Here is a 112,492-nt window from a genome sequence, read left to right on the forward strand (position 1 = left end):
TCACCTGCCGGGCCTGCCGCGCGCCGTGGCTGGTGACGGCGCCGGACCGGATCGCCCTGGTCGCGCAGCAGCAAGTCCTGGTGGGTGCCGGCGACGGCGCCTTCGCCGGGTTCGAGGACGGGAGGGTGGACGACTACGGCGCCGTGCCGGTGTGGAGCGCCGACGGCGCCCGACTGTTCGTGCTGTCGACGCCGAGCGGGACCGTGGACGTCTACGACCGCGACGGCGCCGAGTTGCTCGACCAGTGGCCCGCCGTCCCCGGTCTGGAGGACCTCATGGCCGCCCGCGCCTCGGCCGACGGCGCCCGGCTGGTGCTGGTCGACCAGGACGGTCGGGTGCACGTGCTCGACAGCTCCACGGGAGAGGTGCGGGACGTGATCGAGACCGGCGTCGACACCTCGCTGCTCAACCGGCCCGTGCAGGCCGACCGCGCCTCGGTCAGCGCCGACGGCGGGCAGGTGGCGGTGTCGGGGGCGGCCGGTGTGGTGCTGGTCGACGTCGCCGCGGGCACGACGCGGGAGCTGGCCGGCGGTCCCGCCGCCTCGGTCCACCACACCGGCGCGCACCTGCTGGTGGAGCGGGCGACCGCGGTCGAGGTGTGGGACCGCGACGGCGCGGCGGTGATCCGCTCGGTCCCGTCCACCGGGCGGTGGGCGCCCGGCCTGGCCGCCACCCACGACGGTCGGGTGGCCGCCCGCGTCCGCGCCGACCACGTGCTGGTGCTGACCGACCTGGGCTCGGGCGAGCCCTTGGGCACGATCCCGCTCCCCCACCCCTCCCAGGGGGTGTCGCGGTTGACGGCGGTGGCGCCGGGCACCGACGCGAGTCACCTGCTCACCGCCGAACCCGAGGGCGAGCTGACCCGCTGGCACCTCACCGAGCAGGAGTGGGTGCGCGCCGCGTGCGCCTCGGCCGGCCGCGACCTGAGCACCGACGAGTGGCGGCGCTACGTGGGCACCGAGCCGCCGGACGTGCTCACCTGCCGGCGCTGACGCGCACCGACCGCGCCGCCGTCAGCCGCAGCCGCCCGCGTGCCCCTCGTCGGAGGAGCGGCCGAGGCCGACCGCGCTGGAGGACGCGGGCAGAGCCGCCGCCGGCGCGAGCTTCGACCGCACGTGCGCGACGAAGTCGGGCAACCGGTCGACGCCCCAGAACCGGGTGAACCGGTGCACGAAGAACGGCACGCCGAACGCGCCGTCCCGGCACATGTCCACCAGCAGCTCGACCCCGCGCGCCCGCAGCTCCGGGTCCTCGCTCGCGCCCGACACCTCGGCGGGGTCCAGCCCCAGCTCCGCGGCGATCGAGGCGACCGTCTCGCGGGAGCAGATGTCACGCCCCTGCTCCCACCGCGCCCGGTACGCCGCGGCGATGTACTGCGGCCCGAGCCCTTCGCGCAACGCCACCAGGTACCCCAGGTGCGGGATCTCCCACACCGGGTCGCGGTCCACCGGCCACGTCAGCTCCAGCCCGCGCGCCGCGGCGAGCCTGGCCACGTCCTGGAGGATGTAGAAGTGCTTGGCGCGGGACATCGCCGCGTACGGGAAGTGCTCGCCGCGTTCGGCCAACGCGCGCTCGTTGCGCTCGTCGGGCTCCCAGAACGGCCGCCACTCGATCGCGTCCGCCACGTCCCGGTACTCGCGCAGCAGGTCGTGGTAGGCCAGCCAGGAGTACGGGCTGCGCAGCGAGAAGTAGAACCGGGGCTCGCGCGCCACGTCAGATCACCAACCCGCCGTCGACGCCGAACACCTGGCCCGTGACGTAGGAGGCCTGGTCCGACACCAGGAACGACACCAGGTCGGCCACCTCCTCGGGCCGGCCGAACCGCCCCAGCGGGATCTGCGCCGCCATCCGGGACGCGAAGTCCTCGCCCAGCCCGGCCACCATGTCGGTCTCGATGAACCCCGGCGCCACCGCGTTGACCCGGATGCCGTACTTGCCGACCTCCTTGGCCAACGCCTTGCTGAAGCCGATGATCCCGGCCTTGGACGCCGAGTAGTTCGTCTGCGTCGCGTTGCCGTGCACGCCGGCCACCGACGACAGCGTGACCACCGAGCCCGCCTTGCGCTTCATCATCGCGAACACCGCGGCCTTGGCCAGGTGGAACGTGCCGTCGAGGTTGACCCGCAGCACCCGCTGCCAGTCCTCCTCCTTCAGCAGCACCAACGGGTTGTCGCGCACGATCCCCGCGCACGACACCACCGCGTGCAACGGTCCCAACGACCGCTCGGCGTCCTTGACGAACCGGTCCACCTCGCGCTTCTCGGCCACGTCCACCTGCGCGGTGAACACGGCCGCGCCCGCGGCGAGCGCCTCCTTCTCCACCACCTCGGCGGCGTCGCGGTTCGACTGGTAGCAGAACGCCACGTCGAACCCGTCCCGCGCGAGCCGGGCCACCACCTGGTGCCCGATGCCCCGCGACCCGCCGGTCACCAGCGCCACGCGCCTCATGCCAGTTCCTCCGCCCTGCGCCGTGCCATCGTGAACGAGCCGATCTCCAGCACCTTGCGCCCGGCCACCAGGCTGTGTCCCGCGAGGATCGCCGCGTCGGCCACCTCCCGGACCAGCCGGACGTGGTGCTCCACCACGTCGCCGGGCACCACGTCGCCGTGCACGACGACGTCGCGGATGCCGCTGATCAGCTCGACCTTGTCCGCCCGGACGTCCGGGTTCGGGTGCTCCCACCGGGTCAGCAGCACCGCGGACTGCGCCCACGACTCCATCAGCAGCCCCAGCGGGTACGCGTCCTCGACGTCGGCGCCGGCGTAACAGGGCTCGCGCCCGCTGACCGCCTTCACCGTCACGATGCTGCTGCCGGGGTCCACTTCGGACACCCGGTCCACCAGCAGCACCGGGAACCGGTGCGGGATGATCCGCCGGATGCCGGCCAGGCCCGTCACGTCGCCACCAGCCGCAGCTTGAACTCCGCCACCGTGCCCGCGCCGGTGGACACCTTCGCCGCGCACCGCACGTGGTCCTCCTCGGCGGTCAGCTCGGTCGAGACGGTCAGCTCGTCGCCGGGGAACACCGGCCGCACGAACTTCGCCCGGTCCAGCGCGACCACGCGGTGGCCGGGCAGCGCGGCCCGCACGTGGTCGAGCACGAACAGCCCCGGCAGGATCGGGAAGCCCGGGTAGTGCCCGGCGAACACGGGGTCCGCCGGGTCCACGCGCACCGTGCTCACGGCAGGTCCAGCACGACGCAGCCGACCGTGCCGTCCCGCTCGACGCCGGTCACCAGCGCGGCGCCCGACCGGCCGGCCGCGATCGCCGCCGCGAGCTGGAAGCTCGCCACCGCCGCCGACGTGTCGCCCACCAGCGGCACGCACCGCAACCACTCGGGCGTGCGGCCCAGCGCCTGCACCACGGCGGGCTCCTCGGCGCCGTCGGTGGACACGAGCACCACGTCCGCCGGGTCCAGGGCCGCCTCCGCCAGCGCCGCGCGCACGCACTCGCGCAACGCCTCCGCCGCCCCGCCGGGCTCGAAGAACCCGCGGAACCGGGTGGTCACGACGCGGGCCAGCACCGGCCGCCCGGCCGTGGCCGACTCGCGCTCCAGCAGGAACACCGCGCCGCCCTCGCCGAGCGGACCGGCCGTGCCCTCGCTGCCGCGCCACTCCAGCCACGCCCGCTGCTCGGAGTACTCCTCGGCGGCGCCGACCAGCACCCGGTCCGCGTGCCCGCCGCGCAGCAGCCGTGCCGCGTAGCTCAACGCCAGCAGCCCGGTCAGCGCGCCGCCCGCGATGGTGGTGTTGGGACCCTTGATCTTGTGCCAGATGGCGCTCTGCCCGGCCGCGCGGTTCATCACCGTGTTGGGGAACAGCGCCGGGTCGACGTGGTAGGGCTTCTCGCCGGTGAGGCCGTCACGCGTGAAGTCCATGATGGACTGCACGCTGCCGGAACCGGTGCCCAGCACGACACCCACGCGTTCGGGCTGCTCCAGCAACGCCGGGCCGCACTCCTCCAGCAGCCGGCCGACCGTGCTGACGGCCAGCGCCGTGACCCGGTCCATGGTCCGGGTGCCCTTCTTGCCCAACGCGCCGGCCGCGCTGAAGTCCGGCACCAGCGCCGCCTGCTCGAACGGGCCGCCGGGCGCGGGGGCGAGCGCCGGGACGCCCGCCCGCACACCGCCCGTGAACGCCTCCGCGCCCATCCCGAACGGGGACACCGCCGACCACGCCGAGATGACCAGGCCGTCCACCAGGGAAGCCGTCACGACGCACCGCGCCCGCTGAGCGACCCGGCCTTGCCGGTGATGGCGCCGACGAGGCGGTCGTCGAAGTCGACCAGGCTCCAGTCCTTGCGGTTCTCGATCACGGCCCAGCCGTGGGTGATGCGACCGGTCGCGGTCGGCACCAGCACGCCGTCGCGCAGCACGTAGCAGTCCATCCGGGCGGTGAAGGTGTAGCGCTTGAAGACCTCCTCCACGGTGAACACCGTGTAGAGCGTCTCCTCCATGTTCGCCTCGCCGAGGAAGGTGATCCGCGACTTCGGCACGACGGGGATCCAGTTCTGCTCGTCCAGCAGCGTCTTGATCGACGCGCCGCGGTCCTGCACGAACAGGTCCAGCACCTCCTCCATCTGGCGGAGGTAGCCCGACATCTGCACGCGTTCGGTGAAGTGGCAGTAGAAGTACGGGATCCGCCACGCCCAGGCGAACGCGTTCTTGCCCGCCGTGAGCAGGTCCAGCGGGTCGGCGTCGCCGACCTCGACCGGCTCGACCGCGCCGATCTTGTCCAGCACGGCGGCCCGGGGCGCGCCGATCTCGTCGACCACGTGCGGCCGCAGCTCGTCGGGCACGGGCTCGGCGTCGAAGCCGTGCGGGTCGAGCCGGAACGACACCGACACCTTCGACTTGACCGCCTTCACCGTCTTGCCGTCCCGCTCCACGGTGAGCTCCACGACCACCTGCAGCGGCCCGTCGCCGTCGACCCGCTCGACCGTCGCCCGCGCGAGGTCGTCGATGTGGAACGCGGTGAGGATCTTGGTGTCGAGGTCGGTGATGTCGGTGCACAGCCCGAACCGCTCGTACAGCGCGCCGGCCGGGAACCCGCTCTGCCGCAGGTGGTCCAGCACCGCTTCCTCGACCATGTAGTTGACGTGCTTGAACCCGATCCAGGTGCAGATGTTCGAGCCCTCGTAGCGGGGCCGCAGCGAGACGGTCGTGGTGGTCACGTCAGCTCCAGGTGTTCGTCGACGACGTCGCGGACCAGGGCCGCGAGGCGGTCGGGTTGTTCGATCATCGGGAAGTGGCCGCACCCGTCCAGCGGCTCGAACCGGCCGCGGGGCAGGGCCTTGGCCAGGGCGCGGCCGTCGTCGGGGCGGGCGGCGATGTCGTCCACGCCGCTCACCACGAGCACCGGCGCGTCGACCCGGGACAGGTCCAGGAACGGGGTGCGCAGGTAGGTCTGGAACCACCGCGTCCAGCCGTACGGGCCGACCTGGTCGCGCAACGCCCTGGCCAGCCACTCGCGCTTGGCCTCGGGGAAGCGGGCGGTCTCGCCGACGCGCAGCGCCTCGGTGAACGTGCGGTGGAAGTCGTTGAGGTAGTAGGAGATCGTGGGCCAGTCGAAGTCCGCGGGCTCCGGCCGGTAGAACGGGCACACCAGCACCGTGGGCCGCGGCGGCACGCGGCCGTCGGCGTAGCACTCCAGCAGCAGGTTCGCGCCGAACGAGTGCGCCACCACGACGTCGTGCGCGGCCGACACCGCGTCGACCACGAGCCGACCGGGGTCCGGCTCGTGGCTCCACGCCGGGTCGGCCATCCCGTGCCACGGCAGCTCCGGCGTGACGGCGGTGACCGGCAGGTCGAGCGCGTCCCACACCGCCGCCTTGCCCGCCAAGCCGTGCAGGAACAGCACCTCGACCATCAGACCGCGTCCCGGTACCGGCCCAGGATCAGCACCGAGTTGTTGCCCGCGAACGCCAGCGCGTTGTTCTGCACCACGTTCAGCGTGGCCGGCCGCGCCTGGTTGGGCACGCAGTCCAGCCCCACCTCGGGGTCGGTCTCGCGGTGGTTGATGGTGGGCGGGATGAAGCCCTCGGTGATCGCCAGCGCGCACGCCGCCGACGCCAGCGCCGACGCCGCGCCCATCGAGTGGCCGAGCATCGACTTGATCGACACGGTCGGCGGCGGCGCGTCGAACACCTGCCGGATCGCGCCGGACTCGGTGACGTCGTTGGCCTTGGTGCCGGTGCCGTGCGCGGAGATGAAGTCGACGTCCTCGGGCTTGACGCCCGCGTTGCGGTGCGCGAGCTCGATGCACCGGGCCAGGCTGTCCCGGTCCGGCGCCACGGGGTGGTTGGCGTCGCAGTTGAGGCCGTAGCCCAGCACCTCGGCGTAGATCCGGGCGCCGCGGGCCAGCGCGGACTCCAGCGACTCCAGCACCAGGATGCCGCCGCCCTCGCCGGTGAGGATGCCCTTGCGGTCCTTGTCGAACGGCGCGCACACCTCCGGCGCGATCGTGCCGAGCCGGTAGAAGCCGGTGAACGTCTTGCGGCACACCGCGTCCGCGCCGCCGACCAGCGCGACGTCCACCTCGCCCTCGCGGATGGCGTCGAAGCCGTTGCCGATGGCGTAGTTGCCCGCCGCGCACGCGGTCGGGATGGTCACCGCCTCCACGTCGGTCAACGCCAGCTCGCGCACGATGCTGGACGACAGGCGACCGGCCGTGGAGCGCCGCGCGACGACCGGGCTCCACGACTCGGGGCCGTGCTCGAGCTGCTGCGCCACGAGGTTGTCCAGGTCGCGCGACTCGGCGTCGGTCGTGCCGACGGACACCAGGGCCCGCTTGCCGCGCAGCTCCTCCACCGTGAGGCCCGCGTCGCCCACGGCCATGCGCGCCGCGGCGGCGGAGAACTGCCCGGCCCGGCCGAGCTCGTCGGGGTCCACCCGGGTGAGCCACGCGGCCGGGTCGAAGTCGGTGACCTCGGCGCCGTTGGCGTGGCTGAAACCGGTGGTGTCGAACGAGGTGATCGGCGTGATCCCGCTGCGACCCTCGCGCAGGCCGGCCAGGAACTCGGTGACGCCGATGCCGATGCTGGTGACCACGCCGAGACCCGTGATCACCACCCGGCGCGGCTGCCGCACTCCGTCGTGCATCGTGCCCTCCAAGTCCGGTGCCGGACCGCTCGACGGGTGAGGTGGCTACTTGGCGGCCTGGGCTTCGGCGACGACCGCGATGACGCCGTCGAGGTTGACCATCCGGGTCAGCTCGGCCTGGTCGATCTCCACGCCGAACGTGCGCTCCAACGCCGAGAGGATCTCGATGGCGCCGAGCGAGTCGGCGTCGTGGTCCTCCTTGAAAAGGCTCGTGTCGGTCATCTCCGCGGCGTCGATCTCGAGGATCTCCGACACGATCTCCTTGATCTTCGCCTTGCCGTCCGCGTCGATCCGCACCGAACTGGTCACTGGGCACCTCCGGGAACACGGGTTTCTGCCTACCGGTTCCCACCCTGCTTTTCGGGGCTATATCCGGCCTATGCGGCGGGCTATACGGCTCCCGCCCGCGCTACACCGCCACCCGGCGCGGCGACGCCAGCACGGGGTCCGCGGTGAGGATCGCCAGGTGCACCTCGCGCAGCAGCGAGCCCGGGTCGATGCCCAGCTCGTCGGCGAGCATGCGCCGGCCCTCCTCGTACAGCACGAGCGCGTCGGCCTGCCGGTCGCAGCGGTAGAACGTGGTCATGAGCTGGGCGCGGAACCGCTCCTGCAACGGGTGCTGGTGCACGAGCCTGGTCAGCTCGGGCAGCAGCTGGGCGTGCCGGCCCAGCGCGAGGTCGGCCTCGATGCGGCTGGCCAGCGCGGCGATCCGCGCCTCCTCCAACCGCGGCGCCTCGGCGTCCGCCAGGTGCTCCGACACCCCCGTCAACGCGGGACCGCGCCACAGCCGCAACGCCGCGCGCAGCAGCCGCGCCGCCTCCTCGTAGTGGCCGGCGGCGAGCGCGGACTGGCCCCGCGCCGCCTGCTCCTCGAACTCCCGCAGGTCGAACGCGCAGTCGGTGAGCCGCACCTCGTAGCCGCGGGAACGGCGGGTGATGCCGACCTCCCGGCGCAGCGTCTTGCGCAGGCGCGAGACGTAGGTGTAGATCTGCGCGTTGAACGTGGCGGGCGGGTGGTCGCCCCACAGGAAATCGCTCATCTGGGTGTCGGAGACAGCGCCGTTGTCGGCGAGCAGCAACGCCGTGAGGACGGTGCGCGGTTTCGACCCGTCCAGCGGCACCTCCTGCCCGTCGTGGTGCGCCTCGACCGGCCCCAAGACCCGGAACTCCAGCACTTCGCCTCCTACAGCAGTACCTGGTCGTGGACGAGGATCGCCTGGTAGAGCCGTCGCATCGCGCGGCCGGGCTCCAACCCGAGCTCGCTCGCCAGGCGCCTGCGCGTGTGGTGGAAGACGTCCAGCGCCTCCGTCTGCCTGCCGTTGCGGTACAGCGCGACCATCAGCTGCTCGCTGAACCGCTCCCGCTCCGGGTACTCGGCGGCGAGCTGCTTGAGCTCGGACACGACGCCGCGGTCCTCGCCGTTGGCGAGCTTGGCGGCGATGAGGTCCTCGCGGGCGCTGAGCCTGCGCTCGTCGAGCCGGGCGGCCTCGATGCGGAACCGCAGGCCGTCGCTCACGTCGAACAGCGCCGGTCCGTGCCACAGCCGCAACGCGCGTTCCAGCAGGTCGATCGCCTCGCCGGGCCGTTGCGGCACGAGGGCCGAGCCGCGGTCGGCCAGGTCGCGGAACAGCTGCGCGTCGACCGCCGCGCCCGGCAGGTCGAGCACGTAGCCGCTGCTCACCGTGCGGACCAGGCAGTCGCCCGGCACGTCGGCGAACTGCTCCAGCAGTTTGCGCAGCCGCACCACATTCGCCTGGAGCGCGTTGCGCGCGTTTCCCATCTGTTTACCGGCCCACAATTCCTCGACCAGCTGGTCGAACGGAACGGGGGCGCCCGGTGAAAGCGCCAGCAACGCGAGCAGGGTGCGCACCTGACGAGCGGCCACACCCATCCGACGATCCTCACGTGCGAGGGCGACAGCACCGAGAATCTGCACCCGCATGGTCACGACCCCCAGTCTCTAGACGGCGCAGAGCGCGCGGTAGCCGGCCATCCAACCTCGAAATCGGCCGACTAAAGCGTTTGACATGTTGCCGAGCCCGTCACGATGGGGGAAATATCATTTGAACCACTGGGACCGTGCCGCGGCGGTATGCCGCCGATCGGGGCAGCACCGGACTCCGGCTGCTGCTTCCGGACTCGACGAACTTGGGCCCGACGGCGGTCACGGTCACGGCGCGTCACGACCACCTAGCCGCTTCGGGTGATCGGCGACTCCCCGCGACCCGTCCGCGCGCCGTCGGCCGCTGTGCGCGTGCTCGTAGGCCTCCAGCACGATCTCCGAGAGCCTGCCGCGGTCGGAGATCCGGTAGCCGTGCTCGCGCGCCCACTGCCGCACGACCTGCGCCAGGTGGGCATCGGCGCTGCGTACCGGTGCCGGAGCGGTGCCGGGGACCCGCCGCGCGGCACGCACGAACCGGTCCAGGACGGCACGCAGTCTGGCCGCGTTCGCGGCGCCGAGGCGGATCTCGAACCACACCCCGTCCAGGCCGAACGAGACCGGCCGGACGTCGTGCCCGGAATGCCCGTCCAAGTCGTCCACCGCCACGCGCACCACTTCCCACTGGTCGGAACTCACGCTGGGTATCGATCTCGCGGCACGCTACCGGTGAGTTGACCATGAAGGGGATGCCGATCGCCAAGTATAGGAGAGGTATAGCGGGCGGCCCCAGTGTGACCTCCGGGTGAATCCCCGGTCCCGACCGTGACGATCGGCCGCACCGGTGTTACCCCGAGCGGCGGCCACGCCTCACCCGACTCCGCTTCCCGAAAAGCCTCGGACGTCCGCGCGCGACGCGATTCCCGCAGATTCCCGTATTCCCGACACTTCGGCCGACGCTCGACAACCGGCCGTCAACCGTCAATTTCGGACAATCCCCGGAGTCGACCGCCGATACGCCCGTGTGGTGCGTTCGACCCTTGACGGCGTGACTTCACCGCCGACTCCCCGACCCCCGGGCCACGCGATGAGCACGAGCCCGGGACCCGATCCGGACGGGCGCGACGCGATTCGCGGTGACTGCGGAATCCCGGACCCGACCGCGGCGCGCGACCCCCCTCACCGAGCGGTTCAGGGGCGATCAGCGAGACTTGAGGGCATGAACGACGAGCCCGACGACCGGACCAGCTTCGCCGACCTCGGGTTGCGCCCCGAACTGCTCCGGGCGCTGTCCGGCCTCGGCTACGAGGAGCCCACCCCCATCCAACGCGAGGCCATCCCGCCGCTGACCGCCGGCCGCGACCTGCTCGGCCAGGCCGCCACCGGCACCGGCAAGACGGCCGCGTTCGCGCTGCCCGTGCTGGAGCGCATGGCGGGCGGCGAGCGCGAGCGACGGGCGCCGTTCGCGCTCGTGCTGGTGCCGACGCGGGAACTGGCGGTGCAGGTCTCCGAGGCGGTGCACCGGTACGGCCGTGAGCTGGGCGCGCGGGTGCTGCCCATCTACGGCGGCCAGCCCATCGGGCGGCAGCTGCGGGTGCTGGAGCAGGGCGTCGACGTCGTGGTGGCCACGCCGGGCCGCGCGGTCGACCACCTCAACCGGGGCACGCTGAAGCTGGAGCACCTCGAAGTCGTCGTGCTCGACGAGGCCGACGAGATGCTCGACATGGGCTTCGCCGAGGACCTGGACACGATCCTGGCCGAGACGCCGTCGGAGCGGCAGACCGTGCTGTTCTCCGCGACCATGCCCGGCCGCATCGACCGCCTGGCCCGCACGCACCTGTCCGACCCGGTGCGCATCACCATCGGCCGCGAGCAGGCGGAGCCCGGCGAGGCGCCGAAGGTGCGCCAGAGCGCGTACGTCGTGCCGCGCGCGCACAAGCCCGCCGCCCTGGGCCGGGTGCTGGACGTCGAGGCGCCGACCGCGGCGATCGTGTTCTGCCGCACGCGCGACGAGGTCGACCAGCTCACCGAGACGCTGAACGGGCGCGGCTACCGGGCCGAGTCGCTGCACGGCGGCATCAGCCAGGAGCAGCGCGACCGCGTGATGACGCGGCTGCGCAACGGCACGGCCGACCTGCTCGTGGCCACCGACGTGGCGGCACGGGGGCTGGACATCGAGCAGCTGACGCACGTCGTGAACTACAACGTGCCGTCCGCGCCGGAGTCCTACGTGCACCGCATCGGCCGGATCGGGCGGGCGGGCCGCGAGGGCGTGGCGATCACCCTGGCCGAGCCGCGCGAGCACGGCATGCTCAAGACCATCGAGCGCGTCACCAAGCAGCGCATCCACATGGAGAAGGTCCCGACGATCGCGGACCTGCGGGCGCGCAGGCTGGAGCTGACCCGCGCCGCGCTGCACGAGAGCCTGCTGGAGGACGACCTGGAGAGCTTCCGGGTCGTGGTGGAGACGCTGACCGACCAGTTCGACGTCATGGAGGTGGCGCTGGCGGCGGTGAAGCTCGCGCACGAGGCCACCGGCGCGGCGGCGGACGAGGAGGAGATCCCGGAGTACGTGCCGCGGTCCGGGCCGTCCGGTGACCGCCGCGGGCGCGAGGGCGGCGGCGAACGCCGTGAGCCGCGCCGGCCGCGCCGCCCGTCCGCGGGCATGACCAGGCTGTTCGTCGGCGCGGGCCGCAGCTCGGGCATCCGGCCGCAGGACCTGGTGGGCGCGATCGCGGGTGAGGCGCGCCTCAACGGCCGCGACATCGGCGCGATCGAGATCGCCGACCGGTTCTCGCTGGTGGAGGTGCCGGACTCGGCCGCGCAGCAGGTCATCGCCTCGTTGCGGGGCGCGACCATCAAGGGCCGCAAGGTCACCGTGCGGCGGGAGCGCGACGACCCGCGCTGACACCGCCACCCGGGACGATCCTCACCGCGATTTGTCAGTTCGTCCTACGAACTAGTATGGTTCGTAGGACGAACTACTGATCGCTGGGGAGTGTGCCGAGATGAGTCGTGTTGTCGTGGTCGTCGGCGGCGGGTACGGGGGCGCCGCGGTCGCCAAGGCGTTGGACGAGGACGCCGACGTGGTCCTGGTGGAGCCGAAGGACGCGTTCGTCCACGCCGCCGGATCGCTGCGGGCGCTGGTGGAGCCGGACTGGGCGGGCAACATCTTCTTCCCGTACGACGGCCTGCTCGCGCGGGGTCGGGTCGTCCGCGACCGGGCCGCGTCGGTCGACCCGGGCGGTGTCACGCTGGCCTCCGGCGAGCGGATCGCCGCGGACTACGTCGTGCTGGCCACCGGGTCGGACTACCCGTACCCGGCGAAGACGGACACCGAGTCGTCCACCGAGGCGTTGGACCGGCTGCTGGCCACCCACAAGGAGCTCGCCGACGCGCCGCGCGTGCTGATCGTCGGCGCGGGCCCGGTCGGCCTGGAGCTGTCCGGCGAGATCAAGGCGGTGTGGCCGGACAAGCGGGTGACCGTCGTCGACCCGGCCGAGCGGCTGGTGCCCGGGTTCGAGCCCGAGCTGCGCGACGAGCTGCACCGGCAGCTCGACGCGATCGGCGTGGAGCTGCGGCTGGGCACGGCGCTGACCGCGGCGCCGCCGACGGAACCGGCGCGGGCCGGGACGTTCACCGTCGGCACGACCGACGGCGAGCTCACCGCCGACATCTGGTTCCGCTGCCACGGCGCGCGCGTCAACGGCGGCTTCCTGGACGACGCGCTGGCCGCCGCGCGGACGCCGCAGGGCCGGGTCAGGGTGACCGAAACGCTCAACGTCGAGGGCTACGCGCACGTGTACGCGGTCGGCGACATCACCGACCTGGACGAGGCGAAGATGGCCGGGTACGCGATGCAGCACGCCGAGGTGGTGGCGAAGAACATCGCGGCCCAGGTGCGCGGCGAGCGGCCCACGGCCACCTACCGCCCGTCCCCCGTGCCGTCGATCCTGCTGCCGCTGGGCCCGAAGGGCGGTGTGGGGCAGTTCCCGACCCCGGACGGCACGACGCTCCTGTCGCCGGAGGACGTCGCCCGCTACAAGGGGGCCGACCTGTTCACCGGGCGGTTCGTCGAGCTGTTCGGCGTCGACCCCGCCACCCGTTGACCCTGCTCGTTCAACACCATGAACACCGGCGGCACCTCGTTGTCCCGCACCAGTCGGGACAGGAGGTCCGCGAGGGTCTCGCGCTCGGCGTCGGGCAGGCCCGAGGGCAGCCGCTCGATCCGGCGGCACGTCTCGGCGTAGAACTCGTCGGCGAGCCGGCTGCCCTCGGGCGTCAGCTCGACCCGGACCGCGCGGTTGTCGTGGGCGTCCGCCTCGCGGCGGACCAGGCCGCGCCGCGCGGTCCGGTCGACCAGACCGCTCAGGCTCGACTTGGCCAGGCCGAGCACCTCGCCCAGCTCGCCCATGCCGTAGGACCGGGGCATCAGCACGCAGAGCAACTGCCCCTGCTGCTGGGTCAGGCCGTACTCCCGGGCCGAGTCGGCGTACACCGCGTCCACCAGGAACGTGGCGCGCACCAGCGCGGTGACGATGCCCATCTGCTCACCCTCGGCCTTGGCCATGGGATCACGATACTCGTTCGCACCGCGAACCAACTACCGGGAAGGACATCACCTCGATGTCGCCACGCAAGCCGTTGTTCGGGATCGGCATCAGCACCGCCGTCGGCCGGGCCGCGGAAACCCTCCGGCACGCGGTCGCGGCCGACCGCGCGGGCCTGGACCTCGTCACCGCGTCCGACCACCCGTACTTCGGCGACCGGCTCGACGCCTACGCCCTCATGGGCACGGTGCTCGGCCGGACCACGGGCGTCACGGGGTTGGTGAGCGTGACCAACCTGCCGAGCCGGCCGGCGCCGGTGCTCGCCCGCACGGTGACGTCGCTGTCCGCGTTGTCGGGTGGCCGGATCGTGCTCGGCATGGGCGCGGGCGGGCTGTGGGACGACATCGCCAGGTTGGGTGTCGGACGGCTGACGCCCGGTGCGGCCATCCGCGCCTTCGAGGAGGCGATCACGCTGGTCCGGGCGTTGTCCGGCGGTGGCGAGCCGGTGACGTTCGACGGCGAGTTCTACCAGGTCACCGCGTTGCAGCCGGCGCCGGTGCCCGCCGCGCCGGTGTGGACGGGCTCGGTCGGGCCGAAGTCGTTGGCGGTCACCGGCAAGCTCGCCGACGGCTGGATCCCCGGGCACGCGGCGGACTGGCTCAGCGAGCGGTACCGGACGTCCCGGCCCGTGGTCGACGAGGCGGCCAGGGCCGCCGGCCGGGATCCGCGCGACGTCGCCACCGTCTACAACCTGCCGGGCGTGATCACGTCCACGCCGCTCGCCGCGACCCGTGACGGGGACGGCCGGTGGGTCGGCGGCTCGGTCGGGCAGTGGGTCGAGGAGCTGACCGGCGCGGTCCTGGAGCACGACGCCGCCGGTTTCGTCTACTTCCCGGTGAAGGAGCCGGTGACCGACGTGGCGCTCGGGACGTGGGCCAACGAGATCGCGCCCGCCGTGCGGGAGGCCGTCAGGTGACCGGCTGCACGGGGTGGTCGACGGGCGCGGAGAGGTCCACGCCGCGCCACGGCTCGCGCCGGGCCTCGACGTCGTCGCCCCAGTGCCGGACACCGGTCCAGCCGGGGTCGCCGGTGGCGCAGAAGTCGACCCACGCCCGGAGCATCCGCCGGGAGAGCGCGCGCTCGGCGTCACCCGCGCGGCCACCGATGAGGAAGTCCGCGCCGTCGAGGTTGCCGAACGAGAACGGCACGTCCGCGGTGTGCCAGGCGGGCGGCCGGGTGAACCGCGCGAGGAACGCCCGGCCGTGCGCCTCGGCCAGCCTGGTGGTGGGTTCGGCGAAGACGAAGTCGCCCGCGAGCCGCACGTGCGCGTCCTCGAAGTGCTCGTACGCGGCCACGACGTGGTCGGGGATGCCCCAGGCGCGGCCGAACGCCCGCAGGTCCGCCGGCGGCCGGAACGTGCCCACCGCCTCGAACAGCGCGTACTCGACGTCGGTGTGGCACAGCAGGGCGTCGGTCGCCGCGGGCAGCGCGGGCAGCGCGTCGGCGACCGAACCGAACAGCACCGGGTCGTGGCTCAACGGCCCGGTGCGCTGCGCGGCGGCCAGGGCGTCGGCCGACGCGACCGTCGACTCCGGCGTGCCGGTGTCGACCCACTCCGCGACCCGGCGCGCGAACCCCGGCGTGTAGACCCGGTTCGGCACGCTGTGCGCGATGACCCGCCGCACCGGCTCCCACGCCGCCAGGAACAACGCCGACGCGGCGCCCGCGGACTGCCCGCCGACGGTGATGTTGTCGCGATCGCCGCCGAACACCGCGATGTTCTCCCGCACCCACCGCAGCGCGGCCCGCTGGTCGAGCAGCCCCCGGTTGGCCGGCTGCCCCTCCACGTGCCCGAAACCCTCGAACCCGAGCCGGTAGTTGCACGTCACCACGACCAGGCCGGCGCGGGCCAGCTCCGCGCCGTCGTAGTCGGGCTGGGCCGACGAGCCGAACGTGTAAGCCCCACCGTGCACGTAGAACAGCACCGGCCAGGGCCCGTCCGATGTGGAGGGCGTCCAGACGTTGAGGGTCAGCACGTCCTCGTCGCCCGGCCGCCACACCGGCGCGCCGGGCAACCGCGCGGACTGCGGCGCGATCGGCCCGAACTCCAGGCAGTCGCCCGCGAAGTCGGTCGGCACGGGTGCGGCGAACCGGCGGGCCCCGAACGGCGGCTCGGCGTACCGGATGCCGAGGAACGCGTCCACTCCGGCGTCGACCGCCCGACCTCGAAACCGCCCACGTCGTGTCATCAGCGCCTACTCTGCCATGATGGGTGATCCGCTGAACGCACGAGAGGACGCCGCCGAGGCGTTGGGGATGGTGGCGCGGGCCGCCGGGACGTACCTCGACGCGCTGCCGCACCTGCCGGTGCGCGACGCCACGCACGCCCACCTGATCAAGGACCTCGACGGGCCGTTGCCGGAGGCCGGTGACGGGACCATCGCCGCCGTCGCGGACCTGCTGCGGATCGGGACGCGGGCCGCCACTCACTCGTCCGGGCCCCGGTTCTTCCACTTCGTGGTCGGTGGCGCGACGCCGGCCGCGCAGGCCGCGGACTGGGTGACGTCGCTGCTGGACCAGGCCGGTGGCCTGTGGCCCGCCTCGCCGCTGGCCGCGCACGCCGAGACGGTGGTGCTGCGGTGGTTGAAGGAGCTGTTCGGGCTGCCCCCGTCGCACGGCGGCGTGCTCACGCCGAGCGCGACGTTCGCGAACCTGACCGGGCTGGCGTGCGCGCGGTACTGGTGGGCGCGGCAGCACGGGGTGGACGTGACCGCGGACGGCCTGGTGGGCCTGCCGCGGCTGCCGGTGTTCTCCAGCGGGTACGTGCACCCGAGCAGCCGCAAGGCACTTCAGATGCTGGGGCTGGGCCGGGACTCGGTGCGGACGCTGACCCGTGACGACGCGGGCCGGCTCGACGTCGACGCCCTGGACCGCGAACTGGCGTCGTCGGGGCCCGCGGTGCTGATCGGCAACGCGGGTGAGGTCAACGGCGGCGACTTCGACCCGTTGGACGAGATGGCCGACCTGGCCGAGCGGCACGGGGCGTGGCTGCACGTGGACGGCGCGTTCGGCCTGTTCGCCGCCCTCTCACCCCGGACGGCCGACTTGGTGCGCGGCGTGGAGCGTGCCGACTCGGTGGCCGCGGACGGCCACAAGTGGCTCAACGTGCCGTACGAGAGCGGGATGGCGTTCGTGCGGGACCGGGCGCTGCTGGGGCACGCGTTCGGCGCCTGGAACGCCCCGTACCTGCCGGAGCCGGACGACGAGTCCGTGAACTACAACAACCTGGGCCCGGAGTCCTCCCGCCGCGCCCGCGCGTTCCCGATCTGGGCGACGCTGCGCGCCTACGGCCGGGACGGCCACCGGGCCATGGTCGAACGCCACCAGGACCTGGCGCTGCGCCTGGGCCGCCGCATCGGGGAAGCGCCGGACCTGGAGCTGCTGGCCCCGATCACCCTCTTCATCGTCTGCTTCCGCTACCGCCCACCGGGCGTGCCCGACGAAGCCCTCGACGACCTGAACCGCAGGCTGGGCGAGGCCCTGATCGAGGACGGCCGCGTCTACGCGGGCACCACGGTCTACCGGGGCGTGGTCGCCCTGCGCCCGGCGATCGTGAACTGGCGGACCACGGAGGAGGACGTCGACCTGCTGGCCTCCGTGGTCCGCGAACTGGGCGCCCGCCTGCTCACCGCCGAAGCCTGACGACCACCCCGATCACGGCGGCAAGGGCTTGGAGTTGTCCTCGGCAAGCCGGCAGGCGCATGTCTTCCGCACGTACGCGACCGACAAACGCCTTGAACGGCTTCCGCTCCAGATCGGAAGCCGGGAAGTCCTCCACCTCGGCGACCAGCGCGGGGTCGCGCCTCGGCGGCTCGACCTCCTCCCCGCCGCACGCCACGCACAACGACAACACGAGTGCCGCCACCACGGTCGACCGCAGCGGGAACATCAGGCGCCCCCTCGCCGGGCGAGCTGAAGCCTCAGTCCATCAGCCGCGCCACTCGGATCAACGCGAGTCCGGGCCCGACTCGGGACCGAGGTAGATCTCGCTGCCGTCCGAACGCCGAGCTCTGGTGTACCCGCCGGTCGGCGCGAATCACGAAACGCATGTCCGCCTCACAGATTGTCGCTGAAGTGCTCGTGCACGCCGCCGACCGTCAAGGCGCTTCGGGCACGCTACCGGTCATCACGGGTCCCGCCGGTAGGCACGTCCGAGGTGAGCCCCACACGTCACCGCCACCACCGCGGCGGACTCGACGTCGAGCCGCGCCGTACCATCGGAGGCGTGCGGAACTCGATCACCGAGGTGGCCGGCGTGCTGGTCGGGCACGCCACGCGGATCGGTGACGGCGCGTTGACCGGCTCCACGGCCGTGCTGTTCCCACCCGGCACGCTGTCCACTGTGGACGTTCGCGGTGGTGCGCCGGCGACCCGGGACACCGCCGCGCTCGACCCCCGCCACGGCGGCCGGGAGGTGCGCGGCGTGCTGTTGACCGGCGGGAGCGCGTACGGGCTCGCGGCGGCCGACGGCGCGGCCCGCGAGCTGGGGTCGTTCGTGCCCGCCGCCGCGCTGTTCGACCTCGGCCGCGGCGGTGACTTCCACGCCCGGCCGGGGCCCGCCGAGGGCGCGGAGGCCGTGCGGGACGCGGGCGTGGAGTTCGCCCAGGGCAACGTCGGCGCGGGCACGGGCGCGCTCAACGCCACGATGAGAGGCGGCCTGGGCACGGCGAGCGCCACGCTGCCCGGCGGCGTGGTCGTGGGCGCGGTGGCCGTCCTCAACGCGGTGGGCCCGTCGGTCGACCTCGACACCGGCCTGCCGTTCGCCGCGCACCTCGGCCTGCCCGGCGAGTTCCCCGCCTACCAGGGCGACGACCTCGACGCGGCCCGGACCACCGGGCACCCCCAGCCGTTCAACACCGTCATCGGCGTGATCGCCACGAACGCCCGCCTGCCGCACCTGTTCGCCCTGGCCAACGCCGCGCAGGACGGGCTCGCGACCGCCGTCCGCCCGGCGCACGGCCTCACCGACGGCGACACGGTCTTCGCCGCCACGACCGGGACCCACGACGCGGCCGACCCCCACGAGGTGCTCGCCGCCGCACGGCGGGTGTTCGCCCGCGCGCTGGTCCACGGCCTGCTCCGAGCCGAGTCCGCCACCACCTCCTGGGGCCGGCTCGCGGCCTACCGCGAGCTGTACCCGCGCACCGCAGCCGAGTACCGGGGGAACTGACCATGCACGCGATGCACTACGAGATCACCCTGCCCGCCGACTACGACATGGACGTCATCCGCACCCGGGTCGCCACCAAGGGCTCCGCGCTGGACGCCTTCCCCGGCCTGGGCCTCAAGGCCTACTGCGTGCGGGAACGCGGTGTCGACGGCTCGCCGGTCAACCAGTACGCGCCGTTCTACCTGTGGCGCACCGCCGAGGGCATGAACAGCTTCCTGTGGGGACCGGGTTTCCGGGGCCTGAGCGCCGACTTCGGCCGCCCCGTCGTGCAGCACTGGACGGGCCTCGCCTTCGAACGCGGCGCCGCCGAAACCCCGGCCGCCGCCACCAAGCGCACCTGGCGGCTGCCCGCCGACGCCGACGCGGCCGAGGCCGTCGACCAGGCGCTCGACCGGGTCGACGGGCTCAAGGACCACCCCGACCTGCACAGCACCGCGCTGGCGGTCGACACCCGGAACTGGGAGCTGGTGCACTTCAGCCTCTGGCGCACGGCACCCGACACCGACGGCGAGGTGCGCTTCCGGGTGCTGCACCTGTCCCGGCCCGAGCTGGAGGACCTCAGCGCGGGCCGCCACTGGTAGGCCGCGACCGGCCCGTCCCGGGGTTGCGGGCGCGGTCGCCGTAGGGCACGGCGACGTAGCCGACGAGGTCGAGCACGCCGCCGCTGGTGCGGTCCAGCTCGCGGGCGAAGGCGAGGATGTCGGGGTCGGCGCGGTCCATCAGCCACGCCAGCAGCACGACCACGACGTCGGCGAGCAGACCGACCTGGAACGGCATGTCCTCCCGCCGGCCCGCGGTCACCGCGCTGGCGAAGTCGGTCATGCCGCGTTCGGTCAGCTCCAGCGGACCGGTCTCGATCGCCCGCTTCATCGAGTCGACCACCAGCGGCACGACCGACGCCCACACCTCGCGCGGCGCGACCTCGCAGATCAGGCCGCCGCTCAGGGCCGCGGTCCACAGCGCCTCCGGGTCGCCCGCCCGGACGGCGCCGACGGCCAGGTGCGGCAGCAGTTCCGCGCCGCGCTCCCACGCGCCGGTCGCGACGAGCTTCTCCACCGCGTGCCGGTAGTGCTCCAACGCCTTGCCGTGCTCGCCGCGCGCGGTCAGCACGCCGCCCAGGTCGTCGTGGAACGACGCCACCTCGGCCGCCGCGCCGACCTGCTCGGCCCGGGCCAGGCCGACGGCGGCGTAGTGCTGCGCGGTCTCCAGGTCGCCCCGGTCGCGGTGGCACGCGCCGAGCCGGCGCAGCGCGGCCAGCTCCCGCCGGTCGTCGCCCAGGTCCCGGAAGAGCTCCACGGCGCGCGACCCGGCCTCGATCGCCTCGGCGAGGTCGCCGCGGTCGCGGCGCCGGTCGCACTCGGCGAGCGTGAACTCGGCCTCCCGGACGCGGTCGCCCAGCTCCCCGGCCAGGTCGCGGCCCTCGACGGCGTACCGGAGGGCGGTCTCGGGATCGGCGTCGCCGAGCTCGTCGAGCACGGTGATCGACTCGAGCCGCCCGGGCCCGTCCTCCCGCACCCGGTGCTCCTCGTACGCCAGCCGCGCCGCCTGTCCGGCTTCGTCGGTTCTGCCTTCGCGCATCAGCAGCCTCGCCATTCGCAGCAGGACGTCCGCTCGGTCGCGGCACGCGTCGCCCAGGCCCACACACCGTTCGAAGTCCGCGAGCGCGGCCCCGTATTCCCCGCGCCGCTCGGAGCGGGCGCCGGTGAGCTCGAACCTGGTCGCCCAGAGGGCTTCGAGCTCGTCCTCGGGCAGGTCGAGCCCGGTCAGCAGGGCGTCGACCCGGTCGACGAGGACGGCGGCCCGCTCCTCGTCGTCCTCCAGCCCCAGCTCGGCCAGCAGCACGTCGGCGTAGGCCGGGGTGTCGGTCGCGTCGCCGGTGTCGGCGACCTCGCGCAACGCCGTGAGCTCCCGGCGCAGCACGGGTGCGAGCGGGCCGGCCCGGTCGCGCGCGGCGGCGGCCAGCAGCTCGCACCCCGTCAACGCGGCCTCGGCGGCGGTGGTGGACCGGTCGCGCCACTCGTCCAGCCGGCCGTTGACCGTGCCGACGTACAGGTAGGACCGCTCGATGCCGCCCGGCGTGCCGGTGTTGACGATGGCCCGCGCGGCCGGCGTCTCCTCGGCGGTGAGCCGCCGCACGACGGTGCGGGCGAACCCGGCGGCGAGGTTCGGCGGGATGGTCCACAGGGTCCCGATGTAGCCGCGGGCGCCGGCGCGGACGAACTCGCGGCCCAGCCCCGTCCACGACCGGCACGAGTTGTTGAACACGATCGGCCGGTGCCGCAGCGCCACCGGGATGTCGTCGTCCGGCAGCGCCTGCCCGCCCAGCGCGATCGCGTCGTCGGCGTCGTGGCAGTTGAAGAACACCAGCTCGACCGGCAGGTCCACGACCAGGTCGCGCAGCACGTCCGGCGAGGCGTCCTGCTCGGACAGCACGATGGGGTGGGTGTGGGGCCGGAGAGCAGTCCCCGGCGCCGCGGTCCGGTGTTCGGCTCCGCCGGGGGTGAACGCACCGGCGTCGACCACGACGCTGAACGCGCCGGGCTCGCGCGCCACGCCCGCGCGGTGCAGCTCGGTGAGCACGACCAGCGCCGGGTCGGCCACCACGTGCCCGATCGGCTTGCGCGCCCAGTTCACGTCCTCGGTGTGCACGAACGAGTAGGGCAGCCCGGCGGTGAACGCGGTCAGCGCCCGGTCGCCGACCTCCGCGACCGCGTCGGCGGGCACCTGCGCGGTGACCGCGGCCTCGACCGCCGCGTACGGGTCGTGCCCGCCGCTGGACAGGTACCGCCACAGCGCCTCGACGAAGCCGATGCCCTTGACCGCGTCGCCGATCGCGCCCGCGGCCGCGGTGACCCGCTCCTGCTCCTCGGCCACCACCGCGCCCACCAGGGCCAGGTCGGGCTCGGGCACGATCACCAGCCGGGCGCCGCGGTGGTGCGCGTAGACGGCGGCCATCAGGCCGTCGGCCTCGCCGGCGCGGTCGATCAGCACGGCCTCGTCGGCGTCGTCCGGGTTGTGCTCGGCGAACGGCACGGGCGGCGCGTCCTCGTCCACGCGCAGCGCCGCGCCCGTGCGCAGGGCGGTGAACAGGGCGGCGACGAAGTCGGCGTCCGGCGCCACGTCGAGCGTGCGTTCGGGCTCGCCGCCGCCGCGCAGCAGCTCCCAGGCCTTCGCGGTCAGCCCGACGGGCTCCTCGCACGGCAGGTGCAGGCGTTCGGGCAGCGCGCCGAACAGCTCCTCGTCCGGTTCGTCGAGGAACACCGCGCGGCGCACGCCCGTGGCGTCGAGCAGGTGGGCCAGCAGCCGGTCGTGCCGGTGCGACGACGGGTGCCCGGGTCTCAGCGCGACGACGGGCGTGACGCGGTCCGCGGGCAGGCACGACACCACGACCGCGGCCTCCCGCAGCTGGTCCGGGCGGCACACCACGACCGTGTCGCCGACCTCGAACACGGGCTCGCTGGTCACCGTGACGTCCAGGTCGGACTCGCCCGCGGGCAGCCGCACGCACACGCCGCCGTCCACGACCTCGCACGGCTGCGAGCCGGACACCAGCAGCGTCACCGAGTCCGGCAGCGCGAACGACACCCCGTCGGCGGTCTCGGTGGCGGGCGCGTCCACGGCGAGCCGCCACCGCGCGGGCGCGGGCAGGTCGAACCGCTGCCGAAGCACCGCGCGCTCGTGCCCGTCCCGGGTCTGCTCGACCAGCAGGTCGCGCGCGCCCGCCTCGGCGGTCAGCTCCTCGGCGGCGTCGACGGGCGGTTTGCGGTGCGCGTCGAGCAGGACGGCACGCAGCAGCCCCGCTTCGAAGCGGAAGCGGATGCCGTGCGGGGCACCGAGGTCCACTGGCTCACGACCCTTGCAAGCGAGGAGGTCCACCGTGTCGGAGGTGGCGGGCAGGAAACTACGCCACCTTCAGGCCCGACCTGTAGCAGATCTGCCGGGTAGTCGCGGTCGTTACACCCCGGGACGTTCGGACCGGGTCGCCGGCGTCCACCGGGCGCGGCGGCGCGCGCCCGCCGCCTGCACCTGGTCGCGGCCGAGCCGCTTCGCCTCGTACAGCGCCGAGTCCGCCGCCGCGAGCAGCCCGGACACGGTGTCCTCGGCGACCTCCGGCCACACCGCGATGCCGATGCTGACCGTGAGGCCCGCCACCACGCCGCCGTCGCCGTCGTCCACGAGGACCCGGTGGACCTCCGCGCGCACCCGCTCGGCGATCGCGGTCGCTTCCTCGTGGTCCACGCCGGGCAGCAGCACGGCGAACTCCTCGCCGCCGAAGCGGCCCACCGCGTCGCCCCGCCGGACCGCGCTCTCCAACGCCGCCGCGATGCGCCGCAGCACGAGGTCGCCGGTCTGGTGGCCGTGCGTGTCGTTGATGTCCTTGAAGTGGTCGACGTCGATCATGAACAGGCCGACCCGCGCGCCGGGCGGCTGCTGACGGGTGCGCTGCAGCTCCAAGGTCGCCTGCAGGTGCCAGGCCTCGGCGTTGAGCAGGCCGGTCTTGGTGTCCGTGCGGGCGGCCAGCTCCAGCTGGTGGATGAGCACGGTGCGGTGCAGGGCGACGGCCGCGACGACCATCGGCAGCGCGAACCCGGGCCACCACGCCACGGCGAGGGCGACGAAGCCGCCCAGCGCGAGCTGGCCCGCTTCGAGCAGGTTGTCCGCGCCGCTGCCGAGGGCGTCCTTCACCGAGCGTGGCCGGACGGTCAGCAGGATCACCGCGGCCACCAGGGCGGTGTTGACCAGCCACTGCGCCGCGCCCGCGCCGACCAGGCCGACGAGGTCGAGCGGGCCGTCGGGCCGCCCGGCGCCGAGGTTCGCGCGCAGCCCGGTGACGCCCGCCACGGTGCTCGCGGCGAGCGTGGCCAGCACCATCATCGACGTGGTGAACACGTTGCGGTGCGGTGGGCGTGAGGCGTCCCAGCGGCCGACGACCCACCAGCGGTGCGCGTACATCAGCACGACGAGCGCGACGGCGAGCGAGGGCGGCAGCACGAGGGCGCCGGCCAGGATCCAGATGCTGCACAGGTCGACGTGCGGCAGGTGGCTGTGGTCGCGGCGGATGCGCTCGATCCAGCGCGAGCAGTGCAGGTGCAGCGCGGCGCAGCCGGCCAGGACGGCGAACGCGGTCCACGAGTCGGCGGGCACCGGCCACGCGGTCGTGGCGGCGAGCGCGAGGACGGCGAGCAGATCCACCGACAGCACGTACACCAGGGCCCGCTTGGGCAGGGACCATAGTGACCAGCGTCGATCGCCCGACGACGTCGAACCCGCTCTGCCCATGGTTCCTCACGACTGTCTACCCCGGACCGTCATGGCGTCCGGACGGAGGGTCACAGTAATGGTGACCTGTGTCGATGTCAGCCGCTACCGGGGTGACCAGGACCACTGGAGGTGATCGCGGTGCGCGACAAGATCTGGTGAAGCCCGCCGGTCGTAGCCGTGTCGAGACGGAGGCGAGGTGTCCTCGTGCGCGACAAGATCTGGTGATCCCCCTGATGCCGCCGTTCCCGCTGCCCGCCACGTCGAGGGGAGGTGCGCCGCCATGCGCGACAAGATCTGGTGAAGACGGGTTCCCCCGAGGGTGACCGACACCTACCGAGGCCACGCGCGGGCCGCGGCGAGCACTCCGACTCCCGCGGCCGGCGCGCTCACCCGATGCGCGCCCGGACCAGCCACAGGCACGCCGTCGCGACGCCGAGGCCGCTGAGCACGAGCGTCGCCCGCGGGCCCACGGCGTCGCCGAGCAGGCCGCCCACCAGCGCACCGGCGGGCGCGGTGCCCCAGACCGCCGTGCGGATGGTCGCGTTGACGCGCCCGTGCAGGGCGGCGGGCGTGGCCTCGTACCGCACCGGCACCTGGTGCACGTTGTAGACCTGCAGCGCGAACCACATCACCGCCACCGCGCCGATCACCAGCTGGTCCACCGCGACCGCGGCCTGCCCCGCGCCGGTGACCAGGATCGCGACGACCATCGTCCGCCGCCTGCCCCACCACCCGCCCAAGCGGGCCGCGACGAGCGCGCCGACCAGCCCGCCGACCGCGCCCGCGGACAACGTCAGCCCTGCTTGGGCCGCCGACAGGCCCAACGCCGAGACCAGGTGCAGCAGCACCAGGACGGTGAAGGCGTTGAACCAGAAGACCTGCGTCGCCGTGCACAGCGTGACCCGCCGCAGCCCCTGGTGGGCGAACACCGCCCGCACCCCGGCCCACATCCCGGCCCGCGCCTGCGGCCGTTCGACCACCCGGACCCACACCAACGTCACCGCCGCGACCAGGAAGCTGACCGCGTCGGCCACCAACGCGCCCGCCGCCGTGACCGCGCCGACCAGCCACCCGCCCAACGCGGGCCCGGCCACCTGCGCCGTCGCCTGCCCCACCTCCACGACACCTTGGGCGCGCGTCAACTCCCCCGCGGGCACCACCATCGGCACCAACGCCAACCCGGCGATGTCCCCGAACACGGCGAACGTCCCCGCCACGGCCGCCACCACGGCCAACAACCCGACCGACAACACCCCGAGCCCGGCCGCCACCGGCACGACCGCCAGGCTCACCGCCTGCCCGACGGCGCACACCCCGGCCACCACCCGCCTCGGCAACCGGTCGACCCACACCCCGGCCGGCAACCCGAACAGGAGGTACGGCAACCGCCCGCACGCGGTCACCACCCCGATCCCCCAAGGCCCCGCGCCCAACGCCAGCGCCGCCACCAACGGCACCGCGACCACCGTCACCTGCGACCCGACGAGGGACACGGACTGCCCGGCCCACAACAACAGGAACGACCGGTTGCGCCACAGCACGGTCAGGCGACCGCCGCGGGCGCCACGCGGGACCACGCGGTGGTGGCGGTGAGGGCCAGGACGGCGCCCGCGACGCCCGCCACGGCGATCGCGGTGGTCGGCGAGCCCGTCGCGGACGCCAGCAGGCCGCCCGCCGCGACGCCGATGCCCTGCGCGGCGACCAGGCCGCTGCGGGCGAAGCCCAACGCCTGGCCGCGCTGCTCGTCCGGCACCAGGCGCACGAACGTCGCGCCGGCCGTCACCTGGTACGCGCTGAACACGCCGCTCACCGCGAGCAACGCCACCGCGCCGACGAGGCCCGGCGCGAACAGGTACCCGACCAGCGGCAACGCGGTGGCGACGGCGAGCAGCCCGAGCGCCCGCACCCGCACCGACGCGGGCAGCAAGCGCAGCAGCACCGTGCCGAGGACCATCCCGGCCGGGTCCGCGGCCAGCAGCAGGCCGACACCCGCCGCACCCGCGCCGACCTCAGCCGAGAACGGCGCGGCCAGCCCTTCCGGCACCACCGTGAACAGCGCCAGCCACCCCAGGCCGACCAGCAGCCGCAGCCGCCGGTCCCGCCACACCAGCGCCGCGCCGGCCCGGATCCGCACGCGCGCGGCGGGCACGGACGCCGGGGCCGGCCGGTGGCGCAGGCCGAACCGCAGCACCAACGCCGACACCGCGAACGTCACCCCGTCGGCGAGCAGCGCGCCGGACGTGCCCAGCCACGCCACCACCAGCCCGCCGCCGACGAACCCCAGCAGCAGCCCCGCCTGGTGGGTGATCAGGTGCACCGACTGGCCGGCCTCGTACTTCCCGCCCAGCACGGACGGCAGCAGCGCGCCCTGCGCGGCGGCGAACGGCGGCTCGGCCAGCTGCGACAGCACCAGCAGCGCCGCCACCACCGGCAGCGGCACGCCCGGCACCGCCATCACGGCCAGCAGCACGGCCCGCACCGCGTCGGCGACCACCATCACGGTCCGCCGCGGGTACCGGTCCGCCAGCCCCGTCAGCAGCACCCCGGACACCAGCGCGGGCAGCATCGTCAACGCGTAGGTCAGCGCCGTCCACGCCGCGGACCCGGTGCGCTGGAACACCAGCACCGACAACGCCACCCTGGCCAGCTGGTCGCCGACGGTCGAGAGCACCGCGGCCGACCACAACACCCGGAACTCCGGCACCGCGAACACCGCGCGGAACCCCGTGCCACCGACCACCCGCTCCCCCGATCCGGCCGCGACCGATGAGTTTCCCGGGCCGGCCCCGTCACAACTTGTGCGGCGTGCGACCGGCACGTCACCGTACAAGCCCGGAGGGTGACCATGAGCGAGGTTGCGCAGATGACCGTCGACTTCACGCGCGAGGCCGAGCGGTGCCGGCACGAGCTGCGGGTGCACTGCTACCGGCTGCTCGGCTCGTTCGACGAGGCGGAGGACCTCGTGCAGGAGACGTTCCTCAAGGCGTGGCGCGCCAGGGACACCTTCGAGGGACGGTCGTCGTTCCGCGCCTGGCTGTACCGGATCGCCACGAACGCGTGCTTCGACGTGATCGACCGGCGTCCCGCGATCGGCGTGACCGACGAGCTGCCGACGGCCGACGTGCCGTGGCTGCAGCCGTTCCCGGACGCCCTGCTGGACGCCGAGCCGGACGCGGAGGTGGTCGCGCGGGAGACGATCGAGCTGGCGTTCCTGGCCGCCGTGCAGCACCTGCCGGCCAGGCAGCGGGCGGTGCTGGTGCTGCGGGACGTGCTGGGCTGGCCGGCGAGCGAGACGGCGGCGTTGCTGGAGGACACCGTGCCCGCGGTGAACAGCGCGCTGCAACGCGCCCGCGTCACGATGCGCAAGCACCTGCCGCAACGGCGTGCCGACTGGTCGGGCGAGCCGAACCCGCGGGAGAAGGCGGTGGTCCGCAAGTTCGTCGAGGCCACCGAGCGCTGCGACATGGCGTTGCTGGCCTCGGCGTTGCGCGAGGACGTCACGTGGACGATGCCGCCGCAGCCGGAGTGGCAGTCCGGCCGCGACGCCGTCATGGAGATCTGCGCGTCGGTGATGGTGGGCCCGGAGGCGTTCGGCGAGTGGAAGGTGGTCGAGACCCGGGCCAACCGGCAGCCCGCGCTGGCCAACTACGCCCGCAAGCCCGGCGAAGAGCACTTCCGGCCGGTCGCGCTGGACGTGCTGCGGATCGAGGGCGACGAGGTCGTGGAGATCGTCACGTTCCCGTCGGACCGGTTCGCGCTCTTCAGCCTGCCCACGGCGCTGTGAGCTTCGACGTCCGGCTGGTGACCGTGGCGGACGCCTGCCCGTACGACCCGCTCCAGTGGCGGGACGCGCTGGTGATCGTGCTCGGCGGCACGCTCGACCTGGACGGCGAGCTGTTCGGGGAGGGCTCGGTGCTGGCGTTGGCCGGGCTGCCGCTGCGGGTCCTGCGCGGGCACGGCGGGCGGCCCGCCGTGCTCGCCGCGGTGACCCGGTCAACTCCCCGCGAACACGCCGCGGGCGAGGGCGACGAGCTCGGGCGGCGCCGTCTCGGGGGAACCGGCCTCGTAGGGCGGCTGGGGGTCGTACTCGATGACCAGCTGGGTGAACCGGGCCCGCTCGTCACCCCAGATCCGGCCGACGAGGGTGAGCGCCAGGTCGATCCCGGCGGACACACCGGCGCCGGTGACGACGGACCCGTCGACGACCACCCGTTCGGTGCTGACCACCGCGCCGCGGGCGGCCAGCTCGTCGCGCAACGCCCAGTGCGTGGTCGCCGGACGGCCGTCGAGGATGCCCGCCTGCGCCAGCAACGTCGACCCGCTGCACACCGACGTGGTCCAGGTCGCGGTCGGGTGCGCCACCCGCAGCCACCGCGCGACCACCCCTTCCGCCAGCACCTCCGCCCAGCCACCGCCGCCGGGCACCACGATCACGTCGGCGCGGTCCAGCTCGGCGAACGTCGTCGTCGGCACGATCGTCAGCCCGGCGTCGGTGACCACCGGGTCGAGCGAGGCGGCGACGAAGTGCGCGGTCACCTCCGGCTGGTGGCCGAGCACCTCGTACGGCCCCACCAGGTCCAGCGCGGTCATCCGCGGGTAGAGCACGAAAGCCACGTCCATCTTGGTCCCCCTTGTCGTCATGCCGCACCGGTGGTGCGGAACCTGTCGCGGTAACCGCCCGGCGTCACGCCGAGCACCCGCAGGAAAGCCCGGCGCAACGTCTCCGCCGAGCCGAAACCCGTGCGCCTGGCGACGACGTCCAGCCCTTCGTCGCCCGACTCCAGCAGCCCGGCCGCCGCCTCGACCCGGACCCGTTCGACGTACCGGGCGGGTGACACGCCGACCCGGCGCGGGAACACGCGGGCGAAGTGCCGCGCGCTCATCGCGGCGTGCCGCGCCATGCCCTCGACCGTCCAGCCGGCCGCCGGGTCGTCGGCGATCGCGTCCAGCACGGCCCGCAGCCCCGGTTCCCGCACCGGCGGCACCCGTGACCGCACGCTGAACTGCGACTGGCCGCCGGGACGTTGCAGGAACACCACCATCCAGCGGGCGACCAGCCGGGCCAGCGCGGCGTCGTGGTCGCGTTCCACCAGCGCCAGCGCGAGGTCGATGCCCGCGGTGACGCCGGCGGAGGTGACCAGCCGCCCGTCCTGCACGTAGATCGCGTCCGGCACCACGTCCACCGACGGGTGGTCGGCCGCGAGCCGGTCGCAGAACGCCCAGTGCGTCGTGGCCCGGGCGCCGTCCAGCAGCCCGGCCGCCGCCAGCACGAACGCGCCCGTGCAGACGCTGCCCACCCGCCGCGCGCCGCCCGCGACCCGCCGCAGGTGGTGCAGCAGTTCGGCGTCACAGGCCGCGTCGGCGAACGTGAAGCCGCCGACCACGAGGACCGTGTCCACCCCTCCGGACACGTCCCGCAGGTCCTCGGCCTCCATCCGCAACCCGCCGGTCACCTCGAACCCGCCACCGATCCCGGCCAGCCGCACGCGGTAGCCGCCACGAGCCTGAGGGGCCCGTTGTCGCGGCTCACCGGCAGGCTCCCGGTCCGCCTCGCGCGGCCCGTCGTCGGCACGCAGTCGGTCGATGCCCCACGCCCGGTCGATCCCGCGCGACCGGTCGGACTTGTGCGGCCGGTCGGCCTCGCGCGGCGGGTCGGTCTCGTGCCGCCGGTCGACCTCGCGCGCCCGGTCGGCGCCGCACGCCCGGTTCGCGCCGGCGAACACGTCCGCCGGACCCGCGATGTCGGTCAGCGCCGCACCGTCGTACCCGACCACCAGGACCTCGCGTTCCACGATCCCCACCCTCCCCACCTCCCGGGACGGCGGCAACGACCGGCGACCCTCGATTCCCGCCACGCTACGTTCACCCGCGTGCTGAGGATCGAGATCGAGGGCGAGCCGCCGACCGTCGACCACTTCGTGCCCGGCCTGCTGGCCAACTACGGGCACTTCACCGCCATGCAGGTCCGCGACCGCCGGGTGAAGGGCCTGGACCTGCACCTTCGCCGCCTCGACCAGGCCAACCAAGAGCTGTACGGCACGCCGTTGGACGGCGACCGGGTCCGCGCCCTGATCTCGCACGCGCTGGCCGACGACGTCCGTGACGCGGCCGTCCGGGTCGTCGTGTTCGGCTTGGACGCGCCGACGGTGATGGTCGTGGTGCGCCCGCCTGCCACTCCCCCGCCGACGCCGCAGCGCCTGATGCCGGTCGACTACACGCGCCCGCTGCCGCACATCAAGCACCTCGGCGGCTTCGGCCAACTCCACCACGGGCGGCGCGCCGTCCGGGCCGGCTACGACGACGCGCTGCTCACCGCCGACGGCGTCGTGGTGGAGGGCGCGATCGCCAACATCGCGTTCTTCGACGACGGTGACGGCGTGGTGTGGCCGCGGGCGGACTGGCTGCACGGCATCACGATGCAGCTGCTGGAACGGGAGCTGCCGTCGCGGCGCGAGGTGGTGCGGCTGGCCGACGTGGGCCGCTACCGGGGCGCGTTCCTGACCAACTCGATCGGCGTGGTCGCGGTGTCGCGCATCGACGACGTGGAGCTCGCCGTGGACGCCGAGGCGCTCGCCCGCGTCCAGGCCGCCTACGACGCGATCACCGCCGACCCCGTTTGAGTAGATCCACCGATGCCCGCCGCATCCCGGTCACGAGAGCGTGTGCGCATGATCGACTACCGGGTTCCCGTGCAGATCGCCGTGGTGTGGCTCGTCATGGGGCTGTCCGCGGCCTTCGTCGGCTGGCTGGTGCTGGTCGGGTTCTTCCTGCAGAGCGCCGTGCTGGTCGTGATCGGCATGGCCGGCCCGTTCGCCATGGCGTACCTGATCGGCACGTTCACCCCCCGCGGCAGCCCGCTGACGGCCAAGCCGCTGCCCCGGCTCGGCTGGGCGGCGCTGGTGACCGCGTTCGGGCTGGTCGGCGCCGTGTTCTACAACGCCGTGCTGGAGTCGAGCGAACCCTCCGAACCCGCGTCGTGGCTCGCGCTGCCCGCGCTCGGCGTGCCGTTCGCGCTGGTCGCGGCGATGCTGGCGCACGGCCTCGTGGTCCGGCTCGTCGCCGGCGGGGTGACCGTCGCCGCCGTGGCGTTCGGCATCTGGCTGCCCACCACGATGCCCGGCGACGACGCCGCGTCCCGCATCGCGCACGCCGACCTGCCCGGCGGCGTGCTGCTGATCGCCACGCCGGAGGGCTACCAGTTCCCCCGGCTGACCGTCTCCGACGGCCGGGCCACCCTGGACTACAGCCGGTCCGGCGACGGCGGCGAGCTGCACGCGTTCCCCCGGCTCGTGGTGCGGCCCGCCACCGCGGGGACGACGGAGCCGGAGTACCGGCCGGACCAGGTCGACCACGTGTTCGTGCGGCGGATCGGCGAGGTGGAGGCGGTCGCCGTGGTGACGAAGAGGGCCGACGTCGAGGCGGTGCGCGAGTTCGTGCTGTCCGTGCGGCCCGCGACCGACGAGGAGGTCAAGCGCCTCCTGCCGGTGGCGCCCGACCGGCGTGACCGCGACGTGCTCCGGCGCTTCGCGAACACGTGGACCCGGCTGTTCTGAGGGGCGATCAGACCGCGGGCGGCCGGTCCTCGTACGGCGTGGACAGCACGACCGTGGTGCGGGTGGACACGTTCGCCACCTCGCGGATCTGCCTGAGCAGCTCCTCCAGCGCGTGCGGCGACGCCACCCGCACCCGCAGCACGTACGAGGCGTCGCCGGCGACGGAGTAGCACGCCTCGATCTGCGGCAGGTGCTCCAGCCGCTTCGGGTAGTCGTCCGGAGCCGCGGGGTCGATCGGGGTCAGGGAGATGAACGCGGTCAGCGGCAGGCCGACCTCGTCGCCGTCCAGCCGCGCCGCGTAGCCCCGCACCACGCCGCGCTGCTCCAGCCGCCGCACCCGCTGGTGCACGGCGGACACGCTCAGCCCGACCCGTTCGGCGAGGTCGGTGAAGCTGCACCGGCCGTCCGCGGCCAGTTCGCGCAGGATCGCCCGGTCGATCGGCTCCAGGTTCGTCACGTGGGCAACACCACCAGCTCGTGCGGTCGGTTGTTGACGCTCTCCACGCCGTCGGCGGTGGCGATCACGATGTCCTCGATCCGCGCGCCCCACCGCCCGGGCAGGTAGATGCCGGGTTCGACGCTGAACGCCATGCCCGGCTCGAGCGGCAGGTCGTTGCCGCCGACGATGTAGGGGTCCTCGTGCACGTCCAGCCCGATGCCGTGGCCCGTGCGGTGGACGAAGTACTCGCCGAAACCCGCGTCGGCGATGACGTCGCGCGCGGCGGCGTCCACCGCTTCGCAGGTGACTCCGGGCCGCACCGCGTCGACGGCGGCCTGCTGGGCGGCCTGGAGCACGCCGTAGGTCCGCCACACGTCGGCGTCGCGCGGCTCGCCGAGCACGTAGGTGCGGGTGGAGTCGGAGTTGTAGCCCTCGGCCAGCGGTCCGCCGATGTCGACCACCACCACGTCACCGGCCTCGATCACCCGGTCGGACACGTCGTGGTGCGGTGACGCGCCGTTCGGGCCCGAGGCGACGATGACGAACTCGGCCAGGGCGTGGCCCTCGGCGACGATCGCGGCGGCGATGTCGGCGCCCACCTCGGCCTCCGTGCGGCCGGGGCGCAGCCACTCGGCCATGCGCGCGTGCACCCGGTCGATCGCCGCGCCCGCCTTGCGCAACGCGGCCACCTCGGTGTCGTCCTTGCGCATCCGCAACTCTCGCAACACCGGCCCGGCCAGCACCTGGTCGGCGCTGACCGCGTCCCGCAACCGCAGGGTGTGCAGCGCCGGCATCATGTCGGAGACCGCCGTCCGGTTCCCCTTCAACGCCCGCTTGACCAGGGCGTACGGGTCCTCGCCGTCCACCCACGTGGCGACTTCCACGCCGAGCTCGTCGGTGGGGACGTCCGCGTAACCCGGATGCTCCAACTTGGGCACCACCAACACGGGGACACCACCGACCGGCACCACCAAACAGGTCAACCGCTCGAACGACGTGCCGCCGGCTCCGATGAGGTAGCGCAGGTCCGAGCCGGGCGCGACGAGCAACGCGTCCACGCCCGCGACGGCGGCGGCAGCGGTAGCCCGGTCGAGGCGCGCGCGCAGGGCGTCCACGTCGACGGGCCCAACATGGGTCGACATGCAGGGAAGCCTAGTGGTGCGGAGCCCGTCCTACGCCACAAGCCACTGCACCACGAGCCCTATCCCTCGATCGGGGCAGCACCCCCACCTACCTGCCATTTCCCACCCACCTCCTCCACGACCGGGTGATCATCGAAAAGGCCATGAAAAATAACGCCGTTTCCAACCCTTCAAAACGTCGGTTGAAACAATGAGGCCCGCCGCAACCACCCCCATGCCCCAACCCCTCCACCCCGCCCTACCCTTCCGCACACCTACCTCCCCTCCCACACATCAGCCCTCCCCTCCCACACATCAGCCCCTCGCCCTCGCATAAGACCCGAGAGCTGAACTTGACCCGAGTGCTGGACTTGACCCGAAGACGGAACCAGACCCGAGGACTGAACTGCACCTGGCGACCGGGTTATCCACAGGGACGGCCCGAGCGGTCTGCGATGTCGGTGGTCTCTGGCAAGCTGTCCCAGGTGAGCAACCCGCTGGTCCTGATGGACGCCGCCAGCCTGTACTTCCGGGCGTTCTACGCGCTGCCCGAGTCGATGACCGCACCGGACGGCACACCGGTGAACGCGGTGCGCGGGTTCGTCGACACGATCGCGAAGGTCATCACCGACCGGAAGGCGAGCCGCCTGGTCGCCTGCCTGGACGCCGACTGGCGCCCGGAGTTCCGCGTCGCCGCGCTCCCGTCCTACAAGGCGCACCGCGTAGCCGAGGGCGCCGCCGACGGCGAGGAAGAGGTGCCCGACACCCTCACCCCGCAGGTGCCGATCATCCTCGACGTGCTGGACGCGGTGGGCATCGCGACCGCCGAGGCCGCCGCCTACGAGGCCGACGACGTCATCGGCACCCTCGCCGCCCGCGAGACCGCCGACCCGGTCGAAGTGATCACCGGCGACCGCGACCTCTTCCAGGTCGTGCGCGACGAGCCGACCCCGGTGCGAGTCCTCTACCTCGGCCGCGGGTGGGCGAAGGCCGAGTTGCTCGGCCCGGTGGAGTTGGCCGCCAAGTACGCACTGCCGGTGCACGACGCCGGGCGCGCGTACGCCGGGATGGCCGTGCTGCGCGGCGACCCGTCCGACGGCCTGCCCGGCGTGGCCGGCATCGGCGAGAAGACGGCGGCGAAGCTGATCAGCGAGTTCGGTTCGCTGCAAGCCGTCCTCGACGCCGTGCACGACGGCCGCGACCGCAAACTGACCACCCGCGCCCGCACCGCGCTGCTCAACGCCCAGGACTACCTTGCGGTCGCACCGACCGTGGTCAACGTGGCGACCGACGCCAAGATCGTCATGGACCGCCCGGACGTCGTGCCCGCGGCACCCGCCGACCCCGACCGCGTCGCCGAGCTGACCCGGCGTTGGGGACTCGGCAGCTCGTTGCCGAGGCTGCTGTCGGCGTTGGAGCGCCGCTAGCCGCGCCAGGCCCAACCGCCCGCCGCCGCCCACCCGCCGCCGCCCGCCAGGCCCGACCGTCCGCCAGTCGCCGGCCGCCGCCGCTGGCCGCCCAGTCGCCGACCACCCGCCGCTGGCCGCCGGTCGCGAGCGCCAGCGGCGAGCTGCCACGGACAGATCGCCGGCTCCGGTCGGCCGGACGCGGCTGCTCGAAGTGGCTGCGGGTTTGCCGGAGGCGGCTGGCGGTGGTGGTAGCCGGGCTGTGCGGCTGGCGGTGGTGGCTGGCGGTGGTGGTGACTGGGCTGCGCGGCTGGCGGTGGCGGGGGCGGGTTGCTGGCGGCGTCGGTGAGGGCGGTGCGGCGGAGGTCGGGAGGCGCTGCGCGAGGGCGGCGGGGTGAGGTTGGGAGAAGGTGGGGTTAGAAGAAGGTGCCGCTCCACGGTGGGGTGGAGACCCGGAACAGGGCGTCGGCGCGGGCGGGGGCGTTGGGGGTGACGACGTCCAGGCGGCGGGTGGCGGCGAGCGTTGTGAACGACACGTCGCCCAGGTAGGTGGAACCGAGCACGTCGACGTCCAGCACCAGCTCGGGCGCGTCGTCGACCCGCGTCACGCCGTCCGCCGCGACGCGGTACGAACCCGCGTTCTCCGGCAGGTAGGCGTCGCGCACGCCGATCACCACCGGCTCGGCCTGGCGGTACGTTCGCGCCGACAGGGCGGCCGGGACGTCGAGCAGGCGCAGCCACGTCTCGTCGGTCTCCGAGGCCACCCGGCACGCGCGCCGGTCGCCCAGCAGCCACTCCACCGGCTCGTCCACCGGCCGACCGGCCGCCGACACCTCCACCACCAGGTCGACGCCGAGCACGAACAGCCACAGGTCGGCCCACGCCTCGGCGTCGCGCGCCCACAGGTCCAGGACCATCAGCGTGGTCGGCCTCTCCTCGCTCGAGTCGTGCCTGCCGGGCTCGACCTTGAACGCCACGTAGCCGTCGTCACCGGCCGCGCCCGAGCGCACCGCGAACTTGATGTTCTCGTCGGCCGCCACGCGCCGGACGTTCAGGCTCCACCACGCGGGCCACCGGGCGATCGTGCCCGCACGCCCCGGCGACAGCTCGTCGAACAGCCCGCGCGCGATCCGCTCCCCCGCCTCACCCTCGACCAGCCGCACCCGACCGACCGGGCGCGTGCGCGGGGCGGCCTGGCGCCGGTCGATGCGCAGGTTCCGGTACCTGGTGGCGACGCCGTAGCCGTACCGGCCGTAGATGGCGGTCTCCGACGCGCGCAAGGTGGCGATCACGTCGCCGCCCGACCGCAGCGCCCGCAGCTGCGCCCGCTGCAACGCGCTCAGCACACCGCGGCGCGTCCAGTCCGCCCGCACCCCGACCCGGCTCACGGCGGCGTGCGGCAAAACGGCCCCGCCCGGCACGGCCAGCCGGGACGGGAACGACTGCACCGTGCCGATCATCTCCCCGTCGCCGAACGCGCCGAACACGCGCCCCTCGTCGTACGACTCTTGCGCGAACTTCCACTGGTCGTCGGGGGCGGGCGCGTGGTGCAGCGTGCCGCGGAACAGGGTGTGCGCGGTCCGGTACTGGGAGTCGTCCAGCACCCGGATGTCGTAATCGGTCACCTCCGCATGGTGCCTCAGAGGTCACTCGCATTGCTAACGAGATTCACCGCGCCAAGCCAACGAGGCGCGAAAGCCGCGAGGCCACCCCCGCGTCGACAGCGGGAGTGGCCTCGGGGCAACGGAGCGGGAGGTCAGCCGGCGGGCTGGCCGACCTCGTACTCGCCGTCCTCGGTCTTCACGGTGATCTTGACCGTCTTGTCCTTGCCGCCGACCTTCACCTTGCACTCGAAGGTCGTGTTCGGCTTGACCTCCTGCTCGGCCGGGCAGGTCGCACCCTCCACGTCGGAGATCTTGTAGTCGTCCTTCAGCACGCCGACGACACCGTTCTGCACGGCGGTCTGGTCGAAGACCTTGGTGTTGAAGAACCCTGGCGCGACGAAACCGGTGATGCCGACGGCCGCGACCACCAGCACGACCAGCGCGACCACGACCCACAGCACGGCGCTGGACTTCTTCGGCGGCTGCTGGCCGTACTGCCCCGGCTGACCGAACTGACCAGGCCCCTGCCCGAACTGGCCGGGCTGACCCGGCTGGCCGAACTGGCCGGGCTGCCCGTACTGACCCTGCTGCGGCTGCCCGTACGGGTTCGACTGCGGGTTGTTCGGGTCGTACCCGGCGGGGTACTGCTGCGTGTACGGCTGCTGGCCCGGTTGCTGCCCCCACTGCTGCTGTTGCTGCTGCTGCGAGGGGTCCGGCTGCCCGTAGGGATTGGGCTGCTGAGCGGGGAAACCACCCGACGGCGTGCCCGGGTACCCACCACCGTAGGGCTGTTGCTGCTGGCCCCACTGCGGCTGCGGGTCGTTCCCTCCGGACGGTCCGTACGGACTGGTCATGCTCGGCCTCCGACGGTCGGTCTGGACAAGGTCGGTCTGCAAACGATCTGGACAAGCTGTTCAAGGCTTGCGGGCGCGATCAAACCACAGCCACCCGCACGGTACCCACCCGCCCCGCAAAGCTTTGTCAAACGGTGGCCATCGCCACCACCCCGCGGCGCAACGCGTCCACCGCCTTGCGCGCGGCGGCGCCCACCGGATCACCGCCGCCGACGACGTCCCGGATCTGGTCCAGGAAGTCGATCACCTGCCGGCACCACCGCACGAAGTCGCCCGCGCCGAGCTCGGCGCCGTTCTCCTCCGCCGCGGACAGCACCTTCTCCAACGACTCGCCGCGCGCCCACCGGTACACCGCCCACGCGAAACCCGGGTCGGGCTGCCGGGTCCGGTCGAGCCGGTGCCTGCGCTCGTCGTCCTCCAGCTCCGCCCACAGCCGCGCGGTCGCGGTCAGCGCGTCCGCCACCTTGCCCGGTGGCAGCCTGGCTTCCAGCGGACCGTCCCGGCGCGCCTCGTACACCAGCGCCGACACGACGGCGGCGAGTTCGGCCGGGTCGAGGTCGCGCCACACGCCGTGCCGCAGGCATTCGGCGGCCAGCAGGTCGGACTCGCTGTAGAGCCTGGTCAGCCGCTTGCCGTGCTCGGTGACCTCCTCGCCGGGCCCGTTCTCGTCGGCGTGCAGGTAGCCGCGTTCGCGCAGCAGGCCGCGGATCCGGTCGAACTCGCGCGCCAACGAGTGCGTGGTGGCGGCGACCTTGCGCTCGACCTGCTCGGTCTCGGCCAGCAGCCGGTGGTACCGCTCGCCCCAGCGGGCGTGCTCCTCGCGCTTCTCGCAGCCGTGGCAGGGGTGCGCGCGCAAGGCCCGCCGCAACGTGGCCAGTTCCGCGTCGTCGTCCGCCGTCGAACGGCGCTTGCGCATGGCCGGCGCGACGATCCCGGTGGCGCGCAACGACGCCGCCAGGTCGCGCCGCGACTTCGGCGAGCGCGTGTCGACCTGCTTCGGCAGCCGCATCTTGCCGAGCACTTCCACGGGCATGGGGAAGTCCGCCGACGACAGCCGGCCGGCCCACCGGTCCTCGGTCACGACGAACGGCCGCGCCTCGCCGAGCGGTTCGAGCCCCGGGTCGATCACGACGGCCAGCCCGGACCGGCGCCCGGACGGCACCGCGATCACGTCACCCTTGCGCAGCCGCTCCAGCGACTGCGCCGCCTCGGCCCGCTTCGCGGAGGTGTTCTGGCGCGCCAACGCCTTCTCCCGCTCGGCGACCCGGCGGCGCAGCGACGCGTACTCGGTGAAGTCTCCGAGGTGGCACGTCATCGCCTCGGCGTAGCCGCCGAGCGCTTCGCGGTTGCGCTCGATCCGCCGGGCCAGCCCGACCACCGACCGGTCGGCCTGGAACTGGGCGAAGGACTGCTCCAGGATCTCCCGGGCCGCCGCGGCGCCGAGCTGGTTCACCAGGTTGACGGCCATGTTGTAGCCGGGGCGGAACGACGAGCGCAGCGGGTACGTGCGGGTGGACGCGAGGCCGCCGACGGCCTTCGGGTCGACGCCGGGCTGCCACACCACCACGGCGTGGCCCTCGACGTCGATGCCGCGCCGCCCCGCGCGGCCGGTGAGCTGCGTGTACTCGCCGGGGGTGAGGTCGACGTGCGCTTCGCCGTTGTACTTGACGAGCTTCTCCAGCACGACGGTGCGCGCGGGCATGTTGATGCCGAGCGCCAGCGTCTCGGTGGCGAACACGACCTTCACGAGGCCGCGGACGAACAGCTCCTCCACGGTCTCCTTGAACGCGGGCAGCAGGCCGGCGTGGTGGCTGGCGATGCCGCGTTCGAGGGCCTCGCGCCACTCCCAGTAGCCCAGCACCATCAGGTCGCCCTGCGGCAGGTCCTTGGTCTTCTCCTCGATGACCTCGCGGATCTGCTCGACCTCGTCGTTGGAGTTGAGCCGCAGCCCGGCCCGCACGCACTGGAGGACGGCCGCGTCGCAGCCCGCCCGGCTGAACACGAAGTCGATGGCGGGCAGCAGGCCCGCGCCGTCGAGCCGCTGCACGATGTCGACCCGGGACGGCGGCTTGAACCCGGAGCCGCGCGGCGGACGGCCCCGCTGGTCCTTGTTGTTGCGGTTGCGGCTCCACGGCACGTGGAAGCGGGCCAGGTCGTCGGTGTGCCGCAGCAGCTGGGGGTTGATGCGGGTGTGCCCGTCGGGGGCCTCGCCGGCGAACAGGTCCATCATCCGGCCGCCCGCCATCATGTGCTGCCACAGCGGCACGGGCCGGTGCTCGTCGACGACGACGGTGGTGTCGCCGCGGACCTCGACGAGCCACTCGCCGAACTCCTCGGCGTTGCTGACGGTGGCGGACAGGCCGACGAGCCGCACGGACTCGGGCAGGTGCAGGATCACTTCCTCCCACACGGGGCCGCGGAACCGGTCGGCCAGGTAGTGGATCTCGTCCATGACCACGTAGGCGAGGGTCTTGAGGGTGGAGGAGCCCGCGTACAGCATGTTGCGCAGGACCTCGGTGGTCATCACGACGATCGGCGCGTCGCCGTTGACCGACGTGTCACCGGTGAGCAGGCCGACCTTCGCGGCGCCGTAGCGGGCGACCAGGTCGGCGTACTTCTGGTTGGACAGGGCCTTGATCGGCGTCGTGTAGAAGCACTTGCGGCCCTCGGTCAGGGCCAGGTGCACGGCGAACTCGCCGACGACCGTCTTGCCGGCGCCGGTGGGGGCGCAGACCAGCACGCCGTGCCCGTCTTCCAGCGCCTCGCAGGCGCGTTCCTGGAACGGGTCGAGTTCGAACGAGATGACCCCCAGGAAGTCGGCCAGCTTGGGCCGGGAGGAGCGGCGGCGGAAGTCCGCGTACGAGTCGGCTGGAGACCGCGGAGTGCTTGACACCTGTCCAGGCTGTCATACGGGACCGACAAAATCGCTTCAGATCCGCAGCGGAACCCGGAACAGCGCCGCGACCGGGTCCGGGACGCTTCTTTTAATCAACACTGAAGCTATAAAGACCATGAATATGGACCATGGGGCAGACTCGGTAGCCGTGGAAGCGATCCCGTTGGCGGAGGGCGACCTCCGGTGGGTGTTCCCCGACCTGGTCGAGGTCGACCCGGTGCTCGCCGTGCTGAGGCTGGCCGAGGCGCGGATCGAGCGGTTGGCCGGCCACCTCGGCAGACCGGGCGCCGGGCTGGTGTTCGACCACCTGCCCGGCGCGCCCTACGCGGGGCTGTCGGCGCTCGCCGAGTTCGAGGAGGTGGCCTTCCTCGTGCACGTCTCGCTGCCGCGCGACCCGCACCGCAACGTGCTGCGACCGCCTCCGCCGTGGCAGGTGGAGGGTGAGATCTCGGTCCGCTGCGACGCGATCCGGGACTGCGGCAGGCACGAGATCGAGACCGTCGAGTCGGCGCACGGCACGCCGTTGGACGCCGCGGACGGGGTGCTGACCATCGCCGGCTGGCTGTTCGACCGGGGCACGACGGAGCCGCACGGCTCGTGGCGCAAGCGCGACGTGATCAGCCGGCACCGGTGACGGCGACGAGGGCGCCCGGGACGCACGTGGTGGTCAGCGGCACGCCGCCGAGCCGCTCGCCGTCGGCGTAGGCGACCCAGGTCGGCCCGGACAGCCGTGCGGAACGGGCCCGGAGCGTGCGCACGGCGGGGTGGTCCACGTGCCGGCCGGTGCGGAGGGTGGGCAGCATCCGCAGCAGGGTGCGGCGCGGCGTGGCGCGCACCACGGTCAGGTCGAACAGGCCGTCGCTCGTGGAGGCGTCCGGGCAGACCGGGATGCCGCCGCCGTAGCTGGTCGTGTTGCCGACCGCGACCAGCAGCGCGTCCAGTTCCAGCACGTCGTCCTCGGTCTCGACGACCAGCCGCTGCGGCCGCAGCGCCGCCAGCTCGGCCAGGATCGCCAGGTCGTAGCGGCGTGGTCCGGCGGGCCGGCGCATCGCGTTCGCGCGCTCGTTGACCGCGGAGTCGAAGCCCGCGCACAGCACGGTGGCGAACCAGGGGCCGTGCTCCACCCGTCCGAGGTCGAACCTGGTGCGGTGGCCCTCGCGCAACGCGGTCACCACGTCGTCCACGGAGGTCGTGCCGAGGGCCGCGGCCAGGTCGTTGCCGGTGCCGGCGGGCACCACGGCCAGCGCCGTCGCTGACTGCGCGCACGCCTGGACGGCCAGGTGCGCGCCGCCGTCGCCGCCGAGGACGACGAGCACGTCGACGCCGTCGGCCACCGCCCGGCGCGCGGCCTCGGCCGTGCCCTCGGCGCTGGACGCCACGTGCAGGTCGAGCCGGTCGACCACGCCGCGCAGCCGTTCCGCGACGGTGCCGGCCATGCGCGCGGCCCTGCCCCTGCCCGAGGTGGGGCACACCAGCAGGGCAGCCCGCGTTGACGTCGACATGGTCCGGCAGCCTACAAAGCCTTCACCGGATCGAGTGATCAGGTCACGTCGTCGTAGCGAACCTTGCCGGGCGGCGCCGGCGTCGGGTCGGGAGTGGGCACCGGTTCGGGTGACGGTTCCTCGACCGCCGACGGCGTGTAGTCGAACGGCGCGGCCTCGTCGTCCGCGAGGTCGTCCAGCCCCTCGGCCTTGCGCCTGCGCTCGACGCGCCGGTCGTGCACCCTGGCGATCTGGATCGCCAGCTCGAACAGCAGCACGAGCGCCACGGCCAGCGCGACCATGGAGATCGGGTCGGTGCCCGGGGTGGCGATCGCGGCGAAGATGAACAGGCCGAAGATGATGCCGCGCCGCCACTTGCGCAGCTTCTCGTAGCTGACCACGCCGACCTGGTTGAGCATCACCACGATCAGCGGCAGCTCGAAGCTCACGCCGAAGATCAGCAGCAGCGTCATGACGAAGCTGACGTACTCGCCGGCGGTGAGGGCGGTGATGAACTGCTCGTCACCGAAGCCGATCAGCACGGCCAGGCCCTGCGGCACGATGTAGAACGCCAGCGTGGCGCCCGCGACGAACAGCACCGACGCGCACGCCACGAAGACGATGGCGAAGCGCCGCTCCTTGGCGTACAGGCCCGGCGAGATGAACCGCCACACCTGGTAGAGCCACAGGGGCGCGGTCAGCGCCATGCCCGCGCCGGCACCGACCTTCAACCGGATCATGAAGGCCTCGAACGGCTTGGTCTGCAGCAGCTGGCAGCCCTTGCCCTCCTGGGTGAGGCGCAGGGTCTCCGGGATGCCGCAGTACGGGTCGATGACGATCGAGGCGAGGCTGGGCAGGCCGAAGGGGTACCAGCTCCACCAGATGAAACCGAAGATCGCACCGCCCGCGATGAACAGCAGCGCCAGACCCAGGCGGTGCCGGAGGTCGTAGAGGTGGTGCTTCAACGACATCGTGCCGTCCGGGTTGGCCCGACGACTCGTGATCTTGCGGCGCTCCCGGCGCTCGGCCCACCACCGGACCGGACTTGCCCCCACCGTGCGGACCGTCCTTAGGCTCTCGTCGACGCGGTTCTAGTTGGTGTTCTGCTTGTTCTGCAGGTTCTGCGCGGACTGCTCGATCGGCTGGGCCACCTGCGGCTGCGCCACGGGCTGGGCGACCTGCTGGGGCTGCGCGACCGGCTGCTGGGCCACCTGCGGCTGGGCGGGCGGCAGCTGCTGCGGCGCGGGCGCCTGCTGCGCCGTCGTCGTGCCCTGCTGCTGCGGGTCGTCCTCGCTGCGCAGGCCCTTCGTCTCGGCCTTGAGGATCTTCGCCGAACGACCGATCGAGCGCGCCATGTCGGGCAGCTTCTTCGCGCCGAAGAGCAGGATGATCACCACGGCGATGATGATCAGCTCGGTTGGTCCGAGGTTAGGCACGGTTGTCCTCCTGTCTCCCCCGGTCCACCGATGGTACGCGGGGCTTGCCCTCGCGGGCGTGATCCGGACGCCGTTCGGCGATGGCCACCCCGAGCGCGGCAGAGCGCGCCCGCAGCAGACCGACGCCGTCGCCGACCCTGTCACCCACCAGAGTGCTTGCGGCGCGGAAGCGACGCAAGGATCGGATGACTCGGACCGCGATCGGGACGAGCACCACCACCCCGAAGACGATCAGCACCAGGCTCGGCAAGTACGGCACGGCACCACCGTACTTGCCCTAGGTTGCCGGGAGGTGATCCGCCCGGCGCAACGCCGCCTCGGCCTGTCGGGCGACCTCGGCCACCAGGTCGGGCGGCTGCTCCACGTGCGCTTCGCCGCCCAACCCGAGCAGCAGCCGCACCATCCAGGCCGTGTCGGCGTACCGCATGAGCACCCTGGCGCGACCTTCGGGCAACTCGACCAGGCCGTCGGTCGGGTAGTACTCGGCCACCCAGCGGGCGTCCGGTTCGAGCACCAGCACGGCCGTGCGCTGCGACGGGTCCGGCTGGAACAACCCCTCCGACGTGTCGGTGGGCGTCGCGTGGGGCGGCGGGGCGGCGGGCTCGGCCAGCACGTCGACGGCGTCGATCCGGTCGAGGCGGAACAGCCGCACGCCGTCCGCCGCGCGGCACCAGGCCTCCAGGTAGCCGCGGCCCTCCACCAGCAGCATCCGCATCGGGTCCACGACCCGGGCGGTGATCTCGTCGCGCGAGGGCGTGTAGTAGCGCAGGTGCAGGGCACGGCCGCGGCGCACGCCGTCGGACACCGCGTCGCGCACGCGTGCCGTCTCCGGCGCTTCCCGCAGGGCCAGTCCCACGGCCACGCCGGCGGGCTGCGCCTGGCCGACGGCGGCCTCGATCTTGGCCACCGCCCGCTGCACCGCGTCCTGGTCGGCCACTCCGGGCGTCTCGACCAGCGCGCGCAGCGCCACGAGCAGCGACGTCGCCTCGGCGGCGGTCAGCCGCAGCGGGCGGCTCATGCCCGCGTCGAACGTGACGGTGACCGTCTCGCCCTCGAACGACAGGTCGATCAGGTCGCCCGGGCCGTAGCCGGGCAGGCCGCACATCCACAGCAGTTCGAGGTCCTTGCGGATCTGCTTGGGCGTGACCTCGAAGTCGGCGGCGACCTCGTCGATCGGGATGCCGGGCCGGGCCAGCAGGTAGGGCACGAGGGCGAGCAGCCGGGGCAGCCGGTCGGTGGCGGCGTTCACGCGCGCACCCCCGCCCCGCGCAGCGCGCCGAGCAGCTTCTCCCGCACGGTCTTGGCCAGCACTTCCGGTTCGAGCACCACCACGTCCGGGCCGAAGCCCGCGATCCACCCGGCGGCCGAGTCGGGGAACCTCAGCTCGATCTCCAGCACGTCGCCGGGCTCGCCGTCGAAGTCGCGCGCGCCGACGACCTTCGCCCGCCTGCGCACGCCCTGCGCCCGGCCCCGCGCGACCCACAGCTTGGCGGTGGCGGGCTGCTGGTCGGCGGCGGGCTGGTTGCGGACCACGAACGACAGCAGGTCGAACTGCTCGGGCGGCGCCACGGCGCCCGCCTTGCCGACCGCGCGGACGTCGCCGACGATGCGGGAGAGCCGGAAGCAGCGCGGCGCGTCGCGGTCGCGGTCGTGCCCGACGAGGTACCAGCGGCCGCGCCAGGCGACCACGCCCCACGGCTCGACGGTGCGGGTGCGCACCTCGACCGACACGGGGCGGCGGTAGTCGAACTCGACCACGCGCGCCTGCTGGACGGCGGCGAGCAGCGGCGGGAACGCGGGTTCGCTGGTGCGGACCTTCGGCTCGACCGGCACGTGCACGTCCTGGTCGACGTCGACGCCCGCGGCGCGGAGCTTGATGAGCGCGCCGTGCGCGGCGCCGGTGAACTGCGGCGAGTCCCAGAGCCGGGCGGCCAGCGCCACGGCGGCGGCCTCGTCGGGTTCGAGGTCGATGTCGCCGAGCTCGTAGTCCCGGCGGGCGATGCGGTACCCGTCGATCGCGTCGAAGCCGGTGCTGCGGCCGGTCTCCAGCGGCACGCCGAGGTCGCGCAGCTCGGTCTTGTCGCGTTCGAACATGCGGAAGAACGCCTCGTCCGTCGCGGCGTCGGCATAGCCGGGGACGATGGCGCGGATGCGCTCGGCGGTCAGGTACTGCCGGGTCGACAGCAGGCACAGCACCAGGTTGACGAGCCGTTCGGCACGTGCGATGGCCACACCGGAACCCTAACCCCGGACGAACGCCCGGTGACGCCATCCCCGCCCTGAACGCGGATGAATGGTCCGTTCAGCCGATTGCCGGGCCGGACGCCGCGGCCCGGCGGGGCGCCTCCCGGGCTCCGTTCCGCCCGGGAAGCGCCCCGTCCGCGCAGGTCACGGCCGCGGGCCGGTCAGCCGCCGGTCAGCCGCCGATCGCCGCGAGGCCCGCGCGGGCGAAGCGCTCGTCGAGGTCGCCGCTGGGGGCGCCGCCGACGCCGATGCCCGCGACGGGCGCGCCGTCGGACACCACCGGCACCCCGCCGGCCAGGAACAGCGTGCCGGGGATGTCGCGCAACGTCGCGCCGTCGCCGGTCACCCGGCCCGCGAGCGCCGACGTCGGCGCGTTGAACGACACCGACGTGAACGCCTTCCGGCGGGCCGACTCCTCGCTCTGCGGCCCGGCGCCGTCGCCGTGCAGGAGCACGACCAGGTCGCCGCCCCGGTCGACGACGGCGACCGTGACCCGCTGGCCCTCCTTCTCCGCAGCGTCCAACGCCGCCTGCGCCGCCTGGACGGCCGCGTCGACCGTGATGGTCGTCGTGGTCCGCACCGCGACGCCGCTGCGCCCGTGCTGCTGGTCGGCCACCGCGTACCCGCCGGCTCCCGCCACGGACAACGCCACCAGCACCGCGATCGTGGTCTTGCGCATCGCCACACCCTCCTCGTCCGGTTTCGTGCCGGTTCCGAGCCTGGCCGCGCCCGACCGCCCCGACCTGGTGGTTCCGGTCGACACCCGTTCAACCCATCGGTTGACCCCGCGGGCCGGAACCTGGCCTAGGGTCGGCCCCGTGTGGCTGCACCGGGCGATGCACGCGGGCTTCTACGTGCTGCTGACGGCGTCGGCGGCGCGGTACCTCGCGTACCACGGCGTCGCGCCCGTCGTGCTGCTCACCGCCGCCGTGCTGGGCGCGGCCTACCCGTTCGGGGTGCGGTGGACCGGCGCGCTGCCCGCCGTGCTCGCGCTGTGGTTGGCGCTGGTGTGGTTGGCGCCGAGCTTCGGCTGGTGCGCGATCCCCCTGTTCTTCCAGTGCCTGCGGCAGCTGCGGCCGCGGGTGGCCGTGCCGCTGGCCGGCGTGCTCACCGCCGCGGTGGTGCTCGCGCAGGTGCGGCTGGCCGAGACGGTCGAGCCGAGCCTGGTGCTCGGCCCGGTCGGCGTCGCGGTGATCACCGCGGCCGTGTTCTTCGACCGCCGCCGGCTGCTGCACCAGGCCGGTGCGCTGCGGGAACGGCAGCGGCTGGCCCGGGAGATCCACGACACGCTGGCGCAGGGCCTGTCCAGCATCACGCTGCTCCTCGAGCTCGGCGACACCGACCGCGCCCGCGAGGTGGCCAAGGAGAACCTCGCCGAGGCGCGCCGGTTCGTCCGCGACCTCTCGCCGTTGAGCGGCCGCACGCTGACCGACGCGCTGCGCGCCCTGTGCGACCGGGTCGAGGTGGAGGGCGAGCCGTACCCGCTGCCGGTGCCGGTGGAGGTGGCGTTGCTGCGGGTCGCGCAGGGCGCGCTGGCGAACGTCCGGGAGCACGCCGACGCCACCACCGCCGTCCTGACGCTGACGTACCTGGGCGACGCGGTGACGCTCGACGTGCGCGACGACGGCCGCGGGTTCGACCCGGCCGCGGTCCGCCCGGAACCGGGCCGGGGCTACGGGCTGGACGCGATCCGCGACCGGGTCGCCGAGCTCGGCGGCACGATGACGGTGGAGAGCGCGCCGGGCGAGGGCACGGCGCTGGCAGTGAGCGTGCCGACGCCGTGACCGGCCTGTTGCGGGTGCTGGTGGTGGACGACCACCCGGTGGTCCGGTTCGGCCTGGCCGGGCTGCTGGCCCGCGACTTCGAGGTGGTCGCCGAGGCCGCCACGGGCGAGGACGCGGTCCGCCTCGCCGCGACCAGGGGCGTGGACGTGGTGCTGATGGACCTGCGGCTCGGCGCGGGCATCGACGGCGTGGAGGCCACCCGGCGGCTGCGCGCCCTGCCCGACCCGCCGCAGGTCGTGGTGCTGACCACGTACGACTCGGACGCGGACGTGGTGCGCGCGGTCGAGGCGGGCGCGACCGGCTACCTGCTCAAGGACTGCCCGCCCGACGAGCTGGCCGCCGCGGTCCGCCAGGCCTCCGCGGGCCGCACCGTGCTGTCCCCCGACATCGCCCGCCGCCTGCTGCGGCCGGCGACCACCCCCGCCGTGACCAAGCGCGAGGTGCAGATCCTCGACCACCTCGCCCGCGGCCTGTCGAACCGCGAGATCGCCAAGGCGCTGTTCATCAGCGAGGCGACGGTGAAGACGCACCTGGTGCGGATCTTCGACAAGCTGGGCGTGGACACCCGGACGGCGGCCGTGCGGACCGCCGTCGAGCTGAAGCTGATCCGCCTCAGCTCTCCGTGAGCATGCCCTCGGGCAGGCCGGGCACCTCCGGCCGCAGCCAGATCGGCCGCCAGTCGGGCAGCTCGTGGAACCGGCGCAGCTCCGCCACGCCCGACAGCCAGCCCGCCCACGCGCCGTACGGCGGCAGGTCGGTGTCGAACCCGCTCTGCACGAACGTCAGCCGGGTGCCGCCGTCGGACTCGGCCAGCTCCCAGGTCGACACCATGCCGCCCCAGTCGATGCCCATCCGCCTGCCGGGCTCGAAGTCGACCACCTTCGCGGGCTGCGGGTTCTGGTCGAACCCGCCCATGGCGACCCGGCCGCCCACCCACGCCTCGATGTCGATCTTCGCGCCGAACCACCGGGTGTACTGCCCGGCGTCGACCAGCGAGTGGGCCACCGCGTCGACCGGCGCGCCGATGAGCACCTCGCCGCGCATCTCGGTGGTGGCGAAGTCCACCTTCGGCGTCAGCGGGCGGCCTTCGACGTGGTCGACCAGGTTGGCCAGCGACAGGCACCAGTAGGTGTAGAGGTAGCCGAGCACGCTGGTCTCCACGACGGCCACGTCCCAGCCCGGGAAGTGGCTCTGCGACAGCGTGACCACGGTGTCGCCGCCCTCCTCGGCCCACCCGATCTCGACGGTGGTGTCCTCGCCGCCGACCCTCCAGTCGAAGCGCAGCGAGTCCTCGCCCACGTGCCGCAGCGTCTGGTGCGGCGCGTCGCCCTCGGGGGTGGTGCGGCCCCAGAACTCGAACCGGTCGGGCAGCTCCACGGCCGCGTGCTCGGCCAGCCACGTGCCCAGCTCCCCGGCGTCGGTCACGGCCCGTCGCACCCGGTCGACGGGCGCGGTGGTGCGGGCGCGAAGGACCACGGTCTCACTCATCGGTCTCCTCCTCCTTCGGGTAGCACGCCACGGCCAGCCGGAAGGCGTCGCCCTCCGCGCCGCCGTAGCGGGCGAACAGGTCCTGCAAGGTCGTCTTCAGGTCGTCGAAGAACTGCTGCCGCTGCTCGGGCCGCACCCGGATCTCGCCCGAGACGCCGAGCGACGGCAGCTCGGGCCGGGTCCGGTCGAGGCCCGCGATGTCCGCCTGGACCCGTTCCACGAGGTCCAGCAGGTACCCCAGGCTCAGCTCGTCCTGCGCCCGGCGCAGCCCGAGCCGGCCGACCAGGCCCGGCGACAGCCAGTACGAGCGCGCGCTCGCCTGGTACACGCCTTCGTTGATGCCGCGCACGCGCCGCTCGTTCACCTGCGTCACGAGACCGGCTTCGACCAGGCGTTTCACGTGGTAGTAGACCCGCTGCGGGGTCTGGTCGAGCGCGGCGGCCACCTCGGTGCACGACCGCGGCTCGGCCAGTTGCCGCAGCACCTCGATGCGCTGCGGCTTGAGCAGTGCCTCGGCCTGCTCGATCTGCTCCAGGTACAGGACGTCTCTCATCGCAAAAATCATGTTGTACGTAAAAATCTGTTTTGTCAATAGGGCCGAGAGAGACCCCGGGCCACGCGGCCCGGGGTCGTCCCGTCGTGCCCCGCCCGGCTAGAGCGAGGAGATCAGCCGTTCCACGCGCTCGTCCACGGCGCGGAACGGGTCCTTGCACAGCACGGTGCGCTGCGCCTGGTCGTTGAGCTTCAGGTGCACCCAGTCGACGGTGAAGTCGCGGCCCGCGGCCTGCGCGGCGGCGATGAAGTCACCGCGCAGCTTGGCCCGCGTGGTCTGCGGCGGGGTGTCCTTGGCGGCCTCGATCTCGCCGTCGTCGGTCACCCGCTCCACCTGGTCCTTGCGCTGGAGCAGGTCGAAGATGCCCCGGCCGCGCCGGATGTCGTGGTAGGCGAGGTCGAGCTGGGCGATGCGCGGGTTGGACAGGTCCATGTCGTGCTTGGCCTGGTAGCGCTCCATCAGCCGGTACTTGATGGCCCAGTCGATCTCGCGGTCGATCTTGGACAGGTCCTCCGACGCGACCGCGTCCAACGTGCGGCCCCACAGCTCCAGCACCCGTTCGGCCATGGGGTCCGGCGCGCGCTTGGCCACGTGCTCCACCGCGCGCTCGTAGTACTCGCGCTGGATGTCCAGCGCCGAGGCCTCCTTGCCGCCCGCCAGCCGCACGGTGCGCCTGCCGGTCAGGTCGTGGCTGATCTCGCGGATCGCACGGATCGGGTTGTCCAGGCTGAAGTCGCGGAACTGGACGCCCTGCTCGATCATCTCGAGCACCAGGTTCGCGCTGCCCACCTTGAGCAGCGTGGTCACCTCGGACATGTTCGAGTCGCCCACGATGACGTGGAGCCTGCGGTAGCGCTCGGCGTCGGCGTGCGGCTCGTCGCGGGTGTTGATGATCGGGCGGGACCGGGTGGTGGCGCTGGACACGCCCTCCCAGATGTGCTCGGCCCGCTGCGAGAGGCAGTAGACCGCTCCGCGCGGCGTCTGGAGCACCTTGCCCGCGCCGCAGATGAGCTGCCTCGTCACCAGGAACGGCAGCAGGACGTCGGCGATGCGGGAGAACTCCCCCGCCCGCGCGACCAGGTAGTTCTCGTGGCAACCGTAGGAGTTGCCCGCGGAGTCGGTGTTGTTCTTGAACAGGAAGATGTCTCCCCCGATGCCCTCGTCGGCGAGCCTGCGCTCGGCGTCGACGAGCAGGTCCTCGAGGATGCGCTCACCAGCCTTGTCATGCGTGACGAGCTGGGCGAGGTCGTCGCATTCCGCCGTCGCGTACTCGGGGTGCGAGCCCACGTCCAGGTAGAGCCGAGAGCCGTTGCGCAGGAAGACGTTCGACGAGCGTCCCCACGAGACGACCCGGCGGAACAGATAACGCGCGACCTCATCCGGGGACAGCCTGCGCTGCCCGTGGAAGGTGCAGGTCACCCCGAACTCAGTCTCAATGCCGAAGATCCGCCGCTGCATCCCTCAACAGTAGGCGCATTCGGAGCTTTCCTCAGTGATCCAATCGGGCGTCGCGCCGATTTCGCGGATAACGTTCTTGTGTGCTCCGACGAGTGAACCGCCTGGACCTGGCCCTGATGAGCCGAACCGGGGAGCTGCGCGCCTCGCCCGTCGACGAGGGCATGAAGCGGTTGTCGCGCGCCGCCAACCACAGCGTGTTGTGGCTCGCCGTCGCGGGCGTGCTGGCGGTGCGCAAAGGGGTGACGCGGCGCGCGGGGTTGCGCGGGGTGGCCGCGATCGGCGGCGCGAGCTTCTCCGCGAGCCTGGTCGCGAAACGCCTGTTCCCGCGCCGCCGGCCCGCCGCCGACCTGCTCCACGTGCCCCGGCGGCTGACGAGGCGTCCCACGTCGTCGTCGTTCCCGTCCGGGCACGCGGCGTCGGCGGCGGCGTTCACCACGGCGGTGGCGATGGAGTCGCCCGCGCTGGGGGCGGCGATCGCGCCGGTCGCGGCGGCGGTGGCCTACTCGCGGGTGCACACCGGCGTGCACTGGCCGTCCGACGTGGCCGCAGGCGCCGCGATCGGGGTCGGCGCGGCCCTGCTGACCAGGCGTTGGTGGCCGTTGGGGCGGACCGAGCCCGCGTCGGCGCGCGAGCACCGGGCGTTGGCGGCCCTGGTCGACGGCGAAGGTCTCGCGGTCGTGGTGAACCCGAGCGCGGGCCTGGTCGGGGGCGATCCGACGGACGAGATCCTCCGCGAATGGCCGAAAGCCACGATCGTGGGAATCGAGGATCTCGACACGGTGATCGCCGATCACGCTCCGCAGGCACTGGGGGTGGCGGGCGGTGACGGGTCGGTGGCCGCGGTCGCCGCGCTGGCCGCGGCGCACCGGCTGCCGCTGGTCCTGGTGCCGTCCGGGACGTTGAACCACTTCGCTCGTGACGTGGGCGTGCAGGGGCTGGACGACAGCGCGCGGGCGGTCACCGACGGCGACGGCGCGCTGGTGGACCTCGCGGCGGTGTCCGTCGACGGCGCCGGGCCGCGCTGGTTCGTCAACACCGCGAGCCTCGGCGGCTACCCCGACATGGTGCGGCTGCGGGAGAAGTTGCAGGGCAGGTGGGGCAAGTGGCCGGCGGCGGCGATCGCGCTGGCCCGGGTGCTGCGCACGTCGCGGCCGCTGCGGGTGGAGCTGAACGGCGAGCGGCGGCTGGTGTGGATGCTGTTCGTCGGCAACGGCCCGTACCGGCCGAAGGGCTTCGCGCCGACGATGCGGCCCGCCCTGGACGCGGGGCTGATGGACGTCCGGTACATCCGCGCCGACACCCGGTTCTCCCGGGCGCGGTTCTTCCTCGGCGCGCTGCTCGGCTCCCTGCACCGCAGCCGGACCTACGGTCACCTGGAGACGCGGTGGCTGGACGTGCGGCTGCTCGACGGCGCGGTGGCGATCGCGACGGACGGCGAGGTCGGCCCCACGGGCTCGACGTTCGAGTTCCGGTCCCGGCCCGCGGCCCTGGCCGTCTACCGACCACAGGGATAAGGTTGACTCCGTCAACGTTTCTGTTGAGGGAGTCAACGATGACGGTCGCGGACGTCCGCGCGTTCAACCGCTTCTACACCGGCGTGATCGGTGTGCTCGACCGCGGCTACCTGGCCTCGCCGTACTCGCTGACCGAGGTGCGGGTGCTGTTCGAGCTGGCCGCGGGCCCCCGCGAGGCGGCCGACCTCCGCGCGGCGCTGTCGCTGGACGCGGGCTACCTCAGCCGCATCCTGACCCGCTTCGACCGGGACGGCCTGGTGACCCGCACGGTGTCCGAGCGCGACTCGCGCCGCCACGTCGTCGCGCTCACCCCGCACGGCGAGTCCGTGTTCGCCGACCTGAACGCCCGGTCCGACGCCGAGATCGGCGCGCTGCTGGACCGGGTGCCGCCGGCGGACCGGGTCGAGCTGGTGGCCTCGATGCGGAAGGTCGAACGCCTGCTCACCGGCACGCCCCGGTCGTACCTGCTGCGGCCGTTGCGCCCGGGCGACCTCGGGTGGGTGGTCAACCGGCACGGGGTGCGGTACGCGGAGGAGTGCGGTTTCGACCAGACCTTCGAGGCGCTGGTGGCACGGGTCGCGGGCGAGTACGGGGCGCGCCACTGCCCCGACCACGAGGCGGCGTGGATCGCCGAGGTCGACGGCGAACCGGTCGGCTCGATCTTCTGCATGCGGGTCGACGACCGCACCGCCAAGCTCCGCCTGCTGCTCGTCGAACCCGCCGCACGGGGCCTGGGCATCGGCGCGCGACTGGTCGACGAGTGCCTCCGCTTCGCCCGCCGGGCCGGGTACGAGCGGATGGAGCTGTGGACCGTGGCGGGCCTGGCGGCGTCGCGGCACCTCTACGAGAAGGTCGGCTTCACCCTCGACGAGAGCACGCCGGAACGCCTGTTCGGGCGGGACGTGGAGGCGCAGACCTGGTCGCTGCACCTGTGACGCGCCGCGATTCCAGCAGTTCGACATGGTCGAACGGTGAAGCGCTAGAGTGATCGCGTGCCCGGTCCCATCCAGTCCATCGAACGGGCAGCCGCGGTGCTGCGGCTGCTGGCCAGCGGTGCGCGGCGGATGGGGGTGGCGGAACTCGCCCGAGCCCTCGACCTGCCCAAACCGACCGTGCACGGCATCCTCCGCACGTTGCAGCTGGTCGGGTTCGTCGAGCAGTCGCCGGACACGGGCAAGTACCAGCTCGGCGCGGCGCTGTTCCACATCGGCAGCAGCTACCTCGACGGCAACGAGCTGCGCACCCGCGCGCTGAACTGGTCGGACTCGCTGGCCTCGCGCAGCATGGAGAGCGTCCGCATCGGCACCCTGCACGAGAACCAGGTCCTGGTCGTGCACCACGTCTTCCGGCCGGACAACTCCCGCCAGGTCCTCGAAGTCGGCGCGCTGCTCCCCTCGCACGCCAGCGCGTTGGGCAAGGTCCTGCTCGCCGACGACCCGGTCGGCCTCGGCCTCGCCGACGACGAGCCGCTCAAGGCCTACACCGCCGCCACGATCACCGACCTCGACCGGCTCGGCGACGCGTTGGAGCAGGTCAGGCAGCGCGGCTGGGCGTCGGAGGTCGAGGAGCTGGTCGAGGGCGAGGTGTCGCTGGCCGCGCCGATCCGGGACCGGCGGCTGGTGACGGTGGGCGCGGTCGGGATCTCCGGGCCCGTCGAGCGCCTGTGCGACGAGAAGAAGCAGCCGCGCACGGACCTCGTGTCCTACGTGCGCGAGGCCGCGCGGTCCATCTCGCGCGAGCTCGGCGCCATCCCCTGGTGACGAGGGCGTTCCGGAAGGGTTGACATCTTGTGAGCGTCGGCACAGGATTCACGCGCACCGTACGACATTGTCGAACGGCATTCAGGCCAGAGAGGGCGCGTGGATGACCAACCAGTCGATCTTCATCGGTGAGTTCCTGGGCACCGCACTGCTGTTGCTGCTCGGCAACGGCGTCGTCGCGGGCGTGGTGCTGGCGAAGTCCAAGTCGAACGGCGCGGGCTGGGTGGTGATCACGTTCGGCTGGGGCTTCGCGGTCCTCGCGGGCGCCTACGCGGTCGCGCCGCTGTCCGGCGCGCACCTCAACCCGGCCGTCACCGTCGGCCTGGCCATCCACAACGGCGAGTGGAGCACCGTCCCGCTCTACCTGCTCGCCCAGCTCCTCGGCGCGTTCACCGGCGCCGTCCTGTGCTACCTCGCCTACCTCGGCCAGTTCCGCGCCAACACCGGCGACGTGCTCGGCGTCTTCGCCACCGGCCCCGAGGTCCGCCACCGCGCGCAGAACCTGACCACCGAGGTCATCGCCACGTTCGTGCTGGTGTTCGTCATCCTGGCGACCGGCCAGACCAAGGGCCTGGAGACCTCCGGCACCGGCGTGCTGATCGTCGCCCTGCTGGTCGTCGGCATCGGCATGTCCCTCGGCGGGCCCACCGGCTACGCCATCAACCCCGCGCGCGACCTGGGCCCCCGCCTCGCGCACGCCGTCCTGCCGATCCCCGGAAAGGGTGGATCGGACTGGGGATACGCCTGGATCCCCGTCGTCGGTCCCCTGATCGGCGGAGCATTGGCCGGGCTCGTCGACATCGCCGTCTACTGAGGAGCGTCCCACCGTGAGCACCTACATCGCCGCCATCGACCAGGGCACGACCTCCTCACGCTGCATCGTCTTCGACCACGGCGGCGCGATCGTGTCCGTGGCGCAGAAGGAGCACCGGCAGATCTTCCCCAAGCCCGGCTGGGTCGAGCACGACGCCGAGGAGATCTGGGCCAACGTGCTCGACGTCGTGCACGGCGCGCTGCAGAAGGCCTCGCTGACCGTGCACGACCTGGCCGCCGTCGGCATCACCAACCAGCGCGAGACCACGCTGGTGTGGGACAAGGCCACCGGCAAGCCCGTGCACAACGCGATCGTCTGGCAGGACACCCGCACCGACCAGCTGGTCAAGGAGCTCGGCGAGCAGGACCGGTTCCGCGAGAAGTGCGGGCTGCCGCTGGCCACCTACTTCTCCGGGCCCAAGGTCCGCTGGCTGCTCGACCACGTCGACGGCCTGCGCGCCCGCGCCGAGGCGGGCGAGGTGCTGTTCGGCACCATGGACACCTGGCTGATCTGGAAGCTCACCGGCCGCCACGTCACCGACGTCACCAACGCCAGCCGCACCATGCTGATGAACCTGGAGACGCTGGACTGGGACGACGAGCTGGTCGACGCGATCGGCGTGCCCAAGGCGATGCTGCCGGAGATCCGCTCGTCCGCGGAGGTCTACGGCACCGCGACCGGCACGCTGGAAGGCGTCCCGGTGGCCTCCGCGCTCGGCGACCAGCAGGCGGCGCTGTTCGGCCAGACCTGCTACTCGCCCGGCGAGGGCAAGTGCACGTACGGCACCGGCAGCTTCCTGCTGGTCAACACCGGCGACAAGCCTGTCGTGTCGGAGAACGGCCTGCTGACCACGGTCGGCTACAAGATCGGCGACCAGCCGGCCGCGTACGCGCTGGAGGGCGCGATCGCGGTCACCGGCGCGTTGGTGCAGTGGTTCCGGGACAAGATGGGGCTGATCTCCAGCGCGCCCGAGATCGAGACGCTCGCGCGGTCGGTGCAGGACAACGGCGGCGCGTACTTCGTGCCCGCGTTCTCCGGCCTGTTCGCGCCGCACTGGCGGTCCGACGCGCGCGGCATCATCGCGGGCCTCACCGGCTACATCGACAAGGGCCACATCGCCCGCGCGGTGCTGGAGGCCACCGCCTGGCAGACCCGCGAGGTCGTGGACGCGATGAACGCCGACTCCGGCGTGGAACTGGTCGCGTTGAAGGTCGACGGCGGCATGACGGCCAACAACCTGCTCATGGGCTTCCTGTCCGACGTGCTGGACGTGCCCGTGGTGCGGCCGATCGTCGCCGAGACCACGTGCCTGGGCGCGGCCTACGCGGCAGGCCTCGCGGTCGGCTACTGGTCGGACACCGAGAGCCTGCGCGAGAACTGGCACAAGGCCGCCGAGTGGCTGCCCGGCATGGACGCGAAGACCCGCGACAAGGGCTACCGCAAGTGGAAGAAGGCGGTCGAGCGGACCGTCGGCTGGATTGACGAGGACGACAACGATGAGTGAGCAACGGGCCAAGGCGCGCGAGGCGCTGGGACACGGCGCCTTCGACCTGGTCGTGATCGGCGGCGGCGCGCTGGGCATCGCCACCACGTGGGCGGCGGCCCGGTCGGGCCTGCGGGTGGCGCTGGTGGAGGCGGGCGACTTCGCGGGCGCCACGTCCAGCGCGTCGTCCAAGCTCGTGCACGGCGGCCTGCGGTACCTCGCGATGGGTCCGGGCGCGGTGCCGATGGTGCGGGAGAACCACGCCGAGCGGCGCGCGCTGGGCGACCACCTGGCGCCGCACCTGGTCCGGCCGCTGCCGTTCCTGGTGCCGGTGTACCGGGGCGGGCCGCACTCGCGGTCGGTGCTCGGCGCGGGCGTGGTGCTGTACTCGGCGCTGTCCGGGTTCGGCGACGGCGTCGGCAAGGTGCTGTCGGCGCGGCGGGCCGTGGAGCACGTGCCCCACCTGCGGACCGAGGGCCTGCGCGGCGCGGCGCTGTACTACGACCACCAGATGAACGACGCGCGCGTGGCCATCACGGCGGCGCGTGCGGCGGCCGAAGCGGGCGCCGTGCTGCTGAACCACGTCGAGGTGACGGGCCTGCGCAAGCGCGGCGGGCTGGTGACCGGGGTCGAGCTGCGCGACAAGGTGGACGGCGGCGAGTTCGGGCTGGACGCGTCGGTGGTGGTCAACGCGACCGGGCCGTGGCTGGACTCGGTGCGGCGGATGGAGGACGCGGCGGCCGCGCCGAGCATCCGGCTGTCCAAGGGCGCGCACCTCGTGCTGAAGACGGACGAGCCGTGGCGTGCGGCGATGACCATCCCGGTGGACGACGTGCGGGTGTCGTTCGCCATCCCGTGGGAGGGGCAACTCCTGCTGGGCACGACCGACGAGCCGTACGAGGGCGACCCGGCCGACGTGCGGTGCTCGCCCGCCGACGTCGACCAGATCCTCGGTGAGGCGTCGGTCGGCATCGTCGCGTCGGCGTTGGACCGGTCGCGGCTGGCGTACGCGTTCGCCGGGCTCCGGGTGCTGCCCGGCGGGTCCGGCGACACCAGCCACGCCAAGCGGGAGACCGTGATCACCCGCGGTCGTGGCGGGATGATCAGCGTGGCGGGCGGCAAGTGGACCACGTTCCGGCGCATCGGCGCGTCGGTGCTGGCGCGCGTCGGCGAGGCGCTGGGCCGGGACCTGTCGCACGCGTTCGACGGCGTGCCGTCGGCGTTGCCGGGCGCGGCCCTGCCCGACCGGGTGAGCGCGCAGCTGGGCCGCGAGCTGCCGTCGGTGCCGGACGACGTGCTCCGGCACCTGGCCACGCACTACGGCACGGTGAGCCACGAGGTGCTGGCGCTGGCGTCGGACGACCCGTCGTTGCTGGACCGGGTGCACCCGGACGGGCCGGACATCTGGGCGCAGGTGGCGCACGCGCAGCGGTACGAGTGGGCGACCGAGGTGGACGACGTGCTGCGGCGGCGGACCACCGTGGTGGTGCGCGGGCTGGACACGCCGTCGGTGCGCGAGCGCACGGGGCGGTTGCTGGCCAAGGCCATCGCGTAGGCCGACCACGCCCGACCACGCGAAAGGGGCACTCTCCCGAGTGCCCCTTTCGCGTCAGCTCCGCCGTCCGATCCCTCTGCCGGACCCGGACGCCCGTCGCGCGATCAACGCGATCAGCCCGAGCAGGCCGATCTGACCGACGACCAAGCCGACGGTCGCCCACACCGGGAAGTCCACCGGGACCGCCCGGAGCGTGGCCACGGGGCCGACCACGGCCCCGACCATCACCATCGCGAGGACTGCGGCGGTGAGCAGTCGGGGAGCCTGGCTGGAGGGCACGGCCACTTCCACCCTGAGTCCCGACTTCTCCACGCGCACCCGCGCTTCGCGACTGGGTTCACCCCAGCCCTCTTCCGTGCCGGACCCGGACAATGCCCGATCCGGCGTTGCGGCACTCATGGGTGAAGTGCCCTTTCCTCTCCGGACAGGTACGCCCACTGCGGGCACAGCACGCCGGAGAACCACCTTGGGAGGTATCCGCTGCGCGAGCTCCCCCCGGAACTCCGAACAGCGAGCTGCCTCCCCCTCCTCGTCGCACCCCGTGCGACGAGGATGAAGTCCTCGTGGCTGCCCCGCGTCGGAACGGTGGTCGATTCCGAGGCCGGGCGACCCCTGTCAGGGGCCTTCGCGTGCGCCGAAGCACAAACGAGTCACGAGAACTCCTCTCGCCGGGGCGCGAACGCCCCTCGTGGTCCTGGCCACCCAGTGGTGACATGACCTACAGTACCGCTTCCGCAGCCGTGCGCAACCGGTTCGCCACATTTTCGCCACTGGAAATGTGGTTGATCGCTGCGGCGTCTGCGACAATGGTGGGCAGGGGGCAAGTCGGAGGAAGGTGCACATGTCGTCGGTCGAGCGGGCCACGTCGGACAAGCCCGCCGTCGCGGATCGGGTGAACGTCGCGCTGATCGCGGAGGCGGTCGAGGCGTTGGGCAAGTTGCAGGACCGGACCGGGCTCAAGAAGGTCGACCTGGTCAACCGGGCGTTGCTGATCTACGAGTTCGTCGACTCGGAGCTGCGCGCGGGCAACCAGGTGGTGCTGCGCGACCACGAGGGGCGCGACCAGCTGGTCAAGATCTTCCTGTGAACGCGGCGAAGGCCCCCGACGCGGTGTCGGGGGCCTTCGCCGTCAGTGGCGGAACCTACGGCTTGTCGTCGTTCGGCGGCAGGTTCACGTCCGTCACGGGCTTGCGCTTGGTGCCCTTGGCGGGTGGTTCGGCGGCCTTGGCCTCGTCGGCGGGTGCCGCGTCGTCGCCCGGGAGGAGGGCGGCGAGAGCGGCGCCCGTGATGCGGCGGAACGCGCGACGCGGCCGGGAGCGTTCCAGGACCGCGACCTCCAGCTTGCCGCGGTCGAGGAGGTCGGGCTTGCCGTTGCCGGTGGTGGTGCTGCCGGCGCTGAGCGCCTTCACCGCGGTGCGCACGGCGTCGGCCAGCGGCTGCGCCTCGGTGTAGGCGTCCTTGAGGGCGGTGCCCGTGGCCTCGGCCTGGCCGCCCATCACGACGTACTGCGGCTCTTCCACGATCGAGCCGTCGTAGGTCAGCCGGTACAGCGTGTCCTGCTCGGGGTCGACGCCGACCTCGGCCACGCAGATCTCCACCTCCAGCGGCTTGATCTGCTCGGCGAAGATCGAGCCCAGGGTCTGGGCGTAGACGTTCGCCAGCGAGCGGCCCGTCACGTCGCGCGGGTCGTTCTGGTACCCGCGGATGTCGGCGAACCGGATGCCCGCCTGGCGCAGGTTCTCGAACTCGCTGTAGCGGCCGACCGCGGCGAACGCGATGCGGTCGTAGATCTCGGACACCTTGTGCAGCGTCGCGGACGGGTTCTCCGCCACGAACAGCACGCCGTCGGCGTACCGGAGCACGACGACGCTCCGGCCTCGGGCGATGCCCTTCCGGGCGTACTCCGCGCGATCGCGGAGGATCTGCTCGGGTGAGGCGTACAACGGCATCGTCACTGCTGCGGCTCCCGGGCTCGGCGGATGCGGGTGGGGATGGGGGTCGACACGGCGCTCAGCCCGCCGGCCTGGCCTTGCGGCCCTCGACGACCGACTCGGCCAACGTCGCGGTGTCCGCGTCGGGCAGGTGGGCCGCGCCGTCGGCGGTGATCGTCACGACGACCGGGTAGATCTTGCGGATCACGTCCGGGCCGCCGGTGCCCGAGTCGTCGTCGGCCGCGTCGTACAGCGCCTCGATCGCGGTCCTGGTGGCGGCCTCGGCGTCCGCGTCCGGGTCGTACAGCTTCTTCATCGCCGACTTCGCGAACAGCGAACCGGAGCCGACGGCCTGGTAGCCCTGCGACTCCTCGTACCGCCCGCCGGTCACGTCGTAGGAGATGATGCGGCCCGCGCGGTCCGGGTCCGGCGCGTCGACGTCGAAGCCCGCGAACAGCGGCACGACCGCCAGGCCCGCGAGCGCGGCGTCGAGGTTGCCCTTGATCATCGCGGAGAGCCGGTTCGCCTTGCCGTCCAACGACAGCGAGACGCCCTCGATCTTCTCGTAGTGCCGGAGCTCGACCGCGTAGAGCCGGACGATCTCGACCGCGATGCCCGCCGTGCCCGCGATCCCCACCGCCGAGTGGTCGTCGGTGATGAACACCTTCTTCATGTCGCGCTGGGCGATCACGTTGCCCATCGTGGCGCGCCGGTCGCCCGCGATCACCACGCCGCCCTTGAACGTGAGGGCGACGATGGTCGTGCCGTGCGGGGCCTGCACCGCGCTGCCCTCGGGCAGGGTGCGGCTCGACGGCAGCAGTTCGGGGGCCTGGGCGCGGAGGAAATCGGTGAACGACGACGACCCCGGCCTGAGGTAGGCCGGGGGCAACGACGCGGCCGGGTAGTGCCCGGTCGAGCTGTGGTCCATGTGTGAGTTTCTCTCCTGTCCCGCCGGCGGCTTCTTACTCGCCGCCCTTTTGCACGTACGCGCGGACGAAGTCCTCGGCGTTCTCCTCGAGCACGTCGTCGATCTCGTCGAGGATGGCGTCGACGTCCTCGCCGAGCTTCTCCCGGCGTTCCTGGCCGGCGCCGGCCGCGCCGTCGCCGTTCTCGTCGCCGTCACCGCCGCCTTGGCGCTGAACCTGTTCCTGGGCCATGTCGACCTCCCGGTCTTCGGGTCCTGCGAGTTAAACACTACCCACCAGGTACGACATCCTGCGCCTGCCACTCGGGTTTGTTGATCAGCCCCGGGTGAGCGCCTCCACCAGCTGCTCGGCCGTGTCCGAGGCCTCCAGCAGGGCTCCGACGTGCGCTTTCGTGCCGCGCAGCGGTTCCAGGGTGGGGATCCGGACGAGTGATTCCCGACCGAGGTCGAAGATCACCGAATCCCACGACGCGGCGGCCACCGAGGTGGGGTAGCGCTCCAGGCAGCGACCGCGGAAGTAGGCGCGGGTGTCCTCCGGCGGCGACAGGATGGCCGCCCGCACCTCCTCCTCGCTGACCAGGCGTTTCATCGAGCCGCGGGCCACCAGCCGGTTGTACAGGCCCTTGTCCAGCCGCACGTCGGAGTACTGCAGGTCGACCAGCGACAGCCGGGGCGAGCCCCAGGCCAGGCCGTCCCGGGCGCGATAGCCTTCGAGCAACCGCAGCTTCGCCACCCAGTCGAGGCGGTCGGCGCACTCCTGCGGGTCGCGGGCCAGCGCGTCGAGCACCTCGCCCCACACGCGCAGCACGTCCCGGTCGCCGTAGCCCTCCTGCTCGACGAACGCGGCGGCGCGCTCGTAGTAGGCGAACTGCAGGTCCAACCCGGTGAACTTGCGCCCGCTCGCCAGCTCGACCTTCACCTTGAGGGTCGGGTCGTGGCTGATCTGGTGCACCGCCCGGACCGGCTCCTGCAACCGCAGGTCGTCGAACCGGAGGCCGGCCTCGATCATGTCGAGCACGAGCGACGTGGAGCCGCACTTGATGTAGGTGGAGTACTCGGCGAGGTTCGCGTCGCCGATGATGACGTGCAGCCGGCGGTACTTGTCCGCGTCGGCGTGCGGCTCGTCGCGGGTGTTGATGATGCCGCGCTTGAGCGTGGTCTCCAGGCCGACCTCGACCTCGATGTAGTCGGAGCGCTGGGACAGCTGGTAGCCCGCCTCCTCGCCCGCCGCGCCGATGCCGACGCGGCCGGAGCCGACCACGACCTGGCGGGACGCGAAGAACGGCGTGAGCCCGGCGATCACCGCGGTGAACGGCGTGCTGCGCTGCATCAGGTAGTTCTCGTGGGTGCCGTAGCTGGCGCCCTTGCCGTCCACGTTGTTCTTGTAGAGCTGCAACCGGGGCTGGCCGGGGACGGTGGCCGCGCGCATCGCGGCCTCCTCCATCACCCGCTCCCCCGCCTTGTCCCAGATCACCGCGTCGCGCGCGTTGGTGACCTCGGGCGCGGAGTACTCCGGGTGCGCGTGGTCGACGTAGAGGCGCGCGCCGTTGGTGAGGATCACGTTGGCCGCGCCCAGGTCCTCGACGTCGCTGTCGCCGGGGTGGCCGCCGGGCGTGCCGAGGTCGAAGCCGCGCGCGTCGCGCAGCGGCGATTCGACCTCGTAGTCCCAGCGCGCCCGGCGCGCCCGCGGTATGTCGGCGGCCGCCGCGTAGGCCAGCACGACCTGTGTCGAGGTGAGCACCGGGTTCGCCGTCGCGTCACCCGGCACCGAGATGCCGTACTCGACTTCGGTTCCCATGATCCGCCGCATGTACGCAGACTACGACGTTCCACCGACACACCGCCCGGACCCAGGTCACGTTTCAGCCGGCCGCGAGTCCCGCGGCGGGCCTGATCCGGGACGCGCCGCGGGCCGGCCCGAACGCCGCGAGCACCGCCAGGACCACCACGCCCGCGCCCCCGACCAGCAGCGGGAGCACCGCCGCCGTGGGCCACACGAACACGCCGACGGCGGCCAGCGTCAGCTCCGCGTAGACGAGGCCGAACACACCCCCTCCCAGCACTCCCACCAGCGCCAACAGCACCGCTTCGGCCACCACGCCACCTTGCAGGCCGCCCTTGGTCACGCCGAGCGCGCGGCGCAGCGCCAACTCCTTGCGGCGCTCCTGCACGGAGATCGTCAACGCGGTCCCGATGCCGGTCACCGCGACCGCGACGGACAGCCCCAGCAGCACCATCAGCAGCACGATCCCCAGGTCGAGGTAGCGCTGGTTCTCGGCGTTCGCCTCGGCCCTGGTCTTCACCAGAACGGTGGGCGAGTCGGCCAGCGCCGCCCGCACGCCCGCCTCGTAGGCGGCGGGGTCCGCGCCCGGTTCGAACGCCACCAGCACCTTGGAGGCGGGCGCCAGGTCCGGTTCGGCCAGCACCACGTCGGCGCCGTCGAGCAGGGAGCCGGCGAACGTGCCGACGACCGTGGCCGTGCGCGGCCCGCCGGGCAGTCCCTCGACCGTGAACGGCCGGCCGACCTGCGCGCCGAACCGCTCGGCGTACCACTCGTCCAGCAGGACGGCGCCGGGCGCGAAGTCCTTGGCGTTGACGTCCTGCCTGGTCAGCCACTCGCGCAGGCGTTCGGGGTCGGCGCCGGCGAGCTGGGTCGGGAACGTGCGGCCCTCGGCGTCCCGCTGCTCGGTGACGACACCGTGCAGCACGACCGTGCTCGCCGCTTCCGGCCGGTTGGCCGCCGCGCCGACACCGCCGGCGAGCGCGCGTCCGCCGGAGTCGGCGACCACGGCGTCGGGCCGCGGCTCGTTGCTGAACTCGTCCTCCATGCGCTGCGCCGAACCCACCGTGACGGCGAAGAACGTGACCATGGCGGCGGCCAGGAGCAGCGGCATCGCCACCGACGCGGACCGCTGCGGCACCCGCCGCACCTCGGCGGCGGCCAGCTTCCACTGCGCGCCGCCGAAGCGGCTCGCGACCGTGCCGAAGATCCGGCCGAGCGCGGGCACGACCACCGGCCCGAGCACGCCGAACAGGCCGAACACGGCGGTGATGCCGGAGAACAGGACCAGGAAGATCGCGGCGAGCGAGCCGGCGGCGAGAACCGCGAGCGCCGCCATGACCGTCGCGGTGACCACCAGGCCGATGCCGAAGAACCGCCGGCGGCGCACCACGGCCCGGTCGGGCGTCTGGCCTTCGGACGTCCGCAGCGCCGCGAGCGGCGAGATGCGCGCGGCGGCCAGCGCGGGCCGGACCGCGGCGAACGCGCTGAGCGTGGCCGCCGTGACGACGCCGATCACCAGCTGGCCGGTCGAGGGCAGCAGCGGCGGGCTCAGCTCGACCGCGCCGAGCAGCGAGGACAGGCCGGTGGTGTCGAACAGCCTGGCCAGCAGCCACGCCACCGACCCGCCGAGCACCGCGCCGAGGACGCCCGCGACCGCGCCGGTGAGCAGCGCCTCGAAGAGGTTCGCCCAGACCAGCGGGCCCCGGTGCGCGCCGAGGCAGCGCAGCAGCGCGGTGTGCCGCTGGCGTTGCGCGTAGACGGCGCGGTAGGTGGCGGAGGCGACGAAGACGGACGTCGCCAGCGCCAGGATGCTGAACGGCAGCAGCACGGCCGCCAGGTCGTTGTCGGGCGGCTCCGCCGCGATCGCCGCCCTGGTGTCCACCGGGAAGCCCTCCCCCACGGCCCGGGCGACGGCGTCGCGGTCGCCGCCGACCACGTAGATCGCCTCGACCCGGGGCTCGCCGCCGAGCTTGGCGGCCAGGCGCTCGCCGACCACGATCACCGGCTCCTCGCCGAACGAGCCGCGCTTGGTGATGCCCCGGACGACCACGTCCACCGGCTTGCCCGCCGCGTCGGCTACCCGCACGGAGGAGCCCGGCTTGAGGCCGTGCTCGTAGGCGGTGACCCGGTCGAGCGCGATCTCGCCGTCGGGGCCGGGTGAGCGGCCCTCCAGGATCGGCACGCGGTGCAGGTCGGCGCGGTCGGGCTCGATGTCGGCGGTGGCGCGCCGGTCGCCCGCGCGCCCGCCCTCGATCAGCAGGTCGGCGCGGACCTCGCGGATCGGTTGCGCCACCGTCACCCCGGCGACCTGCGCCACCCGATCGGCGGTCGCCTGGTCGAGAACCGCGTCCGAGTAGAGCGGCGGGCGGACCACGAGGTCGACGCCGGCGGGCACGGTGGGCGCGCCCTCGTTCGCGGCGCGCACCATCGCGTCGCTGAGCATCAGGGCGGCCAGCAGGCAGGCGACGCCGACCACCAGGGCGACGCCGGGCAGCGCGGCGCGACCGGGCCGGTTGCGGAACTCGGCGACCGCGAGCCGCAGGGATGTGGGCACAACTCCTCCTCGTGACGCGAACGCCACGACGTTAGGAACCGGGGGCGTCGGCAGGCGTCGGCCCGAGGTAGCACGGCCCGGTGCTACCAGGGGAGGATCTTGGCGTGGAGCACGTGGTAGTGGTGGACACCGACGGCACGCCCATCGGCACGGCGACGCGCGCCCGGATGCGCGCGGAAGGCCTGTGGCACCTCTGCGCCGTGATCGTCGTGCGCTCGCTCGACGGGACCCGGCTGTACGTGCACCGGCGCACCGACACCAAGGACGTCTACCCCGGGCTGTACGACCCGACGTGCGGCGGTGTCGTCGCGGCGGGTGAGACGCCGGACGAGTGCGCGGTGCGGGAGTTGGCGGAGGAGCTGGGGGTTTCGGCGGCGCCGGAGTTCCGGTTCAGCACGCCCTTCGTGGACGGAACCATCCGCTATGTCGCGCACGTTTACGAGGTGCGCAGCGATGGACCGTTCGTGCACCAGCCGGAAGAAGTGGCGTGGGGCGGCTGGCTGGGGGCGGACGAGGTGCGGGCGTTGGCGGAAGACCCCGGGTGGCCGGTCGTGCCGGACGGTCGGGCCCTGATCCGGGAGTGGTTCAGATGGGCATGATGTTCGCGATGTCGATCCCCGGCCTCGCCCTGCTGCTGCTCGCACTCGCTTCGGGCGAGCGGCTGTGGAAGTGGGTCCGCCGGCGCCAGGGTCACCCGGTCGTGTCCGCGACCGCGATGGACGAGTTCACCACCCTGTTCCACGGCAGCAAGCACATCGAGCTGGAACAGCGCCAGGTGACGCTGATGCTGGGCGAGGACGAGGAGTCGGGCGCGCCGCCGCGCGGGCCGGTGGACCTCGACTCGGGCGCCGTCAGGCTCATTCCCAGGCCAGCGACGCCCGAGTAGCCCAGTACCGCTCGGCGGGCTCCGCGCAGTCGGCGAGCTCGTCCGGCGCCAGGTCGACGTCGCGTGCCGCGAGGTTGGCCCGCAGCTGCTCCGGGCTCGCCGCGCCCGAGAGCACCACGTCGGCCCACGGTTGGGCGAGCACGGCGGCCAGCGCGACGGCGTCCGGGCCGACGCCGTGCTCGTCGGCCAGGTCGCGCACGCGGGGCGGCGGGTCGACGGCCAGCCTGCCGTTGGCCAGGCCCTCCTTGACGAACACCTCCGCGCCGGACTCCTTGGCGAACGCCAGCGCCGGTCCCGCCGAGGTCTCCAGGACGTTCCAGGTGGATTGGACGCTGTCGAACAGCCGCCGCCCCTCGACGGTGAGCTCCAGCGCGCGGCGGATCGTCTCGCCCTGGTGCGGGCCGGAGGTGGAGAAGCCGACGCGGACGCCCGAGTCGCGCAGGCCGCCCAGGGCGAGGAGCAGGTCGAGGTCGCCGAACAGCGGGCTGTCGGAGGTCAGCGAGTGCACGTCGTAGAGGCCGACGTGCGCGCCGAGCAGGTCCTCGGTCTCCCGCCACTGCCGGGTGAACCGCTCGACCGAGTGCTCCTTGACCTCGTGCGTGTCCGCGTCCCGCCGCCAGTCGGCGACGTAGGCGTAGCCCCACTTGCTCGACACCTGCACGTCCTGGTGGCCGCGTGCGGCCAGCCACTGGGCCAGGAACTCCTCCGCGCGGCCGTAGGAGCGGGCCGCGTCGACCCGTCGCACGCCCGCCGCGTAGGCGGCGTCCAGGACGGCGTGGCACTGGGCGCGCATGGCGTCCACGTCGCGGTGTTCGGGCAGCGCGTGCTCGCGGCCGAGGTTGATGTAGGCGGGGCGGCCGAGCGCGGCCAGGCCGAGGGCGAAGTCGGGCACGTCCGACACGGTAACGGGCGGCCTTCCGAGCCGCCGGACGCCGTGGCGGGGTGCTGCCGTGTCGGTGTCGCCGAACCGCCGATGCCACCGGGTCCGCCTCCGAACCCGGTGGCCGCGGGTTCCCACGCCCCCGCATCGCTGATGCGGGAGACCGGTGCCGCAGAAGGTGGTCGACGTGTCAGGCGTCGCGGCGGAGGAGGGCGAGGGCGCCCGCTCCCAGCGCCAGGGCCAGGTAGGCGAGCATGACCAGGCCCGCGCCCAGTGGCGACAGGGGTGCGTCCGGTGACTCGGCTGCCAGTTGGGGTGCCAGGACCGGCAGCATCACGGAGTACACGCGTTCGTTCCAGGGATCCGGCAGGATCAGGGTCAGGGACGGCAGCACGAACAGCAGGGCGCACAGGGAGACCAGGGCGCCCGCCGTGGAGCGGAGCAGGAAGCCCAGGCCCAGGCCGAGCAGGGCCAGCAGGACCAGCGACGCGGTGTTCGCCAGGAGGGTCGGCAGGGCGTCGGTGAACGAGCTGTACGCCGAGATCGGTTCGGGGCGGTCGCCGGTGATCAGTTCTCCGGTCTGGTAGGCGAGCAGGACGGTCGCCAGGCCGATCAGCAGCGACGCGCCGGCCACCACGACCGTCTTCGCCAGCAGGTAGGCCCCGCGCCGCGGCACGGAGACGAGGGCGGTGCGGATCATCCCGCTGCCGTACTCCGAGGTGACCGCCAGGGCGCCCAGCACGCCGAGGCAGAACTGGGTGAACGGGACCACCATCACGCTCGGGTCGGCGGCGCCGAACTTCTGCTGGAGCTCCGGCGGCGAGGTGTCCCAGTCGGCCGTCATCAGGTACGACACCAGCGCGCCGCCGAGCAGGCACACCGCGATGGTCGTCAGGACGTAGGTGGTCGAGCGGACCGAGCGGAGCTTCAGCCACTCCGAGTTCAGCACGTCGGTCATCGGGCGGTCTCCCGGGTGCGGTACTCCACGCTGTCCTCGGTCAGCTCGAGGTAGGCGTCCTCCAGGGACGCGCTGCGCGGGGTCAGTTCGTGGATGGGGATGCCGTCGCGCGCGGCGAGGTCGGCGATGTCCGGGGCGTCCAGGCCCTGGACGAGCAGGGCGCCGGCGTCGGACCGGGTTCTCGCGCCTGCGGCGGACAGGGCGGTCACCAGGGCGTCCGGCGCGGGGGTGCGCACCAGGACGTCCCTCTTGAACTTCTCCTGGAGGTCCTGCATGGACGCCTCCAGGATCAGCTTGCCGCGGCCGATCACGATCACCCGGTCGGCGGTCAGGGCCATCTCGCTCATCAGGTGGCTGGACACGAGCACGGTGCGGCCCTCGCGGGCCAGGTCGCGCATCAGGTGCCTGATCCAGCGGATGCCCTCCGGGTCGAGGCCGTTCACCGGCTCGTCGAACAGCAGCACGCCGGGGTCGCCGAGCAGGGCCGCCGCCACCCCGAGGCGCTGCTTCATGCCGAGCGACAGCGAGCTCACGCGCCTCTTCGCCACACCCGCCAGGCCGACCTGCTCCAGGGTGGCGACGGCCCGGCTGTCCTTGATGCCGTTGCTGCGGGCCAGCACGCGGAGGTGGTCGTAGGCGGACCGGCCGCCGTGCACCGCGCCCGCGTCGAGCAGCGCGCCGACGTGGTGCATGGGCCGGCGGATCCCGGCGTACCGGCGACCGTCGACGAGCGCCTCGCCGCTGGTCGGCCGGTCGAGGCCGAGGATCGCCCGCATGGTGGTGGACTTGCCCGCGCCGTTGGGGCCGAGGAAGCCCGCGACGTAGCCGGGTTTCACCTCGAACGAGAGGCCGTCCACCGCCCGGGTGGCGCGGTAGCTCTTGGTCAGTTGCCGTACTTCGATCATGGGGAGGAGCCTGCCGGGGCGGGGGCGCGGGCGGATCGGACCGAGGTCCTCGGTTCGGGGTCGGACCGTGGTCCGACGCCACCGGCGGCCACGCCGGTTACCGTGCCGTCCGTGATGTCGCGAGTCCTGCGGATGCTGCCCACCGCCTACCTGTACGCGCTGGACGTGGCCGCCGCCGTGGTGCTGGTCATGGTGTACCTGGACTTCGCCCGGATGTCCGACGTGCCGGCGTGGCTGGGCTACCCGGTGGCGGTCCTGGTCGGGGCGCCCCTGGCGCTGCGCCGCAAGCGGCCGCTGCTCACGCTCGGCATCGTGCTCACGGCGCAGAACGTGGCCACCATCGCCCACATCACGCTGGAGCCCTACAGCGCCACCGCGTTCGCGATCTACCTGGTGGCTTCGGCCTACTCGTCGCGGGTGGCCGTGGGCGCGCTGGCGGCCACGCTCGGCTCGGCCTGGGTGGCGGTGTTCATCGGCGAGGCGTGGCCGGAGTCGGCCGGGCTGTCGATCTTCCTCACGCTGGTGGTGTGCGCCGCGTGGGCGTTGGGGCGCGCCACGCGGATCCGCCGGTCCTACGAGGCCCGCCAGGCCGCCGAGGCGTCGTCCAAGGCGGTCGCCGAGGAACGCCTGCGCATCGCCCGCGAGCTGCACGACGTGGTCGCGCACAGCCTGAGCCTGATCACGGTCAAGGCCGGGGTCGCGGCCCACGTGGCGCCGTCGCGGCCCGAGGAGGCCCAGGAGGCGCTCCAGGTCATCGAGAGGGCCTCGCGCGGCACCCTGGTCGAGATGCGGCGACTGCTGGGCGTGCTGCGGTCGGAGGACTCGGAGGCCGAACTGGCGCCCATGCCCGGCCTGGCCGACTTGCCCGAACTGGTGACGCGGGCGTCCCTCGCCGGGGTGGACGTGTCGCTGTCGGTGACGGGCTCGCTGCCCGAAGGGCTGGGGCTGACCGTGTACCGGATCGTGCAGGAGTCCGTCACCAACGTGGTCAAGCACGCGGCGCCGGCCGCCTGCGAGGTGTCGATCGTCGTGGGGGACGCTTCGGTCGAGGTGCGGGTGGTCGACGACGGGCCCGGCGAACGGGTGTTGGCCGGTGGCGGAGGGGGGCACGGGTTGATCGGGATGCGGGAACGGGTGGCGGTCTACGACGGGACCTTCTCGGCCGGTCCGCTGGCCGGCGGCGGGTTCGCGGTGCGCGCCGAGGTTCCGCTGTCGTGATCGACGTGGTGGTCGTGGACGACCAGGCGCTGCTGCGCGGCAGCTTCCGGGTGCTGGTGGACTCGGCGGACGACCTGCGGGTGGTCGGCGAGGCGGGCGACGGCGCCGAGGCCGTGTCGGTGGTGCGGTCGACGTCCCCGGACGTGGTGCTGATGGACGTCCGGATGCCGGGGGTGGACGGGATCGCGGCCACCCGCGAGATCGGCTCGTTCAGCGCGGCCCGGGTGCTGATCCTGACCACGTTCGACCTGGACGAGTACGTGTACTCGGCGTTGCGGGCGGGCGCGAGCGGGTTCCTGCTCAAGGACACTCCCCCGGCCGACCTGCTGGCCGCGATCCGCGTGGTGGCCGCCGGCGACGCCCTGCTGTCACCCTCGGTGACCCGTCGCCTGGTCGCCGAGTTCTCCCGCACGCCCGCGCCCCGCACGATCCGCCTCCACGGGATCACGGAACGTGAGCAGGAGGTGCTGCTGCTGATCGCCCGCGGGTTCTCCAACGCCGAGATCATGGGCGAGCTGCACCTGTCCGCCGGCACGGTGAAGACCCACATCGGCCGCCTGCTGCACAAGCTCCAGGCGAGGGACCGGGCACAGCTCGTCATCGCCGCCTACGAATCCGGCCTGGTCAGCGCCCGCTCCTGACGACCGGCCCCGATCGTGGCCCGCCCGGCTCGGTCAGGTCGTCCGGTGGTGTCGAAGCCATGAGGGGCCGGGCGAGGGCAGGTGCTCGCCGGCCCCGCGATCCCGTTGTGGCCCGGTTCGGCGCGGGTCTTCCGCCGGCCCGCGATCCGGTCGTGGCCGGGGGACCTGCCGCCGGCCGAACGGCTCCCGTGCGGCCGGTCCGACCTGCGCAGGACGAGACTGGACCTTCTGAACCGATTCACGCCCAGGTCGCGAGCGGTGGCCGCGCGAGGTGCGCCGGTGGGGTGAGGGGTGTCCGCGCCCGCCCTGAACGCGGAAAACCCGCCCGGCGCGGTGGCCGGACGGGTTCTCCAGGCGGGTTGATGGATGGCAGTGCGGTCCTACAGGTACTGACCGGTGTTCGTGGCCGTGTCGATGGCCCGACCCGACTCCTGGTTCTTGCCGGTCACCAGCGTGCGGATGTACACGATCCGCTCGCCCTTCTTGCCCGAGATCCTGGCCCAGTCGTCCGGGTTGGTCGTGTTGGGCAGGTCCTCGTTCTCGGCGAACTCGTCCACGATCGCGTCCAGCAGGTGGCGCACCGACAAGCCCGGCTGCTTGGTGTCCAGCAGGCTCTTGATGGCCGCCTTCTTCGCGCGGTCGACGATGTTCTGGATCATCGCGCCCGAGTTGAAGTCCCGGAAGTACAGGACCTCCTTGTCACCGTTGGCGTAGGTGACCTCGAGGAAGCGGTTCTCCTCCGACTCCTCGTACATCCGCTCGACCGTGTGCTGCACCATGCCGTCGATGCAGGCCACCGGGTCGCCGCCGAACTCGGCCAGGTCGTCGGCGTGGATCGGCAGGTCGGGCGTGAGGTACTTGTTGAAGATGTCCTTCGCGCCTTCGGCGTCCGGACGCTCGATCTTGATCTTGACGTCGAGCCGGCCCGGCCGCAGGATCGCCGGGTCGATCATGTCCTCGCGGTTGGAGGCGCCGATCACGATCACGTTCTCCAGGCCCTCGACGCCGTCGATCTCGCTGAGGAGCTGGGGCACGATCGTGGTCTCGACGTCGGACGACACGCCGCTGCCGCGGGTGCGGAAGATCGAGTCCATCTCGTCGAAGAACACGATCACCGGCGTGCCCTCGGAGGCCTTCTCCCGGGCGCGCTGGAAGATCAGCCGGATGTGCCGCTCGGTCTCGCCCACGAACTTGTTGAGCAGCTCGGGGCCCTTGATGTTGAGGAAGTAGCTCTTGGCTTCGCGGTGGTCCTCGCCCCTGGCGGCGTGGACCTGCTTGGCCAGGGAGTTCGCCACCGCTTTCGCGATGAGCGTCTTGCCGCAGCCGGGAGGGCCGTACAACAGCACGCCCTTGGGCGGGCGCAGCTTGTACTCGCGGAACAGGTCGGCGTGCAGGAACGGCAGCTCCACGGCGTCGCGGATCTGCTCGATCTGCCGGTAGAGGCCACCGATGTCCTCGTACCGGACGTCGGGCACCTCCTCCAGCACCAGGTCCTCGACCTCGGCCTTCGGCACGCGCTCGTAGGCGAAACCCGCCTTGGAGTCGACCAGCAGGGAGTCGCCCGCCTTCAGCGGCGAATCCATCAGCGGCTGGGCGAGCCAGACGACCCGCTCCTCGTCGGCATGGCCGACGACCAGGGCACGGCCGATCGAGCTGTCGGCGGTTTCCGACGCCAACACCTCGCGCAGCGTGCAGACCTCGCCGGTTCGCTCGAAGTCGCCGCCCTCGACCACGGTCAACGCCTCGTTCAGGCGCACCGACTGGCCGAGGACCAGCGACGGCGTCTCGACCGCGGGCGATACCGAGACCCGCATGCGGCGGCCGGAGGTGAACACGTCCACCGTGCCGTCGTCGAACCTGGCCAGGAACACGCCGTAGCCGCTGGGCGGCTGCGCGAGGCGGTCCACTTCCTCGCGCAGCGCGAGCAGCTGGCTCCGCGCTTCTCGAAGGGTGTCGATGAGCTTCGTGTTGCGCTCGGTCAGTTGGCTGACGCGCTCCGTCGCCTCCGCCAACCGCTGCTCCAGCAGGCGGACGTGTCGTGGGGATTCCGTCAACTTGCGGCGCAGCAACGCGATCTCGTCCTCCAGGAACCTGATCTGCGCTGTCAGCTCACCAGAGTTATTGCCCTTGTTCAGCTCGCCACCCTCATCGGGCTGGCTGCCGGGATGACCGTGCTGCATGTCGGCACCCTCCTCCCGTGTTCGTACGACAACGGTACCGGCGATCACCGACAAAAGCGGCCACCCAGCGGGTTCGGAGGCGTCGTGTGATGACACAAACCGCCCGCTCGGCGGGGTCAACTGCTCCATACCGGTGTCAGCCGGAACCTCCCACCCGCTACCGTGCGTCCAGTACTAGTCCCACGTGAGTGGTCCGGGCAGTGTCCACTGCCACCAGCGGAAAGTTCTAGGAGAACGTGATGTCCGTCCCGCCGCAGCAGCCGGGTCCGTACGGTCAGCAGCCGGGTCAATTTGGCCAGCAACCAGGCCAATTCGGCCAGCAGCCGGGATACGGCCAGCAGCCCGGCGGGTACCCGCCGCCTGCCCAGGGGTTCCCACAGGGTGGGCAGCAGCCCGGCTACGGCACGCCACCCGGCGGTTACCCGCAGCAGGGCCAGCCCGGCCCCGGCCAGCAGCCGTACGGCCAACCCGGCCAGTTCAACCAGCCCGGTTACGGCCAACCGGGTGGTTTCGGCGATCCCTACGGCACGCCGCCGAAGAAGAGCCCCCTGCCGTGGATCTTGGGCGGGGTCGGCGCCCTGGTCGTGATCGGCGTCGTGGTCACGCTGGTCATGACGCTGGGAGGCGGCAGCAACGGCACCGCCAAGGACGCCGCCGACAGCTACGTCGCGGCCGTCAACTCCCGCGACTTCGACAAGCTCACCGCGCTGACCTGCGACACGAGCAAGAAATCGATTGACGACATCAAGAAGGCCACCGACCCGGGCGCCTTCGCCGCCGAGCTCGAGAAGGAGCTGAAGGACCTGCCCCCGGAGTTCCAGGAGCAGATCAAGGCGGCCCAGGAGGCGGCGAAGAGCATCAAGGTCAACCTGACCGTCGACAAGGTCGAGGAGAAGAGCGACACGGAGGCCACGGCCACCATCTCGGTCAAGTTCGACGGCGTGCCCGACAGCATGAAGGAGTTCGTCAAGGACGACACCGACACGCTGCCGTTCAAGAAGACCGACGACGGCTGGGTCGCCTGCCCGAAGAGCTGACCCGCACGACCGGTGGACAACGGCCCCGCACACCACGTGCGGGGCCGTTTCAGCTGGTCAGGCGCTCGATCAGCCCTTGGACGGGCGGCGCTGCGGCCGGGGCGGCGTGACGCCGTCGGCCAGCCTGCGGGTGGTCAGCAGGAACGCGGTGTGCCCGATCATCCGGTGCTCCGGCCGCACGGCCAGGCCCACCACGTGCCACGGCCGCACGAGGGTCTCCCACGCGTGCGGCTCGGTCCAGTGCTGCTGCTCCCGGATCGCCTCGGTCACCTTCGACAGCTGCGTCGTGGTCGCCACGTACACCACCAGCACGCCGCCCGGGATGAGGCTGCGCGACACGGCGGGCAGCACGTCCCACGGCGCGAGCATGTCCAGGACGACCCGGTCGACCTCGCCCTCGTGCTCGTTCACGTCGGCGACGGTCAGCGACCAGTTGCCGGGCCGCTCGCCGAAGAACTGCTCGACGTTGCGGATCGCGTGGTCGGCGTGGTCCTGGCGGACCTCGTACGACGTCACGCTGCCCTTCTCGCCGACCGCGCGCAGCAACGAGCAGGTCAGCGCGCCCGACCCGGCGCCTGCCTCCAGCACCCGCGCGCCGGGGAACACGTCGCCGTACATGACGATCTGGGCGGCGTCCTTGGGGTAGATCACCTGGGCGCCGCGCGGCATGGACAGCACGTAGTCCGGCAGCAGCGGGCGCAGCGCCAGGAACGACGTGCCGCCCACCGAGACGACCACGGACCCCTCGGGCTGCCCGATCAGCTTGTCGTGCGACAACGCGCCGCGGTGCGTGTGGTACTCCTTGCCCGGTTCGAGCACGATCGTGTAGTGCCGTCCCTTCGGGTCGGTCAACTGCACCCGGTCTCCCGGCTGGAACGGACCACTGGCGGTGCTCACCGCGGCGAACCTCCTGCTTAAACGCGCGTCAACAGCGCACGATGGTCGCACGGAGGCCGCACACGGCCCGTAGCGGCCTACCGGCCGTCCGACCCGCGTTCACTCGCCCTTGTCGGTGACCTTCTCGGTGAACCGGCCCTTCGCCAGCTCGGTGACCGTGTGGTACACGGGCCAGCCCACCAGCCAGATCGCGCCGATGAGCGTCATGGTCGCCATCTGGCCCCACAGCGCCTGCGTGCGCTCCGGCGTGCCGGCGACGAACATGAGCAGCAGCATCACCGAGCACGCGATCGCCCACGCCACCGCGAACTTGCCCCACTCGCGCCACTCGTGGCGCACCTTCGCCAGGCCGTGCTTCGGCGGCTTCACCGGCGGCGGCCCACCGGCGAACCGGTGGGCGACGCGCTGGTCGGCCCACCGCATCATGCTGTGCCCGAACGCCACGCTCACCCCCAGGTAGATCGCGGCGAGCCCGTGCACGCTCGTCGCCTCGCCCCCGGACCTCAGGTCGAACACGGTCGCCACGAGCAGCACCACGTCCACCAACGGGGTACAGGCCAGCAGCACCGCGCCGAGTCTGCGCATCCGCAGCACGTACCGGGCCAGCAGCCCCGCGCCCAGCACCACCCAGAACCCGATCTCGCACGCCACGATGAGGAACACCAACGGTTCGACCACGTCCTCAATGCTGCCGCCCGCGGACCTCGCGCGCGTCGGCGGGCTGACCGATCCCGGGTCATCAGTTCGTAGGACGCTTCGGGCCTTGCCCTGTGCTGTGATGACGTGGTGGAGCTCCGCCCGAAACACCGCGACGTGCTGACCGCGGTGGCCTTCTTCGCCTTGGGGCTGCTGATCCACCGGCTCGGCCTGGACCAGGTGACGGGCGACCGCGGCGGGTCGACGCCGCTCGGGGTGCGGGTGGCGATCCTCGCGGTGGCGTGCGCCGGTCAGGTGTTCCGCCACCGGGCGCCCGTGGTGGCGCTGGGCGTGGCGGGCGCGGCCACGGCGGTGGACCTGCACTTCGGCCTGAGCATGCCGGTGATGATGGTGTGCATCGACGTGCTGTTCGTGGCCACGCTGCACGGGCCGCGCGCGCTGCACCGGGTGCTCGTCGCCGTGGTGGCCGCGGCGACGGTCGGCATCACGGCGACGTCCGCCGCGACGGGCGACTGGCGGCAGTCGTTCTACACCGGGTTGCTGCTGTTCTCGCTGCTCGTGGTGCCCGTGTGGTGGGCGACGAACGTGCGGCGGCACCGGGAGAGCGCCGAGCAGGTCGCCCGCATCGCCGAGCTGGACCGGCGGGCCGCGGTGAACGCCGAGCGCAACCGGATGGCCCGCGACCTGCACGACGTGGTGGCCGGGCACATGTCCGCGATCGCGATCCAGTCCGAGGCCGTGCTGTCGCTGCGCTCGGGCGACCCGGAGACCGCGCGCACGGTGTTGAAGTCGGTCCGCGAGAACAGCGTGCGCGCGTTGGCCGAGATGCGGACGATGATCGACGTGCTGCGGGCCGACGAGCCGGCGGACGAGCCGGTGGCGGTGCGGCTGGCGGACGTGGGCGCGCTGGTCGAGTCGGCCGCCGCGGCCGGGCTGGACGTGGAGCTGCGCGGCGCGGACGTGGGCGAGCTGCCCGTGGGCGTGGACGTCGCGGCGTACCGGATCGTGCAGGAGGCGTTGACCAACGCGGTGAAGCACGCGCCGGGCGCGCGCACGTCGGTGGTGCTGGAACGGCAGGTCATGCGGTTGGTGGTGGTCGTGCGGAACGACGTGGTGGACGGTGCGCGCGGCACGGGGACGGGAACGGGGTTGGTGAGCATGGCGGAACGCGCCCACCTGGTCGGCGGGGTGTTCGCCGCGGGTCTCGACGGGGCAGGCGGCTGGGTCGTGCGGGCGGAGTTCCCGCTGTGATCCGGGTGGTCGTGGCCGACGACCACGCGGCGATCCGGGCGGGGCTGGTGATGATCCTCGGCGACGCGGAGGGCATCGAGGTGGTCGGCGAGGCCGAGGACGGCGCGACGGCCGTGCGGCTGGCCAAGCGGCTCGAGCCCGACGTGGTGCTGATGGACATCCGGATGCCCGGCGTGGACGGCATCGAGGCGACCCGGCGGCTCAGCGGCGTGTGCGACGTGCTCGTGCTGACGACGTTCGACCTGGACGAGTACGTGCGCGGCGCGCTGCGGGCGGGCGCGGCGGGGTTCCTGCTCAAGTCGGTGGAGGCGTCCGCGCTGGTGGACGCGGTGCGGCAGGTCGCGGCCGGTGACGGCGTGCTGGCGCCGAGCGTGACGCGGCGGGTGATGCGGGAGTTCGCCTCGGCCGCGCCGCGAGCGCGCCCGGCCGCGCTGGACGCGTTGACCGACCGCGAGGTGGAGGTGCTGCACTGCCTCGGCGAAGGGCTGTCGAATCACCAGATCGGGCGAAAGCTGCACATCGGTGAGACGACGGTGAAGACGCACGTGTCGCGCGTGCTGACGAAGCTCGACCTGCGGTCGCGGGTGCAGGCGGCGATCCTGGCGCAGGAGGCCGGGTTGGTCGGCGGGCCGGGCGAGGACGACCAGGTCAGCGGCGGTTCAGCGCGGCCTTGAGGTCCTCGCGGCGCAGCACGCCCGCGGGCCGTCCTTCGAGGTCGACGACCAGGTACTCCCAGGCGGCGGTGCCGTGCACGCGCTCGACCACCTCGGCGCCCGTCTCGTTCTCCAGCAGCACGGTCTCCGGCCGGATCGGCACGGCGGCCTGCTCGGCCGGGGCGTGCGGCGAGGTGCTGGCCAGGCGACGTGCCATCTCGCGGTCGAGCAGGCCGGCGGCGACACCGTCCGCGCGGACCAGGACCACGCCCCGGCCGGCGGACGCGGTGAGCGCGCCCGACACCGGGCTCTCGGCGGGCAGTTGGAGCACCGGTCGGACGAGCTCGCCCAGCGTGAGGCCGTCCGGCCAGGTGCTGCGGCGCTCGGCGGTGAACTCGCCGCGCGCGCCGGCCAGCACGAACCACGCGGTCAGCAGGCACACGCCGAAGCGGAGCCAGCGGTCCTCGGCGCCGTCGAGCACGCCCCAGACCGCCCAGACGACGAGCAGCGCGGCCACCACGCCGCCGCCGACGACGGCGGCCTTCGTGCCCGTCGCACGCCGGCCGGTGACGGCCCACACGCCCGCGCGCAGGATCCGGCCGCCGTCCAGCGGCAGGCCGGGCAGCAGGTTGAACACCGCGACGGCGGCGTTGGCGAACGCGGTCTGGGCGATCAGCAGCCAGACCGCGTCGGGCTGCGGGATGGTGGAGGCGGCCACCGCGAACGCGCCCGCCAGGACGATGGAGACGATCGGGCCCGCGGCGGCGATGGCGCCCTCGTGGCCGGGGCGGGTCGGGGTGCGCATCACCTCGGACACGCCGCCGAGCAGGAACAGGCGCAGCCGGCGCACCGGCAGGCCGAGGCGGAGCGCGACCAGGCTGTGGCCGAGTTCGTGCGCCAGCACGGACAGGCCGAGGAAGACCGCGAACGTGGCGGCGAGCAGCACGCCGGTGAGGCCGCCCGTGCCGGGCGCGATGCGGCCGACCAGCGGCGCGTAGAGCACCACGATGGCCGCCGAGCCCAGCCACCAGGACGGCGCGAGCAGCACCGGGATGCCGGCCACGCGGAACAGCGGCAGCCCGCCGTCCCGGCCGACCTGCCGTCGCCAACCACTCGTCGTCGCCACGGGACGAGCCTAGGCGGCCGGGTGTATCAGGACTGTGTTGGATCAGCGCCGGGTCGGGCCCGCGTCGGGCTCGCGTCGCCGATCCGGGCGCGCAGGCCGTCGAGGATGAGGTCGAGGCCGAAGCCCAGGGCCTCGTCCTCGCCTCCCCCGGCCGCCTCCGCCAACGCGGCCCGCACCGCCGGGTACCGGTCGCCGCGCTCGCGCACCACCTCGGCCACGATCGCGCCGAACTGCGTGCCCGCGTCGCCGCCCGGCGCCGTCGCCGCTTGCTGGGCGATGTTGCGGACGTGCCCGGCGAGCACCGCCAGCACGTCCATCCGCTCGGCGCCGCCCAGGCCCGCGCCGTCGAGCACGGCCAGCGCGGCCTCCATCCAGGCCAGCTCGTTCGGGCCGATCACGCGCGGGCCCGTGGTGGCCTCCAGGACCCACGGGTGGCGCACGAAGCCGGGCAGCAGCCCCAGCGCCCACGCGCGCAGCCGTGCGAACCGGTCGCCCTCGCCGAGGTCGGCGGGCGGCGTGCCCATTGCCAGGTCGGCCATGAGCGCGACCAGCTCGGACTTGCCGGGCACGTAGCGGTACAGCGACATCTTGGTGAAGCCGAGGTCCGCGGCGACCCGCTGCATGGAGACGGCGGCGAGCCCCTCGGCGTCGGCGATCGCGATGCCGGTGCGGGCGATGAGCTCGTGGGTGAGCGCGGGCTTGGGGCCGCGGCGAGGGCCGGGGCGGTCGCCCCACAGCAGTTCGAGGCTGCCCGTCAGGTCCATCGCCACCTCCGGTGTTGCCGTCGCGAAAAAACTGTGTCTACGATACACAAATAGAATTGCTTCCGATGGACACAGTTAGGGGCGGACATGGCCGACAAGCAGGTCCTGATCTCCGGCGCGAGCGTCGCCGGACCGGCGCTGGCCTACTGGCTCGCGCACTACGGCTTCGAGCCGACCGTCGTGGAGATCGCGCCCGCGCTGCGCGGCGGCGGGGCGGCGGTCGACTTCCGCGGCGAGACGCACCTCGCCGTGCTGGAGCGGATGGGCGTGCTGGACCGGCTGCGCGAGGTCCGGACCGGCGGCAGCCCGATGACGTTCGTGGACGAGCGCGACCGCACCGTGCTCCACCTGCCGGCGGAGTTCGCGGGCGGCGACGTCGAGGTGCTGCGCTCGGACCTCTCGCGGGTGCTCTACGAGCACGGCAGGGCTCGGGCGGACTATCTCTTCGGCGACTCGATCGCCGCGTTGGCCGAGACGCCCGACGGCGTCGACGTGACGTTCGCCTCCGGCGCTCAGCGCACGTTCGACTTGGTCATCGGCGCCGACGGCATCCACTCCCGGGTCCGCGCGCTGGCCTTCGGGCCGGAGGAGCGGTTCGTCAGCCACCTCGGTTACTACGTCGCGAGCTGGGACCTGCCCGCCGACTTCGACGCGCCGGCCGAGCCGGTGAGCTACAACGCGCCGGGGCGGCTCGTGTCCACTAGCGGCGGCCCGGACCGGCCGGGCGCGTTCGTGGTGTTCAAGTCGCCGCGGCTGGAGTACGACCGGCACGACGTGGCCGGGCAGCGCCGGCTGCTCCACGACGCGTTCCGCGGGGTGGGGTGGCGGACGCCCCGGTTGCTGGCGACCTTGGAGCACACGACGGAGCTGTACTTCGACTCGATCAGCCGGGTGGACGTCCGGCCCTGGTCACGGGGGCGGGTCGCGCTGGTCGGTGACGCGGCCTGCGGCGCCACCATCGGCGGCATGGGCGCGGGCACCGCCGTGGTCGGCGCGTACGTGCTCGCGGGCGAGCTGGCCACGGCGGATGGCGACCACGAGACGGCGTTCCGGCGTTATGAGGACCGGATGCGCGACTACGCCCGGCGGTGCCAGAAGGGCGGTGACCGGACGGGGAAGTTCCTGGCGCCGGCGAGCCGGTTCGCCCTGCGCGCGCGCAACGGGCTCCTGGGCACCAAGTTCCTGCTCGACCTGATGCTGAAGGCAGGCAAGGACATCACGAACAAGATCGACCTGCCGGACTACGCGCACGCCGCCGCGTAGCGCCTCGCGCGGTTCGGACCCGATCTTGTCGGGGGGTTGGCCTATGGTTCTGGGCCATGGCAGTGCCGACGATCACCGAGCGCCCTGTTCGCAGGCCAGCGCTGTCGCCCTCGCGAGCGGGCGACTTCAAGCAGTGCCCGCTGCTCTACCGCTTCCGCGCCGTCGACCGGCTGCCCGAGAAGCCGACCAGGGCGCAGGTGCGCGGCACGGTGGTGCACGCGGTGCTGGAGGACCTGTTCGGCCTGCCCGCCGACGAACGGCTGCCGGAGAAGGCGCGGGCGCTGGTCGGCCCGGCGTGGGAGCGGGTGCGGGCCGAGCGGCCGGAGTTCGCCGAGCTGTTCGCCGAGGGCGATCCGGAGCAGGAGCGGTGGCTGGCGTCGGCGGAGGAGCTGCTGGACGGCTACTTCGGCCTGGAGGACCCGCGCCGGTTCGACGCCGACGCCCGTGAGCTGCTGGTGGAGTGGGAACTGCCCTCGGGCGTGCTGCTGCGCGGGTACATCGACCGCGTGGACGTGGCGCCGACCGGCGACATCCGGGTGGTCGACTACAAGACGGGCGCCGCGCCGCGCGAGGTCGGCGAGGCCAAGGCGTTGTTCCAGATGAAGTTCTACGCGCTGGTGCTGTGGCGGCTGCGCGGCGTGGTGCCGCGCCAGCTGCGGCTGATGTACCTGGCCGACCGGCAGGCGTTGGCCTACCAGCCGGACGAGGCGGAGCTGACCCGGTTCGAGCGCACGCTGGAGGCGATCTGGGACGCCATCCTGCGCGCGGCGAAGTCCGGCGACTTCCGGCCGAACCCGGGCAGGCTGTGCGACTACTGCGACCACAAGGCGCTGTGCCCGGCGTTCGACGGCACGCCGCCGCCGTACCCGGGCTGGCCGGAGCCGGACGCCGGGGTGGAGACCGCGCTGGACCGGGCCGACTGACACGCGGTGTCCGGGCCGAGCGGTTCGTCGTCGAAGGGTCGTGTCGAGGGGGTCGTGCTGAGGGGATCGTGCTGATGGACGCGTTCTACGAACAGCTGGACTCCGACCGGTTCGCCGCCACCGGGCACACCACCGGTCCGTGGGGCAACGACAGCCAGCACCTGGGGCCGCCGTCCGCGCTGCTGGTGCGGGCGTTGGAGCGGTGCGCGCCGCGGCCGGAGGCGGTGCTGTCCCGGGTGGCGTTCGAGGTGCTCGGCCCGGTGCCGGTCGCGGAACTGACCGTGACGGCCTCGGTGGTGCGGCCGGGGCGTTCGGTGGAGCTGTTGTCGGCCGAACTGGCGCACGGGGGCCGCCCGGTACTGCGGGCGAACGCGTGGCGGATCGTGGCGGGCGACACGGCGGCGGTGGCGGCCGGCGCGGGTGAGCCGCTCGTCGCGCCGTCGACGTGCGAGCCGATGGCCGTCCCGGAGCACTGGCGGGGCGGCTACCTGGCCGCGATGGAGTGGCGTTCGGTCAGCGGCGGCATCTTCGCGCCCGGTGACGCGGTGGTGTGGGCGCGGCCGCAGGTGCGCGTGGTGGCCGGCGAGGAGCCGACCGCGGCGCAACGCCTGTTCACCGTGGCCGACTCGGCGAGCGGCGTGTCCAGCCGGCTGGACATCCGCACGTGGTACGCGATCAACACCGACCTGACCGTGCACCTGCACCGCGAGCCGGTCGGCGAGTGGTTCGCCCTGGACGCGCGCACGGTGATCGGACCGTCGGGCGTCGGCGTGGCGAGCAGCGTCCTGCACGACGAGCACGGCCCCGTGGGGCACGGCGCGCAGTCGCTGTTCGTGCGGGAGCGCTAGGCCCACGGTCGCAACCGGCACGCGGCGCGCGCACCATGGGGTCATGAGGTTCGCGGACCGCTTCGACGCCGGACGGGTGCTCGCCCGGGCGCTGGCCGGCGAGTCGTGGACCGATCCCCTGGTGCTCGGCCTGGCCCGCGGCGGCGTGCCGGTGGCGTTCGAGGTCGCCTCCGCGCTGGGCGGTGAGCTGGACGTGGCCGTCGCCCGCAAGATCGGCGCGCCCGGCCACCCCGAGTACGGCATCGGGGCGGTCACCGCGAACGGCGAGCCGATCTTCGACGAGGACGCGCTGCGCATGCTCGGCCTCACCCGCGAGGACCTGGCCGAGACGTGCGAGGCCGAACAACGGGAGGCCCGGCGGCGGCTGGAGCTGTACCGGGACGGCCCGGTGCGGCTCGAAGGCCGGGACGTGCTGGTCGTGGACGACGGCCTGGCCACCGGCGTCACGGCCCGTGCCGCGCTGCGCGAAGCCCGCGGGCAGGACCCGCGACGCCTGGTGCTCGCGGTGCCGGTGGGCGCGGCGGACTCGGTGCGCGCCCTGCGCGCGGACGCCGACCTGGTGGTCTGCCCGCACCCGCGGACGGATTTCCGGGCGGTCGGCCGGTTCTACGGTCACTTCGACCAGACCACCGACGACCAGGTGGTGGAACTGCTGCGCCGTCAGAGGGCGCGGTAGTGCTCGACGGTCGGGAACGGGTCGTAGAAGTGGTGCAGCAGCGCCTTCCACCGCGGGTACAGCGGCCCCTGCCGGAAGCCGACCGTGTGGTCCTCGAGCCGTTCCCACCGCACGAGCAGCAGGTACCGGGACGGGTGCTCGACCGACCGCCGCAGGTCGACCGAGACGAACCCGGGCGACTGCGCGATGACCTCGCGAGCCTGGTCGAACGCCTGCTCGAAGTCCGCCTCCAGACCGGGGCGGACGTCGAGGGCGGCGACTTCCAGGATCACAGGTGCTTGTAGACGTCTTCGAGGGTGAGACCGCGCCCGAGCATCAGCACCTGCACCCGGTACAGCAGCTGGGAGACCTCTTCGGCCAGGCGCTCGTCGGACTCGTGCTCCGCGGCGATCCAGACCTCGCCGGCCTCCTCCAGCACCTTCTTGCCCTGCGCATGCACCCCGGCCTCCAGAGCCGCGGCGGTGGCGGAGCCCTCAGGGCGGGTGCGTGCGCGTTCGCTCAGCTCGGCGAACAGCTCGTCGAAGGTCTTCACGGGGTCTGATCCTCCCATCCCCCGAACGGTCGCAGGCACCCAGGACCCCGGTCCGGCGGGCGCGGGCGCTAGATCCCGTAGTGCGGGTCGGTGAAGGGCCACACCTGCGCGATCCACTTCGGCACGAACGCGTCCAGCGCGCGCTCCAGGTCGGTGCCCACGCGGTCGTCCACCACCCACCACGAGATCCGCGCGTCGGCGCTGCGCCCGGGGTCCTCGACCGGGTCGATGTAGACGCAGCCGTACAGCTCGGTCTCGTCGGCGTTGAAGAGGGCGTAGTTGAACGACTCGTGCGCGTCCTGCTCCCGTTCGTGCCGGGCGAGGTCGACGCGGTCGTGCTCGTAGGTCATGTCGGCGGGCGGCCAGCCCCACTTCTCGCCGTACCGCGACCACAACCGCTCCTGGGAGCCCATCACGGCGGGGTAGTCGACGTCCACATCGGACTCGCGGATGGGCCGCAAGTGGTGTTCGGCGTCGAGCGGGACGTGCGTCGGGTGGGCGAAGTCAGCGGGCAGCCACGGCATGGCGCGGATTCTGCGTCGGCCGGGGCGCGACCGCCACCGAAAAACCGATGGCGCGATTTCCGACACACCCCACACACTGCACCGATGACCGATGGGCTGGTGCTGCGGACCGCGCGCCCCGAAGACCTCGAGCAGATCGGCGCGCTGCTCGTCGACCGCGGCGAACCGGCCGACGCCGTCGACCACCGCCTGGTGGTCCAGGACCCGGACGCGGGCTGGGAGGCGTGCGCGGTCGTCGTGGACGGCGACAAGGTCGTGTCCACCGCGACCCTGCTGGACGAGACGCTGGTGCTCGACGGGCTGGAGATCCCGGCGGGCCAGGTCGAGCTGGTCGCCACCGACCGCGCCTACGAGGGCCGCGGGCTGGTGCGCGCGCTGATGGGGTGGGCGCACGAGCGGTCCGCCGCGCGCGGCCAGCTGGTGAACGTGATGCTCGGCATCCCGTACTTCTACCGCCGGTTCGGCTACACGTACGCGATCCCGATCTCGGCCACCCGGCCGGTGACGGGCCGTCCCGACGGCGGTGGGCACGCGTTGCGCGAAGCGGGTGCCGAGGACATCCCGGCGATGGCCCGGCTCCAGGACGCCGAGCAGGCGCGGGCCGACCTGCGGATGCCGCACTCCCCCGGCCTGTGGCGGTGGTTGGTGGCCCGCGACGGCAGCACGCAGTGGCTGGTGGAGCGGGACGGCGTGCCGGTCGCCACGGGTCGCACCACCCCGCCGGACGAAGGCGCGCGGCTGTGCGAGGTGGCGGCCGTCGACGAGGCGGCGGCGCACGCGCTGCTCGCGTTGACCGGTGCCGAGGAGGTGACCGAGCGGCCGGGGTCGGTGGCGGGTGAGGCGCTGGAGCCGTTCCTCGGGCCCGCGGAGCCGGACGCGGCCTCGTACTACGTGCGGATCGGCGACCCGGTGGCGGTGCTGGAGCACCTGCGGCCGGTGTTCGGGCGGCGGTTGCGGGAGGCCGGGCTCGGCGACCGGGAGGGCGAGGCGGTGGTCTCGTTCTACGGGTCGCACGTGCGGCTGCCGTTCAAGGCGGGCGAGGTCGGTCCCGTGGTGGCCGGCGGGCGGATGCAGGCGCCGGGCGCGGCGGGTGGCGGCGGCGTGGCGCCGGACCTGCTGGCGTCGCTGCTGTTCGGCCCGCACGGTCTGCGCGGCCTGACCGCGCGGGAGCCGGACGTGTACCCGGGCCCGAACGCCGAGCTGATGCACGCCCTGTTCCCGCCGGTGCGCGGCGACCTGATGACGTTCTACCTGCCGTAGGTCAGGCGGCGGCCAGGTCAGGTGGCGGCCAGGTCAGGGGGCGGCCAGGTCAGGGGGCGGCCAGGAACAACTCGCGCGCCTCGGTGATCGCCCGGGTCAACGCCTCGGGTTCCGGCCGCAGTCCCGCGACGATCTCGTCGACACCGCGCAGTCCGGCCTCCTGCAACAGCCGCTTCTCGTTCGTCGTCCACTGACCGCGTGCGGCGAGCACGGCGTGCGCGGTCTGGAGCGCGGCGGTGACCAGCGTGGCCGCGACCTCGGCCAGCCGGCCGCTCGGCGCGTGCGCGGAGAGGGCGTAGTCCAGCGTCAAGGCCGCCTTCTCGCGCCAGACCGCGGGCGCCGCCGCGCGCAGCGCCTCCGGGTAGGTCGGGCGGGGCAGGTCGCCGCGCAGCACCCGGTGCCGCGCGAGCTCGCCGACGACCAGGTAGCTGGGGATGCCGGCGAGGTGGAACAGCAGCGGCTCCCAGTGGAAGCGGCCCTGCTCGGCCTCGGCGAGTTCGCGCTCGACCACGTCGAGGTCGCGGTAGTGGACGTCGACGCGCCGGCCGTCCACGGTGAGCCAGGCTCCGCCGTTGAAGACGCCGCCGCCCCACTCGCCGATCTCCGAGACCTGCCCCTCCCACCCGACCGCGCGCAGGTCGGCGGGGTCGAAGGCGCCCCGGTAGTAGACGGCGAGGTCCCAGTCGCTGTCCGGGGTGCCGGTGCCTTGGGCACGCGATCCGCCGAGGGTGACGGCGTGCACGGCGGGCAGGGCCGCGAGCCGGTCGGCGACGTGGTCGAGGAACGTTTCGTCGGTCATGGGCACGGCGACATGCATAGCCGCCGGCCGGGGGCCGCGTCAGCCGAATTCTCCGTCAGAGGGTCGCGAACTCGACTCCCATCGCCACGCCCGCGAGCACGAGCAGCACGCCGGTGGCGGCGAGCGTGCGACGGTAGCCGGTGTCGCCGAGCCTGCGGCGTCCACGTGCGACGAGCAGGGCGATCACGACCTTGCCGCCGACCAGGGTGAGGTAGAACCCGGTCAGCAACGCCACGCCCCCGATCGCTGACGTGCGCCAAGTGGTGATGGTGAGCGGGCCGAGCGCGGTCGCCCACGCGATCCACGGGTGCGGGCTGAGCAGGTTCACCAGCACCGCTCGGCGCAGGGCCGCGGCATCCGGCGGAGGTTGGTCGGGCGAGGGCTGGGCGGTCAGTGAGGCCGAGCGGGCGTCGCGGACGGTCTGCACGCCGGTCCACACGACGAACACCGCGCCGACGACGCCGAGCACGCCCAGCGCCCGCCCCGGCAGGCGGTCCAGCAGGAGCAGGGTCACGGCGACCACGGCGGCGTCCGACAGCAGCGGCGCGCAGGCGGTCAGGGCGCCGGCCCTCCAGCCCGACCGCAGCGCCGACGTCACCACCAGCACCAACAGCGGACCGGGGCTGATGCTCGCGGCCAGGCCGAGGGCCAGTCCCAACCCCAGTGCGTCCACGGCGGCAGACTAGGTCACGTGTCCGAGTTCGCCCGAGTCCTGGCCACCCTGCGGCAGATCCGCGGCCTCAGCCCGTTCTTCGCCCTGGACGTCGGCCGGCCCGACGACAGCTGGCACGACGGCGCGGCCCTGTCGCACGGCCCCGCCCTGCCCGACGCCCTCGACCGGATCTCCGCCCGGTACCGCACCGGGGAACGGCGGGTCGCCGCGTCGTTGTTCTTCCTCGGCTACACCGCGCGGCTGCTGAGCCCGGTCGTCGCCGCACGCGCGGTCGGCGGCGACGTGCCCGACATCCGCCCGGCCAACCTGTGGTGGCGCTACACCCCCGAAGGGCTCCAGGTCCGGCTCAAGGACCCCGTCACCGGCGTCGGCGTCGCCGAGTCGCTGGAGCCGGTGGTCGAGGCGGTGCACGCGGTCACGCCGGTGGCCCGCGGCCTGCTGTGGGGCAACGCGGGGTCGTCCATGGCGGGCGCGCTGCGCACGATCAGCCGCAGCGGCGTCGACTGCGACGCGCTGGCCGCCGAGCTGTTCGCCGACCCACCGCTCAAGGACACCGGCGAGTTCATCCCGTTCCCCGGCGAGATCGCGTTCCGGCGGCGCAGCTGCTGCCTGTACTACCGGCTCGACGGCGGCGGCACGTGCGGTGACTGCCCGTTGCCGGCTCGTCGGAGGTGAGCGACGACAACTCGTCTGGTCGGTTGTGCCGGCCCTCGATCCACCTCTACGGTCGCAGCGCCGCAGTGGACGGGAAGCCGGTGTGAATCCGGCGCGGTCCTCGCCACTGTGACCGGGGAGCCAACCCGCCGAGAACGTCACTGGCCGCGCTCAGCGGCTGGGAAGACGCGGGGACGGCGTCGATCCGGGAGTCAGGAGACCGGCTGCGGCACGAGTTGTTGTTGACCTTCCACGAGGTATGGAGGAGGCCGTCATGACGAGCCCCGCGCACCCCCTTTCCACTCCCGTCCCCAAGTGGGCCTACGCCGTCGCGCTGGTCGCGTTGACCGTGACCTGGCTGGTCCTGCAGGAGAACGGCATCGCGCTCGGCCACGCCGCCGAGACCGTGCACGAGTTCTTCCACGACGGGCGCCACGCGCTCGGCGTCCCGTGCCACTAGGCGCGGGCGCCATGTCGACGAACACCTACAAGGGCCTGTTGCTGCGCGGTCTCGGCGCGGGCGCGGTGGCCGGGCTGCTCGCGGGCCTGGTCGGCGTGCTGGTGGTCGAGGCGCCGATCCGGGCGGCGCTGGCCGTCGAGCAGGCCCGGCCCGCGGCGCCCGACGCGGGTCACGGGCACGGCGAGCTGTTCAGCCGCGGCACGCAGGTGGTCGGCGGTGTGCTCGCCGCGGTCGTGGTGGGCGTCGCCGTCGGCGCGCTGTTCGCCACCGCCTACGCGGGGTCGCGGCGCTGGTTCGCGTCGAAGGCGCCGTTCGTCCGGGCGGTGGCGCTGTCGGCGGCGGCGTTCGGGGCGGCGGCGCTGCTGCCCGCGGTGAAGTACCCGGCCAACCCGCCGGCGGTGGGCGACCCGGACACGGTCGAGTACCGCACCGTGCTCTACCTGGGGCTGATCGCGGCCGGGCTGCTGGTCGCGGTCGGTGCGAGCTACCTGGCCTCCCGGTTGGGCCGCCTCGGCACGCCGGTCCGGGCCACCGCCGTGGCCTCGGCCGTGGTGGCGGCGGTGGTCGTGCTGCTGGTCGCGTTCCCGGCGACGCCGGACGCCGTGCCGTCCGACCTACCGGGCAGCGTGCTGTGGGAGTTCCGGCTGGCCTCCCTCGCCGAGACGGCCACGCTGTGGCTCGGCCTCGGCGTCGTGTTCGGCCTGCTGGTCGACCCGGCCACGAGACGGGCCAGGTCGGCCGTCTAGCAGGCTGGTCGGTCTCAGCCGTCCAGCAGCCGGGCGAGCGCCTCCAGGTCCACCCCCACCAGGGACTCCCGGAACACGCGGCGCTCGCCCGGCTCGACCGGCACGTCGCACGGCACGACCAGGACCGTGCAGCCGGCGGCCACGGCGGAGGCGACGCCCGTCGGCGAGTCCTCGATCGCGACGCACCGGGTCGGGTCGACGCCGAGCAGCCGGGCTGCCTTCAGGTACGGCTCGGGCAGCGGCTTGTTGCGGCGGTCCACCTCGTCGCCGCACACCGTGACGTCGAACAGGTCGCGCCCGATGGTGTCCAGCGCGACCTCGGTCAACTGCCGCTCGGTCGACGTCACCAGCGCCATCGGCACGCCCGAGTCGCGGACCGCGCGCAACGCCTCACGCGCGCCCGGCCGCCACGGCAGCCCGGCGCGGAACACCTCCTCGGTGCGCCGCATGATCCACGCCGCGCCGTCGGCGACGTCCTCCTCGGACGGCCGCTCGACGCCCACCTCCGCGAACAGCATCGACATCGTCCGGGGCACGCTCGACCCGACCATCGCCTGCCTGGTCGCGAGCGACAGCGTGCCGCCCAGCTTCTCGACGAACTCGTAGAGCGGGATGTCCCACAGCTTCTCGGAGTCCAGCAGCGTGCCGTCCATGTCCCACAGCACAGCCTCGACCGTCATGTACGTCCTTCGTTGATCACGCGTGGTCGTGTCCTTCACCTGTTCGACGCAAGTATCCCGGACTGTTACGCACGGAGCGTGACCGAGGGTGGGAGGGTCGGCGCCCGGTCAGGCCGGGTCGAGGACGAACCCGGCGCCGTGCCCGGCACGGCCTCACGTGCGAGTTCGGCACCCCGACGTGACAATCCGACGATCTTCTCCGTGACGTCCCGCTCGACGGGATCGGCCCCGAAGGTGTTGGTCTTCACGACGTCCGCGCCGGCTTCGTGGTGGCCGCGGCGGGCTTGGCGCGCGACATCGGACGTGATCACGTCCACGATCTCGTCGCACCCTCGTGACCTGCGAAATCATCGTGGTTCGGATCGGCGGGCCGGGGCTCGGGGCCCGTGACGCCCGCCGTGAGGTGGACGCGGTCGGCGGGCGCGCCCGGGGAAGGCGGCGGGACACGAACCGACATGCGCCAAGCCTACGGCGTCGGGTGTGCGGCAGGGGTCGTAGTCTGGCCGCGTGACCGATCCGGACCAGGCCGCCCAGACCCCCTTCGACCCCAGCAAACCGCTCACCAACCCGATCATGGTGGCGGCGTTCGAGGGGTGGAACGATGCTGGCGACGCCGCCAGCACGGCGATCGAACACCTGCAACTCACGTGGGACGCGACGCCGTTGGCGGAGATCGATCCGGACGACTACTACGACTTCCAGGTGACCCGACCCACCGTCCGACTGGTGGACGGTGTCACCCGACGGGTTGAATTCCCGACGACCCGCCTGTCGGTCTGCCGCCCGCCCGGGTCGTCCACCGACGTGGTGCTCGTGCACGGGATCGAACCGAACATGCGGTGGCGGAAGTTCGCCGCCGAGCTGCTCGGCCACATCGAGGACCTGGGCGTGACCACCGTGGTCACGCTGGGTGCGCTGCTGATGGACACCCCGCACACCCGGCCGGTGCCCGTGACGGGGACGGCGTACGACGAGGCGGCGGCGGCGAAGTACGGGCTGGAGCGGTCGCGGTACGAGGGGCCGACCGGGATCGTCGGCGTGTTCCAGGACCTGTGCGTGCAGGCGGGCGTGCCCGCGATCTCGTTCTGGGCGGCCGTGCCGCACTACGTGTCCCAGCCGCCCTCGCCGAAGGCGACGCTGGCGCTGCTGCACCGGGTCGAGGAGGTGCTGGACGTCGAGGTGCCGCTCGGCGCGCTGCCCGAGCAGGCCGAGGAGTGGGAGCGCACGGTCAGCGAGATGGCCGACGAGGACGAGGACGTGCGCAACTACGTGCGGGCGTTGGAGGAGCGCGGGGACGCGGAGCTCCAGATCACCGAGGCGAGCGGTGACGCGATCGCGGCCGAGTTCGAGCGGTACCTGCGGCGGCGCGGCCGCGGTCCGGGCCGCGGGCCGACCGGGATGTGACTCCGCCCGACCCGACGACCCGGACCTGCCGAACCGCGCGGCTTCGCGGAGGTACTCGCCGAGGGGACCCCTGCTTTTACCCTGCCACGCAGGACCGACGATGTCGCCGGTGAAATCGGCTCCTGTGGACAAGTCCCGGGTCCGGGTCGCGGCGTTGTACGCCGGTGGGTTCCTCGGGCCCTTCGGTGGCGCGATGACGACGTCCGTGCTGCCCGAGGTCGGCGGGGACTTCGGCATCTCCGCCGGCGCGGCGGCGGCCACGCTGACCGGGTACCTGGTGCCGTTCGCGCTGCTCATGCTGGTCTCCGGCACGTTGGGTGAGCGGTGGGGCGCACGACGGACCGTGCGCATCGCGTACGCCGTCTACGTCCTGGCCTCGGCGTTGTGCGCGGTGTCGTGGTCGTTCCCCGCGTTGATGGGCGGGCGGGCCGTGCAGGGTGCGGCCAACGCGTTCACCACTCCCCTGCTGCTGGCCGCGATCGCGGCGGTGACGCCGAAGGCCCGGTTGGGGCGGGCGCTGGGCGTGTTCGCGTCCATGCAGGCCGCCGGGCAGACCTCCGCGCCGTTGCTGGGCGGGTTGGCGGCCGAGGCGTCGTGGCGGTGGGCGTTCGTCGGCGCGGCGGTGGTGGCGGGCGCGTTGGCGGTGGTCGGGTTGCCCGCCGACCTGCCGCGCGACGCCGCACGTCCCCGGCTGCGCAGCGCCTGGCGGGCCCGGACGTTGCGGCCGGCCGCGGTCGGGTTCGTGGCCTGGGGTTGCCTGGGCGGGCTGTCGTTCCTGGTGGCACTGCGGTTGGGTGACTCGTTCGGGTTGAGCGCGGGGCAACGAGGGCTGGTGCTGACCGGGTTCGGGCTGGTCGGGATCTTCACCGCACGGCTGACGGGGTGGTCGATCGACCGGTTCGGCGCGCGGCGGTGGGCGGTGGTCGGCGCGGCGGTCGGCGGGGTGCTGCTGGTCGGCGTCGGCGTGCTGCCGTCGGTGGTCGCGGTCGGGCTGTCGTGGGCGGCGGCGGGCGCGTTCAGCCAGGCGGTGGTCGTCGGGCTGAACGCGCTGGTGCTGTCCTCGGACGAGGCGAACCGGGGCGGGTCGGTGTCGGTGGTGCAGTCGTTGCGGTTCCTGGGTGGCGCGGTGTCGCCGGTGGCGTTCGTGCCGCTGTACCACCTCGACCCGGTGAGCGCGTTCCTCGTACCCGCCGGGCTGGTGCTGACCGTCCCGCCCGTCCTGCTGCTCAGCCGCCGGTCACGCCCCTGGCCGGAACCCGGGCGCCGAGGGTGAGCAGCGCCAGCACGCCGGCCGCCAGGTAGAGCGCGGCCTGGCCGTTGAGCAGCGCGGACAGGCCGAGCACGGGCGTGAGGGCGCCGGCGAGCACCATGCCGAGCGCCTGACCGCCGTCGTAGAGGCTGACGAACGTCGCCATCACCCGGCCGCGCACCTCGTCGGAGGCGTGCAACTGGAGCACCGACATCATCCCGGCGCCCGCGATCACGCCCGGCACGCCCACCACCACGAACGCGGCCAGGTAGAACACCAGCGCGGTGGTCACGTGCGGCCCGTACCAGCCGAGCGCGGCGACCGCGGCGAAGCCGACCAGCGACACGCCCAGGAGCCTGCCGGGCTCGAGCCGGCGGGCCAGCGCGCCGACCAGCAGGCCGCCGAGCAACCCGCCCACCGCCTGCACGCCGCGCAGCAACCCCACCTCGGCCGCCCCGCCGCCGAGCCGTTCGGTCACGAACACCACGAACAGCACCACGAACAGGCCCTGGCCGGTCGCCATCAACACGACCACGGCGACCATCGGCCGCAACGGGCCGCGGATCTCCCGCAGGCCGTCCAGCCAGGCCCGCCACGCGGGTTTCCCCGCCGCACGGACGGGGTCCTCCGTGCCGAGGGTCGCCAGCAGGGCCGCCGCGAGCAGGAACGACGCCACGTCCGCCAGCACCACGCCCGCCAGCCCGGTGTACCCCAGGAGCAGGCCGCCGAGCGAGGCGCCGACCAGCCGCGCCAGGTTGGCGTTCAGGCCCACCAGCCCGTTGGCCGCCGGCACCTGGTCCCGCGGCACCAGCGTCGGCAGCAACGCGTTCTTGGCCGGTTCGAACAACGCCGCCAACGCGGCCTGCACCGCCGTGACCACGTTCACCAGCACCAGGTCGCCGGTCAGCAGCGGCAGCAGGGCGACCGCCTGCGCGAGGCTCACCAGCAGCATCAGCTTCCGCCGGTCCCACCGGTCGGCCAGCACGCCGGCCAGCGGCGACAGCGCCAGGCTCGGCAGCAGCGCCACCACGAACGTCGTCGCGGTCGCCGCCGCCGAGCCGGTGCGCTGGTACACGTAGACCGGGAGCGCGACCAGCAGCACCCAGTCGCCGATCTCGGAGACGAACCCGGCGACCCACAGCCGGCGGAACGCGGGCACACCCAGCGGCCCGTTCACCGCGGGAACGCCCGGATCCCGACGTGCGCGGGCAGCGCCCCCTCGGGCACGTCCCGGCGCACCGGCACCAGGTACGGCCGCAGGATGTCGTCGATCATGCCGAGCAGGCCGGAGAGCTCCTCGGCGGTCACGTTGACCGTGTAGCCGTGCATCGCGGAGGCTTCCAGCCACTCGCGCGGCAGCTCGTGCTGCCGGTCCAGGAAGTGCTGGACCAGCCGGTTGTCCTCGTTGAGGCCCAACGCGATCAGCGCGTCCTGCTGGGTGCGCACCTCCGGGTCGTCGTCGAACGCGCCGACGTCGTAGCCGACCGAGGTGGCCCGCCACGGCCGTTCCCGCCCGTCGCCCGCCTCGACCCGTTCGACGAAACCGGACTTCGCCAGCTGCCGCAGGTGCCAGCTGCAGTTGGAGGCGGTCGACCCGACCGCCTCGGCGCACTCGCTCGCCGTGCGGGGACCGAACGCCAGCAGGTGGTTCAGCAGCGACACGCGCAGCGGGTGCGCCATCGCCTTCAGCGCGTCGGCATCGGTGACCCGTCGGGGCCCTGGGAGATCCATGGCCCCGACGGTATACCTGAAAGAGTTCTTTCGAAAGAGTCCTTTCAGATCCTCAGCCGACGTCCCGCCGCCGGAACCCGACGAAGCCGACCGCCACCAGCGCCGCCGCGACCAGCGTCAACCACAGCAGCGGCGTCGCGGTCACGTCCGCGCCCGGAACCTTGGGGATGTGCGTGAACGGCGAGAGGTCCATGGCCCACTGGTCGAGCTGGAGCAGCGGCCCGAGCTGGCCGAGCACCAGGAACACCACGATCACCGCCCAGCTCGCCGACGCCAGCTTCGGCGCCAGCGCGAACAGCGCCAGCGCGAGGCCCGCGACCACCCAGACCGCCGGGACGTGCGTCAACGCCGCGCCGACCAACCGCACGACCTGGCCGCCGACGTCCCCGACGCGCGCGCCGTGCACCAGCCCCGCGCCCAGGCCCGCGGCGGCCAGCACGACGGCCGTGCCGACGGTCGCGAACAGCAGGTGGCCGCCGACCCACGCGAACCGGCTGACCGGCGTGGCCAGCACCGGCTCGGCCCGGAACTCGGTCTCCTCGGTGCGCAGCCGCAACGTCGACTGCACCACGTAGATCGCGCTGAACAGGGCGATGATGCCGATGATCGACGCCAGGTAGACGTCGACGATCGCGCCCGCGCCGCCCATCTGCGCGATGATCTTCTGCAACGCCGGGTTGGCCTCCAGCATCTGCTCGACGCCGCGCGCGACCGACCCGTAGACGGCGCCGAGCACGAACAGGCTCAGCGTCCAGCCGATCAGCATGCCCCGCTGCAACCGCCAGGCCAGGCCCAACGCGCTGCCCAGCGAGCCGGGCGCGCGGGCCGGGCCGAGCCGGGTGGGCAGCAGGCCGCCGCCGAGGTCGCGCTTGGTCACCAACGTCGACGCGACCGCGATCAGCACCGCGAACAACGCCACCGGCAGCAGCAGCACCCAGTACCGGTCGCCCGCGAACGCCCTCGTCAGCTCCAGCCACCCCAGCGGCGACAACCAGGTCAGCCACGTCGGCCCCTCGTCGCCCGCCGCGTCGCCGACGGCCCGCAGCAGGTAGGCGGCACCGAGCACGGCGCCGGAGATCGAGTTGGCCGTGCGCGCGCTCTCCGACAGCTGCGCGCTGACCGCGCCGACGCCGGTGAACACCCAGCCGACGGACGCGAACGCGAGGCCGAGCGCGAACGACCCGGACGCCGACTCGCCGAGACCGGTCAGGCCGAGCGCGACGAGCAGGCCGATCACGGTGCTCGCCAGCAGCGCCACCACCACGGCGGCGGCCAGCGGCGCGTGCCGGGAGACGACGGCCGAGCCGATCAGCTCCAGCCGGCCCGACTCCTCCTCCGCCCTGGTGTGCCGGGTGACCAGGAACAGGCACATCAGGCCGACGAGCAGCGCGCCGAACACGCCCCACCGCCAGGCCAGCACGCCGCCGGTCGTCGACGCGTCGTATAGCGGGCCGAGCATGGCCAGGAACGCCGGGTTGCTGCCCGCCGTCGCGCCCAGCTGCTGCCGCGACTCGGGCGAGCCGTACAGCTCGCCGACCGTCGACGCGGTCGACAGCGTGATGCCGACCAGGCCGAGGGTCCAGACGGCCAGCAGCAGCCGGTCGCGGCGCAGCGCCAGGCGCACCAGCGAGCCGAGGCCGGTCACGACGACATCGCCCCCTCGGCCTGCCCGGCGGGCAGCTCGTCCTCGTAGTGGCGCAGGAACAGCTCCTCCAGCGTGGGCGGCTGGCTGGTCAGCGTGCGGACCCCGCTGGCGACCAACGCGCGCAGCGCCGCGTCCAGGTGGTCGGTGTCGACCTCGAACCGCACCCGGTTCCCCTCGACCACCAGGTCGTGCACGCCGGTCAGCCCGGCCAGCCCGGACGGCTCGCCGACCAGCTCGGCGGAGACGCTGGTGCGGGTGAGGTGGCGCAGGTCGGCCAACGTGCCGGTCTCGACGGTGCGGCCGTTGCGGATGATGCTGACCCGGTCGCACAGCGCCTCGACCTCGGCCAGGATGTGGCTGGACAGCAGCACGGTCCGCTCGCCGCGCAGCTCGTTCACCGCCTCCTGGAACACGGCCTCCATCAGCGGGTCGAGCCCGGAGGTCGGCTCGTCCAGGATCAGCAGCTCCACGTCCGAGGCCAGCGCCGCGACCAGGGCCACCTTCTGCCGGTTGCCCTTGGAGTAGGCGCGGCCCTTCTTGCGCGGGTCCAGCTCGAAGCGCTCCAGCAGCTCGGCGCGGCGCTTCTCGTTCAGCCCGCCGCGCAGCCTGCCCAGCAGGTCGATCACCTCGCCGCCGGTCAGGTTCGGCCACAGGCTCACGTCGCCGGGCACGTAGGCGAGCCTGCGGTGCAGCTCGGCCGTGTCGCGCCACGGGTCGCCGCCCAGCAGCGACGCGGAGCCCGCGTCGGCGCGCAGCAGGCCCAGCAGGACGCGGATGGTGGTTGACTTGCCCGACCCGTTGGGGCCGAGGAAGCCGTGCACCTCCCCCTCGCGGACGGTCAGGTCGAGACCGTCGAGCGCACGCGTCGGGCCGAAGGTCTTGACCAGGCCCGACACGGATATGGCAGCAGTCATGGACGGTAAGTTACAGTCATTTCACAAAGTCGTGAAGTTAAGGAAGCGTATAAACTGCCACCCGGTCAGCGGACCTCGAAGGGATGATCCGGCGGTGACACAGGTGGACGAGCGGGACGACCAGGCCGTGCTGCGCTTCATCGAGCGCTTCTCCTCGGTGTTCACCGAGTCCGGCATGGCGAGGATGCCCGCCAGGGTGTTCGTCGCGCTGCTCGCCGCCGACTCCGGCGAGATGACCTCCGCCGAGCTGGCCGACCTGCTGCGCGTCTCCCCCGCCGCCATCTCCGGCGCGGTCCGGTACCTCACCCAGGTCGGCCTGGTGAGCCGGGAGCGGGAGACGGGCACGCGCCGCGACATCTACCGCGTGCTCGACGACCTCTGGTACGAGGCGCTGTTCCGCCGCGACGAGATGCTCCGCCGGATGACCGGGCCGCTCAAGGAGGGCATCAGCGCGCTCGGCGCCGACACGCCCGCGGGCAGGCGGATCACCGAGACCCTCATGTTCTTCGAGTTCTTCCACGCCGAGCTGCCGAACATGCTCAAGCACTGGCGGACGTACCGGGACGAGCGACTGGGCGCGCCGGGTTCACCCGACCGGCCCTCCGAACCCTCGTGATCGTGCTGGATCGAACCTGATTCGACGTAGTTACGACTATCGGCGCTAACGGGCGACCGGTTTTGTCCCGACCATGCATGTGACCAGGTCGCTCCACCCGTTCGCGCGGACGTTCCCATCCCCTGCATCGCACGGCCGACCGGCGCACCCGCCCGGCACGGCCGCGCAGCCCTGCCCAAAGGGAGAACCCTCCATGGGAGACGCCCGAACCACCAGAAGACTGGCCGTGCTCGGCCTGGCCGCCGTGTCGGCCGCCGCGCTGGCCTTCGCGAACGTCGGCGTGGCGGCGGCCGAGGGCGACGTGCTCGGCGCCGAGCGCGCCGACGCCGTCCCCGGCTCCTACATCGTGGCCCTCAACGACGCGTCGTCGCCGAGATCCGCCTCCGCCTCGACCGCGTCCTCGCTGGTCGACAAGTACGGCGGCCAGGTCCGCGTGGCCTGGCAGCACGCGCTCAACGGCTTCCACGCCACCATGTCCGCGGCGCAGGCCAGGCGCCTGGCCGCCGACCCGCGGGTCGCGTTCGTGCAGGCCGACCTGCCGATCTCGATCGACGCGGTCCAGCCGAACCCGCCGTCGTGGGGCCTGGACCGCATCGACCAGCGCAACCTGCCGCTGGACAGCGCCTACAACTACGCCACGACCGCGAGCAACGTGCGGGCGTACATCATCGACACGGGCATCCGGACGACCCACTCCGACTTCGGCGGCCGGGCGACCTGGGGCACCAACACGGTCGACACGAACAACACCGACTGCAACGGCCACGGCACCCACGTCGCCGGCACCGTCGGCGGCACCGCGCACGGCGTCGCCAAGGGCGTGCGGCTGATCGCGGTCAAGGTGCTCAACTGCGCCGGCTCCGGCACCACGGCGGGCGTGGTGAACGGCGTCAACTGGGTCACCCAGAACGCCGTCAAGCCCGCGGTCGCCAACATGTCGCTCGGCGGCGGCGTCGACACCGCCCTGGACACCGCGGTGCGCAACTCCATCGCCGCGGGCATCACCTACGCGGTCGCGTCGGGCAACTCCAACGCCAACGCGTGCAACTACTCCCCGGCGCGGGTCGCCGAGGCGCTGAGCGTGAACGCGTCCACCAACACCGACGCGCGCGCCTCGTTCTCGAACTACGGCACCTGCACCGACCTGTTCGCGCCCGGCCAGAACATCACCTCGGCGTGGATGACCAACGACACCTCCACGAACACGATCAGCGGAACGTCGATGGCCTCGCCGCACGTCGCCGGCGCCGCCGCGCTGTACCTGGCGGACAACCCGACCGCGACCCCGCCGACGGTGAACGCGGCGATCGTCGCCGCCGCCACCTCCGACAAGGTCACCAGCCCGGGCACCGGCTCGCCGAACAAGCTGCTGTTCACCGGCACGTCGACCCCCGGCGGCCCGGCCGTGACCAACCCGGGCAACCAGTCGACCGTCGTCGGCACGGCGGTCAGCCTGCAGCTGTCCGCGAGCGGCGGCACCGCGCCGTACACGTTCTCGGCCACCGGCCTGCCGGCCGGCCTGTCGATCAGCTCCTCGGGCCTGGTCAGCGGCACGCCGACGGCCACCGGCACGTCCTCGGTGACGGTGACGGCGACCGACTCGGCGTCGCGCACCGGCAGCACCACGTTCACGTGGACGGTCACGTCCACCGGCGGGTCCTGCGACGCGGTCACCAACGGCACCGACGTGACGATCGGCGACAACTCCGACGTGAGCAGCCCGATCGCGCTGACCTGCGCCACGAACGCCTCGGCGACCACGAGCGTGCAGGTCGACATCGTGCACACCTACATCGGTGACCTCGTCGTCGACCTGGTCGCGCCGGACGGCACGGTGTACAACCTGCACAACCGCAGCGGTGGCGGCACCGACAACATCAACCGCACCTTCACCGTGAACGCCTCCTCCGAGGCCGCCGCGGGCACCTGGAAGCTGCGCGTCCGCGACCAGGCGTACCTGGACACGGGCTACATCAACAGCTGGACGCTCGACGTCTGAGCGTGACGTGACCGGCGGGGCCGCCCCACTTCGGGACGGCCCCGTTCGCGTGTCGCCACTACGCGCGGCAGGAGGTGCGGGCGGGTCCGGTCAAGCCCCTTCCGCGGGGCTTTAGAGCTCCACGCCGAGCAGCGAGTCGGCCGCGGCGCGGAACAGGGTCGGGCCCGTGTGGTCCGAGCCGCCGGTCGAGAGGGCCTCGGCCGCCCACGCGTCCAGCGCGGCCAGCGCCTTGGGCGTGTCGAGGTCGTCGCCGAGGTGGTCGCGCAGGCGGGCGACGGTGGCGACCGCGCTCGGCCCCGTCGACAGGGCCGCCGCGAGCCGCCACTTCGCGAGCCTCGCCTCGGCCTCGGCCAGCAGGCGGTCGCTCCACGTCCGGTCGGTGCGGTAGTGGCCCGCGAACAACGCCAGCCGCACCGCGTTCGGGTCGACCTTCTGCGCCCGCAGCTTGGACACGAAGACCAGGTTGCCGCGCGACTTGGACATCTTCTCGCCGTCCAGCCCGATCATGCCCGCGTGCACGTAGTGCCGGGCGAACGGGTGCTCGCCGGTCGCCGCCTCGGCGTGCGCGGCGGAGAACTCGTGGTGCGGGAAGATCAGGTCCGACCCGCCGCCCTGCACGTCGAACGACGTGCCGAGCCGGTTGAGCGCGATGGCGCTGCACTCGATGTGCCAGCCGGGGCGGCCGGGGCCCAGCTCCGACGGCCACGACGGCTCGCCCGCCCGGGCGGCGCGCCACAGCAGCGCGTCCAGCGGGTGGCGCTTGCCGGGCCGGTCCGGGTCGCCGCCGCGCTCGGCGAAGTACTTGGCCATCGTCTCCAGGTCGTAGTTCGACTCGTAGCCGAACCGCCCGGTCGCCGTGTGGTCGAAGTAGACGTCCGGGTGCTCGGGGTCGTCGACCCGGTACGCCGCGCCGCCGGCCAGCAGCTTCCCGATGACCTCGACCACCTCGGGGATCGCGTCGACCGCGCCCACGTAGTCGCGCGGCGGCAGCACCCGCAGGCTCACCATGTCCTCGCGGAACAGCGCGGTCTCCCGCATGCCCAGGACCACCCAGTCGTCCTGGTCGCGCTCGGCCCGCTCCAGCAGCGGGTCGTCGATGTCGGTCACGTTCTGCACGTAGTGCACGTCGTGGCCGTTGTCCAGCCACACCCGGTGGACCAGGTCGAACGCCAGGTAGGTGGCCGCGTGCCCGAGGTGCGTGGCGTCGTACGGGGTGATGCCGCAGACGTACAGCCTGGCGGTGGCGCCGGGGGCGGTCGGGCGCACCTCACCGGTGGCGGTGTCGAACAGCCGCAACGGGCGCGGCTCCCCCGCTACCCGCGGGACAGGAGTGGATGACCAGGTCTGCATGTGAACGACCCTAACTCGCCGGTCGGACGGGCCACGAAGCGTCCGCACCGCGGGACGCGGGCGTACCCTCTGACCAGGGGACCTGGGAGATGGTCGCGATGATCCTGGACATCGTCATCGGCGCGCTGGGCCTGTTCGCCGTCGGCCTCGCGAGCAGCGCGCGCATCGTCAAGCAGTACGAGCAGGGCCTGGTGTTCCGCTTCGGCAGGGTGCGACCGGCGCTGCGCGGGCCGGGGCTGACCATGGTCGTGCCGGGCATCGACCGGCTGCGGAAGGTGAACCTCCAGATCGTCACCCAGCCCATCCCGGCTCAGGACGGCATCACCCGCGACAACGTCACCGTGCGCGTGGACGCCGTCGTGTACTTCAAGGTGGTCGACGCGGTGCGCGCCGTCGTCACGGTCGAGGACTACCGGTTCGCCATGCTCCAGGTCGCGCAGACGTCGTTGCGCTCGATCATCGGCAAGAGCGAGCTCGACGACCTGCTGTCCAACCGGGAACGCCTCAACCAGGGCCTGGAGCTGATGATCGACAACCCGGCGGTGTCCTGGGGCATCGAGATCGACCGGGTCGAGATCAAGGACGTGGCGCTGCCGGAGAGCATGAAGCGGTCCATGTCGCGGCAGGCCGAGGCGGAGCGGGAGCGGCGGGCGCGCATCATCACCGCCGACGGCGAGCTGCAGGCGTCGAAGAAGCTGTCCGAGGCCGCCGCGGCCATGTCCGCCACGCCAGCCGCGCTGCAGCTCAGGCTGCTGCAGACCATCGTCGAGGTGGCGGCGGAGAAGAACTCGACCCTGGTGCTGCCGTTCCCGGTCGAGTTGCTCCGCTTCCTCGAACGGGCGTCGGGCGCGATAGAACAGCAGGTCACGGTGCCCAAGCAGGGCTGAGCGTTTGCCCCGTGCGACGGACGGGGGGACGATGTGGTCTGGCTCACGTCGTCAGGACGAGGGAGGCGGCATGACCGCGCTCAAGCCGGAACCGGTGATCACCCACCCGGGTGCGGCCCGACGACGGTCCAAGGGCTCGGTGCTGCTGGGGCTGCTCCGCACGACCGACCCGAAGCAGATCGGGATCCTCTACCTGGTCACGTCGTTCATGTTCTTCATGGTCGGTGGCGTGATGGCCCTGCTCATCCGCGGCGAGCTGGCCCGGCCGGGGCTCCAGTTCCTGTCCAACGAGCAGTACAACCAGCTGTTCACCATGCACGGCACGATCATGCTGCTGCTGTACGCGACGCCGATCCTGTTCGGTTTCGCCAACTACATCCTGCCGCTGCAGATCGGCGCGCCGGACGTGGCGTTCCCCCGGCTCAACGCGTTCTCCTACTGGCTGTTCCTGTTCGGCGGGCTGACTGTGATGGCCGGGTTCCTCACGCCCGGCGGCGCGGCGGACTTCGGCTGGACCGCCTACACGCCGCTGAGCAGCGCCATCCACAGCCCCGGCATCGGACCGGACCTGTGGATCATGGGGCTGGCGGTGTCCGGCCTCGGCACGATCCTCGGCGGGGTCAACATGGTGACGACGGTGTGCTGCCTGCGCGCGCCCGGCATGACCATGTTCCGGATGCCGATCTTCACCTGGAACATCTTCGTCACCAGCATCCTGATCCTGCTGGCGTTCCCGATCCTGACCGCCGCGCTGATGGGCCTGGCCGCCGACCGGCACCTCGGCGCGCACGTGTTCGACCCCGCCAACGGCGGCGTGATCCTGTGGCAGCACCTGTTCTGGTTCTTCGGCCACCCCGAGGTCTACATCGTCGCGCTGCCGTTCTTCGGGATCGTGTCGGAGATCTTCCCGGTGTTCAGCCGCAAACCGCTGTTCGGCTACAAGGGACTGGTCTTCGCCACGTTCGCCATCGCCGCGCTGTCGGTGGCGGTGTGGGCGCACCACATGTTCGCCACCGGAGCGGTGCTGCTGCCGTTCTTCTCGCTGATGACGTTCCTGATCGCGGTGCCGACGGGCATCAAGTTCTTCAACTGGATCGGCACCATGTGGAAGGGGTCGATCACCCTGGAGACGCCGATGCTGTTCAGCATCGGGTTCCTCATCACGTTCCTGCTCGGCGGGCTGACGGGCATCATCCTGGCCTCGCCGCCGCTGGACTTCCACGTCACCGACACGTACTTCGTGGTGGCCCACTTCCACTACGTGCTGTTCGGCACGATCGTGTTCGCCACCTACGCGGGCCTGTACTTCTGGTTCCCCAAGATGACCGGGCGGATGCTGAACGAGCCGCTGGGCAAGCTGCACTTCTGGACCACGTTCCTGGGCTTCCACGGCACGTTCCTGATCCAGCACTGGCTCGGCAACATCGGCATGCCCCGCCGGTACGCCGACTACCTGCCCGGCGACGGCTTCACGCTGATGAACACGATCTCCACGATCGGGGCATTCCTGCTGGGCGCGTCCGTGCTGCCGTTCGTGTGGAACGTGCTGCGCAGCTACCGGTTCGGCGACCCGGCCGAGCGCGACGACCCGTGGGGCTTCGGCAATTCCCTCGAATGGGCGACGACGTGCCCGCCGCCACGGCACAACTTCACCGAGCTGCCGCGGATCCGGTCCGAGCGGCCCGCGTTCGAGCTGCACTACCCGCACATGGTGGAGCGGATGCGCGACGAGTCCCACTTCTCGCTGCGGCCCGGCAAGCACCGGGTCGAACCCGACGCCACGACCGAGAAGGCCCTCGCCTCGACCGAGCGGGAGCGCGAGACGAAGGACGAGGTCAAGGAGGACCGGCAGGACTGAGCCGGCCGCGTTGTCGGGCGTTCGCCTGATAGTCGGGCACCTGGTTGCTTCCCTACGGTGATGTGTCCCAGTCGGGACGGGGTTTCCGGACGACCGTTGGGGAGGACCTCGGATGTCACGAGGCAGAACGGCACGCCTGCGTGCCGCCGTGAGCGCTTGCCTGGCCGCCGCGGCCGGGCTGGTGGTGTTCGCGTCACCGGCGCAGGCCGCGCCCGCGTTCCAGTTGCCGTTCGAGTGCGGGCAGGAGTGGCGGCTGGACACGTGGGCGCACAGCCCCGCGCTGGACATGGTGCGCGAGCCGAACCAGGTGGGCACCCTGGGCGCGGCGCTGCTGGCGCCGGCGGCCGGCACGGTGAACAAGTCCACCTACCACGACAACGCCGGCCACATGATCCAGATCAACCACGGCGGCGGCCACTTCACCACCTACCTGCACCTGGACTCGCGTGCGGTCGGGGTCGGGGCGCGGGTCGCCCGGGGTCAGCTGATCGGGCGGGTCGGCAAGAGCGGCCCCACCTCCAACGGCCACCCGCACCTGCACTACGAGCAGGGCTTCGACGCGAACGGCGACGGCAGCGCCACCTGGGGCTTCGCCGGCGCGGAGCGCGTGGCGGCGACGTTCGACGGGGTCACCTACACCGGGGCCTCGCGGACCTGGCGTGACGTCACGAGCCGCAACTGCCAGGAGGAGCCCGACCTCGAACGGGTGTCGGACTTCAGCGGCGACGGCCACTCCGACGTGCTGGGCGTCAACGCCGCAGGCGACCTGCTCTACTACCCCAACAACGGCCTCGCACTCTCCACGCCCAAGCAGATCGGCCACGGCTGGCGCTCGTTCTCCCAGGTCACGGCCGCGGACTTCAGCGGCGACGGGAACGCGGACGTGCTCGGCGTCAGCGCCGCGGGCGACCTCCTCTACTACCCGAACAACGGCCTGGCGCTCTCGTCACCGAAGCAGATCGGGCACGGCTGGGGCTCGTTCTCCCACGTCATGGCAGCCGACTTCAGCGGCGACGGACACGCCGACGTGCTCGGCGTCAACGCCGCAGGCGACCTGCTCTACTACCCCAACAACGGCCTCGCACTCTCCACGCCCAAGCAGATCGGCCACGGCTGGGGCGCGTTCAGCCACGTCATGGCAGCCGACTTCAGCGGCGACGGACACGCCGACGTGCTCGGCGTCAACGCCGCAGGCGACCTCCTCTACTACCCGAACAACGGCCTGGCCCTCTCCACGCCCAAGCAGATCGGCCACGGCTGGGGCGCGTTCAAGCAGGTCTTCGCGTCCGACTTCAGCGGTGACGGGCACGCCGACGTGCTCGGCGTCGACGCCGCAGGCGACCTGCACTACTACCCGAACAACGGCCTGGCGCTCTCGTCACCGAAGCAGCTCGGACACGGTTGGGGCGCGTTCCCGCACGTGATGTGACCTCCGGGGGTGGCGCGGACCCGGCCGGGGACGCGCCACCCTCCCGTCAGCGGCGCTTGCGGGACCGCAGGTAGTCGCTGACCACGGCCGCGCCCAGGCCGTCCTCGCCGGGTGCGACGACCCGGCCGCCGGACCGCCGGGCCACCGTGTCGACGAACCTGGTCAGCCTCGGGTCGTCGCCGAGCCGGAACACCGTGATCGACGCGCCGAGCCGGGCCAGGTTGTCGACCTCGACCAGGGTCTTGCCGATGGTCCGCGGCAGCGGCGGGTACTGGAACTCGGCGTCGCCGGTCGCCTCCAGGTGCGCGGTCGGCTCGCCGTCGGTGACCACCAGGACCACCGGCTGCGCGTCGGGGTGCTTGCGGACGTGCCGCCCCGCCAGCAGCAGCGCGTGGTGCAGGTTCGTGCCCTGCTCCCACACCCCTTCCAGGGCGGTGAGCCGGCCGATGTCGACGGTCTCGGCGTGCCGGCCGAACGTGATCAGCTCCAGCGCGTCGGTGCGGAACCTGGTCCGCACCAGGTGGTGCAACGCCAGCGCGGTGCGCTTCATCGGCACCCACCGGCCGTCCTGCACCATCGACCAGGACGTGTCCACGCACAGCGCGACCGCCGCTCGTGACCGCTGCTCGGTCTCGCTCACCTCGACGTCGACCACGTCGAGCTCGACCGGGCCGCCCGCCGACCGCAGCACGGCGTTGGTGACGGTCCGCGGCACGTTCCACGGCTCGGTGTCCCCGAACCGCCACGGCCGGGTCGACCCGATCAGCTCACCGGCCGCGCCGGCGGACGAGTTGTCCCGCTGACCCTGCTCGCGGGCGCTGTCGAGCACGCCGCGCAACGCCGTCTCGCCCAACCGCCGCAACGCCTTCGGCGTCAGCCGCAGCGAGCCGTCCGGCGCGCGTTCCAGCAGGTTCTGCGACCGCAGCTCGCGTTCCAGCTCGGCCAGCCGCCGCGCGTCGACGCCCGCCTCCGCGCCGAGCTGCCGGACCAGCGCCTCCAGGTCGATGTCCTCCAGCCGCGCGCCGGGGTAGCCCTGCGAGAGCTGCTCGGCCAACGCGTCCAGCTCGGCCAGGTCCGCCATCGCCTGCGCGCCCTCGCCCAGGCCCAGCGGGTTGTTGCCGCGGAACCGCGCCGAGCCGTCCCAGTCCTCCCCCGGCCGCAGCCCTTGCAGCAGGGCGTCCAACCGGGACAGTTGCGAACCGACGCCCGAGTTGCCGAACGCCTGCTGCGACAACGACGACAGCTCCTGGCGCTGCTCCTCGGACATCGAGTTCATCATGCGCTGGGCGGCGGCGGACCGGGCGGCCAGCGCGTCGATCAGCTCGTCGACCGAATCCGGGTTCTCCGGGAAGAACTCGCCGTGCTCGCGCATGAACCGCTCGAACCGCTCGCCCGTGTCCTCGCCGGCGGCGTGCGCGGCGAGCAGGCCGTTGAGGTCGTCCAGCATGGACTGGATGCGCTGCACGTCCTCGGGCCGGACGTTCTCCATGGCCTGCTTCATGCCCTGGAAACGCTGGTCCATCAGCTCGCGGCCGAGCAGGTTGCGGATCTGCTCGTAGGACTCGCGGGCCTGCGGGGAGCGCCAGTCGTACTCGGCCAGCTCGCTCACCGCCGCCGCGGTCGACTGCGGCAACGCGTCCAGCCGGGCCTCGCGGAACCGCGCCTCGTCGTCCGGGTCGGGGAACAGCGCGGCCCGTTCGGCGGCCAACGCCTCCTCCAGCAGCCGCTGGATCTCCTGCAACGTGCCGTCGAGCCGGTGACGCCGGGTCAGCGCGGCGCGCTTCTGCCACAGCCGGGCGGTCAGGTCGTCCAGGCCGCGGGTGCCGGGCAGGCCCCGGCGCAGCAGCTCGCGCAGCGCCGAGGCGGGTGAGGAGCCCTCCATGACCTCGCGGCCGAGCTCGTCCATGGCCGCGCGCAGGTCGGTCGGCGGGGCGAGCGGGTCGGGCCCGTCGACGTACCGGCCGTACCGGTAGGCGCTCATCCGTACACCGTCCGGTCGTCGTCGCTGTCCTTGGACAGCTGACGGGTGAGGTAGAGCGATTCCAACGCCAGCTCGACGGCCGACGCGATGCGTCCCGCCGGGTCCTTGGGCCCGGCGCCGACCCGCTGCGCCACGTCGTGCAGCAAGGGCAGTTCGGGCAGCGCGGCCAGCATGTCGCCGGGGTGCACGCGTTCACCGGTGGCCACGGGGTGGCCGTCGGACACCAGCTCGGCCAGCGGCCGCAGGTCGATCCCCGCGAACGTGGACCGCGCCGCGTCCGCGGTCGCCCGGCGCAGCAGGTGGACCAGCACCTCCTGCTCGCGGCCCTCCTCGCCGGCCTCGAACTCCAGCTTGCCGCGCAGCACCTCCGTGACCGACTCCAGGTCGACCGGGCGGGCGATGGGCGGGTTCTCGCCGATCAGCGCGCTGCGGCGCAGGGCGCTGGCGGCCACCGTCTCCGCCGCCGCGACCGCGAACCTGGCCGACACGCCGGAGCGCTGGTCGATCGCGGACGACTCGCGCAGGTGCCGCACGAACCGGGCGATGACCTCCAGCAGGTGGTCGCCGACCTCGGCGACCAGGTGGGCCTCCTGGCGGACCAGCTCGACCTCGGCGCCGATCTCCAGCGGGTAGTGGGTGCGGATCTCCGCGCCGAAGCGGTCCTTGAGCGGCGTGATGATCCGGCCGCGGTTGGTGTAGTCCTCGGGGTTGGCGGTGGCGACGAGCAGGACGTCCAGCGGGAGCCGCAGCGTGTAGCCGCGGATCTGGATGTCGCGTTCCTCCATCACGTTCAGCAGCGCGACCTGGATGCGTTCGGCCAGGTCGGGCAGCTCGTTGACGGCGATGACGCCGCGGTGGGAGCGGGGCAGCAGGCCGTAGTGGATGGTCTCCGGGTCGCCGAGGCTGCGGCCCTGGGCGACCTTGACCGGGTCGACGTCGCCGACCAGGTCGCCGACGCTCGTGTCCGGGGTGGCGAGCTTCTCGGCGAACCTCTCGTCCCGGTGCTTCCAGGTGACGGGGAGCTCGTCGCCGAGTTCCTCCGCGCGGCGCTTCGACTCGGGGGTGATGGGGTCGAGCGGGTGCTCGTTCAGCTCGGCGCCCTCGATCACCGGGGTCCACTCGTCGAGCAGGCCGACGATGGTGCGCAGGAGTCGCGTCTTGCCCTGTCCCCGTTCGCCGAGGAGCACCACGTCGTGCCCCGCGAGGAGGGCGCGCTCCAGCTGCGGCAGGACGGTGCGGTCGAAGCCGACGATGCCGGGCCACGGGTCGCGGCCGTCGCGGAGGGCGGCCAGGAGGTTCTCCCGGATCTCGGCCTTGACCCCGCGCGGCAGATGACCGGCCGCGCGGAGGGCGCCTGCGGTGGTGGGAAGGTCAGAGGTCACTCCACCGAAGTTACGCACTGGCGGGCCGTCGGTCGACGTGAACCCACTCCACCTCGGGTTTCGCCCCTGGTGGACGCTTCGGCGCCGCGAATTGTCGGACCCTTCTGGGAGAATGAGAACAGGGGTCCCCTGGGCGGGGACTCTTGCGAAGCATCGGCGGGTTCAGCCGAGTCGGACGGTTCAGCGGGCCAGGGTGAGCAGGACCGTTCGGGTCGCCTCGTCGTCCAGGTAGGCGATGGCGGCCATCGGGGCCAGGGCTCGGCACCACTCGTGCAGCCGGTCGGGGTCCAGGGCGGCCTCCTCGGCCACGGCGGTCGCGCGTTCGGCCACGCCCTCGTGGCCCGCGCCGGCCAGGGCGTAGTCCACGACGTCGAAGCACGGGTCGCCCACGCACGGCCGCGGGTCGATGGCCATCAGGAGGTCTCCGCCGCTCAGGACGTTGCCCAGGTGGAGATCACCGTGCAGCAGCGCGTGCGGCTGGGTGTCGAGCAGTGCCCGGCAGCGGTCCAGGGCCCGGGTCCACGTCTGCTGCGGGATGTGGGCGGCCACCGCGGGGTCGGCCAGACGGCGGCCGATGCGGGTGTAGGCCTCCTCACAGCGGGCGCGCAGGGTCAGCCACCGCCGTCCCCCGGTCGGCGCGGTGTGCAGCGCGGCCACCAGGTCGGCCCACTCCCGCGGTGCCGGCGGGGCCGGCAGTTCGTCGGCCGGGGTCCCGGGTCGGACCTCCTCCATCAGCACCGTTCCGTCCGCCTCGGCCAGTACCGCCGGCACGCGGCCGGACGGGGCGAAGTGCCGCAGCACCGACGCCTGCTCGGCCAGGAACACCGGGTCCGGGCTCAGCTTCAGCACCAGCGGCGCGTCCCCCCGCGCGCACGCCACCACGACCGACGAAGCACCCGGCGGCATCACCTCGCCCAAGGTGAGGTCCCAGCGGGCGGCGGCCTCGGCCGCCTGCTCCGGCACGCGCGCGCACCACTCGGCCACCGAAGGGCCGAACCTCAGGGTCAACCGCTCGGTGATCTCCTCGACGTCCACCCGTGCCACGGTAGGGGCGGGCACAACCGGATCAACGCCCGTAGGCGACGCCCGGGATGGGCGCCGCCTACGGTGTGCAGAGCTGTTCAGTTGTCGTGCCGGTCAGCCTGTGGTCACAGCGCCGGGTAGGCGTTGGCCATGAGCTGCTGGAACTGGGCCGAGAACCAGTGGCCCGAGAGCGGCGCGTCGGCGAGAGCACCCGACGGGTTGTTGCCGTTGCGGATGTTGCCACCGTAGGTCGGGTCGCACATCCGGTCGAGGCGCTTGCCCTCGTCGTTCGGGATCTCGCTGGACGCACCGTCGGACTCGCCCGGCGGCTTGATCCAGACGTAGGCGTCGATGCTCGGCTTCGGCGCGGCCTTGGGCCGCTCGCCCAGACCGGCGCCGGCCTGGTTGCACCAGTTGCCCTTCTGGTAGCGGCGGTCGATGCGCGACTCGTTCACGTAGGCGTCCGCGGTGGTCGCGGTCGACTTCGCGGTGGGCCGGTTCGGGCCGCCCCAACCGTTGCGCGAGGTGTCGATCAGCATGCCGATGCTGCTGTCGAAGCCCTGCTTGACGAGCTCGGCGCGCATCGCCGTGGCGAAGCCCAGCTCACCGTTGAAGTCGTTCCAGTCGACCCACTTGGCGTTCTCCTTCACCGGGCGACCGCCGACCAGGTCGTCGACCGTCCAGTACGGCTCCTCCAGCGCGGAGTAGTTCGCCGTGTTGGTGGCGAAGCCGTGGACCTTCTCCTTGGTGGCGCCGTTCTTGCCCAGGATCGCCGCGAACTGCTTCGCCGAAGCGTAGAAGTTGTCGTACTCGGGAACCGTGTCGCCCCACCCGATCCAGCCGTGGTGGCCGGAGTCGAGGTAGTTGTAGACGTTCGGGATGTCACCCAGCTTGCCGACGGCGTACGAGACGCCCTCGACGTAGTTGCCGTTCGCCTTCATCGTGTCGCAGGCCGGCACGGCCGTGGCACGCGGGGACACGTTGGTGACGAGGTTCGGCAGCGAGTCGATCTCGATGACCGCGACGATGCGCAGCTTCGAGTACTTCGGGTTGCTGACGATGCTCGTGATCTTGTCGATGTACTCGGTCTTGTAGCGACCGATCTCTGTCGGGCCCAGCTCACCGGCGGAGGCCAGCGCGGCGCAGTCGCGACCGGGCAGGTTGTAGACGACGAACTGGAAGACCAGCTCGCCGTCCGAACGCGCGGCGCGCTGCTTCTCGGCCTCGTCGAGGTGGGCGGCCAGGCCCATGCTGCCGGTCGTGGGCGAGCCGTTGCCCTCGATCGCGCTGGTCCGGTCCAGCCACACCGCGGTGGGCTGGTTCGCGATCCGCGAGCCACCCGCCTCGGCGGCGGCGCGAGCCGACCACTGCGGGTTGACGTACACGCCCGCGCCCACGTACGGGTTGTCCACCCTCGGACCGCCCGGGTTGTTGCCCGTGGTGGTGGTCGTGGTCGTGGTGCTGGTCGTCGTGCTCGTGGTCGTGCTGGTGGTGGTGGTCGTCGTCGTCGTGTCGATCGACCCCGTGCACACCGTGCCGTTCAGCCGGAACTGCGTGGGCACCGGGTTGGACCCGGTCCACGAGCCGTTGAAGCCGGGCGTCACCGACGCGCCGGTGCCGAGGTTGCCGGCCCAAGAGGGGTTGCGGACCGTCACGCGCGTCCCGGACTGGGAGAACGTGCCGTTCCAACCCTGCTGGACCCGCTGGCCGGCGGCGAAGTCCCACTCCAGCGTCCAACCGCCGGAAATGGCGTCACCCAGGTTGGTGACCGTGACGTTGGCGCCGAATCCGCCTTGCCACTGGTTCGTGATCTGGTACGCCACCCGACAACCGGGTGCGGCGTTGGCGGTGGCGGTCGAAGCCACCACCCCGGCAACGGACAGTGCCGCCACCGAGGTCACCGCCAATGCCCCGGTCAGTTTCCGGGAGCGTACGAATGTGCGCAGACTCATGCATCGCCTCCTTGCGAGCAACCCGCCATCTGGGAGCGCTCCCAGCGATTCGCCGAATCGGGATTCGACGCGAGACCGAAACAGCTTCCTGGGAGCGCTCCCAGACGTACCGTAACGCACGACACCTCGTGTTGACGAGGGGTTGACCTGGACATAATCCGTCGCTATACCCGGGCACGTACCCTGTCGCAGGCCTGTTGAGCTGGCCTTATGGCGCTTCGACCGCCGTCAGGATTCGCCGCGCACGTTCGGCCGGAATCGATTCGGAGCGCGAATGGCCGTCACCCGGATCACCTGTTCGGCCGATAGTCGGCGAGGTTCGGGAGTACGTTCGCCGTCGAATATTCGATTCACCGTGCCACGATCGGACAATCATCCATTTCGATGGTCACCGAATAGCTGTCGAATATTCGACGACGACTGCCGCCTAATGGCGGCCGGCACCCTGATCCGAAAGGACCCGGACGGCTTCGTCCACGGCGGCGAGCCGGGCCAGCCGCACGGCCTCGGACAACGGCCGCAGCGCCTCGTCCCGCGCCCTCGTCGCGGTCGCGGACACGGCTCCGCCCGGCGCGTCCGACGCCGCCACGGTGAGGATCGCGGCGACCTCGGAGGCGCGCTGGAGCACGCGCAGGGCGCGGGGCGGCATCCCGGCGGGCCACTCCAGCGCCGTGTGCTCCGCGGACAGCGCGGCGATCTCGGCCCGCACGTTCGGGCGGTGCCGCGCCACGTCCAGCGTCACCAGCGCGGTGGCCGCCTCGCGCATCGCCGACGCCAGCCCGTGCTCGGCCTCGCCGATCGGCACGTGCTCGCCGGTCGGCGCGCCGGGCAGGTCGAACACCGTCCACCGCACGACACCGTCGGCCACCAGCTTCGGCACCAGCCCCACGCCGACCTCGGGCAGCACGGCGGCCTCGCCCGCGCGCAACGCGGACTTCCCGAGCGGACCGTTGGCCCCGAGCCCGCGCACGTCACCGGGCACGGGGATGACCAGCCGGGCCGTGGTCGCGGACGCGCGGCGCAACGACGCCAGCAGCAGCGCGGGGCCGACCGGGGCCTCGTCGGGGCCGGGCAGGTCCAGCGCCGTCGCGGTGCCGTCGTCGTCGGCCACCACTTCGTGCAGACCGGCCCAGAACCCCAAGGCGTCGAGGACGTCGTCGGCCGCGGCCGCACCATGCAGCCAGGCTGACGTCCAGACGACCAGCGTCGCACTCGCACAAGACACGCCTACCGAGGGTACGCGGGCCCTGCGCCGGCTCAGGCCGCCGGGCCGACGTGTTCCACCAGCAGGGAGCGGAACTTCTCGACCGCCTCGGCGTCGGCGAACGCGCGGTGCGGCACGGCGTACACGGCGGTCGTGCCGGTCCGCAGCACGAACCCCCGCGCCGTCTCCACCCAGCCGGGCAGTTCGGCCCAGCTCAGCTCGCTGCGCGCGGCCTCGCCGACGGACATCCGCAACGAGTGCGCGTCCGCCGTGCCGGTCACCGCCTTGGCCGCCAGCGGGTGGTTGTGGAAGTTCACCGCGGTGCCCACCGGGACGAGTGCGATGATGATCACAGCGAGCACGAGCCCGAACACGCCCGCCCACGTCATGCCCATCACCAGCACGACGACGCCCAGCACGGCGAGCACCGCGGCGAACCACGGCGCCCACCGGTACAGCGGCACGGAGGTGCGCAGCGCGTCACGCCAGTCGGCGGGCCGCGGCGACCAGCTGAAGTCCACGCTCACCGGCCCGCTCCCGGCCGTTTCACGGGCTCGCAGCACCGCGTGGCGCAGAACGCGCCGTCGACCGTGCAGCCCAGCGCCGGGAACTCCGAGAGCTTGCGGGCCGGGGCGTCCGCCACGTGCTCGGCGACGAGTTCCGCCACCAGTTCGGCGAACCGGGGGTCGTCGTTGGGCGTGGCGGCGCGGGCGAAGCCCATGCCCAGCTCCTGCGCCCGCTCACGGGCCTCGGTGTCGAGGTCCCACACCACTTCCAGGTGATCGCTGACGAACCCGATCGGGCACACCACCACGTTGCGCACGCCCTTGTCGTAGAGGGTGTCCAGGTGGTCCACGATGTCCGGTTCCAGCCACGGGACCTGCGGCGGGCCGGACCGGGACTGCCACACCACGTCGTGGTCGGCCGCGCCCACGGCCTCGGCGACCAGGCGTGACGCCTCGGCGACCTGCCTGGAGTAGAGGTGGCCGCCGTCCTCGGGCGGTCCGGCGGCCTTGTCGGCCGACACCGGCACCGAGTGCGCGGTGAACACCACCCGGTAGTCGTCACCGGGCAGCTGGGCCGCGGCGGCGCGCACGGCGTCCGCGAACGACGCCACGAACAG

At 72.8% G+C, this 112,492-nt stretch carries 112 protein-coding genes and 1 riboswitch (2 of these 113 only partly in view); of the genes, 43 read left to right on the forward strand and 69 right to left on the reverse strand.

All coding sequences use genetic code 11. The annotated features are described in order from the left end of the window. Positions 1 to 992 carry the final stretch of a hypothetical protein gene (locus AB0I91_RS11295; RefSeq protein ID WP_499636586.1) on the forward strand. It extends 1,759 nt beyond the left edge of the window, so only the last 992 of its 2,751 coding nucleotides appear in the window; its start codon lies off the left edge, out of view; the stop codon is at positions 990 to 992. Positions 993 to 1,013: 21 nt separating this feature from the next. Here AB0I91_RS11295 and AB0I91_RS11300 read toward each other — a convergent pair whose 3' ends face one another. The 12 genes from AB0I91_RS11300 to AB0I91_RS11355 form a co-directional block, all read right to left on the reverse strand. Beyond that, a complete protein-coding gene (locus tag AB0I91_RS11300) occupies positions 1,014 to 1,712 on the reverse strand; it encodes a 2-hydroxychromene-2-carboxylate isomerase (protein WP_499612688.1) in 699 nt (232 codons plus the stop codon). A 1-nt stretch (position 1,713) separates the two neighbouring features. Next, positions 1,714 to 2,448 carry a 3-oxoacyl-[acyl-carrier-protein] reductase gene (fabG, locus tag AB0I91_RS11305; RefSeq protein ID WP_498775969.1) on the reverse strand — a complete coding sequence of 245 codons (735 nt, stop codon included), beginning with the start codon at positions 2,446 to 2,448 and terminating at the stop codon, positions 1,714 to 1,716. Beyond that, a complete protein-coding gene (locus AB0I91_RS11310) occupies positions 2,445 to 2,897 on the reverse strand; it encodes a 3-hydroxyacyl-ACP dehydratase FabZ family protein (RefSeq protein WP_498775967.1) in 453 nt (150 codons plus the stop codon). The genes fabG and AB0I91_RS11310 overlap by 4 nt, the downstream gene beginning before the upstream one ends. After that, complete coding sequence (locus AB0I91_RS11315; protein ID WP_498775964.1) at positions 2,894 to 3,181, reverse strand: ApeI family dehydratase; 288 nt, start codon at positions 3,179 to 3,181, stop codon at positions 2,894 to 2,896. Before AB0I91_RS11315 ends, AB0I91_RS11310 begins: the two co-directional genes overlap by 4 nt. Next, positions 3,178 to 4,212 carry a beta-ketoacyl synthase N-terminal-like domain-containing protein gene (locus AB0I91_RS11320; RefSeq protein WP_498775959.1) on the reverse strand — a complete coding sequence of 345 codons (1,035 nt, stop codon included), beginning with the start codon at positions 4,210 to 4,212 and terminating at the stop codon, positions 3,178 to 3,180. Before AB0I91_RS11320 ends, AB0I91_RS11315 begins: the two co-directional genes overlap by 4 nt. After that, positions 4,209 to 5,171: an acyl-CoA thioesterase family protein gene (locus tag AB0I91_RS11325; protein ID WP_498775957.1), complete on the reverse strand. Its 963-nt coding sequence runs from the start codon at positions 5,169 to 5,171 to the stop codon at positions 4,209 to 4,211. Before AB0I91_RS11325 ends, AB0I91_RS11320 begins: the two co-directional genes overlap by 4 nt. Next, a complete protein-coding gene (locus tag AB0I91_RS11330) occupies positions 5,168 to 5,866 on the reverse strand; it encodes an alpha/beta fold hydrolase (protein WP_499636589.1) in 699 nt (232 codons plus the stop codon). Before AB0I91_RS11330 ends, AB0I91_RS11325 begins: the two co-directional genes overlap by 4 nt. Next, positions 5,866 to 7,098 carry a beta-ketoacyl-[acyl-carrier-protein] synthase family protein gene (locus AB0I91_RS11335; RefSeq protein ID WP_498775952.1) on the reverse strand — a complete coding sequence of 411 codons (1,233 nt, stop codon included), beginning with the start codon at positions 7,096 to 7,098 and terminating at the stop codon, positions 5,866 to 5,868. Before AB0I91_RS11335 ends, AB0I91_RS11330 begins: the two co-directional genes overlap by 1 nt. A gap of 45 nt (positions 7,099 to 7,143) precedes the next feature. Further along, a complete protein-coding gene (locus tag AB0I91_RS11340; RefSeq protein ID WP_498775948.1) occupies positions 7,144 to 7,407 on the reverse strand; it encodes an acyl carrier protein in 264 nt (87 codons plus the stop codon). A gap of 100 nt (positions 7,408 to 7,507) precedes the next feature. After that, the gene (locus tag AB0I91_RS11345) at positions 7,508 to 8,272 is read right to left on the reverse strand and encodes an AfsR/SARP family transcriptional regulator (RefSeq protein ID WP_498775945.1); all 765 of its coding nucleotides are present in this window, start codon (positions 8,270 to 8,272) and stop codon (positions 7,508 to 7,510) included. A gap of 8 nt (positions 8,273 to 8,280) precedes the next feature. Further along, positions 8,281 to 8,988, reverse strand: coding sequence for an AfsR/SARP family transcriptional regulator (locus AB0I91_RS11350; RefSeq protein ID WP_498775943.1), 708 nt, complete (start codon positions 8,986 to 8,988; stop codon positions 8,281 to 8,283). Positions 8,989 to 9,267: 279 nt separating this feature from the next. After that, positions 9,268 to 9,675 (reverse strand): histone-like nucleoid-structuring protein Lsr2, encoded by a 408-nt coding sequence (locus AB0I91_RS11355; RefSeq protein WP_499612698.1) that lies wholly within the window; start codon positions 9,673 to 9,675, stop codon positions 9,268 to 9,270. 520 nt (positions 9,676 to 10,195) lie between these two features. On the opposite strand from AB0I91_RS11355, the gene AB0I91_RS11360 reads away from it, so the two are divergent. Then, positions 10,196 to 11,884, forward strand: a complete 1,689-nt coding sequence (locus AB0I91_RS11360; protein ID WP_498775939.1) for a DEAD/DEAH box helicase — start codon at positions 10,196 to 10,198, stop codon at positions 11,882 to 11,884. A 100-nt stretch (positions 11,885 to 11,984) separates the two neighbouring features. Then, on the forward strand, positions 11,985 to 13,085 hold the full coding sequence (locus AB0I91_RS11365; RefSeq protein ID WP_499636591.1) for an NAD(P)/FAD-dependent oxidoreductase: 1,101 nt from the start codon (positions 11,985 to 11,987) through the stop codon (positions 13,083 to 13,085). On the opposite strand, the gene AB0I91_RS11370 is transcribed toward AB0I91_RS11365, so the two are convergent. Next, positions 13,016 to 13,546 carry a MarR family winged helix-turn-helix transcriptional regulator gene (locus AB0I91_RS11370; protein WP_498775935.1) on the reverse strand — a complete coding sequence of 177 codons (531 nt, stop codon included), beginning with the start codon at positions 13,544 to 13,546 and terminating at the stop codon, positions 13,016 to 13,018. The two genes, AB0I91_RS11365 and AB0I91_RS11370, sit on opposite strands and share 70 nt — an antisense overlap. A gap of 56 nt (positions 13,547 to 13,602) precedes the next feature. On the opposite strand from AB0I91_RS11370, the gene AB0I91_RS11375 reads away from it, so the two are divergent. Continuing rightward, positions 13,603 to 14,502, forward strand: a complete 900-nt coding sequence (locus AB0I91_RS11375; RefSeq protein WP_498775933.1) for an LLM class flavin-dependent oxidoreductase — start codon at positions 13,603 to 13,605, stop codon at positions 14,500 to 14,502. Here AB0I91_RS11375 and AB0I91_RS11380 read toward each other — a convergent pair. Next, positions 14,495 to 15,775: a carboxylesterase family protein gene (locus AB0I91_RS11380; RefSeq protein ID WP_499636593.1), complete on the reverse strand. Its 1,281-nt coding sequence runs from the start codon at positions 15,773 to 15,775 to the stop codon at positions 14,495 to 14,497. The genes AB0I91_RS11375 and AB0I91_RS11380 overlap by 8 nt on opposite strands. A 19-nt stretch (positions 15,776 to 15,794) precedes the next feature. Between AB0I91_RS11380 and AB0I91_RS11385 the strand changes: the two genes are divergently transcribed. Beyond that, entirely contained in the window at positions 15,795 to 17,228 is a 1,434-nt protein-coding gene (locus AB0I91_RS11385) for a pyridoxal phosphate-dependent decarboxylase family protein (RefSeq protein WP_499612705.1), read from the forward strand. Here the strand turns inward: AB0I91_RS11385 and AB0I91_RS11390 are convergent. Beyond that, entirely contained in the window at positions 17,212 to 17,475 is a 264-nt protein-coding gene (locus tag AB0I91_RS11390; protein ID WP_499612707.1) for a hypothetical protein, read from the reverse strand. The genes AB0I91_RS11385 and AB0I91_RS11390 overlap by 17 nt on opposite strands. Positions 17,476 to 17,811: 336 nt before the next feature. On the opposite strand from AB0I91_RS11390, the gene AB0I91_RS11395 reads away from it, so the two are divergent. Then, positions 17,812 to 18,756 (forward strand): P1 family peptidase, encoded by a 945-nt coding sequence (locus tag AB0I91_RS11395; protein ID WP_499636595.1) that lies wholly within the window; start codon positions 17,812 to 17,814, stop codon positions 18,754 to 18,756. Between the two features lie 11 nt (positions 18,757 to 18,767). After that, complete coding sequence (locus AB0I91_RS11400) at positions 18,768 to 19,337, forward strand: DUF4865 family protein (protein WP_499612711.1); 570 nt, start codon at positions 18,768 to 18,770, stop codon at positions 19,335 to 19,337. Here the strand turns inward: AB0I91_RS11400 and AB0I91_RS11405 are convergent. From AB0I91_RS11405 to AB0I91_RS11420, 4 genes are all read right to left on the reverse strand, one after another. Further along, entirely contained in the window at positions 19,315 to 22,599 is a 3,285-nt protein-coding gene (locus AB0I91_RS11405) for a hypothetical protein (protein WP_499636597.1), read from the reverse strand. The two genes, AB0I91_RS11400 and AB0I91_RS11405, sit on opposite strands and share 23 nt — an antisense overlap. 111 nt (positions 22,600 to 22,710) lie before the next feature. Next, entirely contained in the window at positions 22,711 to 24,036 is a 1,326-nt protein-coding gene (locus AB0I91_RS11410) for a GGDEF domain-containing protein (RefSeq protein WP_499636599.1), read from the reverse strand. A gap of 368 nt (positions 24,037 to 24,404) precedes the next feature. Continuing rightward, on the reverse strand, positions 24,405 to 25,595 hold the full coding sequence (locus AB0I91_RS11415; RefSeq protein ID WP_499636601.1) for an MFS transporter: 1,191 nt from the start codon (positions 25,593 to 25,595) through the stop codon (positions 24,405 to 24,407). Continuing rightward, positions 25,562 to 26,758 carry an MFS transporter gene (locus AB0I91_RS11420; RefSeq protein WP_498775910.1) on the reverse strand — a complete coding sequence of 399 codons (1,197 nt, stop codon included), beginning with the start codon at positions 26,756 to 26,758 and terminating at the stop codon, positions 25,562 to 25,564. The genes AB0I91_RS11415 and AB0I91_RS11420 overlap by 34 nt, the downstream gene beginning before the upstream one ends. 99 nt (positions 26,759 to 26,857) lie before the next feature. Between AB0I91_RS11420 and AB0I91_RS11425 the strand changes: the two genes are divergently transcribed. After that, a complete protein-coding gene (locus tag AB0I91_RS11425; protein WP_499636603.1) occupies positions 26,858 to 27,802 on the forward strand; it encodes an RNA polymerase subunit sigma-70 in 945 nt (314 codons plus the stop codon). Between the two features lie 209 nt (positions 27,803 to 28,011). On the opposite strand, the gene AB0I91_RS11430 is transcribed toward AB0I91_RS11425, so the two are convergent. Then, positions 28,012 to 28,638, reverse strand: coding sequence for a DJ-1/PfpI family protein (locus tag AB0I91_RS11430; protein ID WP_499636605.1), 627 nt, complete (start codon positions 28,636 to 28,638; stop codon positions 28,012 to 28,014). A 17-nt stretch (positions 28,639 to 28,655) separates the two neighbouring features. Further along, on the reverse strand, positions 28,656 to 29,819 hold the full coding sequence (locus AB0I91_RS11435; RefSeq protein ID WP_499636607.1) for a GlxA family transcriptional regulator: 1,164 nt from the start codon (positions 29,817 to 29,819) through the stop codon (positions 28,656 to 28,658). Between the two features lie 69 nt (positions 29,820 to 29,888). Here AB0I91_RS11435 and AB0I91_RS11440 point away from each other — a divergent pair, with 69 nt between their 5' ends. Together AB0I91_RS11440 and AB0I91_RS11445 are read left to right on the forward strand one after the other, a co-directional pair. Then, positions 29,889 to 30,638, forward strand: a complete 750-nt coding sequence (locus tag AB0I91_RS11440; RefSeq protein ID WP_499636609.1) for an aminotransferase class IV — start codon at positions 29,889 to 29,891, stop codon at positions 30,636 to 30,638. A gap of 48 nt (positions 30,639 to 30,686) precedes the next feature. After that, entirely contained in the window at positions 30,687 to 31,571 is an 885-nt protein-coding gene (locus AB0I91_RS11445; RefSeq protein ID WP_499636611.1) for a hypothetical protein, read from the forward strand. A 7-nt stretch (positions 31,572 to 31,578) separates the two neighbouring features. Here AB0I91_RS11445 and AB0I91_RS11450 read toward each other — a convergent pair whose 3' ends face one another. Beyond that, on the reverse strand, positions 31,579 to 32,028 hold the full coding sequence (locus tag AB0I91_RS11450) for an Lrp/AsnC family transcriptional regulator (RefSeq protein WP_197289421.1): 450 nt from the start codon (positions 32,026 to 32,028) through the stop codon (positions 31,579 to 31,581). After that, positions 32,025 to 33,152 (reverse strand): M24 family metallopeptidase, encoded by a 1,128-nt coding sequence (locus AB0I91_RS11455; protein WP_498775897.1) that lies wholly within the window; start codon positions 33,150 to 33,152, stop codon positions 32,025 to 32,027. The genes AB0I91_RS11450 and AB0I91_RS11455 overlap by 4 nt, the downstream gene beginning before the upstream one ends. A gap of 464 nt (positions 33,153 to 33,616) precedes the next feature. Between AB0I91_RS11455 and AB0I91_RS11460 the strand changes: the two genes are divergently transcribed. Further along, positions 33,617 to 34,558 (forward strand): 5'-3' exonuclease, encoded by a 942-nt coding sequence (locus AB0I91_RS11460; protein WP_499636708.1) that lies wholly within the window; start codon positions 33,617 to 33,619, stop codon positions 34,556 to 34,558. A gap of 395 nt (positions 34,559 to 34,953) precedes the next feature. Here AB0I91_RS11460 and AB0I91_RS11465 read toward each other — a convergent pair whose 3' ends face one another. From AB0I91_RS11465 to AB0I91_RS11475, 3 genes are all read right to left on the reverse strand, one after another. Then, positions 34,954 to 36,162, reverse strand: a complete 1,209-nt coding sequence (locus tag AB0I91_RS11465; RefSeq protein ID WP_499636612.1) for a GNAT family N-acetyltransferase — start codon at positions 36,160 to 36,162, stop codon at positions 34,954 to 34,956. Between the two features lie 131 nt (positions 36,163 to 36,293). Continuing rightward, entirely contained in the window at positions 36,294 to 36,995 is a 702-nt protein-coding gene (locus AB0I91_RS11470) for a DUF4333 domain-containing protein (protein ID WP_499612730.1), read from the reverse strand. 127 nt (positions 36,996 to 37,122) lie between these two features. After that, a complete protein-coding gene (locus tag AB0I91_RS11475) occupies positions 37,123 to 39,888 on the reverse strand; it encodes a DEAD/DEAH box helicase (protein ID WP_499636614.1) in 2,766 nt (921 codons plus the stop codon). 151 nt (positions 39,889 to 40,039) lie between these two features. Here AB0I91_RS11475 and AB0I91_RS11480 point away from each other — a divergent pair, with 151 nt between their 5' ends. Further along, a complete protein-coding gene (locus AB0I91_RS11480; protein WP_498775888.1) occupies positions 40,040 to 40,525 on the forward strand; it encodes a hypothetical protein in 486 nt (161 codons plus the stop codon). Here the strand turns inward: AB0I91_RS11480 and AB0I91_RS11485 are convergent. The 7 genes from AB0I91_RS11485 to AB0I91_RS11515 all read right to left on the reverse strand — a co-directional run bounded on the left by AB0I91_RS11485 (position 40,509) and on the right by AB0I91_RS11515 (position 45,731). Further along, the gene (locus AB0I91_RS11485) at positions 40,509 to 41,393 is read right to left on the reverse strand and encodes a diacylglycerol/lipid kinase family protein (protein WP_498775886.1); all 885 of its coding nucleotides are present in this window, start codon (positions 41,391 to 41,393) and stop codon (positions 40,509 to 40,511) included. The genes AB0I91_RS11480 and AB0I91_RS11485 overlap by 17 nt on opposite strands. A gap of 38 nt (positions 41,394 to 41,431) precedes the next feature. Beyond that, the gene (tatC, locus tag AB0I91_RS11490) at positions 41,432 to 42,343 is read right to left on the reverse strand and encodes a twin-arginine translocase subunit TatC (protein ID WP_498776135.1); all 912 of its coding nucleotides are present in this window, start codon (positions 42,341 to 42,343) and stop codon (positions 41,432 to 41,434) included. A 120-nt stretch (positions 42,344 to 42,463) separates the two neighbouring features. Beyond that, positions 42,464 to 42,808: a Sec-independent protein translocase subunit TatA gene (gene tatA / locus AB0I91_RS11495; protein ID WP_498775884.1), complete on the reverse strand. Its 345-nt coding sequence runs from the start codon at positions 42,806 to 42,808 to the stop codon at positions 42,464 to 42,466. Continuing rightward, entirely contained in the window at positions 42,801 to 43,067 is a 267-nt protein-coding gene (locus AB0I91_RS11500; protein ID WP_498775882.1) for a bacteriophage holin, read from the reverse strand. The genes tatA and AB0I91_RS11500 overlap by 8 nt, the downstream gene beginning before the upstream one ends. An 18-nt stretch (positions 43,068 to 43,085) precedes the next feature. After that, positions 43,086 to 44,057 carry a helix-turn-helix transcriptional regulator gene (locus AB0I91_RS11505; RefSeq protein WP_498775880.1) on the reverse strand — a complete coding sequence of 324 codons (972 nt, stop codon included), beginning with the start codon at positions 44,055 to 44,057 and terminating at the stop codon, positions 43,086 to 43,088. After that, positions 44,054 to 45,040 (reverse strand): helix-turn-helix transcriptional regulator, encoded by a 987-nt coding sequence (locus AB0I91_RS11510; RefSeq protein ID WP_498775878.1) that lies wholly within the window; start codon positions 45,038 to 45,040, stop codon positions 44,054 to 44,056. Before AB0I91_RS11510 ends, AB0I91_RS11505 begins: the two co-directional genes overlap by 4 nt. 184 nt (positions 45,041 to 45,224) lie before the next feature. Continuing rightward, the gene (locus tag AB0I91_RS11515) at positions 45,225 to 45,731 is read right to left on the reverse strand and encodes a GlcG/HbpS family heme-binding protein (protein ID WP_499636615.1); all 507 of its coding nucleotides are present in this window, start codon (positions 45,729 to 45,731) and stop codon (positions 45,225 to 45,227) included. 139 nt (positions 45,732 to 45,870) lie between these two features. Here AB0I91_RS11515 and AB0I91_RS11520 point away from each other — a divergent pair, with 139 nt between their 5' ends. Together AB0I91_RS11520 and AB0I91_RS11525 are read left to right on the forward strand one after the other, a co-directional pair. Beyond that, on the forward strand, positions 45,871 to 46,836 hold the full coding sequence (locus tag AB0I91_RS11520) for a sensor histidine kinase (RefSeq protein ID WP_499636617.1): 966 nt from the start codon (positions 45,871 to 45,873) through the stop codon (positions 46,834 to 46,836). Positions 46,837 to 46,841: 5 nt separating this feature from the next. After that, positions 46,842 to 47,462 (forward strand): response regulator, encoded by a 621-nt coding sequence (locus AB0I91_RS11525; protein WP_498776133.1) that lies wholly within the window; start codon positions 46,842 to 46,844, stop codon positions 47,460 to 47,462. Here AB0I91_RS11525 and AB0I91_RS11530 read toward each other — a convergent pair. The 3 genes from AB0I91_RS11530 to pafA form a co-directional block, all read right to left on the reverse strand. Continuing rightward, the gene (locus AB0I91_RS11530; RefSeq protein ID WP_499636619.1) at positions 47,449 to 48,324 is read right to left on the reverse strand and encodes an SRPBCC family protein; all 876 of its coding nucleotides are present in this window, start codon (positions 48,322 to 48,324) and stop codon (positions 47,449 to 47,451) included. The two genes, AB0I91_RS11525 and AB0I91_RS11530, sit on opposite strands and share 14 nt — an antisense overlap. Beyond that, positions 48,317 to 48,877, reverse strand: a complete 561-nt coding sequence (locus AB0I91_RS11535) for an ArsR/SmtB family transcription factor (protein WP_498775870.1) — start codon at positions 48,875 to 48,877, stop codon at positions 48,317 to 48,319. The genes AB0I91_RS11530 and AB0I91_RS11535 overlap by 8 nt, the downstream gene beginning before the upstream one ends. A 99-nt stretch (positions 48,878 to 48,976) precedes the next feature. Further along, complete coding sequence (gene pafA / locus AB0I91_RS11540; RefSeq protein WP_053716655.1) at positions 48,977 to 50,335, reverse strand: Pup--protein ligase; 1,359 nt, start codon at positions 50,333 to 50,335, stop codon at positions 48,977 to 48,979. An 80-nt stretch (positions 50,336 to 50,415) separates the two neighbouring features. Between pafA and AB0I91_RS11545 the strand changes: the two genes are divergently transcribed. The 6 genes from AB0I91_RS11545 (at position 50,416) to AB0I91_RS11570 (ending at position 57,461) form a co-directional block, all read left to right on the forward strand. Further along, positions 50,416 to 51,849, forward strand: coding sequence for a bifunctional phosphatase PAP2/diacylglycerol kinase family protein (locus AB0I91_RS11545; protein ID WP_498775867.1), 1,434 nt, complete (start codon positions 50,416 to 50,418; stop codon positions 51,847 to 51,849). Positions 51,850 to 51,887: 38 nt separating this feature from the next. Beyond that, positions 51,888 to 52,784: a bifunctional helix-turn-helix transcriptional regulator/GNAT family N-acetyltransferase gene (locus tag AB0I91_RS11550; RefSeq protein ID WP_498775865.1), complete on the forward strand. Its 897-nt coding sequence runs from the start codon at positions 51,888 to 51,890 to the stop codon at positions 52,782 to 52,784. A gap of 57 nt (positions 52,785 to 52,841) precedes the next feature. Next, the gene (locus AB0I91_RS11555) at positions 52,842 to 53,609 is read left to right on the forward strand and encodes an IclR family transcriptional regulator (RefSeq protein WP_499636621.1); all 768 of its coding nucleotides are present in this window, start codon (positions 52,842 to 52,844) and stop codon (positions 53,607 to 53,609) included. Positions 53,610 to 53,712: 103 nt separating this feature from the next. After that, on the forward strand, positions 53,713 to 54,423 hold the full coding sequence (locus AB0I91_RS11560) for an MIP/aquaporin family protein (protein ID WP_498775861.1): 711 nt from the start codon (positions 53,713 to 53,715) through the stop codon (positions 54,421 to 54,423). 13 nt (positions 54,424 to 54,436) lie between these two features. Further along, positions 54,437 to 55,927 (forward strand): glycerol kinase GlpK, encoded by a 1,491-nt coding sequence (glpK, locus tag AB0I91_RS11565; RefSeq protein ID WP_498775859.1) that lies wholly within the window; start codon positions 54,437 to 54,439, stop codon positions 55,925 to 55,927. Beyond that, positions 55,920 to 57,461, forward strand: a complete 1,542-nt coding sequence (locus AB0I91_RS11570; protein ID WP_499636623.1) for a glycerol-3-phosphate dehydrogenase/oxidase — start codon at positions 55,920 to 55,922, stop codon at positions 57,459 to 57,461. Before glpK ends, AB0I91_RS11570 begins: the two co-directional genes overlap by 8 nt. Positions 57,462 to 57,515: 54 nt before the next feature. On the opposite strand, the gene AB0I91_RS11575 is transcribed toward AB0I91_RS11570, so the two are convergent. Then, positions 57,516 to 57,773, reverse strand: a complete 258-nt coding sequence (locus tag AB0I91_RS11575; RefSeq protein WP_499636625.1) for a hypothetical protein — start codon at positions 57,771 to 57,773, stop codon at positions 57,516 to 57,518. Positions 57,774 to 58,302: 529 nt separating this feature from the next. Here AB0I91_RS11575 and AB0I91_RS11580 point away from each other — a divergent pair. After that, the gene (locus AB0I91_RS11580) at positions 58,303 to 58,548 is read left to right on the forward strand and encodes a hypothetical protein (protein ID WP_498775853.1); all 246 of its coding nucleotides are present in this window, start codon (positions 58,303 to 58,305) and stop codon (positions 58,546 to 58,548) included. Positions 58,549 to 58,603: 55 nt separating this feature from the next. Here the strand turns inward: AB0I91_RS11580 and prcA are convergent, their stop codons facing one another. The 5 genes from prcA to AB0I91_RS11605 all read right to left on the reverse strand — a co-directional run bounded on the left by prcA (position 58,604) and on the right by AB0I91_RS11605 (position 64,654). Further along, a complete protein-coding gene (gene prcA, locus AB0I91_RS11585; RefSeq protein ID WP_498775851.1) occupies positions 58,604 to 59,416 on the reverse strand; it encodes a proteasome subunit alpha in 813 nt (270 codons plus the stop codon). Between the two features lie 55 nt (positions 59,417 to 59,471). Further along, complete coding sequence (prcB, locus tag AB0I91_RS11590; protein ID WP_499612962.1) at positions 59,472 to 60,320, reverse strand: proteasome subunit beta; 849 nt, start codon at positions 60,318 to 60,320, stop codon at positions 59,472 to 59,474. A 34-nt stretch (positions 60,321 to 60,354) separates the two neighbouring features. Beyond that, the gene (locus tag AB0I91_RS11595) at positions 60,355 to 60,549 is read right to left on the reverse strand and encodes a ubiquitin-like protein Pup (RefSeq protein WP_053716644.1); all 195 of its coding nucleotides are present in this window, start codon (positions 60,547 to 60,549) and stop codon (positions 60,355 to 60,357) included. A gap of 84 nt (positions 60,550 to 60,633) precedes the next feature. Beyond that, positions 60,634 to 62,127, reverse strand: coding sequence for a depupylase/deamidase Dop (gene dop, locus AB0I91_RS11600; RefSeq protein WP_499636627.1), 1,494 nt, complete (start codon positions 62,125 to 62,127; stop codon positions 60,634 to 60,636). A 52-nt stretch (positions 62,128 to 62,179) separates the two neighbouring features. Then, complete coding sequence (locus tag AB0I91_RS11605) at positions 62,180 to 64,654, reverse strand: FtsX-like permease family protein (protein ID WP_499612965.1); 2,475 nt, start codon at positions 64,652 to 64,654, stop codon at positions 62,180 to 62,182. A 104-nt stretch (positions 64,655 to 64,758) separates the two neighbouring features. Here AB0I91_RS11605 and AB0I91_RS11610 point away from each other — a divergent pair, with 104 nt between their 5' ends. Continuing rightward, the gene (locus AB0I91_RS11610) at positions 64,759 to 65,253 is read left to right on the forward strand and encodes an NUDIX hydrolase (protein WP_498775843.1); all 495 of its coding nucleotides are present in this window, start codon (positions 64,759 to 64,761) and stop codon (positions 65,251 to 65,253) included. Then, positions 65,244 to 65,540, forward strand: coding sequence for a DUF6191 domain-containing protein (locus tag AB0I91_RS11615; protein ID WP_498775841.1), 297 nt, complete (start codon positions 65,244 to 65,246; stop codon positions 65,538 to 65,540). The genes AB0I91_RS11610 and AB0I91_RS11615 overlap by 10 nt, the downstream gene beginning before the upstream one ends. Here AB0I91_RS11615 and AB0I91_RS11620 read toward each other — a convergent pair. The 3 genes from AB0I91_RS11620 to AB0I91_RS11630 all read right to left on the reverse strand — a co-directional run bounded on the left by AB0I91_RS11620 (position 65,512) and on the right by AB0I91_RS11630 (position 68,283). Then, positions 65,512 to 66,432, reverse strand: a complete 921-nt coding sequence (locus AB0I91_RS11620; RefSeq protein WP_498775838.1) for an aldo/keto reductase — start codon at positions 66,430 to 66,432, stop codon at positions 65,512 to 65,514. The genes AB0I91_RS11615 and AB0I91_RS11620 overlap by 29 nt on opposite strands. Before the next feature lie 178 nt (positions 66,433 to 66,610). Then, positions 66,611 to 67,378 carry an ABC transporter permease gene (locus AB0I91_RS11625; RefSeq protein ID WP_498775836.1) on the reverse strand — a complete coding sequence of 256 codons (768 nt, stop codon included), beginning with the start codon at positions 67,376 to 67,378 and terminating at the stop codon, positions 66,611 to 66,613. Beyond that, a complete protein-coding gene (locus AB0I91_RS11630; RefSeq protein WP_499612971.1) occupies positions 67,375 to 68,283 on the reverse strand; it encodes an ABC transporter ATP-binding protein in 909 nt (302 codons plus the stop codon). Before AB0I91_RS11630 ends, AB0I91_RS11625 begins: the two co-directional genes overlap by 4 nt. Positions 68,284 to 68,397: 114 nt before the next feature. On the opposite strand from AB0I91_RS11630, the gene AB0I91_RS11635 reads away from it, so the two are divergent. Both AB0I91_RS11635 and AB0I91_RS11640 read left to right on the forward strand, forming a co-directional pair. Further along, the gene (locus AB0I91_RS11635; RefSeq protein ID WP_499636710.1) at positions 68,398 to 69,501 is read left to right on the forward strand and encodes a sensor histidine kinase; all 1,104 of its coding nucleotides are present in this window, start codon (positions 68,398 to 68,400) and stop codon (positions 69,499 to 69,501) included. Next, complete coding sequence (locus AB0I91_RS11640; RefSeq protein WP_499636630.1) at positions 69,498 to 70,142, forward strand: response regulator; 645 nt, start codon at positions 69,498 to 69,500, stop codon at positions 70,140 to 70,142. The genes AB0I91_RS11635 and AB0I91_RS11640 overlap by 4 nt, the downstream gene beginning before the upstream one ends. A gap of 380 nt (positions 70,143 to 70,522) precedes the next feature. Here the strand turns inward: AB0I91_RS11640 and arc are convergent, their stop codons facing one another. Further along, positions 70,523 to 72,322, reverse strand: a complete 1,800-nt coding sequence (arc, locus tag AB0I91_RS11645; RefSeq protein WP_123742245.1) for a proteasome ATPase — start codon at positions 72,320 to 72,322, stop codon at positions 70,523 to 70,525. Positions 72,323 to 72,561: 239 nt separating this feature from the next. Between arc and AB0I91_RS11650 the strand changes: the two genes are divergently transcribed. After that, a complete protein-coding gene (locus AB0I91_RS11650; RefSeq protein ID WP_498775828.1) occupies positions 72,562 to 73,359 on the forward strand; it encodes an Rv0361 family membrane protein in 798 nt (265 codons plus the stop codon). A 69-nt stretch (positions 73,360 to 73,428) separates the two neighbouring features. Here the strand turns inward: AB0I91_RS11650 and AB0I91_RS11655 are convergent, their stop codons facing one another. After that, positions 73,429 to 74,256: a tRNA (adenine-N1)-methyltransferase gene (locus AB0I91_RS11655; protein WP_230565749.1), complete on the reverse strand. Its 828-nt coding sequence runs from the start codon at positions 74,254 to 74,256 to the stop codon at positions 73,429 to 73,431. 99 nt (positions 74,257 to 74,355) lie between these two features. Beyond that, positions 74,356 to 74,934 (reverse strand): hypothetical protein, encoded by a 579-nt coding sequence (locus tag AB0I91_RS11660; protein WP_499636632.1) that lies wholly within the window; start codon positions 74,932 to 74,934, stop codon positions 74,356 to 74,358. Between the two features lie 105 nt (positions 74,935 to 75,039). Here AB0I91_RS11660 and AB0I91_RS11665 point away from each other — a divergent pair, with 105 nt between their 5' ends. Next, a complete protein-coding gene (locus tag AB0I91_RS11665) occupies positions 75,040 to 76,164 on the forward strand; it encodes a sensor histidine kinase (protein WP_498775823.1) in 1,125 nt (374 codons plus the stop codon). 50 nt (positions 76,165 to 76,214) lie between these two features. Next, positions 76,215 to 76,838 carry a response regulator gene (locus tag AB0I91_RS11670; RefSeq protein ID WP_498776128.1) on the forward strand — a complete coding sequence of 208 codons (624 nt, stop codon included), beginning with the start codon at positions 76,215 to 76,217 and terminating at the stop codon, positions 76,836 to 76,838. Here AB0I91_RS11670 and AB0I91_RS11675 read toward each other — a convergent pair. Beyond that, complete coding sequence (locus AB0I91_RS11675) at positions 76,813 to 77,943, reverse strand: site-2 protease family protein (RefSeq protein ID WP_499636634.1); 1,131 nt, start codon at positions 77,941 to 77,943, stop codon at positions 76,813 to 76,815. The genes AB0I91_RS11670 and AB0I91_RS11675 overlap by 26 nt on opposite strands. A 26-nt stretch (positions 77,944 to 77,969) precedes the next feature. Then, a complete protein-coding gene (locus AB0I91_RS11680; RefSeq protein ID WP_498775819.1) occupies positions 77,970 to 78,707 on the reverse strand; it encodes a TetR/AcrR family transcriptional regulator in 738 nt (245 codons plus the stop codon). A gap of 87 nt (positions 78,708 to 78,794) precedes the next feature. Here AB0I91_RS11680 and AB0I91_RS11685 point away from each other — a divergent pair, with 87 nt between their 5' ends. From AB0I91_RS11685 to AB0I91_RS11700, 4 genes are all read left to right on the forward strand, one after another. Continuing rightward, a complete protein-coding gene (locus AB0I91_RS11685; protein ID WP_499636636.1) occupies positions 78,795 to 79,970 on the forward strand; it encodes an FAD-dependent monooxygenase in 1,176 nt (391 codons plus the stop codon). 56 nt (positions 79,971 to 80,026) lie between these two features. Beyond that, positions 80,027 to 80,893, forward strand: coding sequence for a RecB family exonuclease (locus tag AB0I91_RS11690; RefSeq protein WP_499636638.1), 867 nt, complete (start codon positions 80,027 to 80,029; stop codon positions 80,891 to 80,893). A gap of 71 nt (positions 80,894 to 80,964) precedes the next feature. Then, positions 80,965 to 81,741: a thioesterase family protein gene (locus AB0I91_RS11695; protein ID WP_498776126.1), complete on the forward strand. Its 777-nt coding sequence runs from the start codon at positions 80,965 to 80,967 to the stop codon at positions 81,739 to 81,741. Between the two features lie 43 nt (positions 81,742 to 81,784). Beyond that, on the forward strand, positions 81,785 to 82,417 hold the full coding sequence (locus AB0I91_RS11700) for a phosphoribosyltransferase (RefSeq protein ID WP_498775813.1): 633 nt from the start codon (positions 81,785 to 81,787) through the stop codon (positions 82,415 to 82,417). On the opposite strand, the gene AB0I91_RS11705 is transcribed toward AB0I91_RS11700, so the two are convergent. From AB0I91_RS11705 to AB0I91_RS11715, 3 genes are all read right to left on the reverse strand, one after another. After that, complete coding sequence (locus tag AB0I91_RS11705; RefSeq protein ID WP_498775811.1) at positions 82,402 to 82,689, reverse strand: antibiotic biosynthesis monooxygenase family protein; 288 nt, start codon at positions 82,687 to 82,689, stop codon at positions 82,402 to 82,404. The two genes, AB0I91_RS11700 and AB0I91_RS11705, sit on opposite strands and share 16 nt — an antisense overlap. Then, a complete protein-coding gene (locus AB0I91_RS11710) occupies positions 82,686 to 82,949 on the reverse strand; it encodes a phosphoribosyl-ATP diphosphatase (protein ID WP_033434999.1) in 264 nt (87 codons plus the stop codon). Before AB0I91_RS11710 ends, AB0I91_RS11705 begins: the two co-directional genes overlap by 4 nt. A gap of 68 nt (positions 82,950 to 83,017) precedes the next feature. Beyond that, positions 83,018 to 83,473 (reverse strand): N-acetyltransferase, encoded by a 456-nt coding sequence (locus AB0I91_RS11715; protein WP_499612992.1) that lies wholly within the window; start codon positions 83,471 to 83,473, stop codon positions 83,018 to 83,020. Positions 83,474 to 83,557: 84 nt separating this feature from the next. Between AB0I91_RS11715 and AB0I91_RS11720 the strand changes: the two genes are divergently transcribed. After that, positions 83,558 to 84,733, forward strand: coding sequence for a GNAT family N-acetyltransferase (locus tag AB0I91_RS11720; protein WP_498775807.1), 1,176 nt, complete (start codon positions 83,558 to 83,560; stop codon positions 84,731 to 84,733). A gap of 49 nt (positions 84,734 to 84,782) precedes the next feature. Here AB0I91_RS11720 and AB0I91_RS11725 read toward each other — a convergent pair whose 3' ends face one another. Together AB0I91_RS11725 and AB0I91_RS11730 are read right to left on the reverse strand one after the other, a co-directional pair. Next, positions 84,783 to 85,532 (reverse strand): nucleotidyltransferase domain-containing protein, encoded by a 750-nt coding sequence (locus AB0I91_RS11725; protein WP_498775805.1) that lies wholly within the window; start codon positions 85,530 to 85,532, stop codon positions 84,783 to 84,785. 55 nt (positions 85,533 to 85,587) lie between these two features. After that, a complete protein-coding gene (locus AB0I91_RS11730) occupies positions 85,588 to 86,205 on the reverse strand; it encodes a LysE family translocator (RefSeq protein WP_499636641.1) in 618 nt (205 codons plus the stop codon). Positions 86,206 to 86,223: 18 nt separating this feature from the next. Between AB0I91_RS11730 and AB0I91_RS11735 the strand changes: the two genes are divergently transcribed. The 3 genes from AB0I91_RS11735 to AB0I91_RS11745 all read left to right on the forward strand — a co-directional run bounded on the left by AB0I91_RS11735 (position 86,224) and on the right by AB0I91_RS11745 (position 88,065). Beyond that, positions 86,224 to 86,880: a (2Fe-2S)-binding protein gene (locus AB0I91_RS11735; protein ID WP_499636642.1), complete on the forward strand. Its 657-nt coding sequence runs from the start codon at positions 86,224 to 86,226 to the stop codon at positions 86,878 to 86,880. A gap of 38 nt (positions 86,881 to 86,918) precedes the next feature. After that, positions 86,919 to 87,102, forward strand: a riboswitch (cobalamin riboswitch). Positions 87,103 to 87,133: 31 nt separating this feature from the next. Continuing rightward, entirely contained in the window at positions 87,134 to 87,319 is a 186-nt protein-coding gene (locus tag AB0I91_RS11740) for a CbtB domain-containing protein (RefSeq protein ID WP_498775799.1), read from the forward strand. An 11-nt stretch (positions 87,320 to 87,330) separates the two neighbouring features. Continuing rightward, a complete protein-coding gene (locus AB0I91_RS11745) occupies positions 87,331 to 88,065 on the forward strand; it encodes a CbtA family protein (RefSeq protein WP_498775797.1) in 735 nt (244 codons plus the stop codon). Between the two features lie 14 nt (positions 88,066 to 88,079). Here the strand turns inward: AB0I91_RS11745 and AB0I91_RS11750 are convergent, their stop codons facing one another. Together AB0I91_RS11750 and AB0I91_RS11755 are read right to left on the reverse strand one after the other, a co-directional pair. Then, positions 88,080 to 88,745: an HAD family hydrolase gene (locus AB0I91_RS11750; protein WP_498775795.1), complete on the reverse strand. Its 666-nt coding sequence runs from the start codon at positions 88,743 to 88,745 to the stop codon at positions 88,080 to 88,082. A 65-nt stretch (positions 88,746 to 88,810) separates the two neighbouring features. Further along, complete coding sequence (locus AB0I91_RS11755; RefSeq protein WP_498775793.1) at positions 88,811 to 89,062, reverse strand: homocysteine S-methyltransferase family protein; 252 nt, start codon at positions 89,060 to 89,062, stop codon at positions 88,811 to 88,813. Positions 89,063 to 89,252: 190 nt separating this feature from the next. Between AB0I91_RS11755 and AB0I91_RS11760 the strand changes: the two genes are divergently transcribed. Both AB0I91_RS11760 and AB0I91_RS11765 read left to right on the forward strand, forming a co-directional pair. Next, entirely contained in the window at positions 89,253 to 90,149 is an 897-nt protein-coding gene (locus AB0I91_RS11760; RefSeq protein ID WP_498775791.1) for a PAC2 family protein, read from the forward strand. Between the two features lie 109 nt (positions 90,150 to 90,258). Continuing rightward, a complete protein-coding gene (locus AB0I91_RS11765) occupies positions 90,259 to 91,422 on the forward strand; it encodes an MFS transporter (protein WP_499636644.1) in 1,164 nt (387 codons plus the stop codon). Here AB0I91_RS11765 and AB0I91_RS11770 read toward each other — a convergent pair. Genes AB0I91_RS11770 through AB0I91_RS11785 form a run of 4 tightly spaced genes read right to left on the reverse strand, consistent with a single transcriptional unit; the run spans position 91,376 to position 95,688 of the window. After that, on the reverse strand, positions 91,376 to 92,575 hold the full coding sequence (locus AB0I91_RS11770; RefSeq protein WP_499636646.1) for an MFS transporter: 1,200 nt from the start codon (positions 92,573 to 92,575) through the stop codon (positions 91,376 to 91,378). The two genes, AB0I91_RS11765 and AB0I91_RS11770, sit on opposite strands and share 47 nt — an antisense overlap. Continuing rightward, on the reverse strand, positions 92,572 to 93,129 hold the full coding sequence (locus tag AB0I91_RS11775; RefSeq protein ID WP_499636647.1) for an ArsR/SmtB family transcription factor: 558 nt from the start codon (positions 93,127 to 93,129) through the stop codon (positions 92,572 to 92,574). The genes AB0I91_RS11770 and AB0I91_RS11775 overlap by 4 nt, the downstream gene beginning before the upstream one ends. Before the next feature lie 52 nt (positions 93,130 to 93,181). Then, complete coding sequence (locus AB0I91_RS11780) at positions 93,182 to 94,774, reverse strand: ABC transporter permease (RefSeq protein ID WP_499636649.1); 1,593 nt, start codon at positions 94,772 to 94,774, stop codon at positions 93,182 to 93,184. Further along, on the reverse strand, positions 94,771 to 95,688 hold the full coding sequence (locus tag AB0I91_RS11785) for an ABC transporter ATP-binding protein (RefSeq protein WP_499613023.1): 918 nt from the start codon (positions 95,686 to 95,688) through the stop codon (positions 94,771 to 94,773). Before AB0I91_RS11785 ends, AB0I91_RS11780 begins: the two co-directional genes overlap by 4 nt. A 94-nt stretch (positions 95,689 to 95,782) precedes the next feature. Here AB0I91_RS11785 and AB0I91_RS11790 point away from each other — a divergent pair, with 94 nt between their 5' ends. Both AB0I91_RS11790 and AB0I91_RS11795 read left to right on the forward strand, forming a co-directional pair. Further along, complete coding sequence (locus AB0I91_RS11790; RefSeq protein WP_498775778.1) at positions 95,783 to 96,304, forward strand: GbsR/MarR family transcriptional regulator; 522 nt, start codon at positions 95,783 to 95,785, stop codon at positions 96,302 to 96,304. 193 nt (positions 96,305 to 96,497) lie between these two features. Next, positions 96,498 to 98,303, forward strand: coding sequence for a S8 family peptidase (locus tag AB0I91_RS11795; protein ID WP_498775776.1), 1,806 nt, complete (start codon positions 96,498 to 96,500; stop codon positions 98,301 to 98,303). Positions 98,304 to 98,414: 111 nt separating this feature from the next. On the opposite strand, the gene mshC is transcribed toward AB0I91_RS11795, so the two are convergent. Beyond that, entirely contained in the window at positions 98,415 to 99,653 is a 1,239-nt protein-coding gene (gene mshC, locus AB0I91_RS11800) for a cysteine--1-D-myo-inosityl 2-amino-2-deoxy-alpha-D-glucopyranoside ligase (protein WP_498775774.1), read from the reverse strand. 98 nt (positions 99,654 to 99,751) lie between these two features. Between mshC and AB0I91_RS11805 the strand changes: the two genes are divergently transcribed. The 3 genes from AB0I91_RS11805 to AB0I91_RS11815 all read left to right on the forward strand — a co-directional run bounded on the left by AB0I91_RS11805 (position 99,752) and on the right by AB0I91_RS11815 (position 103,827). Next, positions 99,752 to 100,540 carry an SPFH domain-containing protein gene (locus tag AB0I91_RS11805; protein WP_498776124.1) on the forward strand — a complete coding sequence of 263 codons (789 nt, stop codon included), beginning with the start codon at positions 99,752 to 99,754 and terminating at the stop codon, positions 100,538 to 100,540. Between the two features lie 70 nt (positions 100,541 to 100,610). After that, positions 100,611 to 102,398 (forward strand): aa3-type cytochrome oxidase subunit I, encoded by a 1,788-nt coding sequence (gene ctaD / locus AB0I91_RS11810; protein ID WP_499636652.1) that lies wholly within the window; start codon positions 100,611 to 100,613, stop codon positions 102,396 to 102,398. Between the two features lie 112 nt (positions 102,399 to 102,510). Next, positions 102,511 to 103,827, forward strand: a complete 1,317-nt coding sequence (locus AB0I91_RS11815) for an FG-GAP-like repeat-containing protein (protein WP_499636654.1) — start codon at positions 102,511 to 102,513, stop codon at positions 103,825 to 103,827. Between the two features lie 46 nt (positions 103,828 to 103,873). On the opposite strand, the gene AB0I91_RS11820 is transcribed toward AB0I91_RS11815, so the two are convergent. The 7 genes from AB0I91_RS11820 to AB0I91_RS11850 form a co-directional block, all read right to left on the reverse strand. Beyond that, complete coding sequence (locus AB0I91_RS11820; RefSeq protein ID WP_499636656.1) at positions 103,874 to 105,808, reverse strand: vWA domain-containing protein; 1,935 nt, start codon at positions 105,806 to 105,808, stop codon at positions 103,874 to 103,876. Then, positions 105,805 to 107,190 carry a sigma 54-interacting transcriptional regulator gene (locus AB0I91_RS11825; RefSeq protein WP_498775766.1) on the reverse strand — a complete coding sequence of 462 codons (1,386 nt, stop codon included), beginning with the start codon at positions 107,188 to 107,190 and terminating at the stop codon, positions 105,805 to 105,807. Before AB0I91_RS11825 ends, AB0I91_RS11820 begins: the two co-directional genes overlap by 4 nt. A 180-nt stretch (positions 107,191 to 107,370) precedes the next feature. Beyond that, on the reverse strand, positions 107,371 to 108,225 hold the full coding sequence (locus AB0I91_RS11830) for a phosphotransferase (protein ID WP_499636658.1): 855 nt from the start codon (positions 108,223 to 108,225) through the stop codon (positions 107,371 to 107,373). 113 nt (positions 108,226 to 108,338) lie between these two features. Next, a complete protein-coding gene (locus AB0I91_RS11835) occupies positions 108,339 to 110,105 on the reverse strand; it encodes a glycoside hydrolase family 6 protein (RefSeq protein ID WP_499636660.1) in 1,767 nt (588 codons plus the stop codon). A gap of 487 nt (positions 110,106 to 110,592) precedes the next feature. Then, complete coding sequence (locus AB0I91_RS11840) at positions 110,593 to 111,390, reverse strand: Rv1486c family protein (RefSeq protein WP_498775760.1); 798 nt, start codon at positions 111,388 to 111,390, stop codon at positions 110,593 to 110,595. A 32-nt stretch (positions 111,391 to 111,422) separates the two neighbouring features. Next, positions 111,423 to 111,896, reverse strand: a complete 474-nt coding sequence (locus AB0I91_RS11845) for a YcxB family protein (protein ID WP_498775758.1) — start codon at positions 111,894 to 111,896, stop codon at positions 111,423 to 111,425. Further along, positions 111,893 to 112,492: the 3' portion of a ferrochelatase gene (locus AB0I91_RS11850; protein ID WP_499636662.1), read on the reverse strand. 429 nt of this gene lie beyond the right edge of the window; 600 of the gene's 1,029 nt are visible here — the last part of the coding sequence; its start codon lies off the right edge, out of view; the stop codon is at positions 111,893 to 111,895. Before AB0I91_RS11850 ends, AB0I91_RS11845 begins: the two co-directional genes overlap by 4 nt.

The organism is Actinosynnema sp. NPDC049800, assembly GCF_040656635.1.
GTDB lineage: Bacteria > Actinomycetota > Actinomycetes > Mycobacteriales > Pseudonocardiaceae > Actinosynnema.

What these genes read in the sequence shown, in the direction of transcription:
- AB0I91_RS11815 (WP_499636654.1), top strand. Translation starts at nt 102,511, where the DNA reads ATGTCACGAGGCAGAACGGCACGCCTGCGTGCCGCCGTGAGCGCTTGC.
- AB0I91_RS11740 (WP_498775799.1), top strand. Translation starts at nt 87,134, where the DNA reads ATGACGAGCCCCGCGCACCCCCTTTCCACTCCCGTCCCCAAGTGGGCC.
- arc (WP_123742245.1), bottom strand. Translation starts at nt 72,322, where the DNA reads ATGCAGCACGGTCATCCCGGCAGCCAGCCCGATGAGGGTGGCGAGCTG.
- AB0I91_RS11745 (WP_498775797.1), top strand. Translation starts at nt 87,331, where the DNA reads ATGTCGACGAACACCTACAAGGGCCTGTTGCTGCGCGGTCTCGGCGCG.
- AB0I91_RS11515 (WP_499636615.1), bottom strand. Translation starts at nt 45,731, where the DNA reads ATGCGCAAGACCACGATCGCGGTGCTGGTGGCGTTGTCCGTGGCGGGA.
- tatC (WP_498776135.1), bottom strand. Translation starts at nt 42,343, where the DNA reads ATGTCGTTGAAGCACCACCTCTACGACCTCCGGCACCGCCTGGGTCTG.
- AB0I91_RS11785 (WP_499613023.1), bottom strand. Translation starts at nt 95,688, where the DNA reads ATGACTGCTGCCATATCCGTGTCGGGCCTGGTCAAGACCTTCGGCCCG.
- AB0I91_RS11820 (WP_499636656.1), bottom strand. Translation starts at nt 105,808, where the DNA reads ATGAGCGCCTACCGGTACGGCCGGTACGTCGACGGGCCCGACCCGCTC.
- AB0I91_RS11690 (WP_499636638.1), top strand. Translation starts at nt 80,027, where the DNA reads ATGGCAGTGCCGACGATCACCGAGCGCCCTGTTCGCAGGCCAGCGCTG.
- ctaD (WP_499636652.1), top strand. Translation starts at nt 100,611, where the DNA reads ATGACCGCGCTCAAGCCGGAACCGGTGATCACCCACCCGGGTGCGGCC.
- AB0I91_RS11410 (WP_499636599.1), bottom strand. Translation starts at nt 24,036, where the DNA reads ATGGGCAGAGCGGGTTCGACGTCGTCGGGCGATCGACGCTGGTCACTA.
- AB0I91_RS11560 (WP_498775861.1), top strand. Translation starts at nt 53,713, where the DNA reads ATGACCAACCAGTCGATCTTCATCGGTGAGTTCCTGGGCACCGCACTG.
- AB0I91_RS11715 (WP_499612992.1), bottom strand. Translation starts at nt 83,473, where the DNA reads ATGCCGTGGCTGCCCGCTGACTTCGCCCACCCGACGCACGTCCCGCTC.
- AB0I91_RS11595 (WP_053716644.1), bottom strand. Translation starts at nt 60,549, where the DNA reads ATGGCCCAGGAACAGGTTCAGCGCCAAGGCGGCGGTGACGGCGACGAG.
- AB0I91_RS11700 (WP_498775813.1), top strand. Translation starts at nt 81,785, where the DNA reads ATGAGGTTCGCGGACCGCTTCGACGCCGGACGGGTGCTCGCCCGGGCG.
- dop (WP_499636627.1), bottom strand. Translation starts at nt 62,127, where the DNA reads ATGCGGCGGATCATGGGAACCGAAGTCGAGTACGGCATCTCGGTGCCG.
- AB0I91_RS11370 (WP_498775935.1), bottom strand. Translation starts at nt 13,546, where the DNA reads ATGGCCAAGGCCGAGGGTGAGCAGATGGGCATCGTCACCGCGCTGGTG.
- AB0I91_RS11350 (WP_498775943.1), bottom strand. Translation starts at nt 8,988, where the DNA reads ATGGGTGTGGCCGCTCGTCAGGTGCGCACCCTGCTCGCGTTGCTGGCG.
- AB0I91_RS11625 (WP_498775836.1), bottom strand. Translation starts at nt 67,378, where the DNA reads ATGACCGACGTGCTGAACTCGGAGTGGCTGAAGCTCCGCTCGGTCCGC.
- AB0I91_RS11775 (WP_499636647.1), bottom strand. Translation starts at nt 93,129, where the DNA reads ATGGATCTCCCAGGGCCCCGACGGGTCACCGATGCCGACGCGCTGAAG.
- AB0I91_RS11530 (WP_499636619.1), bottom strand. Translation starts at nt 48,324, where the DNA reads ATGAGTGAGACCGTGGTCCTTCGCGCCCGCACCACCGCGCCCGTCGAC.
- AB0I91_RS11550 (WP_498775865.1), top strand. Translation starts at nt 51,888, where the DNA reads ATGACGGTCGCGGACGTCCGCGCGTTCAACCGCTTCTACACCGGCGTG.
- AB0I91_RS11650 (WP_498775828.1), top strand. Translation starts at nt 72,562, where the DNA reads ATGTCCGTCCCGCCGCAGCAGCCGGGTCCGTACGGTCAGCAGCCGGGT.
- AB0I91_RS11455 (WP_498775897.1), bottom strand. Translation starts at nt 33,152, where the DNA reads ATGTCGACCCATGTTGGGCCCGTCGACGTGGACGCCCTGCGCGCGCGC.
- AB0I91_RS11375 (WP_498775933.1), top strand. Translation starts at nt 13,603, where the DNA reads ATGTCGCCACGCAAGCCGTTGTTCGGGATCGGCATCAGCACCGCCGTC.
- AB0I91_RS11615 (WP_498775841.1), top strand. Translation starts at nt 65,244, where the DNA reads ATGGGCATGATGTTCGCGATGTCGATCCCCGGCCTCGCCCTGCTGCTG.
- AB0I91_RS11685 (WP_499636636.1), top strand. Translation starts at nt 78,795, where the DNA reads ATGGCCGACAAGCAGGTCCTGATCTCCGGCGCGAGCGTCGCCGGACCG.
- AB0I91_RS11535 (WP_498775870.1), bottom strand. Translation starts at nt 48,877, where the DNA reads ATGAGAGACGTCCTGTACCTGGAGCAGATCGAGCAGGCCGAGGCACTG.
- AB0I91_RS11470 (WP_499612730.1), bottom strand. Translation starts at nt 36,995, where the DNA reads ATGACCAGTCCGTACGGACCGTCCGGAGGGAACGACCCGCAGCCGCAG.
- AB0I91_RS11360 (WP_498775939.1), top strand. Translation starts at nt 10,196, where the DNA reads ATGAACGACGAGCCCGACGACCGGACCAGCTTCGCCGACCTCGGGTTG.
- AB0I91_RS11795 (WP_498775776.1), top strand. Translation starts at nt 96,498, where the DNA reads ATGGGAGACGCCCGAACCACCAGAAGACTGGCCGTGCTCGGCCTGGCC.
- AB0I91_RS11725 (WP_498775805.1), bottom strand. Translation starts at nt 85,532, where the DNA reads ATGACCGACGAAACGTTCCTCGACCACGTCGCCGACCGGCTCGCGGCC.
- AB0I91_RS11805 (WP_498776124.1), top strand. Translation starts at nt 99,752, where the DNA reads ATGATCCTGGACATCGTCATCGGCGCGCTGGGCCTGTTCGCCGTCGGC.
- AB0I91_RS11630 (WP_499612971.1), bottom strand. Translation starts at nt 68,283, where the DNA reads ATGATCGAAGTACGGCAACTGACCAAGAGCTACCGCGCCACCCGGGCG.
- AB0I91_RS11390 (WP_499612707.1), bottom strand. Translation starts at nt 17,475, where the DNA reads ATGTTCCCGCTGCGGTCGACCGTGGTGGCGGCACTCGTGTTGTCGTTG.
- AB0I91_RS11670 (WP_498776128.1), top strand. Translation starts at nt 76,215, where the DNA reads ATGATCCTCGGCGACGCGGAGGGCATCGAGGTGGTCGGCGAGGCCGAG.
- fabG (WP_498775969.1), bottom strand. Translation starts at nt 2,448, where the DNA reads ATGAGGCGCGTGGCGCTGGTGACCGGCGGGTCGCGGGGCATCGGGCAC.
- AB0I91_RS11335 (WP_498775952.1), bottom strand. Translation starts at nt 7,098, where the DNA reads ATGCACGACGGAGTGCGGCAGCCGCGCCGGGTGGTGATCACGGGTCTC.
- AB0I91_RS11635 (WP_499636710.1), top strand. Translation starts at nt 68,398, where the DNA reads ATGTCGCGAGTCCTGCGGATGCTGCCCACCGCCTACCTGTACGCGCTG.
- AB0I91_RS11720 (WP_498775807.1), top strand. Translation starts at nt 83,558, where the DNA reads ATGACCGATGGGCTGGTGCTGCGGACCGCGCGCCCCGAAGACCTCGAG.
- AB0I91_RS11445 (WP_499636611.1), top strand. Translation starts at nt 30,687, where the DNA reads ATGATCGACTACCGGGTTCCCGTGCAGATCGCCGTGGTGTGGCTCGTC.
- AB0I91_RS11400 (WP_499612711.1), top strand. Translation starts at nt 18,768, where the DNA reads ATGCACTACGAGATCACCCTGCCCGCCGACTACGACATGGACGTCATC.
- AB0I91_RS11365 (WP_499636591.1), top strand. Translation starts at nt 11,985, where the DNA reads ATGAGTCGTGTTGTCGTGGTCGTCGGCGGCGGGTACGGGGGCGCCGCG.
- mshC (WP_498775774.1), bottom strand. Translation starts at nt 99,653, where the DNA reads ATGCAGACCTGGTCATCCACTCCTGTCCCGCGGGTAGCGGGGGAGCCG.
- AB0I91_RS11580 (WP_498775853.1), top strand. Translation starts at nt 58,303, where the DNA reads ATGTCGTCGGTCGAGCGGGCCACGTCGGACAAGCCCGCCGTCGCGGAT.
- AB0I91_RS11430 (WP_499636605.1), bottom strand. Translation starts at nt 28,638, where the DNA reads ATGGACGTGGCTTTCGTGCTCTACCCGCGGATGACCGCGCTGGACCTG.
- pafA (WP_053716655.1), bottom strand. Translation starts at nt 50,335, where the DNA reads ATGCAGCGGCGGATCTTCGGCATTGAGACTGAGTTCGGGGTGACCTGC.
- AB0I91_RS11485 (WP_498775886.1), bottom strand. Translation starts at nt 41,393, where the DNA reads ATGTCGACGTCAACGCGGGCTGCCCTGCTGGTGTGCCCCACCTCGGGC.
- AB0I91_RS11750 (WP_498775795.1), bottom strand. Translation starts at nt 88,745, where the DNA reads ATGACGGTCGAGGCTGTGCTGTGGGACATGGACGGCACGCTGCTGGAC.
- AB0I91_RS11680 (WP_498775819.1), bottom strand. Translation starts at nt 78,707, where the DNA reads ATGGACCTGACGGGCAGCCTCGAACTGCTGTGGGGCGACCGCCCCGGC.
- AB0I91_RS11570 (WP_499636623.1), top strand. Translation starts at nt 55,920, where the DNA reads ATGAGTGAGCAACGGGCCAAGGCGCGCGAGGCGCTGGGACACGGCGCC.
- AB0I91_RS11380 (WP_499636593.1), bottom strand. Translation starts at nt 15,775, where the DNA reads ATGACACGACGTGGGCGGTTTCGAGGTCGGGCGGTCGACGCCGGAGTG.
- prcB (WP_499612962.1), bottom strand. Translation starts at nt 60,320, where the DNA reads ATGGACCACAGCTCGACCGGGCACTACCCGGCCGCGTCGTTGCCCCCG.
- AB0I91_RS11385 (WP_499612705.1), top strand. Translation starts at nt 15,795, where the DNA reads ATGGGTGATCCGCTGAACGCACGAGAGGACGCCGCCGAGGCGTTGGGG.
- AB0I91_RS11330 (WP_499636589.1), bottom strand. Translation starts at nt 5,866, where the DNA reads ATGGTCGAGGTGCTGTTCCTGCACGGCTTGGCGGGCAAGGCGGCGGTG.